This window comes from Kosakonia sp. PSU_27 (assembly GCF_039409795.1).
GTDB lineage: Bacteria > Pseudomonadota > Gammaproteobacteria > Enterobacterales > Enterobacteriaceae > Kosakonia.
Genome location: NZ_JBCIVK010000001.1, coordinates 517,317 through 632,659, shown reverse-complemented (window position 1 = coordinate 632,659; position 115,343 = coordinate 517,317). Strand labels below are relative to the sequence as shown.

102 protein-coding genes and 2 pseudogenes (2 of these 104 cut by a window edge) are annotated in these 115,343 nt (G+C 54.9%); 44 read left to right on the top strand and 60 right to left on the bottom strand.

Annotated elements, in window-relative coordinates; genetic code table 11:
* A protein-coding gene (gene tehA, locus AAIG26_RS02980; protein ID WP_343179609.1) for a dicarboxylate transporter/tellurite-resistance protein TehA crosses the window boundary here: on the bottom strand, positions 1 to 83 show its 5' portion. It extends 880 nt beyond the left edge of the window; the window shows 83 of its 963 coding nt (coding positions 1-83); it begins with the start codon at positions 81 to 83; its stop codon lies off the left edge, out of view.
* Positions 84 to 307: 224 nt separating this feature from the next.
* On the opposite strand from tehA, the gene yahO reads away from it, so the two are divergent.
* From yahO to AAIG26_RS02955, 5 genes are all read left to right on the top strand, one after another.
* Positions 308 to 583 (top strand): DUF1471 family periplasmic protein YahO, encoded by a 276-nt coding sequence (gene yahO / locus AAIG26_RS02975; protein WP_017456766.1) that lies wholly within the window; start codon positions 308 to 310, stop codon positions 581 to 583.
* 182 nt (positions 584 to 765) lie between these two features.
* The gene (locus AAIG26_RS02970; RefSeq protein ID WP_343179607.1) at positions 766 to 1,152 is read left to right on the top strand and encodes a hypothetical protein; all 387 of its coding nucleotides are present in this window, start codon (positions 766 to 768) and stop codon (positions 1,150 to 1,152) included.
* A 240-nt stretch (positions 1,153 to 1,392) separates the two neighbouring features.
* Entirely contained in the window at positions 1,393 to 1,833 is a 441-nt protein-coding gene (locus tag AAIG26_RS02965) for a hypothetical protein (protein WP_045508441.1), read from the top strand.
* Complete coding sequence (locus AAIG26_RS02960) at positions 1,830 to 2,399, top strand: sigma-70 family RNA polymerase sigma factor (protein WP_343179606.1); 570 nt, start codon at positions 1,830 to 1,832, stop codon at positions 2,397 to 2,399. Before AAIG26_RS02965 ends, AAIG26_RS02960 begins: the two co-directional genes overlap by 4 nt.
* Positions 2,400 to 2,561: 162 nt before the next feature.
* On the top strand, positions 2,562 to 3,731 hold the full coding sequence (locus tag AAIG26_RS02955; protein ID WP_343179605.1) for a hypothetical protein: 1,170 nt from the start codon (positions 2,562 to 2,564) through the stop codon (positions 3,729 to 3,731).
* Here the strand turns inward: AAIG26_RS02955 and AAIG26_RS02950 are convergent.
* The 3 genes from AAIG26_RS02950 to lysC all read right to left on the bottom strand — a co-directional run bounded on the left by AAIG26_RS02950 (position 3,728) and on the right by lysC (position 6,948).
* Positions 3,728 to 5,026, bottom strand: a complete 1,299-nt coding sequence (locus AAIG26_RS02950) for a glycoside hydrolase family 10 protein (protein ID WP_343179604.1) — start codon at positions 5,024 to 5,026, stop codon at positions 3,728 to 3,730. The two genes, AAIG26_RS02955 and AAIG26_RS02950, sit on opposite strands and share 4 nt — an antisense overlap.
* A 7-nt stretch (positions 5,027 to 5,033) precedes the next feature.
* Positions 5,034 to 5,321 carry a VF530 family protein gene (locus AAIG26_RS02945; RefSeq protein WP_343179603.1) on the bottom strand — a complete coding sequence of 96 codons (288 nt, stop codon included), beginning with the start codon at positions 5,319 to 5,321 and terminating at the stop codon, positions 5,034 to 5,036.
* Between the two features lie 265 nt (positions 5,322 to 5,586).
* Complete coding sequence (gene lysC / locus AAIG26_RS02940) at positions 5,587 to 6,948, bottom strand: lysine-sensitive aspartokinase 3 (protein ID WP_343179602.1); 1,362 nt, start codon at positions 6,946 to 6,948, stop codon at positions 5,587 to 5,589.
* Between the two features lie 640 nt (positions 6,949 to 7,588).
* On the opposite strand from lysC, the gene AAIG26_RS02935 reads away from it, so the two are divergent.
* The gene (locus AAIG26_RS02935; RefSeq protein WP_016496095.1) at positions 7,589 to 8,974 is read left to right on the top strand and encodes a diaminobutyrate--2-oxoglutarate transaminase; all 1,386 of its coding nucleotides are present in this window, start codon (positions 7,589 to 7,591) and stop codon (positions 8,972 to 8,974) included.
* 17 nt (positions 8,975 to 8,991) lie between these two features.
* The gene (locus tag AAIG26_RS02930) at positions 8,992 to 10,455 is read left to right on the top strand and encodes an aspartate aminotransferase family protein (RefSeq protein ID WP_343179601.1); all 1,464 of its coding nucleotides are present in this window, start codon (positions 8,992 to 8,994) and stop codon (positions 10,453 to 10,455) included.
* Positions 10,456 to 11,014: 559 nt separating this feature from the next.
* On the opposite strand, the gene AAIG26_RS02925 is transcribed toward AAIG26_RS02930, so the two are convergent.
* Positions 11,015 to 11,398 (bottom strand): DUF4440 domain-containing protein, encoded by a 384-nt coding sequence (locus tag AAIG26_RS02925; protein WP_343179600.1) that lies wholly within the window; start codon positions 11,396 to 11,398, stop codon positions 11,015 to 11,017.
* A gap of 133 nt (positions 11,399 to 11,531) precedes the next feature.
* On the opposite strand from AAIG26_RS02925, the pseudogene AAIG26_RS02920 reads away from it, so the two are divergent.
* Both AAIG26_RS02920 and AAIG26_RS02915 read left to right on the top strand, forming a co-directional pair.
* Positions 11,532 to 11,732, top strand: a pseudogene (locus AAIG26_RS02920) (hypothetical protein); the annotation flags it as partial.
* A gap of 7 nt (positions 11,733 to 11,739) precedes the next feature.
* On the top strand, positions 11,740 to 12,345 hold the full coding sequence (locus tag AAIG26_RS02915; protein WP_343179599.1) for a hypothetical protein: 606 nt from the start codon (positions 11,740 to 11,742) through the stop codon (positions 12,343 to 12,345).
* A gap of 24 nt (positions 12,346 to 12,369) precedes the next feature.
* Here AAIG26_RS02915 and AAIG26_RS02910 read toward each other — a convergent pair whose 3' ends face one another.
* A complete protein-coding gene (locus AAIG26_RS02910; RefSeq protein WP_343179598.1) occupies positions 12,370 to 13,293 on the bottom strand; it encodes a LysR family transcriptional regulator in 924 nt (307 codons plus the stop codon).
* 129 nt (positions 13,294 to 13,422) lie between these two features.
* On the opposite strand from AAIG26_RS02910, the gene AAIG26_RS02905 reads away from it, so the two are divergent.
* Positions 13,423 to 14,832: an MFS transporter gene (locus AAIG26_RS02905; protein ID WP_343179597.1), complete on the top strand. Its 1,410-nt coding sequence runs from the start codon at positions 13,423 to 13,425 to the stop codon at positions 14,830 to 14,832.
* On the opposite strand, the gene AAIG26_RS02900 is transcribed toward AAIG26_RS02905, so the two are convergent.
* From AAIG26_RS02900 to AAIG26_RS02885, 4 genes are all read right to left on the bottom strand, one after another.
* Positions 14,829 to 15,434 (bottom strand): class I SAM-dependent methyltransferase, encoded by a 606-nt coding sequence (locus tag AAIG26_RS02900; protein WP_343179596.1) that lies wholly within the window; start codon positions 15,432 to 15,434, stop codon positions 14,829 to 14,831. The two genes, AAIG26_RS02905 and AAIG26_RS02900, sit on opposite strands and share 4 nt — an antisense overlap.
* A 64-nt stretch (positions 15,435 to 15,498) precedes the next feature.
* Positions 15,499 to 16,041: an NUDIX hydrolase gene (locus AAIG26_RS02895; protein ID WP_160270286.1), complete on the bottom strand. Its 543-nt coding sequence runs from the start codon at positions 16,039 to 16,041 to the stop codon at positions 15,499 to 15,501.
* 152 nt (positions 16,042 to 16,193) lie between these two features.
* Entirely contained in the window at positions 16,194 to 16,367 is a 174-nt protein-coding gene (locus tag AAIG26_RS02890; RefSeq protein ID WP_016496088.1) for a hypothetical protein, read from the bottom strand.
* Between the two features lie 153 nt (positions 16,368 to 16,520).
* Positions 16,521 to 17,003, bottom strand: a complete 483-nt coding sequence (locus AAIG26_RS02885; protein WP_343179595.1) for a GNAT family N-acetyltransferase — start codon at positions 17,001 to 17,003, stop codon at positions 16,521 to 16,523.
* A gap of 347 nt (positions 17,004 to 17,350) precedes the next feature.
* Here AAIG26_RS02885 and AAIG26_RS02880 point away from each other — a divergent pair, with 347 nt between their 5' ends.
* Positions 17,351 to 17,971 (top strand): response regulator, encoded by a 621-nt coding sequence (locus AAIG26_RS02880; RefSeq protein WP_343179594.1) that lies wholly within the window; start codon positions 17,351 to 17,353, stop codon positions 17,969 to 17,971.
* On the opposite strand, the gene AAIG26_RS02875 is transcribed toward AAIG26_RS02880, so the two are convergent.
* From AAIG26_RS02875 to AAIG26_RS02855, 5 genes are read right to left on the bottom strand one after another with little or no spacing between them, the layout of a single operon-like run.
* Complete coding sequence (locus tag AAIG26_RS02875; protein ID WP_016496085.1) at positions 17,968 to 23,511, bottom strand: AAA family ATPase; 5,544 nt, start codon at positions 23,509 to 23,511, stop codon at positions 17,968 to 17,970. The two genes, AAIG26_RS02880 and AAIG26_RS02875, sit on opposite strands and share 4 nt — an antisense overlap.
* The gene (locus AAIG26_RS02870; RefSeq protein ID WP_045508422.1) at positions 23,508 to 23,894 is read right to left on the bottom strand and encodes a response regulator; all 387 of its coding nucleotides are present in this window, start codon (positions 23,892 to 23,894) and stop codon (positions 23,508 to 23,510) included. The genes AAIG26_RS02875 and AAIG26_RS02870 overlap by 4 nt, the downstream gene beginning before the upstream one ends.
* Before the next feature lie 16 nt (positions 23,895 to 23,910).
* Entirely contained in the window at positions 23,911 to 24,174 is a 264-nt protein-coding gene (locus AAIG26_RS02865) for a XapX domain-containing protein (protein WP_045508421.1), read from the bottom strand.
* Positions 24,175 to 24,178: 4 nt separating this feature from the next.
* Positions 24,179 to 24,349, bottom strand: coding sequence for a DUF1427 family protein (locus AAIG26_RS02860; RefSeq protein ID WP_072051623.1), 171 nt, complete (start codon positions 24,347 to 24,349; stop codon positions 24,179 to 24,181).
* Between the two features lie 53 nt (positions 24,350 to 24,402).
* Positions 24,403 to 25,089 carry a hydrolase gene (locus AAIG26_RS02855; RefSeq protein ID WP_016496081.1) on the bottom strand — a complete coding sequence of 229 codons (687 nt, stop codon included), beginning with the start codon at positions 25,087 to 25,089 and terminating at the stop codon, positions 24,403 to 24,405.
* A 233-nt stretch (positions 25,090 to 25,322) separates the two neighbouring features.
* Here AAIG26_RS02855 and AAIG26_RS02850 point away from each other — a divergent pair, with 233 nt between their 5' ends.
* The 4 genes from AAIG26_RS02850 to AAIG26_RS02835 are packed head-to-tail and all read left to right on the top strand — an operon-like array spanning position 25,323 to position 30,115.
* Entirely contained in the window at positions 25,323 to 27,197 is a 1,875-nt protein-coding gene (locus AAIG26_RS02850; protein WP_016496080.1) for an amidohydrolase, read from the top strand.
* A 4-nt stretch (positions 27,198 to 27,201) separates the two neighbouring features.
* Positions 27,202 to 27,618 (top strand): DoxX family protein, encoded by a 417-nt coding sequence (locus tag AAIG26_RS02845; RefSeq protein WP_343179593.1) that lies wholly within the window; start codon positions 27,202 to 27,204, stop codon positions 27,616 to 27,618.
* Positions 27,615 to 29,249: an MFS transporter gene (locus AAIG26_RS02840; RefSeq protein WP_343179592.1), complete on the top strand. Its 1,635-nt coding sequence runs from the start codon at positions 27,615 to 27,617 to the stop codon at positions 29,247 to 29,249. Before AAIG26_RS02845 ends, AAIG26_RS02840 begins: the two co-directional genes overlap by 4 nt.
* 44 nt (positions 29,250 to 29,293) lie before the next feature.
* Positions 29,294 to 30,115 (top strand): alpha/beta hydrolase, encoded by an 822-nt coding sequence (locus AAIG26_RS02835; RefSeq protein WP_016496077.1) that lies wholly within the window; start codon positions 29,294 to 29,296, stop codon positions 30,113 to 30,115.
* Between the two features lie 52 nt (positions 30,116 to 30,167).
* Here the strand turns inward: AAIG26_RS02835 and AAIG26_RS02830 are convergent, their stop codons facing one another.
* A complete protein-coding gene (locus AAIG26_RS02830; RefSeq protein ID WP_174240578.1) occupies positions 30,168 to 31,946 on the bottom strand; it encodes a thiamine pyrophosphate-requiring protein in 1,779 nt (592 codons plus the stop codon).
* A 104-nt stretch (positions 31,947 to 32,050) separates the two neighbouring features.
* On the opposite strand from AAIG26_RS02830, the gene AAIG26_RS02825 reads away from it, so the two are divergent.
* The gene (locus tag AAIG26_RS02825) at positions 32,051 to 32,470 is read left to right on the top strand and encodes a GNAT family N-acetyltransferase (RefSeq protein ID WP_016496075.1); all 420 of its coding nucleotides are present in this window, start codon (positions 32,051 to 32,053) and stop codon (positions 32,468 to 32,470) included.
* A gap of 3 nt (positions 32,471 to 32,473) precedes the next feature.
* On the opposite strand, the gene AAIG26_RS02820 is transcribed toward AAIG26_RS02825, so the two are convergent.
* From AAIG26_RS02820 to AAIG26_RS02810, 3 genes are all read right to left on the bottom strand, one after another.
* Positions 32,474 to 34,048 carry a sensor domain-containing diguanylate cyclase gene (locus AAIG26_RS02820; protein ID WP_269231662.1) on the bottom strand — a complete coding sequence of 525 codons (1,575 nt, stop codon included), beginning with the start codon at positions 34,046 to 34,048 and terminating at the stop codon, positions 32,474 to 32,476.
* 172 nt (positions 34,049 to 34,220) lie between these two features.
* Positions 34,221 to 35,441: a diguanylate phosphodiesterase gene (locus tag AAIG26_RS02815; RefSeq protein ID WP_044489356.1), complete on the bottom strand. Its 1,221-nt coding sequence runs from the start codon at positions 35,439 to 35,441 to the stop codon at positions 34,221 to 34,223.
* A gap of 105 nt (positions 35,442 to 35,546) precedes the next feature.
* Positions 35,547 to 36,194, bottom strand: a complete 648-nt coding sequence (locus AAIG26_RS02810; protein WP_016496072.1) for a GntR family transcriptional regulator — start codon at positions 36,192 to 36,194, stop codon at positions 35,547 to 35,549.
* A gap of 271 nt (positions 36,195 to 36,465) precedes the next feature.
* Between AAIG26_RS02810 and AAIG26_RS02805 the strand changes: the two genes are divergently transcribed.
* From AAIG26_RS02805 to AAIG26_RS02765, 9 genes are all read left to right on the top strand, one after another.
* Complete coding sequence (locus AAIG26_RS02805; protein ID WP_343179591.1) at positions 36,466 to 37,830, top strand: MmgE/PrpD family protein; 1,365 nt, start codon at positions 36,466 to 36,468, stop codon at positions 37,828 to 37,830.
* 27 nt (positions 37,831 to 37,857) lie between these two features.
* The gene (locus AAIG26_RS02800) at positions 37,858 to 39,180 is read left to right on the top strand and encodes an MmgE/PrpD family protein (RefSeq protein ID WP_045508408.1); all 1,323 of its coding nucleotides are present in this window, start codon (positions 37,858 to 37,860) and stop codon (positions 39,178 to 39,180) included.
* Positions 39,181 to 39,192: 12 nt separating this feature from the next.
* Positions 39,193 to 39,954 (top strand): sulfite exporter TauE/SafE family protein, encoded by a 762-nt coding sequence (locus AAIG26_RS02795; RefSeq protein ID WP_017456805.1) that lies wholly within the window; start codon positions 39,193 to 39,195, stop codon positions 39,952 to 39,954.
* Between the two features lie 153 nt (positions 39,955 to 40,107).
* Complete coding sequence (locus tag AAIG26_RS02790; protein WP_045508405.1) at positions 40,108 to 41,154, top strand: amino acid ABC transporter substrate-binding protein; 1,047 nt, start codon at positions 40,108 to 40,110, stop codon at positions 41,152 to 41,154.
* Positions 41,155 to 41,217: 63 nt separating this feature from the next.
* Positions 41,218 to 42,432, top strand: a complete 1,215-nt coding sequence (locus tag AAIG26_RS02785) for an ABC transporter permease subunit (RefSeq protein WP_097406736.1) — start codon at positions 41,218 to 41,220, stop codon at positions 42,430 to 42,432.
* A 9-nt stretch (positions 42,433 to 42,441) separates the two neighbouring features.
* Entirely contained in the window at positions 42,442 to 43,509 is a 1,068-nt protein-coding gene (locus AAIG26_RS02780; protein ID WP_343179590.1) for an amino acid ABC transporter permease, read from the top strand.
* Positions 43,509 to 44,267 (top strand): amino acid ABC transporter ATP-binding protein, encoded by a 759-nt coding sequence (locus tag AAIG26_RS02775; protein WP_016496065.1) that lies wholly within the window; start codon positions 43,509 to 43,511, stop codon positions 44,265 to 44,267. The genes AAIG26_RS02780 and AAIG26_RS02775 overlap by 1 nt, the downstream gene beginning before the upstream one ends.
* A 452-nt stretch (positions 44,268 to 44,719) precedes the next feature.
* Positions 44,720 to 46,258, top strand: a complete 1,539-nt coding sequence (locus AAIG26_RS02770) for a PAS domain-containing methyl-accepting chemotaxis protein (protein ID WP_016496064.1) — start codon at positions 44,720 to 44,722, stop codon at positions 46,256 to 46,258.
* A gap of 56 nt (positions 46,259 to 46,314) precedes the next feature.
* The gene (locus AAIG26_RS02765) at positions 46,315 to 47,397 is read left to right on the top strand and encodes a mannuronate-specific alginate lyase (protein ID WP_343179589.1); all 1,083 of its coding nucleotides are present in this window, start codon (positions 46,315 to 46,317) and stop codon (positions 47,395 to 47,397) included.
* 6 nt (positions 47,398 to 47,403) lie between these two features.
* On the opposite strand, the gene AAIG26_RS02760 is transcribed toward AAIG26_RS02765, so the two are convergent.
* The 6 genes from AAIG26_RS02760 to AAIG26_RS02735 are packed head-to-tail and all read right to left on the bottom strand — an operon-like array spanning position 47,404 to position 54,311.
* Complete coding sequence (locus AAIG26_RS02760; protein ID WP_343179588.1) at positions 47,404 to 48,201, bottom strand: hypothetical protein; 798 nt, start codon at positions 48,199 to 48,201, stop codon at positions 47,404 to 47,406.
* Positions 48,202 to 48,250: 49 nt separating this feature from the next.
* Entirely contained in the window at positions 48,251 to 49,402 is a 1,152-nt protein-coding gene (locus AAIG26_RS02755) for an MFS transporter (protein ID WP_343179587.1), read from the bottom strand.
* A 3-nt stretch (positions 49,403 to 49,405) separates the two neighbouring features.
* Positions 49,406 to 50,218, bottom strand: a complete 813-nt coding sequence (locus tag AAIG26_RS02750) for a hypothetical protein (protein WP_343179586.1) — start codon at positions 50,216 to 50,218, stop codon at positions 49,406 to 49,408.
* The gene (locus AAIG26_RS02745; RefSeq protein WP_343179585.1) at positions 50,205 to 51,656 is read right to left on the bottom strand and encodes a radical SAM protein; all 1,452 of its coding nucleotides are present in this window, start codon (positions 51,654 to 51,656) and stop codon (positions 50,205 to 50,207) included. Before AAIG26_RS02745 ends, AAIG26_RS02750 begins: the two co-directional genes overlap by 14 nt.
* Entirely contained in the window at positions 51,656 to 52,930 is a 1,275-nt protein-coding gene (locus AAIG26_RS02740) for a glycosyltransferase family 2 protein (RefSeq protein ID WP_097406730.1), read from the bottom strand. The genes AAIG26_RS02745 and AAIG26_RS02740 overlap by 1 nt, the downstream gene beginning before the upstream one ends.
* A 22-nt stretch (positions 52,931 to 52,952) precedes the next feature.
* Entirely contained in the window at positions 52,953 to 54,311 is a 1,359-nt protein-coding gene (locus AAIG26_RS02735; protein WP_343179584.1) for a glycosyl transferase family 2, read from the bottom strand.
* 482 nt (positions 54,312 to 54,793) lie between these two features.
* Between AAIG26_RS02735 and sra the strand changes: the two genes are divergently transcribed.
* The 3 genes from sra to AAIG26_RS02720 all read left to right on the top strand — a co-directional run bounded on the left by sra (position 54,794) and on the right by AAIG26_RS02720 (position 58,832).
* A complete protein-coding gene (gene sra / locus AAIG26_RS02730) occupies positions 54,794 to 54,931 on the top strand; it encodes a stationary-phase-induced ribosome-associated protein (protein ID WP_016496058.1) in 138 nt (45 codons plus the stop codon).
* Positions 54,932 to 55,119: 188 nt separating this feature from the next.
* Positions 55,120 to 56,823: an NAD-dependent malic enzyme gene (locus tag AAIG26_RS02725; protein ID WP_016496057.1), complete on the top strand. Its 1,704-nt coding sequence runs from the start codon at positions 55,120 to 55,122 to the stop codon at positions 56,821 to 56,823.
* Between the two features lie 302 nt (positions 56,824 to 57,125).
* On the top strand, positions 57,126 to 58,832 hold the full coding sequence (locus tag AAIG26_RS02720; RefSeq protein WP_343179583.1) for an ABC-F family ATP-binding cassette domain-containing protein: 1,707 nt from the start codon (positions 57,126 to 57,128) through the stop codon (positions 58,830 to 58,832).
* A 206-nt stretch (positions 58,833 to 59,038) separates the two neighbouring features.
* Here the strand turns inward: AAIG26_RS02720 and AAIG26_RS02715 are convergent, their stop codons facing one another.
* A complete protein-coding gene (locus AAIG26_RS02715; protein ID WP_343179582.1) occupies positions 59,039 to 59,641 on the bottom strand; it encodes an inorganic diphosphatase in 603 nt (200 codons plus the stop codon).
* Positions 59,642 to 59,916: 275 nt separating this feature from the next.
* Between AAIG26_RS02715 and adhP the strand changes: the two genes are divergently transcribed.
* On the top strand, positions 59,917 to 60,927 hold the full coding sequence (adhP, locus tag AAIG26_RS02710) for an alcohol dehydrogenase AdhP (RefSeq protein WP_343179581.1): 1,011 nt from the start codon (positions 59,917 to 59,919) through the stop codon (positions 60,925 to 60,927).
* A 64-nt stretch (positions 60,928 to 60,991) separates the two neighbouring features.
* Positions 60,992 to 61,426 (top strand): glyoxalase, encoded by a 435-nt coding sequence (locus AAIG26_RS02705; protein ID WP_343179580.1) that lies wholly within the window; start codon positions 60,992 to 60,994, stop codon positions 61,424 to 61,426.
* Positions 61,427 to 61,557: 131 nt separating this feature from the next.
* Here the strand turns inward: AAIG26_RS02705 and araJ are convergent, their stop codons facing one another.
* From araJ to fdnG, 4 genes are all read right to left on the bottom strand, one after another.
* The gene (araJ, locus tag AAIG26_RS02700) at positions 61,558 to 62,730 is read right to left on the bottom strand and encodes an MFS transporter AraJ (RefSeq protein WP_343179579.1); all 1,173 of its coding nucleotides are present in this window, start codon (positions 62,728 to 62,730) and stop codon (positions 61,558 to 61,560) included.
* A 193-nt stretch (positions 62,731 to 62,923) separates the two neighbouring features.
* Entirely contained in the window at positions 62,924 to 63,580 is a 657-nt protein-coding gene (fdnI, locus tag AAIG26_RS02695; protein ID WP_045508358.1) for a formate dehydrogenase-N subunit gamma, read from the bottom strand.
* The gene (gene fdxH / locus AAIG26_RS02690; protein WP_016496044.1) at positions 63,573 to 64,457 is read right to left on the bottom strand and encodes a formate dehydrogenase subunit beta; all 885 of its coding nucleotides are present in this window, start codon (positions 64,455 to 64,457) and stop codon (positions 63,573 to 63,575) included. Before fdxH ends, fdnI begins: the two co-directional genes overlap by 8 nt.
* Positions 64,458 to 64,469: 12 nt before the next feature.
* A complete protein-coding gene (gene fdnG / locus AAIG26_RS02685) occupies positions 64,470 to 67,517 on the bottom strand; it encodes a formate dehydrogenase-N subunit alpha (RefSeq protein WP_343179577.1) in 3,048 nt (1,015 codons plus the stop codon).
* A gap of 220 nt (positions 67,518 to 67,737) precedes the next feature.
* Here fdnG and yddG point away from each other — a divergent pair, with 220 nt between their 5' ends.
* Positions 67,738 to 68,622 carry an aromatic amino acid DMT transporter YddG gene (gene yddG, locus AAIG26_RS02680; RefSeq protein ID WP_343179575.1) on the top strand — a complete coding sequence of 295 codons (885 nt, stop codon included), beginning with the start codon at positions 67,738 to 67,740 and terminating at the stop codon, positions 68,620 to 68,622.
* A 12-nt stretch (positions 68,623 to 68,634) separates the two neighbouring features.
* Here the strand turns inward: yddG and AAIG26_RS02675 are convergent, their stop codons facing one another.
* Positions 68,635 to 70,122, bottom strand: coding sequence for a SmvA family efflux MFS transporter (locus AAIG26_RS02675; protein WP_343179574.1), 1,488 nt, complete (start codon positions 70,120 to 70,122; stop codon positions 68,635 to 68,637).
* A gap of 119 nt (positions 70,123 to 70,241) precedes the next feature.
* Between AAIG26_RS02675 and AAIG26_RS02670 the strand changes: the two genes are divergently transcribed.
* Positions 70,242 to 70,817 (top strand): TetR family transcriptional regulator, encoded by a 576-nt coding sequence (locus AAIG26_RS02670; protein ID WP_343179573.1) that lies wholly within the window; start codon positions 70,242 to 70,244, stop codon positions 70,815 to 70,817.
* Here AAIG26_RS02670 and nhoA read toward each other — a convergent pair.
* The 4 genes from nhoA to AAIG26_RS02650 form a co-directional block, all read right to left on the bottom strand.
* Positions 70,814 to 71,656 carry an N-hydroxyarylamine O-acetyltransferase gene (gene nhoA / locus AAIG26_RS02665; protein WP_343179572.1) on the bottom strand — a complete coding sequence of 281 codons (843 nt, stop codon included), beginning with the start codon at positions 71,654 to 71,656 and terminating at the stop codon, positions 70,814 to 70,816. The genes AAIG26_RS02670 and nhoA overlap by 4 nt on opposite strands.
* Positions 71,657 to 71,731: 75 nt before the next feature.
* A complete protein-coding gene (locus AAIG26_RS02660; protein ID WP_343179571.1) occupies positions 71,732 to 73,387 on the bottom strand; it encodes an iron ABC transporter permease in 1,656 nt (551 codons plus the stop codon).
* A 46-nt stretch (positions 73,388 to 73,433) separates the two neighbouring features.
* A complete protein-coding gene (locus AAIG26_RS02655; RefSeq protein ID WP_045508334.1) occupies positions 73,434 to 74,402 on the bottom strand; it encodes an ABC transporter substrate-binding protein in 969 nt (322 codons plus the stop codon).
* Positions 74,399 to 75,100 (bottom strand): ABC transporter ATP-binding protein, encoded by a 702-nt coding sequence (locus AAIG26_RS02650; RefSeq protein ID WP_016496035.1) that lies wholly within the window; start codon positions 75,098 to 75,100, stop codon positions 74,399 to 74,401. Before AAIG26_RS02650 ends, AAIG26_RS02655 begins: the two co-directional genes overlap by 4 nt.
* 237 nt (positions 75,101 to 75,337) lie before the next feature.
* Here AAIG26_RS02650 and AAIG26_RS02645 point away from each other — a divergent pair, with 237 nt between their 5' ends.
* Both AAIG26_RS02645 and AAIG26_RS02640 read left to right on the top strand, forming a co-directional pair.
* Entirely contained in the window at positions 75,338 to 77,116 is a 1,779-nt protein-coding gene (locus AAIG26_RS02645; RefSeq protein ID WP_097406712.1) for a sensor domain-containing diguanylate cyclase, read from the top strand.
* Positions 77,117 to 77,186: 70 nt separating this feature from the next.
* Positions 77,187 to 77,759 (top strand): flavin reductase family protein, encoded by a 573-nt coding sequence (locus AAIG26_RS02640; protein WP_016496033.1) that lies wholly within the window; start codon positions 77,187 to 77,189, stop codon positions 77,757 to 77,759.
* Positions 77,760 to 77,767: 8 nt separating this feature from the next.
* Here the strand turns inward: AAIG26_RS02640 and AAIG26_RS02635 are convergent, their stop codons facing one another.
* The 8 genes from AAIG26_RS02635 to AAIG26_RS02600 form a co-directional block, all read right to left on the bottom strand.
* Positions 77,768 to 78,706, bottom strand: coding sequence for an alpha/beta hydrolase (locus AAIG26_RS02635; protein WP_343179570.1), 939 nt, complete (start codon positions 78,704 to 78,706; stop codon positions 77,768 to 77,770).
* A gap of 123 nt (positions 78,707 to 78,829) precedes the next feature.
* Positions 78,830 to 79,786 carry a cyclase family protein gene (locus AAIG26_RS02630; protein WP_343179569.1) on the bottom strand — a complete coding sequence of 319 codons (957 nt, stop codon included), beginning with the start codon at positions 79,784 to 79,786 and terminating at the stop codon, positions 78,830 to 78,832.
* Between the two features lie 299 nt (positions 79,787 to 80,085).
* Positions 80,086 to 80,316 (bottom strand): tautomerase PptA, encoded by a 231-nt coding sequence (gene pptA, locus AAIG26_RS02625; RefSeq protein WP_016496030.1) that lies wholly within the window; start codon positions 80,314 to 80,316, stop codon positions 80,086 to 80,088.
* Between the two features lie 71 nt (positions 80,317 to 80,387).
* Positions 80,388 to 81,431, bottom strand: coding sequence for an acyltransferase (locus AAIG26_RS02620; protein WP_343179567.1), 1,044 nt, complete (start codon positions 81,429 to 81,431; stop codon positions 80,388 to 80,390).
* An 11-nt stretch (positions 81,432 to 81,442) separates the two neighbouring features.
* The gene (locus AAIG26_RS02615; protein ID WP_233500374.1) at positions 81,443 to 82,102 is read right to left on the bottom strand and encodes an SGNH/GDSL hydrolase family protein; all 660 of its coding nucleotides are present in this window, start codon (positions 82,100 to 82,102) and stop codon (positions 81,443 to 81,445) included.
* Between the two features lie 189 nt (positions 82,103 to 82,291).
* Positions 82,292 to 82,912: a glutathione S-transferase family protein gene (locus AAIG26_RS02610; RefSeq protein WP_343179565.1), complete on the bottom strand. Its 621-nt coding sequence runs from the start codon at positions 82,910 to 82,912 to the stop codon at positions 82,292 to 82,294.
* Between the two features lie 33 nt (positions 82,913 to 82,945).
* The gene (locus tag AAIG26_RS02605; RefSeq protein WP_016496026.1) at positions 82,946 to 83,473 is read right to left on the bottom strand and encodes an AAA family ATPase; all 528 of its coding nucleotides are present in this window, start codon (positions 83,471 to 83,473) and stop codon (positions 82,946 to 82,948) included.
* A 4-nt stretch (positions 83,474 to 83,477) separates the two neighbouring features.
* On the bottom strand, positions 83,478 to 84,491 hold the full coding sequence (locus tag AAIG26_RS02600; protein ID WP_343179563.1) for a LacI family DNA-binding transcriptional regulator: 1,014 nt from the start codon (positions 84,489 to 84,491) through the stop codon (positions 83,478 to 83,480).
* A 321-nt stretch (positions 84,492 to 84,812) separates the two neighbouring features.
* Here AAIG26_RS02600 and AAIG26_RS02595 point away from each other — a divergent pair, with 321 nt between their 5' ends.
* Positions 84,813 to 86,009: an L-talarate/galactarate dehydratase gene (locus AAIG26_RS02595; protein WP_343179562.1), complete on the top strand. Its 1,197-nt coding sequence runs from the start codon at positions 84,813 to 84,815 to the stop codon at positions 86,007 to 86,009.
* 79 nt (positions 86,010 to 86,088) lie between these two features.
* The gene (locus AAIG26_RS02590) at positions 86,089 to 87,399 is read left to right on the top strand and encodes an MFS transporter (RefSeq protein ID WP_343179560.1); all 1,311 of its coding nucleotides are present in this window, start codon (positions 86,089 to 86,091) and stop codon (positions 87,397 to 87,399) included.
* Positions 87,400 to 87,464: 65 nt separating this feature from the next.
* On the opposite strand, the gene AAIG26_RS02585 is transcribed toward AAIG26_RS02590, so the two are convergent.
* From AAIG26_RS02585 to AAIG26_RS02555, 7 genes and pseudogenes are all read right to left on the bottom strand, one after another.
* The gene (locus AAIG26_RS02585; protein WP_343179559.1) at positions 87,465 to 88,358 is read right to left on the bottom strand and encodes a transporter substrate-binding domain-containing protein; all 894 of its coding nucleotides are present in this window, start codon (positions 88,356 to 88,358) and stop codon (positions 87,465 to 87,467) included.
* Positions 88,359 to 88,367: 9 nt separating this feature from the next.
* Positions 88,368 to 89,141 (bottom strand): amino acid ABC transporter ATP-binding protein, encoded by a 774-nt coding sequence (locus tag AAIG26_RS02580; RefSeq protein ID WP_343179558.1) that lies wholly within the window; start codon positions 89,139 to 89,141, stop codon positions 88,368 to 88,370.
* Positions 89,125 to 90,048 carry an amino acid ABC transporter permease gene (locus tag AAIG26_RS02575; protein ID WP_016496020.1) on the bottom strand — a complete coding sequence of 308 codons (924 nt, stop codon included), beginning with the start codon at positions 90,046 to 90,048 and terminating at the stop codon, positions 89,125 to 89,127. Before AAIG26_RS02575 ends, AAIG26_RS02580 begins: the two co-directional genes overlap by 17 nt.
* 9 nt (positions 90,049 to 90,057) lie before the next feature.
* Positions 90,058 to 90,567: a GNAT family N-acetyltransferase gene (locus tag AAIG26_RS02570; RefSeq protein WP_343179556.1), complete on the bottom strand. Its 510-nt coding sequence runs from the start codon at positions 90,565 to 90,567 to the stop codon at positions 90,058 to 90,060.
* 10 nt (positions 90,568 to 90,577) lie between these two features.
* Positions 90,578 to 92,841: pseudogene (locus AAIG26_RS02565) on the bottom strand (NtaA/DmoA family FMN-dependent monooxygenase).
* Between the two features lie 65 nt (positions 92,842 to 92,906).
* Positions 92,907 to 94,028, bottom strand: a complete 1,122-nt coding sequence (locus tag AAIG26_RS02560; protein ID WP_045508300.1) for an amidohydrolase — start codon at positions 94,026 to 94,028, stop codon at positions 92,907 to 92,909.
* On the bottom strand, positions 94,025 to 95,041 hold the full coding sequence (locus AAIG26_RS02555; RefSeq protein ID WP_343179554.1) for an MsnO8 family LLM class oxidoreductase: 1,017 nt from the start codon (positions 95,039 to 95,041) through the stop codon (positions 94,025 to 94,027). The genes AAIG26_RS02560 and AAIG26_RS02555 overlap by 4 nt, the downstream gene beginning before the upstream one ends.
* 153 nt (positions 95,042 to 95,194) lie before the next feature.
* Between AAIG26_RS02555 and AAIG26_RS02550 the strand changes: the two genes are divergently transcribed.
* Both AAIG26_RS02550 and ansP read left to right on the top strand, forming a co-directional pair.
* The gene (locus AAIG26_RS02550) at positions 95,195 to 95,509 is read left to right on the top strand and encodes a hypothetical protein (protein ID WP_045508294.1); all 315 of its coding nucleotides are present in this window, start codon (positions 95,195 to 95,197) and stop codon (positions 95,507 to 95,509) included.
* Positions 95,506 to 96,978, top strand: a complete 1,473-nt coding sequence (gene ansP, locus AAIG26_RS02545; RefSeq protein ID WP_016496014.1) for an L-asparagine permease — start codon at positions 95,506 to 95,508, stop codon at positions 96,976 to 96,978. The genes AAIG26_RS02550 and ansP overlap by 4 nt, the downstream gene beginning before the upstream one ends.
* 60 nt (positions 96,979 to 97,038) lie before the next feature.
* Here the strand turns inward: ansP and AAIG26_RS02540 are convergent, their stop codons facing one another.
* From AAIG26_RS02540 to AAIG26_RS02530, 3 genes are read right to left on the bottom strand one after another with little or no spacing between them, the layout of a single operon-like run.
* The gene (locus tag AAIG26_RS02540) at positions 97,039 to 97,467 is read right to left on the bottom strand and encodes a hypothetical protein (protein WP_343179551.1); all 429 of its coding nucleotides are present in this window, start codon (positions 97,465 to 97,467) and stop codon (positions 97,039 to 97,041) included.
* Between the two features lie 21 nt (positions 97,468 to 97,488).
* Positions 97,489 to 98,502, bottom strand: a complete 1,014-nt coding sequence (locus tag AAIG26_RS02535) for an alpha/beta hydrolase (RefSeq protein WP_343179549.1) — start codon at positions 98,500 to 98,502, stop codon at positions 97,489 to 97,491.
* Between the two features lie 58 nt (positions 98,503 to 98,560).
* Entirely contained in the window at positions 98,561 to 99,622 is a 1,062-nt protein-coding gene (locus AAIG26_RS02530; protein WP_343179548.1) for a YncE family protein, read from the bottom strand.
* Between the two features lie 265 nt (positions 99,623 to 99,887).
* On the opposite strand from AAIG26_RS02530, the gene pqqU reads away from it, so the two are divergent.
* Positions 99,888 to 101,999 carry a TonB-dependent receptor PqqU gene (gene pqqU / locus AAIG26_RS02525; protein WP_343179547.1) on the top strand — a complete coding sequence of 704 codons (2,112 nt, stop codon included), beginning with the start codon at positions 99,888 to 99,890 and terminating at the stop codon, positions 101,997 to 101,999.
* A gap of 74 nt (positions 102,000 to 102,073) precedes the next feature.
* Here pqqU and AAIG26_RS02520 read toward each other — a convergent pair whose 3' ends face one another.
* The 5 genes from AAIG26_RS02520 to AAIG26_RS02500 form a co-directional block, all read right to left on the bottom strand.
* Positions 102,074 to 102,940 carry a GNAT family N-acetyltransferase gene (locus AAIG26_RS02520; protein ID WP_343179546.1) on the bottom strand — a complete coding sequence of 289 codons (867 nt, stop codon included), beginning with the start codon at positions 102,938 to 102,940 and terminating at the stop codon, positions 102,074 to 102,076.
* A gap of 70 nt (positions 102,941 to 103,010) precedes the next feature.
* Complete coding sequence (locus AAIG26_RS02515; protein ID WP_343179545.1) at positions 103,011 to 104,948, bottom strand: methyl-accepting chemotaxis protein; 1,938 nt, start codon at positions 104,946 to 104,948, stop codon at positions 103,011 to 103,013.
* Between the two features lie 194 nt (positions 104,949 to 105,142).
* Positions 105,143 to 105,799, bottom strand: coding sequence for a GntR family transcriptional regulator (locus AAIG26_RS02510; RefSeq protein WP_016496007.1), 657 nt, complete (start codon positions 105,797 to 105,799; stop codon positions 105,143 to 105,145).
* Positions 105,800 to 106,051: 252 nt separating this feature from the next.
* Positions 106,052 to 107,089: an NADP-dependent oxidoreductase gene (locus AAIG26_RS02505; RefSeq protein ID WP_343179544.1), complete on the bottom strand. Its 1,038-nt coding sequence runs from the start codon at positions 107,087 to 107,089 to the stop codon at positions 106,052 to 106,054.
* A gap of 67 nt (positions 107,090 to 107,156) precedes the next feature.
* Positions 107,157 to 107,732, bottom strand: a complete 576-nt coding sequence (locus AAIG26_RS02500) for a helix-turn-helix transcriptional regulator (protein ID WP_045508270.1) — start codon at positions 107,730 to 107,732, stop codon at positions 107,157 to 107,159.
* 37 nt (positions 107,733 to 107,769) lie between these two features.
* Between AAIG26_RS02500 and AAIG26_RS02495 the strand changes: the two genes are divergently transcribed.
* Together AAIG26_RS02495 and AAIG26_RS02490 are read left to right on the top strand one after the other, a co-directional pair.
* Positions 107,770 to 108,288 (top strand): GNAT family N-acetyltransferase, encoded by a 519-nt coding sequence (locus tag AAIG26_RS02495; protein WP_045508267.1) that lies wholly within the window; start codon positions 107,770 to 107,772, stop codon positions 108,286 to 108,288.
* Entirely contained in the window at positions 108,285 to 108,734 is a 450-nt protein-coding gene (locus tag AAIG26_RS02490; RefSeq protein WP_016496003.1) for a DMT family transporter, read from the top strand. Before AAIG26_RS02495 ends, AAIG26_RS02490 begins: the two co-directional genes overlap by 4 nt.
* Here the strand turns inward: AAIG26_RS02490 and AAIG26_RS02485 are convergent, their stop codons facing one another.
* Both AAIG26_RS02485 and AAIG26_RS02480 read right to left on the bottom strand, forming a co-directional pair.
* Positions 108,735 to 108,968 carry a YdcY family protein gene (locus AAIG26_RS02485; protein ID WP_045508264.1) on the bottom strand — a complete coding sequence of 78 codons (234 nt, stop codon included), beginning with the start codon at positions 108,966 to 108,968 and terminating at the stop codon, positions 108,735 to 108,737.
* A gap of 10 nt (positions 108,969 to 108,978) precedes the next feature.
* Positions 108,979 to 110,577, bottom strand: coding sequence for an ABC transporter substrate-binding protein (locus tag AAIG26_RS02480; protein WP_016496001.1), 1,599 nt, complete (start codon positions 110,575 to 110,577; stop codon positions 108,979 to 108,981).
* Between the two features lie 280 nt (positions 110,578 to 110,857).
* Here AAIG26_RS02480 and AAIG26_RS02475 point away from each other — a divergent pair, with 280 nt between their 5' ends.
* The 3 genes in view from AAIG26_RS02475 to AAIG26_RS02465 are tightly spaced (at most 4 nt apart) and all read left to right on the top strand, a layout consistent with a single transcriptional unit that may run on beyond the window.
* The gene (locus tag AAIG26_RS02475) at positions 110,858 to 112,219 is read left to right on the top strand and encodes an SrfA family protein (RefSeq protein WP_343179543.1); all 1,362 of its coding nucleotides are present in this window, start codon (positions 110,858 to 110,860) and stop codon (positions 112,217 to 112,219) included.
* Positions 112,220 to 112,223: 4 nt separating this feature from the next.
* Positions 112,224 to 115,205 carry a virulence factor SrfB gene (locus tag AAIG26_RS02470; RefSeq protein ID WP_045508256.1) on the top strand — a complete coding sequence of 994 codons (2,982 nt, stop codon included), beginning with the start codon at positions 112,224 to 112,226 and terminating at the stop codon, positions 115,203 to 115,205.
* On the top strand, positions 115,202 to 115,343 hold the 5' portion of the coding sequence (locus AAIG26_RS02465) for a virulence factor SrfC family protein (RefSeq protein ID WP_343179542.1). 2,033 nt of this gene lie beyond the right edge of the window; 142 of the gene's 2,175 nt are visible here — the first part of the coding sequence; the start codon lies at positions 115,202 to 115,204; the stop codon falls past the right edge of the window. The genes AAIG26_RS02470 and AAIG26_RS02465 overlap by 4 nt, the downstream gene beginning before the upstream one ends.

Genomic DNA, 115,343 nt, shown 5'->3' with positions numbered 1-115,343 from the left:
AAACGCCAGGAAAAGCCCAGCCCGATAATGCCAAGCACGATGCCAAAGTAGCCCGCCGGCAGGTTGAGGTGTGAATCTTTCATCACCAGACTCCTGAAATGTGTAAACCCTGAAGTAAGACGCGCGCCATTATATATGACATTTCATATGCACGTTTCACTTTTTATTCAGCTTAATATGTTGATTAAATAACCGATTAATTAATGACATTGAATTATTGTTGGCTTGGTCTACCGTTAAAGAGTAAATGATCGACTGTGCTTTTCTGTTATTTACAGCCATCTCAAATCAATCCGGAGAATGCCTGATGAACAAAAAAAGTTTAGTGATTATTAGCGCGTTAACATTACTGGCGAGTAATGCCTGGGCCGCCAAATTAATGGAAAAAGCAGAATTTGATAAAGTTTCTTCTCAATATGAAAAGGTTGGCGAGATTGCCACATCCGACGAGATGTCACCCATGGATGCCCGCCATGCGCTGAGCAAACTGGCGGATGAAAAGGGCGGCGATGTGTATGTCGTCACCTCCGATCAAACAAGGAAAAAAATTCACGCAACGGCTGACGTTTACAAGAAAAAATAAAATACTAAAGCCTCCCGCGCGGGAGGTTTTTATTTGCGAAACAGCCTGGTCTGAATATATCGAATATCGCGTCAGTTAGGTTTTAAATTAATTTTTCTTTTTAACGAAATATATTGGTGCGCAGGGTAAATATACCTGCGCATCTGTTTTTGTTTTTCTACCGCAGTAATAGAGGAGTTTGTATGGGCGTCATCTCACGAATGACGATGCGTGTCTTTGCCATCGTATTATTTCTCTCTGCCAGCTCTGGCGTGTTTGCAGGTCAGTTAATCCTTAAAAATACCTCATCATCACCGATAACCTGTACGGTTGACGGCTGGACCCGCGCGTCTGGCGGCAGCTTTGACTGGTTTATTAAGGTTGAACCGGGGCAGAGTTTTTATGTCGGGCAAAATACCAGCCGGCCAAATCCGCCGATCATTAACTGGGCGAACTGTAATAACCTGCAAACCCGCGCCATGACGCTGACGCCGAAAGGGCCGAACTTCGGGATTATATTCTTCGACATGTTGCGTCAGGGACTTATCGGGAATATCGAACAGCCGGTATGCATGTTGAGGATCTTCTGAGGTTGCCTGTATCCCGCCCGCTTCCGGTGCCGCGTCTTAACCTGAGTACTTTCAGAAACATGACGTCAAGGATCCCCATCGGTTTGCGGTTGAGATAAATTAAATCATTATTTTTCAATGGGTTGTTTGCTTATTGCGCTGCGGCGGAATTTATTTGCATTTCCCTGGCAATATTTTTACCGCTCATCCGTCTACTTCATCACAAGCAATTATTCACCAACCTGATGGAGTAGAAAAAAGATGAGAGATTTTGATATGCATGAGCACAGACACGGACACCGTCACGGTTTTGGTCGGCACCGCATGATCAAACCGCTGATTATTGGCGTGGTGGTATTCATCGCGTTAGGGCTGCTGGTGATGTCGTTGTGGAACGCGCTGCTACCGGCCATTCTTGGCGTGAAAAGCATTGGTTTCTGGCAGGCGCTGGGGCTGTTAGTGCTGAGCCGCATTCTGTTTGGCGGGCTGGGATTCCACGGGGGAATGTTTGGTATGGCGCGTCGGCGTATGCACGAACGCTGGATGCAAATGACGCCGGAGCAGCGTGAAGCCTTTATCCAGCAGCGCCGCGAAGGGTTTGGTCGCCGCGATCGCTGCGGCTGGCGTGGACGCTGGGATGAAAGGGCAGATGACCGCCATCAGCCTGACGATAGCAGCGCCAAAAAACCGGACGCTGAGTGAGCACGGTGAAAACCACGGACGGCGAGTCTTTGCTGGTTAACGCGCTGAATGCCTGTCGCTCACGCCTGAAAGCGTTTATTCGTGGGCGCACGGCAGTGCGCGATGACGCCGACGACATTTTGCAGGAAGTGACTTACCAGCTGATGAATGTGGAACACCCGGTGGAAAATGTTGCCGCCTGGTTGTTTCGCGCTGCGCGTAATGAAATGACTGACAGAGCGCGTAAAAAACGTGAGCTGCCATTGTCCGGTTTTTTCAACGGCGATGATGATGAGGGCGATTTTGCGGAAGATGAGCTGGCGGAAACGCTGTTTGGCGTGCCGCAAACGCCGGAAGAGGAGTATCTGCGCGAACTGTTATGGCACGAGCTTGAAAGCGCGCTGGCGGAGCTTCCGCCCGCCCAGCGCGAGGTGTTCGAAAAGACCGAGCTTGAAGGTTTGAGTTATAAGGCGCTGGTGGAGGAGACGGGCGTCAGTATGCAGGCGCTGTTATCCCGTAAGCACAAAGCGGTGCTCTATCTGCGCAGCAGGCTGCGCAGTGTTTATGATGAATTAGTTGCAGAGTGAATAACGACGCAGAACAAACAAATAGTGACTAGAGGTTTTTAATAGCGCTCTGTTAACCAAGAATAGAAATAATTTAGTAGGTAAGGATTGTTTTTGCTTTCGAATAATGAGTATTATTGAGAACTTTCTCTAGAAAACATGTTTCTGGTAAGGATAACAGACATGCTTAGATATATTAAAGAATTCGCGTATCTTTTCAAAGACAGCAGAAAGGTTATTAATGTTGACGTTTTTGAATGGGATTTGAAGAATATTACATTAAAAAAATTACCTCATCATGCGAAATGGGATGATTTTGCGATACCGCATCCGCAACTCGAATTTACCCTATGGCAATTGGCTCACGCGGTAGTAAAAACAGATTTCCTTATTCAACGCAATTATAGCTTTCATAGCCTGGGACTTATCTTGTCTGCTCATGAACTGATTAAACTGGCAAAAAATGATAATCTGAGGCTCGTTGATGACATTGATACAGTTGTCAATGATGTGACATTAACAAGCCTAATAGGTCGGCTAGGGCAAGGTATATCGTTACTGCTAAGTAACAGATTAGGTTACGTTTTCGTCGGGCATCTGGCTTCCGATGTTAAGGTGAGGGCTCATATCGCTGCTTTGCCAGATTCTGAGAAGAGGGTGAAAATAGCGGATTTTTTATTTGAAAACAGTAAGAAAGAAAGAGTTATTTTTGAATCTAAAAGCTCCTACTCGTTGCAGATTAACGACCCTTCTGAGATTAAATCGTCGTTAAAACGTGCTTTAGATAAGCAGGTATATCCCTGGCTGAACAGCCCCACAACTAATATCAATAATGGTTATGCGATGCATTCTGCCCTACGTGGTGAAAAGCAGCCCGTTAACAGCGCTATCATTTATGTCGATCCTCCAGGGAAAAATATAGGTTACGAAATTGAGCTTTCAGCCGAATGGGTAAAAGTTAGAAATTATGCAGCATGGTTCAAGTTCGCTAATCTTTTCGCGCTTGCTGATAAATTAATGAGCGGTGGCGAAAGCGATTTTCAACAATATTCTTTCAGAGTTGAGCGGTTTTGGGGTGGTGAGTTTGTTATATTAAACAGACATAAAAATAAATATGAGCTGGCAATCATTGTGGGCATTGATTTGCAGTTAATGCGGGCAATTGAGAAATATTTTGCGGGTGAAAAAAACGATTTCATCAACTATGCCGGAATAGATAGTTATCAGAGATTCATGGAGAGCATTGCATATCAAGCATTTAACTACAGCGTGTTCCCCGACGGTACGCTAATTGGAGAATCTGAGTGCGAGAACCCCCGGGGAAACTATCAAAAATTTTTCCTGCCTGCTTAACCACCCCAGCGGCTCTTCAAATAATTCACTGCCTGCTGAGTTTGCGGCTGTTCCAGATAACTTTCGCGGAACAAAATCGTGCCGTTAATCTGCGGCAGCGATTCGTTTAAATCGAGCTGTTTTTTCAGCTCAGGCACGCCGCCGTTGACTGTCCAGTCGGGCTCATTCTTCGAATATTCCCCCACCTTATACAGCGCCACGCCGATGTAGAGGCGTGTTTTTGTCGGTTTCACGACATCCGCCCACCATTTTGCCAGCACATCGTAACGCGCCGCATCGCGTGCGAAAGGCCAGTAGATTTGCGGGGCAATGTAATCCAGTAACCCTTGTTGCACCCAGCGGCGCGTGTCGGCGAACGATTCGTCATACGCCGCGGCACCACGCGTATCGGAACCGGCGGCGTCAAATGAGCGGTTACGCCAGACTCCCGCCGGGCTCACGCCGAATTGGACATTGGGGTTGAGTTGTCGGATGGTGCGTGAAACCTGTTCAATCAACTGCTGCGTATTGTTGCGCCGCCAGTCTGCTTTTGAACTGAACGCCTGGCCATATTGCCGGTAAGTCTGGCTGTCATTCAGCGCAGAACCGGGAGTTTCAGAATAGAAGTAGTCGTCAAACTGCACGCCATCGACCGGGTAGTGTGCCACCACTTCTGCCACAATGCTGGTTATCCAGTCGCGCACTTCCGGAATGCCGGGATCGAGCACAAAACGGTCGCCTGCCGTGCGGATCCAGTCACGATGCAGCACGAAAATGCTGGCCGGATGCAGGGATAAAGTACGGTTGAGTTCCGCGGTGGTCGACGGTTTGGTATTAACCGAAACGCGGTAGGGGTTAAACCAGGCGTGCACTTTCATGCCGCGCTTGTGCGCTTCATCGAGAATAAACTGCAGCGGATCGTAACCCGGATCCTGTCCAATCGTGCCGGTCAGCATATCTGACCAGGGTAAAATCTTTGACGGCCATAGCGCGGTGCCGTCGGGTTTGACCTGGAAAAAGACGGTATTGATGCCAAGGCTTTTTAGCTTATCCAGCTTGTTTCTCAGCGCCTCTTGCTGCTGGCTAATGCGCAACGCAGCACTCATATTCACTGAATTTACCGGCGGCCAGTCGAGACGCGACACGGTCGCCAGCCAGATACCGCGTACGGGTTGTGTATTTTTTGCAGGCGTTGTTGCGAGTGGTTGTTTGGCCACCGGCGGCAACGGTGTGACGAGTGATTTCGGCGCTTTCGAGGCGCAACTGGCGAGTAAAAGCGCAGTGGCAATAAGCACGCCTGACTTTTGTAGTGACATCTGAAAATTAGCTCTTAGGCGTTCGACCGCGGGTCCACGGGTTAAACGCTGGTTCGTCTGATTTGGCCGGGGCGCGCTCTTCCAGCGATTCGAGATACAGCGCCTCAACTTCCGCGCGCGCCCAGGGCGTGCGTCGCAAAAATTTCAAACTGGATTTAACGCTTGGATCGTTTTTAAAGCAATTAATATTGATGCGTTTGCCGAGTTCGAGCCAACCGTAGCGGGCAACCAGCGCGTTAACCTGCATTTCAAGCGTCACGCCATGCAAAGGATCTTTTGAAATATGAACGACCATGTGAAGTCCGGTTTTCGGGAAAAGTTTTGCGGAAGGTTACAAGAAAGCCCGCTAAGCGTCACGGGCTTTGCGCCGCTAAACGTTACCGCCCAGACAGGCACAGGCGACTTTCTGCGTTCCGGTCACCTTGAGTAAGGCGGACTCTCAGCGTGACGGTACTAGTGGAAAAAGGGAGAAAGTGGCGGGTGATTGCTCTTGAGGTAAGTGCTGGCAGACGCGCTGCCAGCACTGAGCGTTGCCCGCGTGCGGGGCGCGTTAACCGCCGTTATTCTAACAAGTTACGGTGTAACATTTTCACGGCGCTGTCAGCGCATTCTGCGGGGAGCAGGAAGCAAAGATTATGGCTGGAGGCGCCGTGGCAAATCATCCGCACGGAATGGTTTTCCAGTTCGGCGAACACCTCTTTGCATACCGCCGGGGCCTGCGAGAGCGTGTTACCAATAAGCGAGACTAACGCCAGACCGGTCTCGATTTCGACATGGCAGTGCGATGACAGTTCGGTAAGCAGCGCAGTAGTCAGTGTGTCCGCTTCACCGGACGTAGAGCCGGTGGAGTTGAGGATAAGCGCAATGCTGGCTTCCGAAGTTGTCACCAGATCCATCGCCACATCATGACGCGACAAAATGTTGAACATCTCGGCTAAAAAGCGGTGTGCCGGCTGCGCATCAATGCTGGATAACTTTAACAGCGTTTGCTGGCGACGAACGGCCAGCGCACGGTAACGCGGCGGTTCGTGCGTGTCACGGCAGACCAGCGTTCCGCCCGCGCGCGGCTGGGCGCTTGAACCGACAAAGACCGGGATATTTTTACGCATCGCGGGCAACAGTGTTGCCGGATGCAGCACTTTCGCGCCGAAGGTCGCCATTTCACTGGCTTCAGAAAATGAGAGCGTATCGATGCGTTTTGCCTGGGCAACGATTCTGGGATCGGTTGTATAAATCCCGGCGACATCGGTCCAGATATCCACTCGCGCTGCCTGCAACGCTTCCGCCAGCAATGAAGCAGTGTAATCACTGCCGCCCCGACCGAGCGTGGTGGTTTGCCCCGCCGCGTCGCTGCCAATAAAGCCTTGCGTGATCACCAGCGACTGCGCAATGCGCGGGCGCAAATGCTTTTCCACCCGTTCTGCAATCTCGCTTATAACAGGTACCGCGCAGCCGAACGTGTCGTTCGTGCGAATCACTTTGCGCGCGTCAAACCACTGCGTTTCGACGTCGCGTTCGCGCAGAACCTCCACAAACAGCAGGGAAGACATCAGCTCCCCGTGGCTCACCAGTTCATCGCACAGCGCGTCTGACCGGGAATCAACGGCCATGGCCGCAAGATGGCTGATATTATCGAGCAGGCGGTCGATCTCCTGGCCGATGGCTTCTGGCTGTTTCAGGCGAGAAATAATGTTGTATTGCAGGGTGCGCAGGGTGTCGATCTTATCTTGTCGAACGCTGCTTTCCAGACCGCCTGAAAGTTCAACTAACAGGTTGGTGACGCCAGCGGAGGCAGATAAAACAACCAGACGAACGTCTTTATCAGCAAGGACAATGGTGGCGCTGCGGCTCATCGCGTCAAAATCGGCGACACTGGTTCCGCCAAATTTGGCAACGATGGTGTGTGGATAAATGCGAGTCATAACAATCTCATATCAGGGCGCCATAATTTTAATGGCATGAAAATTTTCATTCTCGGCATAAGGGAAGCGTGCTTCGCCTTACGAAATGTCCGCCCGCGAACATTTCTTTTTACAACCCAGGATTCTGCTCCCGTTGTCGATAACCTGTATTGCCTCTCACGAGTTACCGGGTGTGATACGCATTAATGATTAAATAGATGCTTCCTTTTTTTCGCCTCAGGGTTTTTATCGCGGGGCATAGTAAGTGATTTAACTCGCTGAATCGATATTTTCCTCAACATTTGCAATAAACCAATGGAAAATATCATGATTTATTCAGTGCTTGCTGGCGGAGTTTGGCTTAAATAACGTTCTAATAACATAAAAAGAGCACAAATATTAAAAAGCGAGGCTTATCATGGCATTGTTTCCGATGCTGCCTGGAATATTCTTGTAACAGAATTGGTTACAATTCATGCTGAACAATCCCCACGCATAAATATTTTTTGTCATTGATTTTTAAAGAAAATGACATAAATAGCCTGACAAAATAAAAGATTGAGTCCGCTGCTGAAAACACATATATTAGCCGCGTTTTTTACAAGCCCCCTTAAACCCTTATTCAACCCGGTGTTAAATCAACCCAGGTTGTAGGAGAGATATGATGACGGATAAAGTCCGTATTGATTCTTTGAGTGCTAAATCATTCCCGCAAAGCAATGAGACCTTTTTAGCAAGACAGGCCGAATTTGAATCCAATGTCAGAAGCTATCCGCGTAAATTGCCGTTAGCGATTGCCAAAGCGCAGGGCGTCTGGATCACCGATGTTGAGAATAATCAATACCTTGACTGCCTTGCAGGCGCCGGTACTCTGGCGCTGGGCCATAATCATCCTGATGTGATTCAAAGCATCCAAAGTGTCATTACCAGTGGCTTACCGTTACATACGCTCGACCTGACCACGCCGTTAAAAGATGAGTTTTCAGAATATCTGCTCTCTTTGCTGCCGGGTCAGGGCAAAGAATATTGCCTGCAATTCACCGGGCCTTCCGGCGCGGACGCCGTGGAAGCGGCGCTGAAGCTGGCGAAAAAAGTGACCGGTCGTTCCGGGATTATCAGCTTCTCTGGCGGTTACCACGGCATGACGCACGGCGCGCTTTCCGTGACGGGCAACCTGTCGCCGAAAGAAGCGGTAAACGGCATGATGCCGGAAGTGCAGTTTATGCCTTATCCGCACCAGTATCGTTGCCCGCTGGGTATCGGTGGTGAAGCCGGTGTCAAAGCGCTGACTTACTACTTCGAAAACCTGATCAACGACGTTGAAAGCGGCGTGCGTAAACCGGCTGCTGTGATCCTGGAAGCGGTGCAGGGCGAAGGCGGCGTGAACCCGGCGCCGATCGAGTGGCTGCAGCGTATCCGTAAAGTGACCCAGGAACACGGCATTATGTTGATCCTGGACGAAGTGCAGGCTGGTTTCGCCCGTACTGGCAAACTGTTTGCCTTCGAACACGCCGGTATTGAGCCGGACATCATTGTGATGTCCAAAGCGGTCGGTGGCGGTTTGCCGCTGGCGGTACTGGGTATCAAAAAACAGTTCGACGCCTGGGCGCCGGGCCACCATACCGGTACCTTCCGTGGCAACCAGCTGGCGATGGCTACAGGCCTCACTACGCTGAAGATCCTCAAAGAAGATCGCATTGCCGATAAAGTGGCAGAGCAGGGCGAATGGCTGAAAGGCAAACTGGCTGAAATGCAAAAACGTTTCCCGGTTATCGGTCACGTTCGTGGCCTGGGCCTGATGATCGGTATTGAGATCGTTAAGCCGCACGAAGCGCAGGATCACATGGGTTGCTACCCGGCAGACGGCGAGCTTTCTGCACTGTTGCAGAAAAAATGCTTCGAATCAGGGCTGATCCTGGAGCGCGGCGGTCGTGGCGGTTGCGTACTGCGCCTGCTGCCTTCGCTGCTTATCAGCAATGCTGAGCTGGAAATTTTCCTCGATAAATTTGAAAACGCGCTGCTGAGCGCTGGCGTGAAGCCTGTTTAATCGGAGTAAGTGAGCGAATGTCTGATTTAAATCCGATTCTCTCGGGTTCCGCGCAAAGTATTGCTGCCTATCAGGAAGCCATTGAGCAGAGCACGCTAGCTGTGGTGCAGTGGCTCAAGCAACCTGAAATGTATCAGGGCAAGACTGTCGCGGAATTACGTGAGCGCATCAATTTAGAATTCACGTCTCAGGGCCTGGGCAACCAGGCCGCTATTGAGCGCGCCGTTGAGTATTTCCTTAAAGACAGCTTGTCCGTGCATCACCCGCAGTGCGTGGCGCACCTCCACTGTCCGAGCCTGGTAATTAGCCAGGCGGCGGAAGTGCTGATCAACGCCACGAACCAGAGCATGGATTCGTGGGATCAAAGCCCGTCGGCAACCATCATCGAGATGAAACTCATCGAATGGTTGCGCGCACAGGTGGGTTATCCGGCCGGTGACGCAGGTGTGTTCACCAGCGGCGGGACGCAGAGTAACCTGATGGGCTTGATGCTGGCGCGCGATGCCTTTTTTGCACGCCAGGGTCACTCCGTTCAGCAGCACGGCTTAACCGGTAATCTCAGCAAAATTAAAGTGTTATGTTCTGAAAATGCACACTTTTCAGTGCAGAAGAACATGGCGCTGATGGGGCTGGGTTACCAGTCCGTGACGCTGGTGAAAACGGATGCGTTTTCGCGCATGGATGTTAACGATCTGGCGCAGAAACTGGCCGAGGCGAAAGCCAACGGTGAGCAGGTAATGGCGATTGTTGCTACCGCCGGCACCACCGATGCCGGCGCGATTGATCCGTTAGCAGACATCGCCGCGCTGGCCGCTGAACAGCAGATTTGGGTTCACGTTGATGCGGCCTGGGGCGGCGCGTTGCTGCTCTCTGAGAAGTATCGCCATTTCCTCAATGGCCTTGAGCTGGCTGATTCCGTGACGCTGGATTTCCATAAGCAATTCTTCCAGACCATCAGCTGTGGCGCGTTCCTGCTGAAAGATGCGCGCCATTATCAGTTGATGCGTTACCAGGCGGCCTACCTGAACTCTGACTTTGACGAAGAGCAGGGCGTACCAAACCTGGTGTCGAAATCCTTGCAGACAACGCGCCGTTTCGATGCGCTGAAGCTGTGGATGGGTCTTGAAGCGCTGGGTAAAAAGCAGTACGCCGAAATTATTGATAACGGCGTCACCCTGGCGCAGCAGGTGGCGCAATTTGTTGGCGAACAGCCGCAGCTGGAACTGGTGATGCAGCCGCAACTGGCCAGCGTATTATTCCGTTTCTGCCCGGAAAAGGGTGATACGGCAAGTGTTGCGTTGCTGAACCAGCGTATCGGCGATGCGCTCTTGGCCTCCGGGAGCGCCAACGTTGGCGTAACGGAAGCGGACGGTGTGACCTGCCTGAAACTGACGTTGCTGAACCCGACCGTTTGTCTGGAAGACGTCAAAGTTCTGCTGGCAAGTGTGGTTGCCTGTGGTCAACAGTTACAGAACGTCTGATTCGTCTCGCAAATAAAAAAAGCCGACAGCAGCAATGTTGTCGGCTTTTTTATTGTCTGCAAAACGAGTCCCGGTGCGTCACTCTTCGTCTGGCGCAGCGGGGTCGGGTTCCCAGGAAATAATGTCACATGGCCTGCGTTGTTGGGCTTTCGATCGGCTGGCAAATTGCGCAGCACTTTTCGTTGTTCTGAAGCAGGTACCAGGAGTGAACAAACAGCGCAGTAAATCCAGGACGCAAGGAGATGCTGCGCTGCTGGCAACGGTGTCGTTTTCAAACCACAAAACTCATCACGACTAAGCGCCGGGCAAAACCAGACCTATGTAAGGTGAAGGTCGCGAATCGACAGTGCGCTGCAAAAAGAGGTGAGTGTAGCGGGATAGCTAGCTCAGGCAAGACTGGCCTTGGCCTTGGGTTATCTGGTTGTACTTAATTTAACATAATATACATTATGCGAACTAAGGTGGTATTAGACAGAATCCAGCGGTTTGCCATCATCATTGCCGTGGTCATTCAGCTATCTCTGTTTTTCTTGCCTTAGTGCTTACGCTGTTACAGCCTTCATTCCGCCATGGGCGTCCCCTGATGAAAGCGCATCTGCCATCGACCTGGCATTGTTTTACACGCCTCCCACAACGATGTCCGCAATGTTTGCTTCGTCATCTGGCCTTGTCCGTCGAGGATAAAACTTCGATACGTCAACAATGCATAACCGTTGTTGTGCATCGACAATGCAAAATCATCTGACGCGATCGGCTCAGCGTCCTCATCTGCCAGTGCAGCAATCACTTGTTCTCTGCTGTATCGTTTACCGGATCGGCCAACCTCAAAAAAATCATGGTGTAAAAGTCTCTCGACAATGTCGGGCTGGCAGCGAATGTCAGGATCATGAAGCTGCTGTTCATATCTCACCAATATCGCCAGTAACGCATCTTCTTTGTTCATCGTCTTTTTCCCGGCCTGTTTGCATCACACATTTTTGAATGCATCGCTATGCACAAATTTTATTCGGATTATTCTTGATTGCTTACAAGGTTGAGCTCTTTACTCTTAAAATCTCAATGACATGAGAACATTAGCAGGCGTTTATCCTAAGCGTTATCCCTCAGAAGCATTGCAATTAGTTTTGCAACGCGAATTGATGAATGCCATAACAAACTCTTCTGCATTTATCGGCAGTGCGATTTCTGGCACCATTAGAAACCCACAGAATATAACGCAATCCGGTAAATATATTTTTGGTTTAATTCAGTCATTTTCATTTACAGGAAGTAATTGACCCGGCAATGATGAAATATATAAGAAAAAGTCTTGCGTTAAGTAATGTTATCGCAAAGAAAATAGCGACTAACGATCCACAACAACTTGAGTTGATAAAGGATCGGCTTAAAAGTCGTTTCGGTGTGCCTGTTGGCATGCATATGGCAGGTATTCCTTTAGGTATCAGTATGATACTTGCTATTTTTTGCTACGCCATGCCGCAGGTTTCTCTGTGGATGATTATTTTCAACTGGCTATCCATACCTGAATATAAAGTGCTGGTCGGCGTTTTCTTTGCAGCGGCTGTTTATTGTGTGCTGATGATGACCACCACGTTGTTTACCGCGCGTGGATCTCTGGCGGGACTGAAATCTCACCTGTTTATCATTGCGCTGACGGGCGTAATGGTCATTCTGTATTTTATTTCCGCCTTTTTCTCACTATTATTTGGCGCTGTGAATAATTACACGCCGCAGATAACATCAGTGCTGGGATTAGTCTTCTTCTTACTGAATGTTAAATGGATAAATTCCTCACTGTTTTACCGGTCAATCGCGCTGTCGTTACATAACCGAGTCTGGCGTAAACAATTAAAAGCAGAGGCGCGGCAAGCGCACATACTCAAACGCTAACGGCGTTCACATGGGGAAATGCTTTCACTTCCCCTTCTCATCCGGCACTAATCGCCTGCACACTCCCAGCATAAACTGGCGCAGCCAGCGATGCGCGGGATCGACTTCTGAACGTGGATGCCACAGTTGAGATACGGTAATGGTGCGCGTTTTTACCGGCAGCTCAAACATTGCCACTCCCTGCCTGGACGCAGGACTGAGAAGAAAAGAGGCCGGGATAAGCGCGATAAGATCGGACGCACGCGCCACGGCTAACGCCGCAGGAAAACCCGGCACCACAGCGGCGATTTTCCTGCGCACGCCCTGCTCTGCCAGCCCTTCATCAACCGGACCGCTTGTTAACCCCCGACGCGACGCCACGACATGGCCCCAGGCGACATACTCGTTGATCGTCACCTCATTAAGTTGCGCCAGTGGATGCGTATCCCTGACGACGCCGACAAAACGGTCTCTGAACAGCGCCTGCACGCGAATTTCTGGCCCCATTTCGCTCAGCACGCCAATTTCCAGATCGACCCGTCCTTCCCGCAAGGCACTGGAGCCCTTCTCTGGCTTTGGCGTAAACCGCAGCATCACGCCTGGCGCGACCGCCGCCATTTCCGCAATCAGCGTTGGGCCAAACGCTTCAACAAAACCATCGTTGGCGCGCAGGGTAAACATCTGCTGCAGCGAGGCAATATTAAGCTCGGGTTGCGCGGGTCGCAGCAACGCCCGCGCCTCGAAAACGGCGTTCTGCGTGCGTGTCTGAAGCGTTTCTGCATACGGCGTCAGCACCATATTGCGCCCGGCGCGTACTAATAGCGGGTCGCCGGTGGTTTCCCGCAGACGGCTAAGTGTCCGGCTCATCGCCGAGGCGCTCAGACCAAGCCGCCGCGCTGCCGCCGCCACACTGCGCTCGGCGATCAGCACATCCAGGGCAAATAACAAATTCAGATCGGGTTCACTCATCGTTTTCGTCCGCAACAGAAGGTTCAGATATGGCGTTTGCTGCAACGTATTAATGCAAATGCTGCGCCTTCCGCCATATATCCCGCGAAATTATAGTTACCGCAAGCACAAAATCAGTAGAGGTTGTTTATGACACTATTTTTGGATAAACCCGGTGATGAAGGATTGCCCGGACGCGAGCGGTTGATGGCCATGGTTGCGGTGATGACCAGCACCACAATGGCGGTGTTTGATGGCTCGATGGTGAATATCGCCTTGCCGCAAATTGCGCGGGCGTTAGATGTAACCGCCGCGGAAGCTGTTTGGGTAGCGAATGGCTATCTGCTCTCCGCCGCCATGACGCTGGCAATCTTTGCTGCGTTAGCGGCACATATTGGCTTTCGCCGATTATTCGCCGCCGGGCTGGGGCTCTTCACGCTGGCCTCGCTGGGCTGCGCACTGGCGCAATCGCTGGAGACGCTGGTCGCGATGCGTATCTTGCAAGGGATTGGTGGGGCGGCAACACTCAGCATTGCACCGGCGATTTTGCGCTCGGTCTTTCCCAATCGATTACTGGGGCGCATCCTCGGAATGAACGCGCTGTTAATCGCCTCCAGTACCGCTATCGCGCCGGTACTGGGCGGCACGCTGCTGGCAACGTTGAGCTGGCAATGGTTATTCGCCATTAACCTTCCGCTGGGCATCATCGCCCTGCTCTTCACATTACGGGTGATCCCGACTGCAACCACCGCGTTGCGCGGGCCCTTCGATACGCCGGGGGCGCTGCTTTCCGCTCTTATGCTGGGAGCGATGGTAATGGCATCAAGCGCCATTTCCCGTTCCGGATCAGGGCTTACCGCGTTGAGTTATGGGCTTGTTGGTCTGGCTGCCGGGGCATTGTTTGTTTTGCGTCAGCGCCAGGCACTGCAGCCGCTGATGCCGCTGACGCTTTTTGCCTCGCCGCGTTTTTCGCTGGCGGCACTGACATCGCTGGCCTCTTTTATCAGCCAGGGAATGACGTTCGTCGCCCTGCCGTTTCTGTTTCAGAGCGTATATGGTTACAGCGCGCTGACGTCGGCGCTGCTGTTTACCGCCTGGCCTGTTGGCATCATGCTGGTTGCGCCCCATGCCGGGCGGCTTGCCGACCGCTACGCACCTTCGTTGATTGCCACCGTTGGTCTGTGCCTTTTCGCGGTGGGGTTAATTTTGCTGGCGCGGTTACCGCATGATCCGCCGGTGTGGGATATCAGCCTGCGCAGCCTGATCTGCGGTATTGGCTTCGGTTGTTTCCAGAGCCCGAACAATAAAGAGATGATGGCGAACGCCTCAAGGGAGCACAGTGGTTACGCGTCCGGCGTGCTGGCGATTATGCGCACGTTTGGCCAGTGTCTTGGCGCGGCGCTGCTGGGTGGGATACTTTCGCTCTATGCCCCTTCCGGCAATGTGGAGCAGGAGGCTTTTGCGGTCCGGCTTGGCTTAGGGCTGGCCGCTGCGGCAACACTTCTGGCGATCCTGTTTAGCCTGAGCCGCATCCGGCAAATATCTTCACCGCCGCTTTAGCGAACGCGTTGCGCCAGCCATACGGTATGCCCGGCGCAGTGCGGATCTTCCTGAACCATCCCGATAACCTCGAAACCGTGATTTGCTAATAACGCGCGGTATTCGTCAGGTGCGAGACTGGCATGGAACAACGGTTCACCGGCAAACTGCCCCATTGCGATCCCGTGATCGGTTCCGCTGGTGAACATTAACGCGCTGCCCACATGGCTATGTTCGGCAAAACGAGCGAACATGTTGCGTTGATCCTCATGCGTCAGGTGAAAAAAACTGTCCCAGGCCAGCAGCCCATCGAAGGTTTCACCGAGCGACAGGTTGCGCATATCCTGCAGGATCCAGCGCTGAGCGGGAAACTGCTGGCGCGCGCGGTCCAGCATTGCGCTTGCGCCATCAACGCCGGTGAGTTGAAAACCCTGGCGGATAAACCAGCCCGCAATCGGCTGACCGTTACCGCACCCGACATCGACAATGTTGCCTGCAACCGGCAGCAGGCTGGCGAATTTTTCCAGCCAGCCTTTTTCGAAAAGCGCCTTTGAGCGCTGCTCAGCAAATGTCCGGGCGTGACGTTGATAGATAGAAAGAATATGTTGTGCGGCGCTGTTCATGTTGATCTCGCGTTAAGCCAGGGACCCGGCGCATACGGGTGTGATGAGAAGCAAAATGCCCGCGCTATTCCAGCATGCCTTTGAGCTTTGCCAGCAAATACGCGGTGACGGACGTTGCATCGCTGATCTTTCCTTCACACATCAACGTCTCAAATTCTTTCAGGGTAATTTTGCGCGTCGTCAGACCAAACTCTTCGGGATCCAGTTCCTGCTGCTGATGCACCAACGCTTCAGCAAGGAAAATATGGTAACCCTGGCTGGAGTAGCCTTGCGCCAGCTTCTGGTACCCGACATGACGTATCTTTCCTGCCACCAGCCCGGTTTCCTCGCGCAGTTCACCGGCCGCCACATGCAGCGGATCCGCCTGCGGCGCGCATTCCCAGGCGCCTTGCGGCAGTTCAATAGTGTGCTTACCCAGCGGATAGCGGAACTGCTCAACCACATACAGGCTGTCACCTTCGCGGGCGATAATCACGACAAAATCAGCTTTCTCAACAACGGAGTAAATACCTTCGTTCCCATCTGCCCGCAGGATTTTGTCTTCGCGCAGACGCATCCATTTGTTGCGGTACACTTCGGTTGTGGCAAGCGTTTTAATCGCCGACATCACGGCTCTCCCTGTTTGACCTCAGGCGTGAAGAGTAACATGTGAATAGCGTAAGCGGGGGGATCTATTTGGCGCAGGAATAGGTTTCAGAGAAATCGGCGGTGGAGAAACAGAGGGGATATTAACATTAATATCCCCTTTGCAATGTCGGCTTATGGCACGCCATCGCAATTACAGGCTGCGCCGCCCTCGCCCGCCTGGCACAAGATCTGGCACATGCAGTTCCAGTCTATTTCGCCGTTCACTTCACACTCCGTCTGGCTGGCGGCGAAGACATTCATTGATAAACCAAATAATAAAATGGAAAGTAAGGCACGTATTTTCATAAAAAGTCCCTTTCTGTGATGAATCATGAAATAAAGCCACGCGATAGCGCAGCCTTATTATTATAGGAGATGTTTTATGACGGGATGTTAATTAAGTTATTTATTTTAATAGGAGTTTTCTCCTCATCAATCCATTCTGTGAATAAATGCTCTTTATTTATTAACAGGGAAATTATATTCCATTTCAATACAGCGTAATTCCGCACGCGCCAGCGCAGAGGGATAAATACTTTCCCGCACTATGACAAACCCCTGCTTTTGATAGAAACCACAGGCGTTGGGCGTTGATGCCAGCGTGATGCGCCGCAAACCGCGCTGCGCCGCTTCCTGTTTAATGGCTGCAATTATCTGTGTCGCCAGCCCCTTTCCTTCCCACTCCGGCAACGTGAAAATGGCCTCCACGCTGGCGTTGGCGAGATCGAGAAAACCCGTGGCGACCGGCTGGTCATTTGCCGTGGTTGCCACATAAAAAGGGTTATTGGCAATCATCGTACGCTGACTTTCCGGCATTTTATCCGGAGTCCAGGCGGCGATAACCTTGTCCTCATAAACGCCTTTGCAACCGTGGCGGATAGCCTGGTTACGGATGTGCCAAATAACTTCTGCTTCTTCAGGCTGTGCCCGTCTGATCGCCATATTCCTTCCCCTAAATGCCACCACTCAGTCTAAGATTATTCTTATTTTTACTCTTGGACACCGTCAACGAAGCGCCCTTGCGGAGGGTTAACGGTACGATATATAAATTAACAAGCGGTTAAAATACATGCAACATTCAGTGATTTATAACAAATTTCATTCGAAAGTAATGCGCTAAACGTTGCCCCTTTTACCGGGCGTATATTCTTCACGCACTGGCACAAAAAGCCTACAGCATATAAGGAAAAGATCAGTTATTTCATCCAGTTAATTTTTATGTTATCAGTATCTGCCTGCATAGCTTACGGCCTGCTTTCTGGCATGCGCCCTACCGAGGCTGATAGATAATGGAACCTCTCGTATATGTTGTCGATGATGATAATGCCGTCAGACAATCAATTGTCCGGCTACTGGCAGCAGAAGGTTACCGCGCCATTGATTTCGCCTCTGCGGAATCTTTTCTCACCCACCCGCTGGTTTCCGTACCCTCTTGTTTGATTCTGGATTTGAATATGCCGGTCGCGGACGGTTTCGATGTCGCCAGCGCGTTAAAAGATCGCGGACGCGAATTGCCGATAATCTTTCTGACCGGTTATGGCACCATTCCGTTGACCGTGCGGGCAATGAAAGCCGGGGCGCGTGAGTTCTTAACGAAGCCGGTAGAGTCCGAACGCCTGCTGTCGGCGGTCGCTGACGCGCTGACGGTGGCGGCGCAAGATTTCGAGCAACAACAGGAAAACTTTGCTCTCAAGCAGCGCCACTTATCCCTGACGCCGCGTGAGCAGGAAGTTTTTGAGCTGGCGATCAGTGGCTTGCTTAATAAGCAGATTGCGGCGGAATTGGGTGTCAGCGAAATTACCGTAAAAGTCCATCGCCGCCGGGTGATGGATAAAATGCAGGCCCGCTCGCTGGCGGATCTGGTGCATGCCGCAAGTCACCTGCATATCGCCAAATCCCGCAGCCGCTAATCCGCGGACACCGGCAAGGTAAAGGCAAACACGCTGCCGAATGGTAGCCTCGACTTCGCCGTTAGCTTGCCTTTATGCCGCTCAATAATGGCATAACTGATGGTCAATCCCATGCCCATGCCCTGCGCTTTGGTGGTATAGAACGACTCAAACAGCCGCCCCTGCACTTCTGCACTCATCCCGCTTCCGGTATCCGCAATCTGGCAAATCACCTCTTGCGGGTTCTGCGTCAGCGTTGAAAGCGTTAACACGCGCGGGCGCGAGTCGATATCCGCCATTGCTTCAACGGCATTCATCACCAGGTTAAGCAGCACCTGCTGGATCTGTACGCTATCGCCATAAATAAAGCTGTTATGCGCATCAAGGGCATACTCAACAGCGATCTGCCGCCGCGCCAGCTCGCTGCGGGAAAGGGTCATGATATGGCGCAGTAAGAAATGCAGATCGATGCGCTCAAACACCGGCTCCTGCCTGCGCGTCAGCGATTGCAGGCTACGGATCACCTCTCCGGCGCGCTGCCCTTCGCTGATAATCTCCTCCAGACCAACGCGCACATTATCGACCGGGATCGGTGAGCGATTAAGCCAGCGCAGGCTGGCACCGGCGTTAGAGACAATCGACATTAGCGGCTGGTTAATTTCATGGGCAATCGATGAGGTTAACTGCCCGACGGTGGTGGCGCGCGACACCCGCGCCAGCTCGGCCTGAGCGACGCGCGCGGCATCTTCGCTCTGCCGCTGGGCGGTAATATCGGTAATGGTGCCAAAATATTCATGCACCTCATCACCGGAAGAGACCGGATCGCCGATGCCGAGGATATACCGGCACTCGCCATCGGTGCGGATAATGCGAAACTCCGCCTGCATGGTGAGACCCTGCGCGACACTGCGGGTGACCAGCGCGCTGATATGCGGATGATCGTCCGGGTGAACAAAGGTTAAAAACTCGGCCATGGAGATCAGTTTGCGCTTCTCGTCCAGCCCGAGGATGCGCGCATACTCATCCGACATATGCATCAAATCCTGTTCCAGTTCCCAGCGCCAGGTTCCGGTGTGACTGATTTGTTCGCCCAGCATCAGCGAGGTCTGGCTGGCGCGCAGCTCTTTTTCTACGCGCCGACGCTGCATGTTCTCTTCCACCAGCTTGGCATACAGCCGCGCGGTCTCCAGCGACACCGCAGCATGTGCGCCAAGCAGGTTCACGACGCGAGACTGGCCTGCGGTAAACATCTCCGGCATCAGGCGGTTTTCCAGATATAACACCCCCACCAGCCGCGCCTGTTTGAACATTGGCACACACATTACCGCCGCCCCGGAAGAGACAAGATACGGATCCTGGCTAAACGGGCTGTACTCTTCCGGCCGGCCGGTGCGGATCTCTTGTCCGGTGCGGATCACGGCCGCCAGCACCGATAACGGCATATCTGTCGCCAGCGGCATCTCTTTGATCACCCGCACCAGTACGCCCTCTTTACTGGTGTGTGCGCTGGCTTCGATTTCCGGAATGTTGTCATCAAGTACGCGAATCAGTAAGCCGCGCTGCGCACCGGCACGCTCCAGCAACATGGTCATCAGGATCTGAATCAGCCGTTCGAGGTTGATCTCCTCTGATAAGGCGCGGGAGGCTTTGATGATACTTTGCAGATCGCGGATTTCATCGTTCTGCGCAAAGGAGATGGTGTCATAGGGGGTACTTTCCACGGGCGTGAAAAGATGGGGATGCTCCTGCTGCAAATGGCGGACTTTGGCCTGCGCCCCGACGCGTCCCCAGGCGGCCATCGCGCCGCGAAAATACGCGTCGGCTGCGGTCTGGTATCCACAGGAGAGCGCAAAACGCCCGGCCAGTTCATGCGCCAGCGCATTGCTGGGGTTAAAACCGGCTTCGCGGGACAGCGTAATCGCCTTCTCATACTGTTCGAGCGCGATGCTGTTCATGCCGTCAAGGCGCACGATTTCCGCGTAAACCAGCGCTTCTTTATCGCTGAAGGTTCCCGGATTGACGCGCGCCCAGCGGGCGATTTTATTGTAGTGCTGGTTCAGCCGCAGGCGGTGCTCAGCGGAAAACGTCTCTGGCGTTAACTGCATCGACAGCGCAAGTGCGCTGTAAAGGTGATAATCCAGCAGACTGATATGCCCCGGTGCGGACCAGGCATGTTTCCCCGCCTCTTTCAGACACGATTCCGCGCGGGAACAGGCCCCGGTGAAAAAGTGCGCCATTCCGCGATAGAGCCAGAACCAGAACAGCATGGTGGCAGGCGGCGTCGGGGGCAGCAGCGATCGGGGGAGGATCGCTTTGCCGCTTAACATGCTATCCGGCTGTCGCAGATACTCGACAAAGTGACGTTGTAACAGCAGCAGGTGATCCATGTCCGAATACTGGGTTTCACGAATAAAAGCCAGACCGCGATCGATATGGCCTAATACCGTGTCGAGGTGATCGCCGCGACTCATGGCGTTGATCACCTGGCGAAAAGCGGCAAAACAGGCAATGGTCAGATCGCCATGCGCAACGGCCGCGGTAAAGCAGGCGTTAGCGCATTCCACGCTTCGTGATAGCGGTTGTGTCCAGACACAGCTACGCCCGAGCGGCACCAGGGCTTTCGCGGCAAATTCATGTAAACCGTGGCGCGTCACCAGCTCCTGCGCCAGAACGCTGTAACGGTAGCCCAGTTCATACTCTTCATAGCGTTCACCGAGCAGTACACCAAACCAGGCCAGTGCCGAGGTGGATGCGCCGGTCAGCCCACGTTCGAGCGTCAATTGTAGCATTTGGCACAGCAACAGGAAATGCAGGCGCGGGCAATTAAAGCTGGCATACAAACTGGCGCTCGCCAGCAGGTTCATCAGCGCGTCGGTTTCCTGATGATTCATGCGCGGCAGCGCAGTAAACAGATGCGCGGGATTATCTCCAACACGCGCATGCATCTCCTGCCACGCGTGATCACAGGCTGCATCGTCAGGATAACGGCTGAGGTGAATGCCAAACACGGTCAACCAACAGAGCGTTGTTTCCAGCGCCAGCTGATAACCGGACTGGCGAATATGCACTTCTGCCAGCAATGTCGCGGCCTGCGCTTTTTCCGTGAGCCCGCCAGGCGAGGCCAGTAACCGTTCGCACAGTCCGCGCGCGGTTGACAGGTTACCGAGCAAAAACTCACAGGCGGTCTCCTCCAGCGACAGCGCAAAGTCATGCCCTGTCCCGGTGCGAAGCCACTGCGCGAGATGTAAATAGCTCAGGGCCGACGTGTAGTCGCCGGTATGTTTTGCCCGTCTGGCGGCAAGCAGGCTAAGTTCACTGAAGTGCTGGCGTTGCGGCGGCAAAATGTCGTCGGCCGCGGCATTAATGTGGTGAATTGCGCGAAACAGCAGCTCATTGCCCGGGGCTTCGGCTGCCGTTTGCGCCAGTAGTGTGGCCGTGGCCAGATGCAACTGGCGGCAATATGCAGGTTCCAGCAGCGCGCAGGCCGCTTCGTGAATGCGCTCATGGGTAAAGGTGTACGCGGCGGCGTTAAGCGTGACCAGTTGTACCGTAAGCGCAGGATGCAGACGGTAATGCACCTCGCTGGCAGAAAGGTTCAGCACACGGCTTATTAAGGTGATATCCCCCGCGCTGCCAAGACAGGCCATGCTCCCGAGCAGGATGCGCGTTTCAGGCGGCATTTGCGCCAGCTGCTGGAGCAGCAGATCGGGGACGTTTTCACGGTGGTAGCGGGTGCTAATCGCCGCCAGATCATACTGCCATTTGCCCTGGTAACTGTTATGGCTCACCAGACCGTCTTCGGTAATGCGCTTAAAGAACTCATGGACGAACAGCGGATTGCCGCCGGTTTTTTCATGGATCAGTTTTGCCAGCTCAAGGGTGGATGCCGGGCGCGTCTGAAAAACGGTCGCCAGCCAGCGCGAGATTGCTTTCGCCGAACGCGGTTGCGGCACACACTCAATTACCCGGCTGGCGGCGCTACGCAAGCGGGCCAGCGCGGTGGCAAAAGCCGGATCGTCTAACGAGGCAACGTCGCGGTGTGAAACCACCATCAGCAGCGGCAAGGCATGGCTGTGCTGTAACAGGTATTCCAGTAAATGCAGACTGGCGTCATCGATCCAGTGCAGGTTATCGATAAGGATAATCAACGGGCAACCTGGTGTGGCAAAGACATTCACCAGCCGCAGCACCATGTGGTTGAAGCGCGCGCGTGAATCGAGTGACAAGGTGTCGACAAACAGCACGGGTTTACTGTTAATCAGCAGACCCAGCTCCGGCGCGAGGCTCACCGCCAGCGCTTCATAACCGGTGAGCGCACTGCTGAGCCGCGTCTTCCAGCGCGCCACTTCCTCAGCGGGTAACCCCAGTAAATGCAGCGCCAGCGAGCGGAAAGCGGCCGTCAGCACACCCAGCGGCAGAATCGACGAGTTTTGTTCCACCTTCCCGAGCGCGATAAGCGACGGGCGACTCTGAAAGGCCTTTAACGACGAGGCCATCAGCGACGATTTCCCCATCCCGACAGGACCGCTGATGGTGACCAGCGTTTGCGTACCGCTTTGCACAACCGCATCCAGCGCGTCTGCCAGCGATTTGGCCTGCGGATGGGCGCGATACAACGTGTTAGCAAAATGCAGCGCCGGTGAGCGATCCTGCAGACCTGGCGTAAAGGCGGCTATCTCGCCATCGGGCGTTAATGTCGCCTGGCAGCGGCGCAAATCCGCCATCAGCCCATCGACCGTCTGGTAACGTTTTTCCGGCGACTTTGCCAGCAGCTTCAGCACAATGGTGGAGAGCATCTCCGGCACCCCGTCGCGCAGGCTATGCGGCGGCGAAGGTTCAGAGGCGATGTGGTGCAACACCCATTCCGCCTGCCCGCCTTCGCTGAGATCGAACGGCAATGTGCCGGTCAACAGCTCATAAAAGACAATCCCCAGACTGTAGAGATCGCTGCGGTTGTCCACGGCGTGGTGGGTGCGCGTGGTGTGCTCCGGTGACATATAGGCCAGCGTACCGCCGGAGAGCGGCAGCCAGTTCTGCGCCGGTTCCCCGACGGTACTGGTCGTCAGTCCAAACCCGCCCAACCGGCAGCCTTCATCGGTGAGAAAAATATTGCCGGGTTTAATATCGCCATGGATCAGGTTGCTCTGGTGCATCTGGCGCAGCGGCGTGCAGATGCGCAGGGTCAGTTCAAGCCAGCTGGCGATACACGCCATCGGCTGGGTGATCATGCGGGTGAGCGGTTTAAAGGCAAATGTGGGGTAAACCAGCGCAACGCGGCCGTGATACTGCGTGCTGGCCACCGGTTTTACCGCCCAACGGCTATCAAGCTGCTGGCGCAACGCTAATTCGTTGTTCAGCAACTGGCTGGCGCGCGGCTCGGCATCGTCGCTTACCGCCGTGGCGAGAATAAACGCATCGCTCGCCCACGGGTAGTGGGCATTCATCCAGACAATGCCGCCCTCCTGCGCCAGCGGCGTGTAGATAGCATCATCCTGCAGCGTAAACGGTTGGTTTTCGGCCAGCATCGGCGGCCAGGGGGGTGATTTTGCGTTTCCGGTCATGGCGTCTCTTCACCTCCCGCCAGCGTGCGCGAAATATGATCAAGCAGCATGTCGATATCGATCGGTTTATGCAAAAAAGCAACGGCACCGGGTTGCCCCGCGAACCGTTGCCAGGTTTCATCGTCGTGACCGGAAATAAATATCAGCGGCGGCGGGCACGGGTTACATTGCAGTTTCTCGTACAGCGCCGCCCCGCTCATGCCTTTAAGTTTAATATCGGCAATCACCAGTGCGGTTTGCCGCTGCGCGCTACCATCGTTGAGGAAGGCCTCGGCGGACGCGAAGGTCAGCGTGGCGTACCCCGCCGATTGTAGCAAATTGCTTAACCCGCTACGCACGGACGGTTCATCATCAACAATGGCAATACGCAGGGTGTGCGTCATGGTTATCCTCGGGGCATTAATCCCGGCGCGGCGGTGCGTCCGGCGGTTCAGGTTGCGGCGTACCGCTAATCTTTGGCACACACTCATGGCGAAACCATGCCATGGTTAACGGTTGCCGGGCAAGTAACCGACGGGTAATCGGAACCAGTTGCTCTCCCACCAGCATGCCGAATAACCCCAGTAAGGCAATCACCGGCGGTGCGGGGGAACGCGTCCCCAGTAAAGCATAAATCCCCCCGGCCAGAAGACCGACCAGGAGGGAAAGGATCCAGGATTTCATAGGCTCACCCCGCCGCAGCTTGTGTGATCAGTGCGCTGACGAGCTGTTCGCCCATCAACATGCCAAGCAACCCGACCAGCGCAATCGCCGGTGGCGCAGGCGATCGCACCTTCAGCAAGGCGTACATCACGCCAATCAGCACGCCTGCGGCGAAAGAGACAAGTCCGACACTCATGGCATTCTCCTGCCGTTTAAAGGCTGACCGGCGTACACCGGCCAGCAAGAGACTTATTTCGCCGGAACCGGTGCCAGCGTGCGATGACCCGCTTTCGCGCGTGAAGGCGCTTTGTGCACCATGGTGTAGGCATAATCGACGCCCATGCCGTATGCGCCGGAATGCTCTTTCACAATATTCATGACCGCGTCGTACGTTTCGCGGTGCGCCCAGTCACGCTGCCACTCCAGCATCACCTGCTGCCAGGTCACCGGGATCACGCCTGCCTGGATCATGCGCTGCATGGCGTAATCATGCGCCTCTTTCGAGGTGCCGCCGGAGGCATCTGCCACCATATAGATTTCGTAGTCGCCTTCCAGCATGGCGCACAGGGCGAAAGTGTTGTTGCACACTTCGGTCCACAAGCCGGACACCACCACCTTACGTTTGCCGTTGGCCGCCAGCGCATCACGCACTTTCTGGTCATCCCAGGAGTTCATTGAGGTACGTTCCAGAATATCTTTCTCCGGGAACACATCCAGCAGTTCAGGATAGGTGTTGCCGGAGAAACTTTCGGTCTCGACGGTAGTGAAGATGGTCGGAATATTGAACACTTTGGCGGCTTTCGCCAGCGCGACGGTGTTGTTTTTCAGCACCTGGCGGTCAATAGACTGCACGCCAAACGCCATCTGCGGCTGGTGATCGATAAAGATTAACTGACAGTTTGCCGGGGTCAGAACTTCAAGTTTCGCGGTAGTCATACAAGCATCCTTAGAGGTTAAAGTGAGGAGTGTTACGTTCAGACAGCAACTCACGCGCCATCGCTATCGTTGGCTGTATGTTAGGTATCCCTCCCCGGCATAACTATTATCTGAAGGTATAACTATCCTTTCGTATACCTATACGTTCGTATAACTGTTCATTCTTTCCCAACGCTTAGCATAATCCGCCCAGACGCTTATCCGGCCCATGAGGCCGCCAGACTGGAGGAAGTATGGATTCGCTCGTACATGCAGAACTGATATTGCTTAATGGTCAGTTTCATACGGTTGATCGGGAAAACCCGCTCGCCGATGCCGTGGCTATCCGCGACGGAAAATTTGTCCAGGTGGGGACCGAAGCCGAGGTGATGGCTTACCGTGGTGAACGCACAAAAGTGGTGGATCTGAAAGGCCATACGGCGATCCCGGGGCTGAACGACTCGCACCTGCACCTGATCCGCGGCGGGCTTAATTACAACCTGGAACTGCGCTGGGAAGGGGTGCCGTCGCTGGCGGATGCCCTGCGTATGCTGAAAGAACAGGCGCTGCGCACGCCGTCTCCGCAGTGGGTACGCGTGGTGGGCGGCTGGACAGAGTTCCAGTTCGCTGAACGCCGTATGCCGACGCTGGACGAAATTAACGAGGCCGCGCCGGACACGCCGGTGTTTATCCTGCATCTGTACGATCGCGCCCTGCTCAACCGCGCGGCGCTGAACGTGGTGGGCTACACCAAAGACACGCCTAACCCGCCGGGCGGCGAAATTCAGCGCGACAGCAATGGCAACCCGACCGGGATGCTGATTGCGCGGCCAAACGCGATGATCCTCTACGCCACGCTGGCGAAAGGGCCAAAACTGCCGCTGGAGCAGCAGGTAAACTCCACGCGCCAGTTTATGCGTGAGCTGAATCGTCTGGGGCTGACCAGCGCAATTGACGCGGGCGGTGGTTTCCAGAACTATCCGGAAGATTACGAAGTGATCGCCGAACTGCACAGCAAACAGCAGATGACCATTCGCATCGCCTATAACCTGTTTACCCAGCGTCCGGGGCATGAGCTGGAAGATTTCGAAAAATGGACCGATATGTTAACGCCGGGCCAGGGCAGCGACTTTTTCCGCCACAACGGTGCCGGTGAAATGCTGGTCTTTTCCGCCGCCGATTTTGAAGATTTCCTTGAGCCGCGCCCGGATCTGGCGCCCGGTATGGAAGAGGAACTGGAGCGCGTGGTGCGCCATCTGGTTGAGCACCGCTGGCCGTTCCGCCTGCACGCCACCTATAACGAATCGATCAGCCGCATGCTGGATGTATTCGAAAAAGTGAACCGCGACATTCCGTTTAACGGTCTGCACTGGTTCTTTGACCATGCGGAAACCATCACCGAAGCCAATATTGAGCGTGTAAAAGCGCTCGGCGGCGGGATTGCGGTTCAGCATCGCATGGCCTTCCAGGGCGAATATTTCGCTGAACGCTACGGTTCGCAGGCCACTAAACAGACGCCGCCGGTGGCGAAAATGCTGGAAGCCGGGTTGCCGGTTGGTCTGGGCACCGACGCCACGCGCGTTGCCAGCTACAACCCGTGGACGGCGCTCTACTGGCTGGTTTCCGGGCGTACGGTTGGCGGCATGCAAATGTACGACCACAGCGCGCGTCTCGATCGCGATACCGCCCTGCTGCTCTGGACGCAAGGCAGCGCCTGGTTCTCCAGCGAACAGGGGAAAAAAGGCCAGATTAAAGTCGGTCAACTGGCCGATCTCGCCATCCTCAGCAAAGACTACTTCCGCGTACCTGAGGAGGAGATCAAAGGGATTGAATCGGTGCTGACGGTGGTCGGCGGTGAGATTGTTTATGCCGCTGGCGCGTTTGGTCCGCTGGCACCGCCGGCGATCCCGGTACTGCCAGACTGGTCGCCGGTGGTGAAGGTCCCTGGTCATTATCGCAGTGCGCCGCCGCAGGCCGCTCGCGTAGGTCAGGCGTCGGGCGTACACCACTGCTCTGGTCCGTGTGGCGTACATATCCATCAACACGATGTTGCACGCGGTGCCGCCATGCCGGTTTCCGATGAGAACGCCTTCTGGGGCGCGCTCGGTTGCAGCTGCTTTGCGTTCTGACATCATGAAAACATCCTCTTTCTCAGCTGTTTCGCCCCGCGTTGATGCGGGGCTGTTCTTCCTGCGCCTGACCGGCAGCCTGCTGTTGCTGTATGTGCATGGCCTGCCGAAGGTGCTGCATTTCAGTAACGAACTGGCGCATATCGAAGATCCATTTGGTCTCGGCCCGTGGATGAGTCTGCTGCCGGCGATTTTCGCCGAAGTGGTTTGCCCGCAGCTGATCATCGCCGGTGTCGCCACACGGCTGGCCTGTATCCCGATCATCGTGGTGCTGCTGGTCGCGATGCTGGTCGTGCATGCAGACTGGTCGCTGGCCGAGGGGCAATTTGGCTGGTTGCTGCTGATTATCTTCACCACCTTGCTGTTAACCGGGCCGGGAAGCTGGCGGCTGCGCGTGGCGGCGAAAGGAGCACTGGCATGACGCAACAAAACGAACTGCACGCAGCGGTGACAGTGTCACCTGATATTGATGCTGCTCCAGCCGCTTCTGCCTGGCAGCCGCTGCGCCAGCGCGTTTTTCGCATGCTATGGATAGCTACAGTGGTATCCAATGTCGGCTCATGGATGAGCGACATCGGGGTGAACTGGACAATGCTCTCGCTGAGCGCCGATCCGCTGGCGGTCGCGCTGGTGCAGGCGGCCAGCAGCCTGCCGATGTTCCTGTTTGTACTGCCTGCGGGGGTACTGGCGGATATCGTTGAACGGCGCAAAATCCTGCTCTTTTCGCAAGCCTGGACGTTCTGTGCGGCAGCCGGTCTGGCGCTGCTGTCGTTTACCGGCAATGTCACGCCGGAAGTGCTGCTGGCGGCCACTTTTTTACTCAGTACCGGCGCGGCGCTTAGCTCACCGGCTTTCCAGGCGGTGGTGCCGGATCTGGTTGAAAAACGCGAACTGAGTCCGGCGATTGCCCTTAATTCGCTGGGCATCAATATCAGCCGCGCGATTGGTCCGGCGCTGGGCGGGCTGCTGCTCTCTTTCGCCGGTCCGTGGATGGTGTTCTTCCTGAACGCCCTGTCGGTACTGGGCGTGGCGTTTGTACTCTATCGCTGGCAGCCGCAGGTGACCATTCAGCGTCTGCCGCCGGAACACTTCTTTACCGCCATTCGCGGTGGGCTGCGCTATGTTCACGCCGCGCCGGTGCTGCGCAATGTGCTGGCGCGTACGGTGGCGTTTTTCCTGTTTGGTAGCGCCGGATGGGCAATGCTGCCGCTGGTGGCGCGACGCGAGCTGGGTCTCGGCCCTGGCGGTTACGGCATCATGCTGGCCTGTATCGGGTCCGGCGCGATTTGTGGCGCGATGCTGCTGCCAAAACTGCGCAAGCGGCTGAATGCCGACCAGATGATGGTGGCCGCCAGTTTGCTGTTTGCCGTCACCATGGTGGCGCTGGCGTTTATTCGCCATGTCTGGCTGCTCAATGCCTTTGAGTTTTTTACCGGCTTCGCGTGGATTGCCGTGCTCTCGACGCTGAACGTCGGCGCACAGCGCAGCGCAGCCCGCTGGGTAAAAGCGCGCGCGCTGGCGGTCTATCTGACCGTGTTCTTCGGCTCAATGACGGTCGGCAGCGCCATCTGGGGCAAGCTGGCGTCGGAGTTCGGCGTGACGTGGGCACTTTGTGCCGCCACGCTGGGGATGGTGCTGGGAACTGCTACAGTTTTACGCTGGCGGCTGGAAAAAGACGCCGCGCTGGATCTCGACATGATTGATCCGGCGGGCTTCGCGACCGAAACCGACATTCCGCATGAACGCGGGCCGGTGATGGTCAGTTGCGAATATCGGGTCTCCCCGCAAGATGCGCATGATTTTGTCTGTGCGATGCAGGAGATGCGCCGCGTGCGCAGGCGTACCGGCGCGATGGGCTGGGCGGTGTATGAAGATGCCCACCATGCTGGCCTGTTTGTTGAAACCTGGGTGATGGGATCGTGGATCGAGCATTTGCGCCAGCATGAACGTCACACGGTCAATGACAAACTGATCAGAGAGCGCGTGCTGGCCTTTCATCAGGGCGACGAGCCGCCGGTGGTCCGGCATCTGGTCGCGCCCGCGCAACGATAAGCGTTATGCAGTTAAAAACCACAACACAACAATGAGGTAAACACATGAGCACAATCAAAACGCAGGATGGTACTCAGATCTATTACAAAGACTGGGGTGCGGGTAAGCCGGTTCTCTTCAGCCATGGCTGGCCGTTAGATGGCGATATGTGGGACAGTCAGCTGAATTTTCTTGCTGAACGCGGCTACCGTGTGATTGCGTTCGACCGTCGCGGTTTTGGTCGCTCCGATCAGCCGTGGAATGGCTACAACTACGATACTTTTGCTTCCGATATTAACGATCTGATCACCGCGCTGGATCTGCACGATGTGACGCTGGTTGGCTTCTCGATGGGCGGCGGTGACGTCACCCGTTATATCGGCCGCTACGGTAGCGCGCGTGTCGCCGGTCTGGTACTGCTCGGCGCGGTGACGCCGATTTTTGGCAAAACCGACGATCACCCGCAGGGCGTTGATAAAAGCGTATTCGACGGGATTCAGGCCGGTCTGCTGAAAGATCGCGCGCAGTTTATCAGTGATTTCGCCACGCCGTTTTATGGCCTGAACGCCGGGCAGAAAGTCTCTGACGGCGTGCTGACGCAAACGCTGAATATCGCCCTGCTGGCGTCGCTGAAAGGCACGCTTGACTGCGTTACCGCGTTTGCGGAAACAGATTTCCGCCCGGATGTGGCGAAAGTGGATGTGCCGACGCTGGTTATTCACGGCAGTAACGACCAGATCGTGCCGTTTGAAGCGACCGGTAAATTATCGGCTGAACTGATTAAAGGCGCGGAACTGAAAGTCTATGAAAATGGCCCGCACGGCTTTGCAGTCACGCATCAGGATCAGTTGAACGCCGATCTGCTGGCGTTCCTCAACAAACTGTAATTACCCCTGATATTGCACTCGCCCGGTACGCCATGCGCACCGGGCTTTTTTATCACTTCTTATGGAACAACTGGCTGGCGGTATCGCTCAGCACCTGAACTGCACCGCGATCCCCTTTCACCATTGACGCCATAAACGCTTTCGCCTGTTTGAAGGTGATGTGCGGCGGTAATGGCGCAACTTCCGGATCGGTCTTCACCTCCAGCACCACCGGGCGATCCGCCTGCAACGCCTGTTGCCAGGCGGCGGATAAGGCCTCGGGCGTATCGACAAAAATACCCTCCAGCCCCAGCGTGCGGGCAAATTCCGCATAATGCACATCCGGTAGTTGCTGCGTCGCTTCAAAGCGGGGATCGCCCTCCATTACGCGCTGCTCCCAGGTGACCTGGTTGAGATCCTGGTTATTGAATACGCAAATGATTAAGCGGGGATCCTGCCACTGTTGCCAGTATTTCTGAATGGTGATCAGTTCGGCCATATTGTTCATTTGCATGGCGCCATCGCCCACCAGCGCCACCACGGGTTTTTCCGGCGCGGCAAATTTCGCGGCAATGGCGTACGGCACCGCGGCACCCATACAGGCCAGCCCGCCGGAAAGCGAGGCGCGCTGCCCCTGCTTAACGCGGTAGTCGCGGGCGAACCAGTTCGCGCAGGAACCGGAGTCAGAGGTGACAATCGCATTCTCCGGCAGTAGCGGAGACATCTCCCAGACCACGCGTTGCGGGTTGACCGGTTTTGCCGGCGCCATGGCGCGCTGCTCCATCAGTTGCCACCAGTCGCGCACCTGACGGGCAATCTCTTCCTGCCAGCTACGGTCGTTTTTGTGCGTCAGCAACGGAAGCAATGCGCGCAGGGTTTCGGCTGCATCCCCGTGCAAATTGACTTCGCAGGGGTAGCGCAGGCCAAGCATTGCCGGGTCAATATCGATCTGTACCGCGCGCGCGTTGCCCTCCGGCGGCAGAAATTCCGTCCACGGAAAACCGCTCCCGATCATCAATAACGTGTCGCACTCCTGCATCAGTTTCCACGATGGTTCCGTGCCCAGCAGGCCAATGGAGCCGGTGACGAACGGTGCGTCATCAGGCAGCACATCCTTGCCGAGCAGGGCTTTTGCCACGCCTGCGCCCAGTAAATTTGCCGCCTGCACCACTTCCACCGCCGCGTTACGCGCGCCCGCGCCAATCAGTATCGCCACCTTTTTCCCGGCGTTGAGTACCTCTGCCGCCCGTTGCAGGTCGGCATCGTGTGGGATGACGCGTGGTCGCTGGTAACCCGAACCTGAATGGGTAAATCCGTGCGCGTGCCGGGGCGGTTGCCAGGCTTCGTCCTGTACATCTTTGGGAATGATCACCACGCCCACACCGTTTTGCGCCATTGCCACACGAACGCCGCGATCGACCAGATGCCGGACTTGCGCGGGCGATGCCGCTTCCTGCACGAAGTTGGCGACATCGGCGAAAACGCGATCCAGGTTCATCTCCTGCTGGTAACTGGCACCGCGCGCGGTGGTTTCTGCCTGCCCGGTGATGGCCAGCACCGGCGCGTGATCCATTTTGGCGTCATACAAGCCGGTGAGCAGATGCGTGGCACCCGGGCCGCCCGTCGATAAGCAGACCCCCAGTTCACCGGTAAACTTTGCGTGACCGACCGCCATAAACGCGGCCATCTCTTCATGGCGAACCTGGATAAATTCAATCCCGTCGCCCGCTTTATTAGCGCGCTGGATGGCGCCCAGCACACCGTTGATGCCATCGCCTGGATAACCGTAAATGCGAGTCACGCCCCATTCTTTCAGACGCTGAACAAAGAAATCACTGGTTTTCATGCTCACTGTACTTTCTCCTTGCGAATTGGTAACAGTCTTTAAGGGTAGACGACGCTCGCCGCTGACCAACCTGTTATCATTCTGATAAATACAAAGAGGAGAAAAGAGAAATGGCGCTGATAGTTAAACATGAAGTGACCGAGCAGGATCAGCAGGAGCTTTTTACCGGTTTGCGCCGCTACAATCAGCAGTTTGTTAATCTCAGCGAATGGGCGCATCTGGGCGTCTATTTTCGCGATGATAATGGCGTCATGCAGGGCGGTTTGATTGCCCACCAGCAAGGTGGCTGGCTGAATATCCACTATTTATGGGTGCATGAGGATCGGCGTGGCAGCGGGCTTGGCAAAGAACTGATGCAGCGCGCCGCGCAGGAAGCGGTCGCACTGGGTTGCCACCATGCGCTGGTGGATACCTTCAGTTTTCAGGCGCTGCCTTTCTATCAAAAACTCGGTTATGAATTGCAAATGTCGCTGCCGGATTATCCGCACACCGGTATGCAGCGCCACTATCTAACGAAAGCGCTGGTCTGAAATTCAATCCACTTGCCGTAACAGCGCTTCTGTTGCGGCAACCGCGCGATCGCGCCCTTCTATTTTGGCCTGGTAAAGCGCTTTATCAGCGCCCTCTTTTAGCCGGATGGCATCGTCAAAATTCGCATCGGCGATCAGGCTGTAACAGCCTGCGCTGATAGTGACCACATTTTCCTGACCGCTGGTTTTGGTGTGCGGAATTTTGGCGCTGCGCACCATTGCGACAGCCTGACGCGCGACAAACAGCGCGCCTTCCGGGCCGGTATCGGGCAGGATAATGGCAAACTCTTCGCCGCCGTAACGGGCAATCAGATCGTGACTGCGTACTTTCAGTTTGGCAATAATTTCGCCGACCATTCGCAGGCAGTTATCGCCGGCAACATGGCCGTAAAAATCGTTATAACGCTTGAAATAGTCGATATCGAGCATGATAAGCGAGACGGGTTTTTGCGTCACCGCAGAGGCTTTCAGGCTTTTTGCCAGAAACAGATCGAACTGGCGACGGTTGGCAAGCCCGGTCAACCCGTCAGCCAGCGCCATCAGTTGCAAGGTGTGGTTGATGCTGGTGAGTTCATCGCGCAGGACGGCAAGTTCCGTCTGGTTGCGCACATTAAGCCTGACCTGGCGGAAGATAATCGCCCCCATCAGCAGCGTACCCAGCAGCAGCATGGCATTAAGCACCAGATCCGGCAGGCTGTCTTTTAGCCAGCTATGCCACAGCGCGGGTTTGTCATAACCCGCTGCCACCACCAGCGGATAGCGCTCCAGGCGGGCGAACCCATAAATGCGCTCAATATGATCCAGTGCGGAAACCCAGGTGCCATTCCCCCGGTCCTTTTTCGCCAGTTCGCGGGTAAATAACGGGCTGGCAGAGAGATTGCGGTTGATGATTTCATCGCCATAGGGGCGCACATACACGGCGGTGCCGTCGGTATTTACCAACGCCAGCATATCGCGGCTTTGCAACTCAAAATAGCCATAGAAATGGCGGAAATAGTCGACTTTTACCGTTGCCAGCAAAACACCGGCAAAACCGCCGGAACTGTCGCTGATGCGCAGCGACACCGGGATCACCAGATCGCCGGTCGAACGACTGCGAATAACATGGCCGATGTGAATACTGCCGTGGCCGTTACGGCGGTGGTAGACAAAATATTCGCGGTCACTGTTGTTCGACATCACCGGAATTTTGCCAAACGAGGTGGCTTTCATATTGCCCTGGGTGTCGTAAACCATCAGCCCATGCAACTGCGGTAACCGCTCTGCCAGCTCTGCGAGATAAACGCCGAACTGGTTGACATCAATGCCTTCAATGCTGTCTGTTGGTAGGTTGCGGCGAATGTCGCGCAGCACCAGCTCCGTTTGCAAAAAGGTATCTTCCGCCTGGCGCGCCTGTGAAACGGAAAGGTTAATCGCATCCCGTTCGCTGTCTTCGACGACACGTTCCCATGCCCGGGATAAGGTCCATGCGCTGGTCGCGCTGCCAGCCAGTAACAGACCAACCATAAAAAAAGTGATACTGCGCCCGAGGGAGGAATGGAGCGCCAGCGCCCGCGCGACACGTCTTTTGAGTTTCATCATTCCCCCGCAACCACATCCACTGTTATTCAGTTAAGCATAGAAGAACGATGATTTATAAGCCAAATAACGCAGGTGTTTGCGCTATTTCCGGCGTAATACGCGCGGCGTTGGCATAAAAAAGGAGAATACCGTGTGGATCCTCCTTAGCAGTGAGGCTTGCCGGAAAAGATTAGATTTTGTGAAGGATGCGCTGGGGCCAGTTAATTGCCGAAACACCATTAAGCATCGGGCGGGCAAACAGAAACCCCTGGAAACGCTGAATGCCAACGGCTTCCAGCCAGCACCACTCTTCCACCTTCTCCACCCCTTCGGCGACGACGGTAATTTGCAGTTCGGCGCAGCAATCGATAATCGCTTTCACAATCGCCTGTTTCGGGCCATGCAGATGAATATCGGTGACGATGGTGCGGTCGATTTTCAGCTTGTCTGGCTGGAATTTCGCCAGCAATGACAACCCGGCAAAACCGGAACCAAAATCGTCAATCGCCAGACCAATACCGGCGGCGCGCAGCTGGCGGATGGCCCAGGTAAATTCTTCATAACCGGAAATCACTTCATCTTCTGTCACTTCGACGATGATCTGCCCGGGATTAAGCTGGTTACGGGTGATGTGATTCAGCAGAATGTCCACCGCGCCGGGAATTTTGACCAGCGACATCGGCAGCAAATTGATGGCGACTTTGTGGTTACCAATGCCGAGGCGACGCGCCATTGCCAGCGCCCAGCCTTTCGATGCGAGGTCGGCTTCGTGCAGCTTGTTTGGCGCAATCGTTGAGAAATAGTCCTGCGGGCTGCCGCCGTCGGGTCCACGGATCAGGGCTTCCAGCGACGAAATATTGCCGCGCAATGGTTCGATAATGGGCTGGAAGGCAAACTGGCACGGTTGTTCGTGAAATAACGGGGTATCGCTGGCGAAAGGCGATGTTTTGATGGCGAAACGCCACTGTTCAGGCGACGTGTTACGCACCCCGCCGTTAGTGTTCGGCGAGGCGATAAACGTGCGGATAAATTTGTAGACCCGATCATTGCTGGCCAGCTTATATTTCAGCGTGCCAAAGCGGAGGATCGCGCGTAGCACGACGTGGGGTTTCATCACCCGCAAATCGAACAACACCATTCCTCTGTCAACAAAGCGACGGCGCGGCGCGAAATCGCGCAGCAGTTCAACCACGTTACCGTGGCGGGGATCTTTGCCGATCCGCTCATACACCGCGTTGACCGATGCCTGCGGTCCCTCAAGGACCTGTAAAAAATGATCGCCGTCGAACAGTAAAATTCCCGTTACATGCAATTGCGCGTTGCGCAGGCTTGCTCGCTCGACAATGCCTGCCAGTTGTGAGGGATCTAATGTTCGATTCAGTCGGCTACGGTAAATCAAAGTCGCTAACACGAAATGCTACCCTCAGAATGCCCACAGAAAGCCCGATTAAAAATACGCCATTCCGGAGTCTATCAGCGGTTGAGGATTTCCGTCCGTCAAATAAGGGGCAATCTGTTAGCGTTCTCGTTGGCTTAAAATTGTCAAACGTGCGCGATAGCCGTGGCGAATATGCTCACAGGCGATTTCCTGCGCCGCGGCACTGTCACGTCGCGCCAGCGCGTCAACAATGGCCTGGTGTTCGCGTTTCGACTCTTCGGTACGCTCTTTCAGTTCGTAGGTGGTGCTGCGCAATAACGACAAATGGATGCGTAAATTGTCCAGCATTTCATTGAGATAGGGATTATGTGTTGCGCGGTAGATTTGACGGTGGAACATGCGGTTGTGATCGTGAAGGGCTTTGCTGTCGGTCAGAGAGGCTTCGGCGTGAACCATCTCCTGTAGCAGGGCGATCTCCGCGTCAGAAGCGGCATTAACTGCCAGTGCCATCGCCAGCCGCTCCAGCCCTTCGCGCACATCGAACAACTGACGCAGACGCTCGTAACTGATGTGGGCGATGATAAGACCGCGTTGCGGTCCCGGTTCGGCAAGCCCGAGCGTTTCCAGGCGGTGAAGCGCTTCACGTATCGGCGTTCGGCTCAGGCCAAACTGCTCTGCCAGCCGCGTCTCCTGTAGACGCTCTCCCGGCAGCAACTCTCCCGCTTCGATAGCGGAAATAAGAATTTCAAACGGCGTTAAGCCCGCGTCGCGACCCGTCGATTTCACGTTTTAGCTCCTTTCGTATGTACTGATGATGGCTTTGCAAAGTCTGCACCCTGCCGTCGTTCATCTTGCCACAGGAACGGGGAGGCTTTTGCATTTTTTATTCTTTGCTTATTTAAAAAACATCTTTTGACGTTTACGAAATCGCTGCTATGTTTATTTTAAATTCATTGTATACAAATGAATTCAAATATACACAAAACGAATATTTGCTTTTTATTTTGTAAGCCAACACCGTATTTGCAAGTCAACACCAGGGAAACTGTGTTTTACCATGACAACGAAAGCAGAAACTGCATTAACCCGTGGAGAACAGCTAAGCCATTTTATCAGCCATGCTAATCAACTCGTTGTGCCAGCTGCCGTTCGGCACGAAGCAAAACGCGCATTAATTGATTTTCTTGGCGTGGCGATTGGCGCCGTTAATGACGATGCCGTTAACGCTGTTCGCCAGGTGGCGAAAAAATGGAATGCCGCCGGTGATGCGCGAATTTTCCTTTCTACTACCACCACTCCGGCACTTGCCGTATTAGTTAACGCCACCATGGCGCACGCCGCCGATTACGACGATACCCACCCAGCGGGCGCAGGCCACCCCGGCGGCCCGTGCTGGTCAACGGCGCTGGCGATGGCGCAGGCGCATCCGGTTGACGAGGAACAGATCCTGCTGGCCTTTATCACCGGTTTTGAAGTGATGGCGAAACTGGGCGGCGGCTGGGTTCCGGGCGTTGGCCGCAACCTGCAACGCCGTGGTTTTCACCCTACTTCTGTTGTCGGTCGCGCCGGCGCGGCAGCTGTTGCCGCAGCGATTTTGCAGCTTTCCGAAGAACAGGTGCGCAACGCGTTAGGCGCGGCGGCAACCATGATGGGCGGTTTGCAGAAATCTTCCGGCACCCACGGAAAACCGTTCCACGCCGGGAAAGCGGCAATGGACGGTATTCTGGCGGCTGAACTGGCAGCGGAAAATTTTGTCGGTGCCCACCATTTTTATGAAGCTGACGGCTGGGTAAAAATCTTTATCCAGGACGGCAGCGCGGAAATTCCCCCGCTTGATTTCGGCGAGAGCTGGGAACTGCTCACCAACGGCTACAAGCTGTATGCCAGCTGCCGTGGTACGCATGCGTCCATTGAGACCGCACTTAAACTTTATCCACAATTGCAGGGGCGCACTATCACCCGAATTTCGGCAAAAGTGCACCCGATGGGCATGGTTAACGCCGGGATTATGGATCCGCGTACGCCGCTGGAGAGTAAATTCAGCATTCCTCACTGTATCACTCTTGCATTAAGCGGCTACGCTCTGACAGATACCGATTTCACCCAGGCGACGGTTGACGATCCGCGCCCGCGTGCGCTGTTGCCGCTGCTGGAAGTGGAAGCGGTTGATGGACAGTCCGCCAGTTCCGCCTTTATTGATGTCTGGCTGGATGATGGCAGCGTGTTGCATGCGCATACGGACGTCTATCGCGGTCACGCGCAAAATCCACTGAGCGACGATGAGTTGCGCGCCAAATTTGACGCCCTCACCGTTCCTGTCCTCGGCGCGGCGCGAAGCGCACAATTATATGACGCCGCCCTGCACTTCGAGCGCCCCGGATCGCTGGCGCGCATCACCGGATTACTTGCCGGCGACTACTAATTCTTTTTTTGTACAGGAAATCTGTTCATGACTATTGCCCGACAACTTGCCGGTAATTTACTGGCGTTCTCCCGGCAGGCTTTCCCGCAGGCCGCGTACGCCCAGGCGCGTACCGCGATAATTGATACGTTAGGCGTGACGCTTGCCGGCGGTGTGCAGGATGGCTCGCGCAAATTGCGTGCAGTGATTGTCCCTTCTGCCGCGACCGGCAACAGCCGCGTATTTGGCACCGACCTGAAGCTGAACGCGCTCGATGCCGCCCTGTTAAATGGCGTCTCTTCGCACCTGCTTGATTTTGATGATTCCAACTCCTGGCTGCACGGCCATATTTCTGTCGCCGTTTTGCCTGCGCTGCTGGCGCTGGCGGATGAGCTGGATATCAATGGCGAAGCGGTGCTGCGCGCGTATATTACCGGCTATGAAACCGCAGTGCGCATGGGTAAAGCCGTGAGCCCGTTTCAGTACCGCCATGGCTGGCATCCGACTACCACGGTCGGCGTTTTCGCCGGTGTGGCGGCCTGCGCGGTGGCACTCGATCTTAATGAAGAGCAAACCGCCACGGCGCTGGCGATGACCGCTTCACTCGCCAGCGGCATTAAATCGAACTTCGGCACGGAAACCAAAGCCCTGGCGGTCGGCCAGGCGGCGCGGAGCGCGGTAATGGCCTGCAAACTGGCAAAAGAGGATTTCAGCGCAGGCGCGAATGCCTTCGAGCATCATCAGGGATATTTCCACGTCTATAACGGCCAGGCGAATGTCGACCCACTCCCGTTAACGGAAAACTGGGATGCAACGCCGTTTATTCTCGATACCGTGAAGAGTAACAATTACAAATACTTCCCATGCTGTTACGCTATTTTATCGCCGCTGGATGGCGTGCTGGCGCTGCGTGAGGAAACCGGGTTGCAGCCGCATGAGATTGAACATATTGAGGTGAAAGTTCACCCGATCCGTTTCCCGCATATCAATATTCCGCAGCCGGAAAACCCGCTGGCGGGTAAATTCAGCCTGCATTATTGCGTGGCGCGTGCGTTTGTCACCGGCACCCTGACGCTGGATGATTTTATCGACGACGCGCGTTTTCAGGATCCGGCGACACAGACGTTAATGCAGAAAGTGACGCTGGAGCGCCATGACGAAGAGATTACACACAGCGCCTTCGTCACGCTGACCACCGTCGACGGACGGCAGTTTGCCTTGCGGGTCGCCGGGGCGCGGGGGTCCAGCCCGGCAATTCCGCTGCCGGATAACTTGATCGAACAGAAATTTCTTGATTGCGCCAGCCGAATTCTGCCAGCGGCAGAGGCTCAGGCGCTGTATCATCGCCTGCTGCAGGATGATTTTCGTTAAACGGATGTGAGTATGACACTGACGTTGATTCCGCCGGAGATTTCCCCGCTATTTGCCGGGGTGATGGTGTTTTGCAGTTTCCTGACCTCGGCGCTGACGGCCGCCATGGGGCTCGGCGGCGGCACGGCTTTGCTGGCGATCATGGGGCTGGGGATGCCGGTGAGCAGCCTGATGCCGGTACACGGCATGGTGCAGCTTGGCTCCAACTTTAGCCGGACGCTGATTCAGCGAGTCCATGTGGTGTGGCCGCTGGTGCTGTGGTTTTTACTGGGTAGCGCGGTCGGCATTGCCGTTGGCGCACCGGTTGCGGCGGTGATCCCGGACAGCATCGCCCGTATCGCACTGGGGTTGTTTATTCTCTGGTCGGTGCTGCGTAAACGCGGAGAACAGAAACCGCTGAGTCGGCCGTTGTTTATTATTGGCGGCGCAGTGAGTAGTCTTGGGACGATGATTGTTGGCGCAACCGGGCCGATGGTCGCCGGGCTTATCAGTTCACAAGGGCTAAAACGCCAGCCGCTGATTGCCACACATGCGACCTGCATGGTGTTGCAACACGGGTTAAAGATCCTCGCGTTCGGGCTGATGGGCTTTGCCTGGGCCAGCTGGTTACCGGTGCTGGCGGCAATGATTATCAGCGGTGCGCTGGGTACGTGGCTCGGAACGCGCGTACTGGATAACGTACCGGAGCGGCTGTTCCGCATACTGTTTCGCATTACCATGATCCTGCTCAGCGCGCAGTTGCTGTGGCAAGGTGTGCGGGGATGGCTGCAATAATTCCATCGTCGGTTTTCTGGATATGCTTTACTGAATTCGTTCTTTGCTAAGGAGGTCATGGATGAGGAACATACGTATACAAACGGAAATGTTAGTGAAATCAGTAATAAATACAGTTAATTAATCGGATAGCAACTTTAAAAAGGATCGGTCATGCTCAAAAAATCTCACCTTGCCGCCTCAGCCTTGCTGCTGGCGCTCGGCAGTTTCCTGGCGCCTGCCCAGGCGGAAAACGCGCCTGCTGTTAATGGCGATACCGTGAAAAAAATCAAAGCGCGCGGTGAACTGGTGTGCGGCGTTCACCCTGCCCGTCACGGTTTTGCCGCGATTAACAGCAAAGGCCAGTGGGAAGGTCTTGATGTTGATTTCTGCCGTGCGCTGGCAACGGCGGTGCTGGGCGACGCGTCGAAAGTGCGTTTTACCCCGCTCTCGACCGCACAACGCTTTATGGCGCTGCAGTCTGGCGAAGTGGACGTGCTGTCACGTAATACCACCGCGACGCTCACTAACGATGTGTCGCTCGGCATCAGTTTTGCACCGCCTAACTTCTACACCGGCACCGGTTTTATGGTGCGCGCCAACAGCGGCGTGAAAAAACTGGAAGATCTCGACGGCGCAACCGTTTGTGTCACGCCAAGCAGTACCGAACGTAACGTCGCGCAGATTTTCGGCTCGCGCAACATTCACTACACGCCAGTGGTTATTGAAAACAACAAAGAGTATGTCGCCGCCTACCTCGCGGGTCGCTGTGATGTGATTGCCCGCGATAAAGTGGCGCTGCCCGGTATCCTGGCGTTTGATACCGACAAACCGCAGGATCATGTGATCCTGCCGGGGATGTACTCCAAAGAGCCACTGGCGATGGCGGTGCGCAAAGGCGACAACCAGTGGTATGACATTGTGAAATGGGTGGTTTACGCCACTTTCGATGCCGAAGAGATGGATGTTAACCAGAGCAATGTCGATGAAAAACTGAAATCCAGCGATCCGGATGTTCAGGGCCTGCTTGGTGTCACCGGCGGCTTCGGTCAGAAACTGGGGCTGGATGACAAATGGGTGTACAACATCGTTAAACAGGTGGGCAACTATGGCGATATTTACAACCGCCACTTTGGCCCGAAAAGCGCTGAACCGCTGGATCGCGATTTGAATAATCAGTGGAACAAAGGTGGCCTGCTTTACGGCCTGCCGATCCGTTAATCGCCGGGCCGCCTCCGTCTTGCGGGGCGGCCCTTCTCCACTCCTGCCACAGTCGTAATTTTAATGATGAAACAGTCTGACAACTCCGGTGTTCTGGCGTCGGATGCGACGCGCGAGGCCACCGCGTTTCGCCTTTTCACCTTTTTTGGCAGTCAGTCCGTGCGCAGCGCCTGCTACCAGTTGCTGCTGGCGGCGCTGCTTGCAGGATTTAGCTACTGGCTCTACAGCAACGTGGTGGAAAACCTGCATGCGCAACGCATTTCTACCGGTTTCGGTTTTCTGCACCAGCCTGCGCACTTCGCTATTGGGGAAACGTTAATTCCCTACTCCGCGAATGACACCTACACCCGCGCGCTGGTGGTTGGATTTCTTAATACCCTCTATGTGACGCTGTGCGGCATTGTGCTGGCGACACTGCTCGGATTTTTGGTTGGTATTGGCCGGGTTTCCAGAAACTGGCTATTGATGAAAGTGTGCGTCACTTACGTGGAGCTGCTGCGTAATGTCCCGGTGATCCTGCATGTGATCTTCTGGTCGATGGTGATCCGCAACCTGCCCGCGCCGCGCCAGGCGATAGAACTGCCGGGCGGTTTTCTTACCAACCGGGGCTTAACGTTCAGCGTTCCGGCGGCGCACAGCGGCTGGCAGTGGACATTGCTGGCGCTGCTGGCTGGCTGTGTGTTAAGCCTGCTGGTTTCACTGCTTGCGCGTTACTGGCGCGAGCGGCGCAGCAAAGTGCTGCCCACTGGACGTATTCGCCTCGCGCTGATTATCGGCCTGCCGCTGCTGGTGTGGTGGTTGTCCGGCGCGCCCCATGCGCTGAATACGCCGGAGCTGCGCGGGTTTAACTTTCGCGGTGGGTTTACCATCAGCCCGGAATTTACCGCGTTGCTGCTGGGCATCTCGCTCTACTCGTCTGCCTATATCGCCGAAATTGTTCGCGCGGGGATTCAGTCCGTGCCCAAGGGGCAACTGGAAGCGGCGCGCGCGCTGTCGTTTTCATCGTGGCATGTCATGCGCTATGTCGTCATTCCGCAGGCGATGCGGGTGATGGTGCCGCCGCTGGCTAGCAAATATGTGAGCCTCGCGAAAAACAGTTCGATAGCCGTGGTGATTGGCTACCCGGAACTGGCGAATATCAGCAACACCATGATGAGTCAGACCGGCCAGGCGCTGGAGGCTATAGCCATTATGATGGTGGTGTATCTGGTCATTAGCGGTACCACCTCGCTGTTGATGAACCTGTTTAACCGCTACGTCGCCATTAAAGAGCGCTAAGGAACCGTTATGCAAAATCCTGTGGTTTTCTGGCTACGACAGCATTTATTTAGCAGCGTTGCACAAAGCGTATTGACGCTGCTGTTATTAACCGTGCTGGCGCTGGTGGGGTCAACGATCCTGCGCTGGGGCGTGATAGACGCGGTCGGTTTTAACGGGACGGCCGAGCAGTGCCGGGCGGCGGCTGGTGCCTGTTGGGCGGTGATCGGCGAGAAGTATCGTCCGATCCTCTTCGGGCTCTATCCGTATGATGAGCAGTGGCGTGCCGCCCTGGCGGTGCTGGTGTGGTTTGTCACCGTCGGGCTTTCGCTGTCGCCGATGTGCTGGCACTCGCGCCTGTTGTGGCCGCTGTGGATAGTCTCGCTGGTTGTGATGTCAGTGCTGATGAGTGGCGGTCTGTTCGGGCTACCTCCGGTCTCTTCTGCGGACTGGGGCGGTCTGCCGCTGACGCTGCTGCTTTTTTCCGGGACGGTGATTATTGGCATGCCTGTGTCGGTGGCGCTGGCGCTGGGCCGCCGCTCTCCGCTACCGTTTTTGCGCGGTTTGTCGGTGGTGTTTATTGAAGGGTTACGCGGCGTACCGTTGATCACGATCTTATTTGTCGCCGTGAACGTTTTTCCGCTGTTTTTACCGGCCGGGATGGAAGTGAACAAGCTGCTGCGGGTGATTATTGGTATTGCCCTGTTCTTTGCCTGCTATCAGGCTGAAGTGATCCGTGGTGGTTTGCAGGCGGTACCGAGCGGTCAGTATGAAGCGGCCGCGGTGCTGAATCTGGGTTACTGGCACACCACCACCAAAATTGTGCTGCCGCAGGCGCTGCGCATCTGCCTGCCGGCGGTAACCAACCATATTATTGCGGCGATGAAGAACTCGTCATTCGTGATCATTATCGGCCTGTTCGATGTTCTGACCGCCACCACCGCAGTGATGCAGGACCCGGTATGGCGTCGTTATTACATTGAAACCTATGTGTTTATCGCCGGCCTGTATTTACTGTTTGGCTTTTCGCTTTCCCGTTACGCGGTGTGGATCGAAGGACGCATCGATGAACGCCGCAACCCTGAAGGAGTTTCCTGATGCAAACCACAACGCCCCCGCACGATGCGATCATTCAAATGACCTCCGTCAGCAAATGGTACGGGAAATTTCAGGTGCTGGATGATGTTTCGCTCAGCGTAAAAAAAGGCGAACGCGTGGTGATTTGCGGGCCATCCGGTTCCGGTAAATCGACGCTTATCCGCTGTATTAACCGGCTGGAAGAGCACCAGAAAGGCCAGATTCTGGTGAACGGTATCGAAATGAATGACAACGTGCGCAACATCAGCCGCATTCGTTTGAGCATCGGCATGCTGTTTCAGCAGTTTAATCTGTTTCCGCATTTAAGCGTGCTGGATAACCTGATTATCGGCCCCACGCTGGTGCGCAAGATGAGCCGCCCGCAGGCAACGGAGCTGGCGATGCACTATCTGGAAAAAGTGCAGATCGCCAACCAGGCGCATAAGTTCCCGTTGCAGCTCTCCGGCGGCCAGCAACAGCGCGTGGCGATTGCCCGCGCGCTCTGTATGCAACCGGAGATTATGCTGTTTGACGAGCCAACCTCGGCGCTGGACCCGGAAATGATCAAAGAAGTGCTGGATGTGATGCTGGATCTGGCGGACAGCGGCATGACGATGATTGTGGTCACGCATGAAATGGGCTTTGCCCGTACCGTGGCGGATAACGTGATTTTGATGGCCGACGGTCGCATTGTTGAATCCGCGCCGCCGGAAACGTTTTTCACGCAGCCTGCGCATCCGCGTACCCGTCAGTTCCTCGATCAGATCCTCAGCCATTAATTGCAGTGCGGCGGTTTTCCGCCGCACTGCCGTCGCAATCAATATTCTGCTGCTGCATCGTTAATAACCATAAATAAATTACTGGTATTGTGGTTTTCTTATACCTGGGACTTTATCTAAAAGTAAAAATGTTAGCCTGCGATGTTAATGTTTCTATTTTTGATCGTCTATTTATTCGCCTTTGCTGCATCACTGGCTATTAATTTGACTTAAGAATGTACTTATGGCTGGTTTGTTTTTTTGTCGTCATTTTTCTTTCGCAAAATCATAACAATATTTATAAATTGAGTCGTAAGTATGACTAAAAAAATATTTAACGCAGCTACTTTCCGTTGCCGATAACTTTGTGGAGAATGCACTGGTAATAACAAAAACTCACTGGCCGGTAAATTATAAAAAAGCCTATTACCGCGTCAGCAATTTATTGATCGCGGTACATTACGGGGTTTTTCATGAAGCGTAACACTCCTGTTACACAGAAAGAGTATTTGCTTAACGATGGGGCGACGCTGTTGTCGACCACAAATACGCACAGCCATATTACTTATGCCAATACGGCATTTATTGACGCCAGCGGATTTACCGAAGACCAGTTGATGGGCGAAGCGCACAATATTATTCGCCACCCGGATATGCCCGCCGCCGCTTTTGGTGATATGTGGTTTACCATCCAGCAAGGTGATAGCTGGACCGGGATGGTGAAAAACCGCCGCCAGAACGGCGATCATTACTGGGTGCGCGCTAACGTGACGCCGGTTTATCAGCAAGGTGAGTTGACCGGTTATATCTCGGTGCGGAATATTCCACAACGCGATGAAATTGACGCCAGCGCCGCGCTTTATGATCAAGTGAATGAAAACAAACTTCGCGGTTTCCGTTTTTATAAAGGTTTAGTAGTTCGCCGTGGGTTATTTTCTTTCCTTTCAATTTTCCAGCGGATTAGTGTTTCAAAACGGATTAACCTGGGCGCCATTATTACCGCTGCCCTGTTAGTGGTATTGCAATTCCTGCCATTTAATGCTGCTGAAAAAGCCGGTGTAACGGTTATTGCATTGGGATTACTTTCCGCTTTTTTGCAGAGCCAAATATCACGCCCGCTCAAAATAGTTTTGTCACAAATGCAAAAAGTGGTCTCCGGGCGAAAAGCCGACTACCGCCATTTTAACCGCGTGGATGAAATCGGTTTGCTGATGCGCCTGGTAAACCAGTCCGGGTTGAACCTTAATTCGCTGGTGGGCGATGTTTCCGCGCAAATAAAAGGCATTCGCGTGATCAGCGGGCGCATTTCCAGCGAAGGCGACTCTCTGCGGCAACGTACGGAAGAGACCTCCGGCGATCTGCACCAGACTGCGGCGGCAGTTGAAGAGATCGCCAGCGCGGTAAGGCAAACGGCGGAAACCGCAACCGAAGCGATGGCGCGCGCGGATGAGACCAGCGCGAGCGCGATGGAAAGCGGCGATGTGATGAAAAAGACCATTGCCATGATGCAGTCGGTTTCCGCAGACAATAATAAAATCGTCGACATCATTGGCGTCATCGACAGTATCGCTTTCCAGACCAATATTCTGGCGCTGAATGCGGCGGTGGAAGCGGCGCGTGCCGGTGAATCCGGGCGCGGTTTTGCCGTGGTTGCCGCGGAAGTGCGTAATCTGGCGCAACACTCCGCCTCTGCCGCGCGTGAAATTCAGACGCTTATCGAACACAACGTGGCTAACGTGAAAAGCGGTGTTGAGATGGTCGAGAACACCGAAACCCACCTGACAGCGATGATCGAAAGCGTGATCAATATGTCGGCGATGATTAAAGAGATCGGCATCGCCACCCACGAACAGACCCAGGCGCTGGAGCTGATTAACCAGTCCGTTTCACGTATTGGTGCCATGACGCATAACAACACCGGCATGGTGGAGCATGTCACCAGCGCGGCGGAAGATCTCTCTGAACGCGCCGCCCGCCTGCATCGCGCGGTGCATGTTTTCGGCGGTAGCTGATAGTCCAGGACACCATGCTATAGTGCTGCTCCCGGTCGTGGAAAACAGGACATAGCATGGTGTTTCTAAGAGCAGTGCTGATCTTCATCTTTTCGGCAGCCGCCCATGGCGCCGATCGTCTTTCTCCTCCCGCCGGGTTTATGCAACCGCCGGAACACCACCCAGCAAAAGCGGTTAACTGCCCCACAGCCCCCGCGCCTTTTACTGGCGTGCTGGATTTTCAAAGTAAATATGCAGGCTCCGACAGCGCGCGTGCCACGCTCAACCCTGAAGCCGACGCCGCTTTCCGCCAGCAAACCAGACCAATTACCGATATGGAGCGCTTTGTCAGCCGCCAGGTAACCGCCTGGGCGCAAAACGGGAACCCGTCGAATGTCGCCTGTGTGGTCAACGCCCTGGCAGACTGGGCCAGCGCGGGGGCGTTAACCGGCGATGCGAAGAACCATACCGGCAGATCAATGCGTAAATGGGCGCTGGCCACCTTCTCTTCTGCCTGGCTGCAGTTGCAATATTCGCCTCAGCATCCGCTGCGCGCTTATCCGGCTCAGCAGGCAAATATTGAGCGCTGGCTCAGCACACTTGGCGATTTAACTGTTAACGAATGGCATGATTTACCGCTGAATAAAGTCAATAACCACAGCTACTGGGCGGCCTGGGCCATTATGGCAACCGCGGTCGTCACGCAGCGGCGCGATCTCTTTACCGACGCGCTGGATATTTACCGTACGGCGATGCAGCAAATTGATCCGCAAGGTTTTTTACCCAACGAACTGCGCCGTCGTCAGCGGGCGTTCTCTTACCACAATTACGCTATCCAGCCGCTGGTGATGATTGCGCTGTTTGCCCGTGCGAACGGTGTCGATCCAGAAGCGGAAAATCACGACGCGCTGCGGCGTCTGGGGGAAGTGGTGATTGGCGGGTTGACCGATGCGCAGCCGTTTGCGCAAAAGACAGGCGCGGCGCAGGATGTGTCGTTTTTACAGCACCCGACCAATCTGGCCTGGCTTGAAGGCTGGTGCCAGCTTTATAGGTGTGATGATCCGCTGCGCCAGCGTATAGCGTCCCTGCGCCCGCTGCAAAACACCCGTCTGGGCGGTGATCTCAGCCATCTGATGGCCGCCACCGCCCGACAGGAGTAAGTGAGGTTAACCGGCGTTTCCGGCTATCGCCAGATAGTCCGTATAGAGTTGTGGCGCACCGGAAAACGATGCGAGCGTGCGCCACTCGTCATACATCCGTTCCGTATCCTGATGTGCGGCGACAAAGGCCAGTGATTTTTCCGTGGAGACATCCAGCCCCGGATGAAAGGCGTTCAGCGACGCCAGACTCTCGATTTCCAGCATCACCGCGTACTGATCGAGACGATTACCGCCCTGACCTTTCAGCATGTGGAATTTCCAGCCGGGGTAATCTTCGACGCGGTGGATATTGTCAGTAATGAATTTTTCGAACGTCTGCGGCAGCACGCCCGCACGCAGGGCGAGGTTGTGGAAACCGACGACGCGCGCCACCGTTTCTTGCCCGGCTTTGGCCTGGTAATTCGGCCCATCCGGCAACGAGCTATGCGTATTTTCCGCCACCAGGGAATAAGTGGTGAAAATGGTCGGCAGCTCGGCAAACGTCGCGAAGGTTTTCCACTCAGCAATCAGCGCCAGCGCCTGCGGGTGTTGCTGCCAGAATTGCTGCGCTTCGGCGGTCTGCTCGCCACTGGCTGTCACATAGCGGGCATACTGCTGCGCATCCGGCGCTTCGTACAGCATCAGATACTCGTTTTCTCGCTCACCGCGCAAACCTTTAAGCAACGTCCAGCGCCAGCCCGGATACGCCGGGATCTGCACACCGCGCTCGCAGGCGAATTGCTCAAAATCGCCCGCCGTTACCCCTTTTTTCAGGTTGAGGCCAATGTAATGCACGCTAAAAACTGCATGAGATGGGTAATTCATAAAGACTCCTTTCTTTTTTTCAATTTTCACAACACGGGCGTGCCCGTGGTTAATGGATAATGTTGCGCGCCAGCAGGCTAACCAGCAGCAGAAGCACAATGCCGGCGCTGAACACCGCGCTCAGGCTGAAATGTTGAGCCATGGCGCCAATCAGCGCCGGGCCGCTCAGCAATCCCGCATAGCCGAATAACGTGACGGCGGGCAGCGCGAAGTGCGACGGCACACCGGGCTGATTCCCCGCACCGGAGAAAAGCACCGGCACAATGTTCGCCAGCCCCGCGCCAACCAGCACGAACCCGGCAAGAGAGAGCATGGCGCTATGCAGTGAAACCATCACCAGCAACCCTGCCGCGGCACACACTCCGCCGAAGAGCAGCACGCGCACGTTGCTATACGTGTTGATTAAGCGATCGCCATATACCCGCCCCAGCGCTACGGCAATGGAGTAGAGCGTAAAGCCCAGGCCCGCCTGCTGCGCGGGCATCTGCCGTTCGCTGTGCAGGAAAACGGCGGACCAGTCCAGCATCGCGCCTTCGATCAGAAAGATAAAAAAACAGACGATGGCGATGAAAAGCACATGCGGATGCGCCAGCGTTCGCAGCAGGCTTCCTTTCGCGTCGGTTTGTTGCGGGCGCCTGGCTAATAAATGGCCGGATGAAGCCAGCGCGATCGCCAGAATCAGCAGCGCAATCAGTAAAATGGCGTGTCGCGGCGCCACACCTGCCCACAACAACAGGCTGACGCTTCCGGCACCCGCGATGCAACCCAGGCTATAAAAGCTATGGAAACCGGCCATTCTTGCCTGTCCGGATTCACGCTCAACCACCACCGCCTGGCTGTTCATCGACACATCGAGCAGGCCATTTGCCGCGCCGAAAAAGAGCAGAACCCCGCCCATCACGACGGGGGAATCGATAAACAACATTACGGGCAGATCGAGACACAACACCAGGGCGCAGCAGAGGATCACGGCCCGACAGCCAAACCGGCTGATTAAGCTACCGCTGAACGGCATTGCCAGCATCGACCCTGCGGCAATGCAAAACAGCAGCAAACCCAGCGCGCCGTCATCAACGTGCAGCGTGGCTTTCACCAGCGGGATCAGCGGTGCCCACGCGGAGACCGCCAGACCGGCGATAAAAAATATCCCCCGCGTCGCATGCTGTGCGCCGGTATTTGTGGCCGGGTTAGGCGTTGTCATTGGCTACACTCCTTGTCCCTGGCTTTCGGCCACGGCCAGATAATCGGTGTAGATTTGTGGCGATCCCGAGAAGGACGCGAGCTGTTTCCACTCCTCGTACATCTGTTTGGTGTCCCGGTGCGCGCTGGCGAAAATCGCTGCCTGATCGGTGGCGATATCCGGTTCAGGATAGAAAACATCCAGCGCCGCAAGACTTGCGATCTCCATCATCACCACATATTGATCCAGCCGGTTGCCGCGCTCGCCTTTCAGCAAGCGGAATTTCCAGTCCGGGTAATCTTCAATACGCTGGTAATTTTCGGCGATAAAGGTCTCGAAGGTCGCGGCTTCGACATCCGGGCGCAGCGCCAGGTTATGGATGCCAATCACCCTGGCTTCCGGTTCCTCTCCCGGCCGCTCGCGATAACGGGGGCCATCCATCACGGTGCTTTTTTTGTTTTCTGCCAGCAGACGATAATCGGTGTAGATCGTCGGTAGCGCGCTGAATGTCCCTAGTTGTTGCCACTCCCGCAGCAATTGCTGAGCGTGCGGGCGATCGCGCCAGAACTGACGCGCCAGTTCGGTGAGATTGCCGTCCGCGCGCTGGTAACGATCGCGAAGGTCGGCGTTTTCGATTTCATACAGCATCAGAAATTGCCCGGCGCGCTCTCCCCGCAGGCCGCGCAGCAACGTCCAGCGCCAGCCGGGATAACAGGGGATCTGACACCCTTTCTCACGAACAAACTGCTCAAACTGTTCATTGGTGACCCCGGCTTCGGTATCAATGGCGATGTAATAAAGGCTAAAAACCGGTGTTGATGCGTCAGTGTGTTTCATGCGCGACCTCCTGGCTGTCGGCGAATGTGAATTGGGTATTAATGATCGCTTCCACCAGCGTGACGCCATTTGGCGTAAGCGTGACGTTATCGCCAGTCACGGTGATGAGCGCTTTTTGCGTTAACGTTTCTAACGCGCGGTGAATAACCGGGTTGTGGAAAAAGCTGCGACCGTCGAAGCGCTGGCGGAATTCGCTATCGTTGACCGGACGCAGAGTGGAGAGCGCCATTTTGAAGGCATTAACTTCGCGCTGAAGCGGTGAAAAACCCTGTTGCGATTCAATGGGTAAGCGCCCTTCTTCCAGCGCCTGGGAGTAGTGTTTGTAATCCGTAATGTTGATCGCCTCCGACTGCGTGCATTTCGAACTGCCGCCAAGACCAATCGCCACTTCCGGATACTGTTTATCAAGATCAGTAATCAGCCCTTTCCACTTCTCCGCAGGCTGGGTGCGCTGATGGAAATACATGGTGGGATGCTCAGTGTACTCATCGGCGAAGTAGCGCTCGATCAGCTCACGCATCTGGTACTGCTTACCCAGCCCCGGAAAGCGGCTGGTCGTCCCTTTTTTCTGCCATAAACTCTGGCGCTGCCCCGATACCCCGGTGCGCTGCTTCATCAATTCCGCCATATGCAGCTTTGTGCAGACGACATGGGAAAGCGCCAGTTCGCGGCACTTCTCCATATCATATTTCACGTCATCGACGCTTTGCCCTGGCAGGCCGTAGATCAGATCCACACTTATCCAGTCGAAACCGACTTCGCGCGCGTTCGTAATCGTCTGTTCGCAGGTTTCCGCGCTATGTTTGCGTCCACAGGCCTCGATAAGCTGGTTATTGAATGACTGGACGCCAAAACTGATTTTGCTGAATCCCAGCGTTTTGAGCAGCTGCAGATAGGCATTTGTCAGCGTTGCCGGTTCCCCTTCAAAGCGCAGCGTGGCGGCAGAAAAGTTAAAATTGTTGCGGTAAAACTCAATCAGACGCCGAAGTTCCGCTTCCGGCAGCAACGACGGCGTGCCGCCGAAAACGTTAAATTCGCCCACTTCCGCGTGGGCAAGCGCGGGCACGTTTTGCAGCCACAACGTTGCTTCCTGAATGTTCTGATCCACCACCCGGTGAAAAACGGCCCGCGAGGGGGCGCTCTGCGGATTAATGATAATGGTCGGGAACTGGCAGAAATGGCAGCGGTAGCGGCAGGTGGGAATCGACGCCCAGAGATGGATCTGCGCTGCCTGTTTAATGTCGTGTTCCATCTCGCGGAAAAAGGCGTCCTGTGGGTAGTCTTTGATGTCGCCCGGAAACACGTGGCAACCAAAAGGATCCCGGTAGACGTACTCCAGCAAGGTGTGATTTTCCGGCGCCGCCAGAAAGTCGTACACGCGTGGCACCGGGTAGTGCGGGTCGAGATCGTTCAATGAATCCAGAAGTGCGCTGTTCATCAGAAGACTCCCCCGTTGGCAAAGTAGTTATGCGCCATGCCGGACTCGCGATCCTCACAGAAATACCAGACGAAACGCTGGAAATCGCGCTCCTGAACCTCGTCAAAACAGGCTGGCAGCGGCGGCGGGAAACCAATGTCTTCGCCCATCGCGCGGCGCATGGCGCTGAAAATCTCGTCGCGAAATTCGAAATAGAGCCGGTAAGCGGGCGTTTTATAGGCGTGGATGGGCGTGAAATCGATAATGCGTGTTTCGTGTTTGATGGCCTCGATGCGCCGGAACAGGCGATCGGCTACCACCGGACCGAAGAAGTCACGCACGGCGTCGCTGTCTAACAGCAGGTGCGGGTTGAGAAGCACCGGCAGCACAATGTTTTTCGGCACGTAATCTTTTATGGAGTAGTGCCAGGCCTGCAACGACTGCGCCGGTGTCGTGTCGCTCAGCGAGGTTTGCTGTCCCCCTTCCGGACGGACATCTTTCATGATGATGATGCCATCCTGTCCATAAGCGACACCGGTTATCACTTCCTGCAGAATGGTGTCCACGCGGCGGCTGTTGATTTCAACATGGGAATCGCGTGCGTAGACAGGTTTTCCGCCCGCGGCGATCACGCGAATACCGAAATCCCAGTCATCGGAAAGGTGCTCGACAAACCGGCCGTTATTGAGTTGGTAAAAGATCTCAATGCCGCCGACTTTGTCGTACATCGTACGTTCAACGGCAAAACCTTTGCCATCCGGGAAGCCGCCAAACAGCGAGAAGGAGACATCGCGGCAGCGCAGCGTTTTCTGGATCTCCGCAAACAGGTTCGGGCGCAGCCGGAAGTCGTTTTCGTTGTAGTAGTAATTACAGGTGCCTAAATCCCCTGCTTCCTCGACCATTTTTTCAATTAGCGTGTGCAGCCACCAGCTGTCCACGGTACAGTCCGCATCGGCCGAAACGATATAGTGCTTACGGTTTATGCCAAGGCGTTTATCACGCGCTTTTGAACGCAGCGAGGCGTAGTCCATTCCGCATTTTCGCGCGGAGGAGACACCCTGCGTGGTTTCCTTGATGATATGAATATCCATTGCCGGATTGAGCCGATGAAAATCCTCTATTTGCGCTACTGAATCGTCGGTGGAATTATTATCCACCACGATCAGCTCCCAGTTATCATGTGTCAGCATGTTATTACGCGTTCTTTGATGAAGTAACGAGACAAGCACAGAATTAATTCTGTCGCTCTCGTTATAAACGGGTAAGACAATCGAAACATAAACATTGTTACGCATATATACTCTCCCTGAGTATTAATTAAGACTCAATGCTCTTACTGTTAAGTATTTTCTTACCAATAAGAAAATTTTGATAAGCCATTTCTGACATTAACGATTTGTTAGTGATGAGTTTATAAACATTGAGAATAAACTCATCGTCAGGTAAATCATCTTTCTCGGCAGAAATATCCATGACTGGCGCAAAGAAACCATATTGCCCATAGACTTCGTCATAATATTCGTAACGTGTCGAAATGTAACAGCGCCGGTGACTAATCGCTTCACCAATTGGATTTCCATAACTGTCGTAATCCCATGACGTCAGAAAAGAGACGACATCACACGAGTAATATAAATCTTCAATGGTGTAGGTGTTCCTGCCCGGAGGCATGTAACCGTGCTGCAGCCAACCAATAAAGTGTATAAACGGTTCAACCTGTAATGTCCTTGCTAAATCAACCAGCGATTGATAACACTCTGGCGCCTCATGGGGATCGCCTGCGATAACAAGAAATACGTGCCCCTCGCGACCGTGTTGTTGAAATAGCTGGTTGAGTTTTGATACCAGGTAAATATCCCGGTCAAGCCGTTTTTGTGGGATGAGGCGTGTGGTTCGGGCAATCAATATATCATTACAACCTATACCAAGGCTGCGCCGCATATCACTATGACTTCGCGCCTCGCTAAAGTTGTAAGCGTTCTTTTTAACTTTAACTTCAACAGCATAGTTACACCATTCTTCAAGTTTTGCTTTCAAATCCTCATTAAGCGTAACGTAGGTGATATAGGGGGATTTTATGGGTTTGATGGCATATGGGTATGGATAAGCACCATATTTCATCACCGTTTTTTCGCTGTTCCACATTAAATCATGGTCGCGCCAGGTGACGAATTTCTCTAAATCATATCGCTTCCCATATACATCTATTGCAATATATAGAGCCTTTGTATAAATAATATTTTCCGGAAGCGTGCCGTTTTCAACATAAACCGTACCGATATTGAGTTGCTCCCATTGCAGCACGATTTTTTTTGCCAGTTGGCATGCTGTTTTATCAATCACAGAAAGAATTCTTTCACGTTCCGCTGATGAAACGGTTATTTTCTGGCTAATCAATACATTATGCGAGTACTCGATAAAACCGGGGTTGTAGTCAGGTAGGCTGGTAATGTCATTTATTCGTACAAGCGTAAATCCACCTTTATATATAGCATTCTCCCATTCATATGGTTTATTGAATTTGCCTTTATCAATCTTGATGTCGTAACCAAGATCAAGATAAGGCTTAATTCCCTTGTGCACTAACTCTTGTGCTGTTTTGAATGCTTCAACAGTAATTCCTGAAAAAGCAACAGCATCAAAAGAAATAAAAATTACTCCATTTCTAACGTCCATGGAATTACCTCTTTCTCATTGCGAAGATATTTTTTTAATTATTCCATTGATGCTAAGAAAAGCATATTACGGCCTGGGTTTAAAGTGGTTGGTATCGCAATGTTGAAGATAATGTCATTTTTTTACTTTTCGTCACATAAAAAAGCGAAATGATGTTTCATCCGTAATATATCAATTTAATTATTGTAACCATTAAGCAACTTTGTGAAGGCGTTTAAACTCAAGAATATTCTACTTTAATTGAGGCCATTCGGAATTTTTACTCGCAAACCCTATAGTGTGCAGGAATTTAATCTGTTAGAGAGGCTTTATTATTTATCGCGATAAAACCTAAAGGTAACTTTTCTTATTGCACTTTATACCGGGATGTCCGAGGATAACAGTTCGGTATGTTTTTTGTACCGCGCAATGATGAGATTGAATTTCGCCCGGTCAGTCACCGGGCTTGTCCTTGAAACATTGAACTGGATTAAGGAGTAAGCATGAAATCGAACCGTCAGGCACGTCATCTTATGGGGCTGGATTACAAAGTGTCGAACACCCGCAAAGTTGTCACGAAAGACAACCAGGAAGAGACGGTGGTCACTCACCGCTCCGGGCGTCATCGCCGCGCAGGCTGATTTGTCCACCCTCACCACCCCGTCCGGGGTGGTGTTTTATCCCCCCTCTCCTTGTTATTGCTAAAAATTCAATCAACGAATACCGCGATCGGGAAGTATTTGCTGAAGCGATGCTTTATACTTGCGCCCGCCGCTGTACCTGCCCGTGACTCACCCCCACGGGAGAAAGTTGATCAAGGAGCTGTAAGATGAATGCAAAGCATAATAAAAACCGATCGTTATATATCCCTTACGCTGGACCCGTGTTGCTGGAGTTTCCGTTGCTGAACAAAGGCAGCGCCTTCAGCATGGAAGAGCGCAGCAACTTCAACCTGCTTGGCCTGCTGCCAGAAGTGGTTGAAACCATTGAAGAACAAGCCGAACGCGCCTGGTTGCAGTATCAGGGCTTTAAAACCGACATCGATAAGCACATCTATCTGCGCAATATTCAGGACACCAATGAAACCCTCTTCTATCGGCTGGTCGAAAATCATCTCGAAGAGATGATGCCGGTGATCTATACCCCAACCGTCGGCTGGGCGTGCGAGCGTTTCTCTGATATTTACCGCCGCGCACGCGGGGTGTTCATCTCCTGGCAGAACCGCGCCAGCATGGACGACATCCTGCAAAACGTGCCGAACCACAACATCAAAGTGATCGTGGTGACCGACGGGGAACGCATCCTCGGTCTTGGCGACCAGGGCATCGGCGGCATGGGTATTCCGATTGGTAAGTTGTCGCTTTACACCTCCTGCGGCGGTATCAGCCCGGCTTACACCCTGCCCGTCGTGCTGGATGTTGGCACCAACAACCAGCAGTTGATTAACGATCCGCTCTATATGGGCTCGCGTCATCCGCGTATCACTGGCGATGATTACTACGCTTTTGTGGATGAATTTATTCAGGCGGTGAAACAGCGCTGGCCGGACGCGCTGTTGCAATTTGAAGACTTCGCGCAGAAAAATGCCATGCCGCTGCTGAACCGTTATCGCGATGAAATCTGCTGCTTTAACGATGACATCCAGGGCACGGCGGCAGTCACTGTCGGGACGCTGATCGCCGCCAGCCGCGCGGCGGGCAGCCAGCTCAGCCAGCAGAAAATCGTCTTCCTTGGCGCGGGTTCCGCCGGTTGCGGTATTGCGGAACAAATCATTGCGCAGACTCAGCGTGAAGGGTTGAGCGAAGCGGACGCCCGTCAGAAGGTCTATATGGTTGACCGTTTCGGCCTGCTGACGGACGAAATGCCGAATTTGCTGCCGTTCCAGAGTAAGCTGGTACAAAAACGCGAAAACCTGCAAAACTGGGACACCGGCGCGCAGAATGAAGCCCTTTCCCTGCTGGATGTGGTGCGTAACGTGAAACCGGATATTCTGATCGGTGTTTCTGGACAGACCGGGTTGTTCACGGAAGAGATCATCCGTGAAATGCACAAACACTGCCCGCGACCGATTATCATGCCGCTGTCAAACCCGACCTCGCGCGTGGAAGCAACGCCGCAGGATATCATTAGCTGGACGGATGGGATGGCGCTGGTTGCCACCGGCAGCCCGTTCTCGCCCGTGCAGTGGAAAGAGAAAACCTACCCGATTGCCCAGTGCAACAACGCCTACATCTTCCCGGGCATCGGTCTGGGGGTTATTTCCAGCGGCGCGTCACGCATTACGGATGAAATGCTGATGGCGGCAAGCGAAACGCTGGCGGAATACTCCCCGCTGCTGCTTAATGGCGAAGGGTTGGTGCTGCCGGAGCTTAAAGACATTCAGCAAGTTTCACGCGCCATAGCCTTTGCCGTTGGCAAAATGGCGCAACAACAAGGTCTGGCGGCAAAAACCTCGGCCGAAGCGCTGAAGCAATCCATTGACGAAAACTTCTGGGAGCCGAAGTACCGCAGCTACCGCCGTACTTCTATTTAATCTCCGCACCCGGCGCCGCAGTGCGCCGGGTTTTTCCCTGCTGGTAAAACATTCATTTCCCCGCTAAACTCCTTTTCACCCATTAACTTACTGAATATAAAAAAGGAGGCTACTTATGCTGTATTGTGAATTGTTTGACTATTCACATGCCTTTGGCGATCGCGCCAGCTCAAGCGTTATCGGTTTCGTGCTGCGATAACTTCGGCTTGAGCGAAGACAACAATCCCTTCCCTTGGGCTTACCAGGTTATCGTCAGCGATGTTTGACGAGGCACGCTCGTGCCTGTAACTCTTGAGTAAGCAATGAGCACATTACTATCTGCACAATCCATCCGTGTTGAAACGGCGTTTGGTCCGTTATTTTCCGATCTCTCCTTCACCCTGAAAAAAGGCGATCGCCTCGGGCTAATTGGCGACAATGGCTGCGGCAAAAGTACGCTGCTAAAAGTGCTGGACGGTTCGCTGTCGCCGCTTTCCGGCAACGTGACGGTGGCAAACCAGTGCCTGCTGGCGCGCGTTGAGCAACATCTGCCCGATGCCCTGTTATCGATGACGCTGCTTGATGCAGTACTGGCACAGCTCCCGTCGACGGAGCGCGACAGCCAGCGCTGGCGCGGCGAAGCATTACTGGCCAGCATGGGGCTGAGTCCGCAGGAAATCGCCTTAACGGCCGCCACGCTGAGCGGTGGGCAACATACCCGCTTGCTGCTGGCGCGGGCGCTTATCCGCGAACCGGATCTGCTGCTCCTGGATGAGCCGGGCAACCACCTCGATCTGCCCACATTGCTGTGGCTGGAACAGTTTCTGCAAAGCTGGTCCGGCAGTTTCGTGATGGTGTCGCACGACGCGGCGTTACTGGATGCGGTGACCAATGGCAGCTGGATCCTGCGTGACCATACGCTGCACAGCTTCGCACTCCCCTGTAGCGCGGCGCGGCAGGCGCTGGAAGCGCGGGATGAGAGCGATGCCCTGCGTCACAAAGCGGAGCAAAAGGAGATCGACCGCGTTACCGCCAGCGCCAAACGGCTGGCCACCTGGGGGCGCGTCTATGACAACGAAGATCTGGCGCGCAAAGCGAAACAGATGGAGCGCCAGGTTGAACGCCTGAAAGAGAACCAGACCGAACTGACCGAGGGCAGCCAGTGGCGGCTGGCGCTGCATGGCGAGGAACTTAGGGCGGACCGTCTGCTGGAGATGGAACAGCTCGCTGTTCCGCCTGCGCCCGGATTACCGGACTTGTTCCGGGTGCCGGTTGCGCGGCTGAAAAGCGGCGATCGGGTCGCCATTGTCGGGCGTAACGGCTGCGGGAAATCCTCGCTGCTGCGTCTTATCTGGCGGGCTTACCAGCAGGAAAGCGCATCCGGGTTGCGTCTGCATCCCCGGCTGAACGCCGGTTACTACGACCAGACGCTGCATCAGTTGCCGGATGACGCCACGCTGTTTGACGCGCTAGAGCCGTTTGCCCCCACGCCACAGGATCGCAAAATGGCGCTCATCAGCGCCGGTTTTGCCTGGGCGCGTCACGGGCAACGCGTGGCGACACTCAGCGGCGGTGAGCGCTCCAGGTTGCTGTTTGTCGGTCTGTCGCTGGCGCACTTTAACCTGCTGATGCTGGATGAGCCAACCAACCATCTGGATATGGCAGGCAAAGAGGCGCTGGCGCAAACGCTGCAACAGTTCAGCGGCGGTGTGTTGCTGGTCAGCCACGACAGATCGCTTATCAGCAGTAGCTGTAACCGCTTCTGGCTGGTGGAAAACGGTGAGCTGAGCGAATGGCATGATGCTGAGGCGGTGTTCGAACGCCTGCGCGAAAGTGTCCGCCACGAGCAGACAGCGCCGGAGGCGCTTAGCGTCGCCGCTGAGCCAGAGGATATTGATGCCCTTCTGGAGCGGTTAATCAAGCTTGAAACCCAACTGGCAGAAGACCTGGCGCGTAAAGCGAAGCACCAGAAACCGCAACTTCAGGCGCAGTGGCGCGAGGAGATTGCCCGCCTGCAACAACGGTTGTAATACCACAGCAAACAGGCGCCGTAAGGCGCCTGTTTTTTAACACCAGCCTGTGCTGCGGGTCAGCAACAGGTGCTGGTTTATTCTTTTCGCCCGGAGGAGACACCCTGCGTGTCCTCGGATCGACATCATGCAGAACCGGCAGAGACTTTTTAGTGAGGACGTCACTCAAAAAGCGCAACCCATGTCAGCGGTATGCAGGCGGTTTCTTACTGCTGCGTTTTTTTCGCTTTCCAGGCCTCCCATGCCTGTTTGATTTCCTGCTTTGCGGTTGCCGCGTCGTTAAAACCGTTCAGCTCCACTTTTTTACGTCCGTCCGGCAACTGTTTGTAAACGCGGAAGAACGCTTCCAGCCGTTGCTGCTCGATTTTAGGCAAATCGGTGATGTTTTTAATGTCGTCATAGGTCGGGTCGATTTTGCTGGCCGGTACGGCAACAATTTTGTCGTCCGTTTCGCCGCCATCAATCATTTTCAGCACGCCAATCGGGCGCAGCTTAATCAGCGTTCCCGGTGCCAGCGGCGCGCGTGTGTAGAAAATCACATCCAGCGGATCGCCATCCCCCGCCAGCGACTGGGTGAGCGAGCCGTAGTTCGCCGGGTAAGCCACCGGCATTGACTGAAAGCGATCAGCCACGATAAAGCCGGTTTCGGCGTCCGTTTCATACTTAATAATGCCGCCCGCCGGGATTTCCGTTACCGCGTAGAACTCTTCCGGGTTATTTTCCGGCTGCGGAAACGCAAGAATATTGTGTGCCTGAACCGAGGCGGATAAGAGAACGCTGACGGCCAGCAGTTTTTTCACCAGATGCATTGTTAATCACTCTTTTGTTATAGAAAGCAACAATTTGGCGGCATTTGATGACAGTAGCATGACATTGATGCTGCGAACTCTATAACCTTATTAACAGAGTGGTTACTGATTATTTACCCTACCTAAACCAGGGGAAAGGCGCTGAAAGTATTACAGCATGTTGCCCTGCTCTTGAATGTCCATCCTAAACCATTAATTCTAAAGACGTATATTACGGATGAAGCCATACGCCACACCCGGATCTCAGTTCCATGCCTCATCACAGGAGAAACACCATGAAGGCTGCTGTTGTTACAAAAGATCATCAGGTTGAAGTGACTCAAAAAACATTGCGCCCGCTGAAACATGGCGAAGCGTTACTGAAAATGGAGTGCTGTGGCGTTTGCCATACGGACTTGCACGTGAAAAACGGGGATTTCGGCGACAAAACCGGTGTGATCCTCGGACACGAAGGCATTGGTATTGTCACTCAGGTGGCCGAAGGCGTGACCTCGCTGAAAGTGGGCGATCGCGCTTCTGTGGCGTGGTTTTTTCAGGGCTGCGGCCACTGCGAATATTGCAACAGCGGCAACGAAATCTTGTGCCGTGAGGTAGTCAACGCCGGTTACACGGCCGATGGCGGCATGGCGGAAGAGTGCATTGTGGTCGCGGATTATGCGGTGAAAGTGCCGGACGGTCTGGACTCCGCCGCGGCCAGCAGCATCACCTGCGCGGGCGTGACCACCTATAAAGCGGTGAAAGTTTCGCAGATTAAACCGGGCCAGTGGATTGCTATCTACGGTCTCGGCGGGTTGGGTAACCTGGCGCTGCAATACGCCAAAAATGTGTTTAACGCCAAAGTCATCGCCATCGACGTAAATGATGAGCAGCTTAAACTCGCTGCCAGCATGGGCGCGGATCTCACCATCAACTCGCGCAGCGAAGATGCGGCAACAGTGGTGCATGAAAAAACTGGCGGTGCACATGCCGCCGTAGTTACCGCGGTGGCAAAAGCAGCCTTTAACTCGGCTGTTGATGCCGTGCGTGCCGGTGGGCGCGTGGTGGCCGTGGGTCTGCCGCCAGAAGCAATGAGCCTCGATATTCCGCGCCTGGTGCTGGACGGCATTCAGGTCGTTGGTTCGCTGGTCGGTACGCGTCAGGATCTGCACGAAGCTTTCCAGTTCGCCGCCGAAGGCAAAGTGGTGCCGAAAGTGGCGCTGCGCCCGCTGGAAGATATCAACGCCATCTTTAAAGAGATGGAACAGGGCCAGATCCGTGGTCGTATGGTGATCGACCTCCGCCATTAATCACCGGGCATTGCCTATAATCGGGGGGCATGACTGCCCCCTTTTTTCTGACACAGAGGTGCTTATGACCCCCACTATCCCTGGGCTTGAAGTGCTGTTTATCGCCGGTTTCGGCCCCATTCCGCAAAACGTTGCCGACAGCCAGGCGTTTTACCAGCACACCCTTGGGCTGCCGTTGAAACCGATGGAGGGCGCGAGCGATTACCTCGTCGCCGACCACGATGCGCTCGACGGCGCAAAACATTTCGCCCTGTGGCCGCTGCATCACGCCGCCGCGTCGTGCTTTGGCGCAGATAAATGGCCGGATTCCCACCCCGTTCCGCAAAGCTGGATTGAATTTGAAGTGCAGGATTTGGCTACCGCTACCGATGTGTTGGTCAACAAAGGGTATCAACTGCTGGTTGCTAACCGTCTGGAACCCTGGGGGCAGAGCGTCACGCGCCTGCTTGCGCCTGAGGGGGTACTGGTCGGGCTGACCATTACGCCCTGGCTGCGTTAACAGGTGGGTTTACCGGGGCATGCCCCGGTTGTTCGCTTTGCTGAGTGTTCACGCGTACCGGATGAATCCGGATAAAGACGCCGATATGCTTTTTTCGCATTTAACCCGGCGGATGTTCACCGGGTTGCGCCTTAGTGCTGAACAGCCTGTTGCGGTTGATGCTTTGTTTTTCGGTGACCATAGATCAGAAGCGAGGTCATGGCGGCAAACGTCAGCACCGCCGCCGGTAACGTCAGGTAGCTGTAAGTGAAACCAAACGCAATAATCAACCCGCCAAACCAGGCACCGACTGCGTTGCCGAGGTTAAACGCCATCTGTCCCCCCGCCGCGCCGAGCATTTCACCGCCCTTCGCATTTTGCAGCAGCATGATTTGCAGCGGCGCAGAGAGCGCAAACAGCCCGGCGCAGCAGACAAAACCAAGCGACAACGCCCCCACTTTGCTTTCACCGGCGACAAACAGCGCCAGCATCGCCAGCATAATCAGTAATTCCGTTACCGCCGCGATGCGCACTGGGCTGAATTTCACCGAAAGCCTGCCGCTGAACATATTGCCCAGCACCATGCCGAGCCCCATCAGCATCATGATCAGTGTCATCGCGCTTTCGCTGAAACCGGAAACATTGACCATAAACGGCTTCACATAGCTAAACCAGGCGAATACACCCGCATTGCCAAACATGGTGGCGGCAAAAATCAGCCACGGTTCTGGTTTTTTCAGGAAGTGAAACTGCTCGCTCAGGCGGCTTTCGCTGGTATCAAACAGCGACGGCACCCAGGCAATCACCGAGACGATCACCAGCGCGAAAAAGACGGCGATCAGCAAGAAGGTGTAGCGCCAGCTGAACGCGTGTCCGATCCACGTGCCGAGCGGAATGCCAATCAGATTGGCGACGGTCATTCCGGCGATCATCCCGGCTACCGCCATGGTCACTTTTCCCGGCGGCGCGATTTTAGAGAGGATTATCGCCCCCACGCCAAAAATCGCCCCGTGCGGGAAACCGGAAATCAGGCGCGCGATAATCAGCATGGTGTAGGAGCTGGAGAAGGTAAAAATGGCGTTACCGGCGAGACACAGCGCCACCAGAAACAGCAGCGTATTTTTCAGCGAAAAGCGGTTCGAAAAGAGCGCCATGATCGGTGCGCCAATCACCACGCCAAAGGCGTAAGCGGAGATCATGTGCCCCGCCGAAGGAATTGAAATGCCGACATTGTTCGCGAGTTCGGTCAACACGCCCATAATGCCGAACTCCGCCATGCCCAGACCAAAGGTCGCAAGTGCCAACGAAAAAACGGTTTTTTTCATACCACTAACCACTTGTTAAAAGTTTGCGACAGGCATTATTGACTATTCATGCCACAGCGACCAGTTGAAATGGCCGGGCTGACATATAAATCCATGCATTCGGGCAGATTAATGAATAAAGCGCAAAAGGGGGAAACGCAGGTGTGAGGAAAGAAAAAACCGCTCCGAACGGTTATCCGGAGCGGTTTGCAGATTATTTAATGCCTTCGGTGCTCTCTTTTTTCGCTTCCAGACGCTCCACATCGCGATACCAGCGCGGGTGGTGTTTCTGCGCCCAGCGGCGGCTCACTTTCCCTTCAACCATCCCTTTGATGGAGCCTTTCACCCAGAACGCCATATACATATGGATCAGGATAGCGTGCAGCAAAATGATCGCCGAAGTGGCGTGCAGCAGCAGGCTGTAGCGGATCACCTGAATCGGGAAGTAGTGCGCAAAGTACGGGCGCCAGATAATCACCCCGGTTACCAGCAGCACAAAAATCATGCTCATGATTGACCAGAACATCATCTTTTGCCCGGCATTGTATTTGCCGACTTTCGCCACCTTGTGCTCGTTGCCTTTCAGCACTTCGACAATGTTTTTCAGCCACGGCAGATCCTGCTTGTCCGGGATGTTGTGATGCACAAAACGCACAAACATAAACATCAGCGCGAGGAAGACAACCACGCCAAAGAACGGGTGCAAAATGCGCCCCATCTGCGGCGTGCCGAAAGTTTCCGTCAGCCATTGCAGCGTCGGGAAGAAAAACGAAATGCCGGACAGCGCGACCAGGAAAAAGCAGATCACCACCGTCCAGTGACAGGCGCGGTCGATAAACGTGGTGCGCACAATCATTTTTGACTTACTCATGGTGCTCCTCTTCATCGTCATCCACCTCTTTGTTCGGCCCGATGCCGATGTAGTGGTAAATCAGCCCGGCGAAGGTGGCGAGGAAGCCCGCCGCCGACAACGGTTTCAGTACCCCTTTCCACAGGTTGACCGAGGTATCTATCTGCGGATCTTTCGGCAGGTTGTGGTACAACCCAGGCTGATCGGCGTGATGCAGCACATACATCACATGCGTACCGCCCACGCCCTGCGGGTTGTAGATGCCCGCACTGGCGTAACCGCGCGCCTTCAGCTTTGCCACGCGCTGCTCGCCAAGCTCCAGCATTTCGGCTTTGGTGCCGAAATGGATAGCGCCGGTCGGGCAGGTTTTCACACACGCGGGCTCCTGGCCGACGCTGACGCGATCGACACAGAGCGTGCATTTGTAAACGCGGTTATCCTCTTTGTTGAGGCGCGGCACATTAAACGGACACCCGGCGATGCAGTACCCGCAGCCGATACAGTTCTCCTGCTGGAAATCGACAATACCGTTGGCGTACTGAATAATCGCCCCCGCCGACGGGCAGGCTTTCAGACAGCCCGGTTCCGCGCAGTGCATACAGCCATCTTTACGGATCAGCCACTCCAGTTTGCCGTTCTGCTCGGTTTCGCTAAAACGCATCACCGTCCAGGATTTGGCGCTCAGATCGGCCGGGTTATCGTAAACCCCGACGCAGTGCCCCACTTCGTCACGAATATCGTTCCACTCCGAACAGGCCACCTGGCAGGCTTTGCAGCCCACACAGGTGGAAACGTCGATAAGTTTGGCGACTTCCGCTTTGTAATCACGCGCCCGCGGGGGCGGCGTGACCGGGTTGGTGGCGGAGCGTTTCAGAATGTCCTGCGTTTCCATAGCCATTATTTCGCTCCTTTACGCCTTCTCGATATTGACTAAAAACGCTTTGTACTCCGGCGTTTGCGAGTTTGCGTCGCCCACGTTCGGCGTCAGGGTGTTGGCGATATAACCTTTTTGCGCCACCCCTTCAAAGCCCCAGTGCAGCGGAATACCAATGGTTTCCACCGGCTGACCATGAACCTGCAAAGTCCGCAGACGACGCGTCACCACCGCGACCGCGCGAATAAAGCCGCGCTTGCTGCTCACCGTCACGCGATCGCCGTTGGCGATGCCTTTTGCCGCCGCCAGCGTTTCGCTGATTTCGACAAACTGCTGCGGCTGAGCGATGGCGTTGAGACGCGCATGCTTGGTCCAGGTGTGGAAATGCTCCGTCAGGCGGTAGGTGGTGCCGACATACGGGAACTGATCTTTTTTCCCCATCCGTTTGGCATCGTCCTCGAACAAACGCACTACCGGGCTGGAGATCACGTTCGGATGCAGCGGGTTGGTGCCCAGCGGTGTCTCCACCGGCTCGTAGTGTTCCGGGAATGGCCCTTCCGCCAGCTTGTCGAGGGCGAACAGCCGACCCAGCCCCTCCTGCTGCATGATGAATGGCCCGGTATTGCTGCCCGGCGGCGCGGTGTTGAAGTCCGGGATGTCGTTGCCGACCCACTTCGCCCCGTTCCACTGGATCAGCATCCGTTTCGCATCCCACGGTTTACCCTGCACATCCGCCGACGCGCGGTTGTAGAGCACGCGGCGGTTTAGCGGCCACGCCCACGCCCAACCGAGCGTATTGCCAAGCCCGGACGGATCGGCGTTATCGCGGTTCGCCATCTGGTTACCCTGCTCCGTCCAGCTCCCGCTGTAGATCCAGCACGATGAGGCGGTGGTGCCGTCATCGCGCAGCAGCGCAAAGCTATTGAGCAGTTGGCCTTTTTTCGCCAGCAGTTGCCCGTTGGCGTCATAGAGATCCGCCAGCGCGTAGCCGTTGTTCTCTTTCGCCACCTCTTCCGAGTGCGGGTTGTGCGGCTGACGGTAGTTCCAGGACATCTTCAGCAGCGGCTCGGCGCCTTTGCCGCCTTCGGTGCGGTACATCTCGCGCAGGCGGTGGTAAATCCCGGCGAGGATTTCGCCATCGTTCAGCGCTTCGCCCGGCGCGTCCTGGCCTTTCCAGTGCCACTGTAACCAGCGGCCGGAGTTGGCGATCGAGCCATCCTCTTCGGCAAAGCAGGTCGATGGCAGACGGAACACTTCGGTCTGGATATCCGCCGGGTTGACGTCGTTCATCTCACCGTGGTTCTGCCAGAAGGTGGAGGTTTCAGTCACCAGCGGATCGATAACCACCAGGTACTTCAGCTTGCTCAACGTGCTGACCACTTTGTTTTTGTCCGGGAACGACGCCACCGGGTTAAAGCCCTGGCAGATATAACCGTTGACTTCGCCTTTCGCCATCTTGTTGAAGTACTTGATCACATCCCAGGCCTGATCCCACTTCGGCAACCAGTCAAAGCCCCAGTTATTCTCTTTCTGCGCCGCGTCGCCGTAGAACGACTTCATCAGGCTGACAAAGAACTTGGGATAGTTGCTCCAGTAGTTCACCTGGTCCGGCAACAGCGCTTTTGGCGTATTCGCCGCCAGGTATTGCTGTAAATCGGTCTGTTTTTCCGACGGCAGCGTCAGGTAACCCGGCAGGCTGGTTGATAACAGCCCCAGATCCGTCAACCCCTGAATGTTGGAGTGCCCGCGCAAGGCGTTTACCCCACCACCGGCCATCCCCATATTGCCGAGCAGCAACTGGATCATCGCCATGGTACGGATGTTCTGCGCGCCGACGGTGTGTTGCGTCCAGCCCAGGGCGTACAGGAAGGTAGTGGTTCTGTCCGCCGCGCTGGTTGAGGCCAGCACGTCACACACTTTCAGGAAGTCCGCTTTTGGCGTACCGCAGATGTTTTCGACCGTTTCCGGCGTATAGCGGGCCACGTGCTGTTTCAGCAAGTTCCATACGCAGCGCGGATCGGTCAGCGTGTCATCACGTCTGGCGTAGCCGTTTTCATCAAACTGGTAGTTCCACGAAGTTTTATCGTACTGGCGTTTTTGCGCGTCGTAGCCGCTGAACAAGCCGTCTTCAAAGGCAAAATCGTCCCGCACCAGCAACGCGGCGTTGGTGTAGTGTTTGACGTATTCGGCGTTGATTTTGTTGTTTTCGATCAGGTAGCGCAGCACGCCGGAGAGGAAAGTGATGTCCGTCCCGGAACGTATTGGCGCATAAATATCGGCAACTGATGCCGTGCGCGTAAAGCGCGGATCGACGACGATCAACGTGGCGTCGTTATTGTTTTTGGCTTCCATCGCCCAGCGGAAACCGACCGGGTGGGCTTCAGCGGCGTTACCGCCCATCACCATCACCACGTTGGCGTTTTTGATATCAACCCAGTGGTTGGTCATCGCACCGCGACCAAATGTTGGAGCAAGACTTGCTACCGTTGGTCCGTGTCAGACGCGCGCCTGGTTATCTACCGCCAGCATGCCGAGAGAACGCACGAATTTTTGCGTCAGCATGCCGGTTTCATTACTCGCCGCTGAGGCACACAACATGCCCGTTGACAGCCAGCGATTGACTTTTACGCCTGCGGCATTGTTTTCAACAAAGTTGGCGTCGCGGTCGTTTTTCATCAGACGGGCGATGCGGTTAAAGGCGTCTTCCCAGCTAATGCGCTGCCATTTGTCAGAGCCTGGCGCGCGGTATTCCGGGTAGCGCAGGCGGTTTTCACTGTGTACGTAATCCAGCAGACCGGCCCCTTTCGGGCACAGCGCGCCGCGGCTGACCGGATGATCCGGGTCGCCTTCGATATGATAGATGGCCTCTTTCGCGTTTTTCGCACCATCGCCCAGGCTATACATTAATAACCCGCAACCCACGGAGCAGTATGTACAGGAATTTCGCGTCTCTTTGGCGCGCAGCAATTTATAATTTCGCGCCTGCGCCAGCGCCATTTTGGGAGCAAATCCCAACGCGGCCGCCGTGGTTCCTGCCATTCCGCCCGCGCAGATTTTAAAAAATTGTCTGCGGCTGACGTCCATTGTTTTCCTCAATTATTGTCTTCGACTGCGGCCGGAAAACTAAACATTCCACGCGGTGAATTAATTGCGGTAAATCAATAACGCCTGGCGCTTGATACCTAATAGTCTCGAGCGTTCTCTTTTCATGACTCGAAAGGAGTAGATGGCATGCGATTCATTTCGTTTAAGCATTCACGCGTGTTATACATTGAGGCTTTGTTTCAGGCGGTTAAGTGCGGTAATGAATAAAAATAAAGCAACGCTGATTGGTTTACTGGCGGTATTACTCTGGAGCACGATGGTCGGTTTTATTCGCGCCGTCAGCGAAGGGCTTGGCCCGGTTGGCGGTGCGGCGATGATCTACACCTTAAGCGGGTTGCTGCTGGCTGTCATCGTCGGTATCCCGGATTTACGCCGTTTTTCAGCTCGTTACCTTATTGCCGGAAGCGTGCTGTTTGTCAGTTATGAACTGTGTCTGGCGCTCTCGCTGGGCTTTGCCGCGACGCGCCAACAGGCGATTGAAGTGGGCATGGTCAACTATTTATGGCCGAGTCTGACGATTTTTTGCGCAATATTATTCAACGGTCAAAAAGCCAGTTTATGGGTTATTCCCGGTTTATTACTGGCGTTATTGGGCGTGAGCTGGGTGCTCGGCGGCGAAAGCGGTCTTAATATCGCTGAAATCCAGCACAATATTATCTCCAGCCCGCTGAGCTATGCGCTGGCATTTGCCGGGGCGTTTATTTGGGCGATTTGTTGCACTGTTACTACCAAATACGCCAACGGCGCGAACGGCATTACGCTGTTTGTATTGCTGACAGCCGCGACATTATGGGTGAAATTCGCGCTCACACCGCAGCCGGAAATGGTTTTTACGCTGCCGGTTGTGGTGAAATTATTGATGACCGGCATTGCGCTCGGTTGTGGTTATGCCGCGTGGAATATTGGTATTTTGCACGGCAACGTCACCGTGCTGGCAGCCGCGTCCTATTTCACGCCGGTGCTCTCTTCCGCGCTGGCGGCGGTGGTGTTAAGCGCCCCGCTCTCGTTCTCTTTCTGGCAGGGCGCGCTGATGGTGTGCGCCGGATCGCTGCTCTGCTGGTACTCAACCCGCCAGCGCGCGTGATCCGGCCAAACGCTACGCTTTTTCCACTCGCGCCAGGCTAAACCAGATCCCTACCGCCAGCAGCATTAACAGTGCGCTGGCGGTGCTCAGTGCAATGCTGTGCGAACCGGTAAACGCCGTTTTCGCCGCCGAGATGATCCCTTCAGCAAGTGCGGGTGGTGCTTCCTGCGCCAGGCGGAATGCTTCGCCAATGGAGGATGAAGCCTGCGAGGCGGTCTCGCTGCTTAACCCCTGCGGAAGCTGGATCGAGGCGGAGAAACTGCGGCTCAAAATCAGCCCAAACACGGCAATGCCCAGTCCGGCACCCAGCTCGTAAGACATCGCTTCTATCGCCCCGGCGGCTGCCGCTTTCTCTTTGGGCGCAGCGGCCATAATCGCCGCCGTTGAAGCCAGTAACGCGCTCGCCGCACTGAAACCGAGCAGCGCCATCAATACTCCGGCCTGCCACGGCTGGGTGGCAAAATTGGTCGCGGAAAGACCAAGAAAACTCAGCGCGCTGAGCGCCATTCCGCCTGCGGCGACGCGGCGTAAGCCCAGTTTTGACACCAGAACCCCGGCAATCGGCCCGCTAAACCCGCTTGCCAGCATCACCGGCAGCATAAACACCCCGGCGGCAAATGGCGTGAAACCGTGGACAAATTGCAGCTCCTGCGCCATCAGCAGTTCAAAACCGACCAGCGTGACCATCGCGGTGATCGCCATCAAGACACCGCTCAAAATGACGCGATGCGTAAACAGACGCATATCGATCATCGGCGTGCTGGCGGCCAGCTGAATGCGGACAAATCCGGTCAGCAAGGTGGCACCAACCAGTAACGTGCTCGCTACGATCCACAGCGGAAGCGTGCCTTTCATTGCCGTTTTGGCACTCCACACCAGCAGTAAGATGGCGACAATTAAGCTCAACGCCTGGTTCAGGTGTAACGGCTGATCGGCGCGGCCCTGCTGGCGCGGTACAAAGCGTGCGGTCAGCGCCATCACGACAATGACGATCGGCACGTTAATTAAAAATACCGACCCCCAGTAGAAATGCTCCAGTAACATACCGCCAATTAATGGGCCGAACGCCGCGCCGCCGGAACCAATTGCCGCCCAGACGCCGAGCGCCGTATTGCGTTGCTGTGCCTGCGAGAAGGTATTACGGATCCCGGCAAGGGTTGCCGGCACGATCATCGCTGCGCCCACAGCTAACAGCGCGCGCGTGGCAATCAGCCAACTGGCGCTCGCGGCAAAGGCCGCCAGTAACGAGGCCGCGCCAAACAGACCGCTACCGACAAGCAGCAGCCGCTTAAAACCAATTCTGTCGCCCAGCGCGCCCATTGGCAGCACCATACCGGCCATCACCAGCGAGTAAATATCAATTATCCATAACAGCGCATTTCCGCTGGCATTTAACTCCGCGCTCAGTGTGGGCGCGGCAACATGCAGCACCGTCGCATCAATCGCGACCGGAATATAAACCAGCACAATGATGACCAGCGTTAACCACTGACGAAACATACTCCTCTCCATCGTTTTTCATTCCTGGACAGATGTCCAGAATCGCGATCCTACGTAAAGTTGAACGCATGTCCAGTTTTTTGTTAAACTCCGTTGACGCTCTATTTAACCGAGGTTTTATGCGCTATCTGAACAAGGATGATCGCCGGGAGGTGATCCTGAAAGCCGCGATGCGCGTAGCGCTGGCGGAAGGTTTTTCCGCCATGACCGTTCGCCGCGTGGCAAGCGAAGCCGGGGTCGCCACCGGCCAGGTCCACCACCATTTCACCTCGGCGAATGCATTAAAAGCCGAGGCGTTTATCCGCCTGATTGCGGAACTGCTGGAGGTGGAAGTGGTACCCGCAACCGCGCCATGGCGCGAGCAGTTGCACGCGATGCTGGGCAGCGATGAAGGCGGTCTCGAACCTTATGTGCATTTGTGGCGTGAAGCGTTACTGCTGGCGAGTAAAGAGCCGGAATTCAAAGGCGCGTACCTGCTGACCATGGAGATGTGGCACGTCAAAGTGGTGCAACTGATTGAGCAAGGCCGTGCGGCAGGTGAATTTACGGATACCGATACGTCGGCAAACATTGCCTGGCGCCTGATGGCGCTGGTCTGCGGGCTGGACGGGATTTGCATGCTGGGCATGCCAGATGTCGATGAAGCTGCCTTCAATCGCCATCTGGCCGTCATGATTGACAACGAACTCCGTTAAACTTTTTCGCCGTGCAAATCGAAACCGGCCATCACCGTTTCCAGCTGTTGCAGGCTAAAGCCATACTGTGCATCGTTCACACCAAGCCCAAAGCGCTGTTGCAGCGCGTCATACAGTGCCGGAACATCCGCAAAGGTCACCTCTTCCAGCACCTGACCGTTTTTCCAGTGGGTAAAATGGAAGTTGGTTAACGTCAGTTTTACGCCGTCCGGCAGATGGCGGCACATCAGCAAGTGATGGCGAAAATGGGATGCCGGCCAGTGTGCGGAGTGAAAATTCCCCATCACGAAATCGGCCTGGTACTGCTGCCCCATCTCAAACTGATACATCGACTGCCAGCGTTCGTGGTGACGGAACTGGAGCACCCAGTCTTCCCCCTTGCGCTGCAAGCGGTAGACGCCATGCGGCGTGGCCTGCTCAATATCCTCCTGTAAGCGGATTGGCGCGGTCAGTGTCTGCCCGCCAAATCCGACATCGCCGATCCACGGCTCGCCCGCAATCTGCACCAGCAAAATACGGTGCGTGCGCGGTGGCATCTGGTGTGGATTAGCAATCACCACCCGTCCTAACAGGCTGCGCACCGTAAAACCCACCTCTTTCAGCACGCGCTCAAATAGCCCGTTCTGCTCAAAACAGTAGCCACCGCGACGGGCAACCACCAGTTTATGGAAAATCGCCTCATCGCTCAGTTCAATTTCGCGCGGCAGTACCACATCGAGGTTTTCAAAAGGGATAGCGCCGTTGTGATGTAAATGCAGCGCCCGCAGCGTTTCCAGTGAGACATCGGGCGTTTGCTCCCAGCCAATACGGGCCAGATAAGCGGTCAAAAAAGGGGTCATACAGGCTCCTTGCGAATGGTGTCCCGTTGTTATAGCGCATTTTTTTCGCGTTACCGTCGATTTCGTGCCCTCGATTTATCCCTTTGTGCTGCGCTGCATAATGCCGAGCGCGGTGAGCATCAACACCAGCCCGGTGAGCAGCGTCAGTGTCGCCATCGCCATCCCCTGACCTACTGAGCCTTGCTCGAATTGCCGCCAGATAAATACCGCCACGGTTTGTGTACCCGCCGGTGCCAGCAACAGCGAGGTGACCAGCTCGCGCGAGGCAATGGCGAACACCATTAACATGGAGGCGAGCATCGCCGGGAAAATCAGCGGTAGCACAATCAGACGCAGTGCCTGGAACGCGCTGGCACCGTGAACCCGGGCGGCAGGCTCCAGGTTGCCGCCTAGCTGACGCATGGCGCTGCCGATATAACGCACCGGCCACGGCAGCAGCAGGCAACAGTAAGAGATAAGCAAAATTGCCCAGCTGTTGTAGGGCGAAATCGGCCAGAAGCTGCGGTTCCACAGCAATATCAACCCAACACCAACCACCACGCCGGGCAGCGCGGCTGGCATCAGCGATAGCGCATCAATTACCGTGCGCCCTTTTATCTTCTGCATCACCACCAGCCAGGCGGCGCACAAGCCCAGCGCGCCGGTAATCAGCGCCGCGCCGAATGCCAGCGATAAACTGGTGCCCAGCGCGGGTAGCGCATCACCGCGCTGTTCGAACAGCGCCGCAAAATGCTTCATGGTGAGATTATCCAGCGACACGCCGCCGGAAAGCGTAGAGCTAAAGCCGGTGAACGCCATCGATAACCCCGGTAGCACCACGGCGAGAAAACCGACCGCCGCCATCACCAGCAGCACCGGTAAAGTGGCAAAACCGAGTTTCGCCCCGACAAGCTCGGTCGGTTTCCCGGAAACACTAGTGACGTCTTTATCGCCGGTCAGTTTGCGTTGCAGCCACCATCCGCACAGCGCAATGGCGATCAGCACTACCGACAGCAGCGCCGCGCCGGGCAAATCGATCGGCCAGTCGGCGAGTTTCTCTTCGATACCGACCGTCAGCATCACCACGCCGGAACGGGTACCCAGCGCGGCGGGCACGCCATACTCTTCCACCGCCAGTGTAAAGGCCAGCAACATACCTGCCGCCAGCGCCGGGGAAAGTAACGGCAAGGTGATATGGCAAAATGCGCGCCACGGCGTGGCGCCATGAACGCGGGCGACTTGTGCCAGGCGCTGCCCGCTGGCGAGCAAACTGCGCGATACGGCAAAGTACACCACCGGGAAGATATTCAGCGTCATCACCAGAATGATGCCGCTCTTGCTAAACAGCAGATTGTTGAGATCCAGCCCGGTGAGCTGCATCAGGTAGCCCTGGGTTTGCAGCACCAGCATCCACGACAGCGCGGCAATATAGGGCGGAGTTAAGAACGGGATCAAAAACAGCAGATCCCACAGTTTCGGCCACGGTAAATTAAATAACCCGCGCGCGACGCCAAGCGGCAAACCAATCAGTGCGCTGCAAAGCGCCACACCGCAGGCTATCTGTAGTGTCCCGCCGAACATGGCCGGCAGTTGCGGCTCTGACAATAAGGCGGGAATGGCGGTAAATGCGCCACTGAATTTCCCGGCGCTAAAGTGCGGAAATACCGCCTGCAACACAATAAACAGCAACGGCAGCGCCACCAGTATCAGCAGCAGCGCCAGCGTCGCTTGCGCAATCAATCTCTGGTTCACAACGGGTATCCTGAAAGCGGGGTTGCCCCCGCAAAGATCGAAAGGATTACTGAGCAAAGAGCGCGTTAAAGCGCTTCAGAACCTCGCCACGTTCACTGGTGCCGCTGCTCTGGGTTGGCAGCACTTTCAGTTCGGTAAACAGCGGTCGTTTCGCTTCCACGTCCGTGCGGGCAGGCATCAGCCAGGCGTCGGCGACCATTTTCTGCCCTTCCGGCGACAGCACATAATCGATAAACGCTTTAGCGTCGTCAGCGTGTTGGGTGGTTTTGAGGATCATCATCGGGCGCGGCGCGATGACGGTGCCGCTGGCCGGGAAGATCACTTTCAGCGATTCGCCCTGCGCGATATTGCCATAGGTGACATAGTCGACCGCGCCAAACACCGCCGCTTTCGCCCCTTGCATCACCGGCGTTACCGCCTGGGCGTTCGGGCCGCTCACCACCATGCCGTTCTTTTTCAGCGCCCCGAACAACTGCCATGCGCGGTCGCCCATGCCATTTTGCAGACCGATCAGCAGATCAAGCGAGGCGCCGGAAAGTGACGGATCCGGCGTAGTCACTTTGTCTTTAAAGTCAGGAGATGTCAGATCGTTCCACTCTTTCGGCTCCGGGGTGCCGCTCTTGGTGTTCCAGACAATCCCCAGCGCGGAGATGCCCTGCGCCACATAGTCGGCGCTTTTCAGTGTCTGCGGGACATTTTGGGCATTGGCACTGGTAAACGGCAGCAGCCAGCCGCGATGATGCAGATCTTCGGCGGTATCCCACGAGGCAGAAATCAGAATGTCGGCCTGCGGATTGGCCTGCTCGGCTTCCAGCCGCGCCATCACTTTGCCGGTAGTGGCCTGGAAAATATTCACTTTAACGCCGGTTTTTTGCTCAAAGCCGCTGGCCAGGCTTTTTGCCAGCGAGCCAGGACCTGCGGTGTAAACAGTCAGCGCGTGCGCGCTGGAGATCATCATCGACGACAGCACCATGGCTAAAGCGACTCCTTTTTTCACGGACAGTAAGGCTTTCATGCAATTTCCCCTGAGGTTGAAGTAACGGTTCGTACAGATTCAACGGTCCCGGACGCTAAATGCACAATGCGGTCGGCAAGAAGCTGTGCTTCGCGGTGGTCATGAGTGACATACACGGCGGTGGTGCCGAGCTGGCGCAGCAGTCGTGCCATCTCAAGGCATAAGGATTCGCGCAGCGCGGTGTCGAGATTGGAGAGCGGCTCGTCAAACAGCAGGACGCCGGGTTCGGCGACAATGGCGCGTGCCAGCGCGACGCGCTGCTGCTGCCCGCCGGAAAGGCCTGCCGGTTTGCGCCCGGCAAATTCCGCCAGCCCAACCCTTTCTAGCGCCTGCGACACGCGCTGTTCGCGCTCTGCGCGCGGCACGTTGCGCATTTTCAGCGGGAAAGCGACGTTTTGCGCCACGCTCATATGCGGCCACAGCGCGTAATCCTGAAATACCATGCCGATATCGCGCGCTTCCGGCGGCAGCGTCCAGCCCGCTTTCGCCACCAGGCGATCGCCAAACCAGATCTCACCTTCCGCCGGTTCACTCAGCCCTGCCAGCAAGCGCAGCAACGTGCTTTTGCCGCAGCCAGACGGGCCGAGCAGCGCGACAATGCTGCCAGGTTGAATATGTAAATCGATGTGATTAAGAACGGTATGTGCGCCAAAGGCGTAGGAAACGCCTTGTAAGCGGATGTCTGTGAATGCGCTCATTCACGCCCTCCCGTAACAGAAAGTCGTGACGTACCCGCGGTCTTCATCCGACGGGGCGCATCCACCTGCACAAAAGTCAGGGGAGCAAACATATTGTTATCCTCTTTGGGATTTGATTGCGGCTGACTATAGGCAGCGAATATGACGAAGAAATGACGTCAATATTGCGCATTGATTTTTAACTGAATGTCTAAACTGATAGGCATATTCCCGCACTCACGTCGAAAAGGATCCCCCGTGCGCATCGCTACGATCACCAATTTTGCTTATACCGCGACCGTGGTATTAACGCTGACCTCCGGCGTGGCGCTGTTTATGGCGTCGAATGCGGAACGCGCCGAGCGTGACGCCGTGGCGCAAAATCGCGTTTTCGATACGTTGACGGACGATCTGGAAAAAGAGGCTTATGCGTTAACTGAACTGGCGCGTGAAGCGGTGATCAAGAAGCAGCCGGAAGTGATTCAAAGCTGGAAAACCCGCCAGCAGCAGGATATCGCTCTGGAAAATCATCTGGTCGCCCTGCGTGACCGTGGTGCTTCCGATGAAGAGTTACTGATCCTGCGCGATGGGCTGTCGACGCTGGACCAACTCGAAGATGAGCAGCGCATCGCCATCGCCGATATCGAAGCCGGGAAAACGGACGAGGCGATGAATCTGTTGTACAGCGCCAGCTATGAAGAGCGACTTTCCGAAGCGGAGTACCGTTTCGCCCACTTCCGCAGCTTGTCGGATCAGCGTGTCCAGAGCGCGATAAGCGAAGCAACCGATCGCTCTTTACGTTTACGCACGTTATCAGAAATTATGGTCGGGCTGACGGCGCTGCTGTTCCTGTTTGTGCTTGGTTTTATTATCAAACACCGCATTTTGCGCCCGGTGGTGACGCTGAGTGATGTGGTTAACCGCCTCGCGACCCAGGATTACAATGTGGAAGCGCCGGTACTGGCGCAGGTGGATGAAATTGGCGATATGGCGCAGGCCATTCGCATATTTCGCGAAAACGGCCTGACCCGGCAGCGGCTGGAACAGGAGCGCGACGCGGAGTGGGCCACGCGCACGTTGCTGGCGCGAATGACGCAACGACTTCAGGGGTGTGATTCCCATAGCGCGATTTTTCGCGTGGTCAGCCGCTTTGCGCCACAAATTATCCCGGATATGGGTGGACGGTTGTTTGTACTTAATCCCCGCACTAAGCGCATGAAGTGCGTGGCGCGCTGGGGTTTGCCGCCGGGCGAAGACGCCCCCTTCCCGGCCGAACATTGCTGGGCACTGAAACGCGGGCAGTTGCATAGTCCCGCCAAAGGTGGCGTTGATATGCCCTGTGAACATATCAAGCCAGAGCTCGCGTCACGCGCGATTTGTGTGCCGCTTAATGCGCAGAATAAAAGCATTGGTTTGCTCACTTTCGATAATTACACGCCGGGCAAAGAGCCGCCCTATATCTACCTTGAGCTGCTGGCAGAAACGCTGGCCCTGGCGCTGGCCAATCAGATCCTGCGCGATACGCTGACGGAACGCGCCATGCATGATTCGTTGACCGGCCTGCTCAACCGCCACAGCCTGGATGAGACGCTGCGCAATATGCTCGACCAGGCGATGGTGGAAGGCACGACGCTGAGCTGTCTGATGGTCGACGTGGATTATTTCAAGAAACTCAACGACCAGTACGGCCACGACGCGGGTGACAAAGTGCTGCGTGAGCTGTCACGGTTGATCACCGAAACGCTGGATGACAACAGTGTTGCGTTCCGTTATGGCGGCGAAGAGTTCCTGCTTGTGCTGCCCGGTGCGGATGAAGTGCAGGCGAAAAAAGTGGCTGAGACGCTGCTGCATAATGTCCTCAATCATCACATGCTGTATGAATCACAGGATATTGGCCCGGTATCGGTTTCCATTGGGCTGGCGACATGGCCGCGCCACGCGCGCGCGGATAATCTGGTCCGGGCAGCCGACCTGGCGCTCTACCTGGCGAAAGAGCAAGGCCGCGGCCAGATTGTGGTGGCCAGAAGCACCGGATAATGCGCCACGTCTTGATTTTGCCGCCTGTTCGGCCATTTAATGGCAGAAACGTTTGCACAGAGGAACCGCTATGAGCTATTTCCGTCCGGTGGCGTTAGAACATGCCAGCCGCCTGCTAAACCACGGTCCGACCATTCTGATTACCAGCCGCGATGAGCAGATCGACCGGCGCAATATCATGGCGGCGGCGTGGTCAATGCCGGTGGAATTTTCCCCGCCGCGAATTGCGATAGTGGTGGATAAAAGTGCCTGGTCGCGCGAGTTGATTGAACACAGCGGCATGTTTGGCATTGTGGTGCCAGGTGTTGCGGCAACGAACTGGAGTTACGCGGTCGGCAGCGTCACCGGTCGCGATGAAGATAAGTTTAATTGCTATGGCATTCCCGCTTTCGCCGGGCCGGTGCTCGGCCTGCCGGTGATCGAAGAGAAATGCCTGGCGTGGATGGAATGCCGTTTGCTTCCGCCGACCGCCGCGCAGGAAAAATATGACACGCTGTTTGGCGAAGTGGTTTCCGCCGCCGCCGATGAACGTGCGTTTATCAACGGGCGCTGGCACTTTGATGACGATAAGCTGAACACCATTCATCATCTTGGCGGCGGCACGTTCGTCACCAGCGGCAAGCGCATTACCGCTGGCGAATAACGAAGCATTTACTCAGGCAGCACCTCGATCCAGTTCATCGCCAGTTCTGGCCAGACCGCTGCCGGCAGGTGTTTTACACCGCGTACGCCAAACCCATGTTGCCCCTTGCTGAACAGATGTAATTCAGTGAGCACATGATGCGCGTGCAGCGCGTTGAACATCACCAGCGAGTTGGCCACCGGCACCGAAGGATCGTCCACGGCATGCAGCAAAAAGGTTGGTGGTGTTTGCGCGGTGACATTCTGTTCCGGCGAGTAGTGTTTAATCTGCTCCGCCGTTGGCGTTTCACCAATCAGCGCTTTGCGTGAGCCGGGATGGGCAATCGACTGATCCATTGAAATCACCGGGTAACCCAGCACAACAAAATCTGGCCGTGCGTGCTGGTTATCAATGTCGTCCACCGGTGTGTACACCTTCTCGTCATAGCGCGTTTCCAGACTTGCCGCCACGTGCCCGCCTGCGGAGAAACCCATTACACCGATTTTTTTCGCATTGAGATGGCGTGATCCTGCCTGCGCGCGCAAGGTGCGCAAAGCACGTTGTGCATCCGCCAGCGGTGCGTTTGAACCTTCGGCGTGACCATCTTCCGGCATGCGGTAGGTCATTACAAACAAGGTGTAACCGCGCGCATTGAATGGCGCGGCTAAATCACTGCCCTCTTTATCCAGCACTACGCGTTTATAGGAACCACCCGGGATCACGAGGATGGCGATACCGTTGGGTTTTTGCGGTTTGTAAACGGTGATTTGCGGCGCTCTAATGCCGGTTACGGCGCGGTCGGGAAGCGCAGGATCTGTACTGCGCTCGGTTAATACAAAACTGACCGGGCTACTTTGGGCGCCTGGCGCATCGCCTTGCGGCCAGACGGGAAAATGCTCTGGTGCGGCAACGGAAGGGTGCGAAAAAAGGAGCAGCGCGAATGTCAGTGAACTGAGTTTCCGGAACATAATCATCTCCATGTCAAAGATGCTTATGTAACATTAACCCGGCAAATGAAATTCGAGCCGCTCCACAGAACAATGTTTTACTAAAAATGAAAATCACTTCAGGGTAGCGCTAACAACAAACCACTAATAAATCGCCACAGGGTTGATGTTGACCTGTGTTGAACCGGTGTACAGCGGTTGGCCAAGGACGAACAAGAATTCCCAAACTTGCTTGCTGACCAGTGGACGTGTATCGATCAACTCCAGGTTGTAGATACCCCGCTTCGCTAACAGATAGTGATTGATCGGGAATTCCTCCTTAGTTGCCGGGTTTGGATACACTTCAGACGCCCAGGTATCACCGCCAAACGCGACGATCTGCTGGTCCGCCAGCCATTTTGCTGCTTCCATGCCAATGCCAGGCTCCTTTTCCAGAAACTGTTTATTGTCTTTACCAACAAGTTCCAGCCATCCGGTATTGAATAAAACGATATCGCCCTTCTTGAGGGTTAATCCCTGGTTTTTTAATACCGACTGAATATCCGCGACGCTAAACTCTGTACCGCCGGGAACAATCTTTTGTTGATAAAAAGCGGTCATATCTAATACCACACCTCGCGTTACCATCGGCGGGACTTTTTCAATACCTAATTTTTTAACCCCATCGATAGTGACAAAATCGGCCGCTTTATTACCGTTGTAATAGATATTATTAATGTCGATATGGCCAATATCATTTAACAGCGTGCCCACGCCTGTCCGTGCATTAACCTGTTCGTCACTAAAGGTGGATGTATTCGGGCCATGTGTATTCCCATCCTGCTGGTCGGGTTGAATATTGTAGAGATGAAAACAACAGTGTTGAAACGCCGGGAAATTCTTATCAACCGCTACCGACAGCGGCACCACAACGCCCTGTTTTACAAGGCGAATAGCTTGTAAAACACCCTCAGGCGTGAGCAAGTTGGCGGCACCTGTTTCGTCATTTTCACCATAAACAGAGGGATACCAGTTTTGTGATTCCGCAGCGGGTTCTGTGGCCTGTAACGGCAGTGCTGCAAACAAGGGCAATAATAATATGAAAGAACGAGATGGCTTCATGAATGACGTTCCTTGTTTAGTGCGTTGCTGCCGCAATTAATCCAACCAGCGCTTTCCGTGAAAATTATATTGCTCTATTCTTTAATCCAAGCCAGATAATAAAAACTCTAGAGTTGTATTTAAGAACGCGCAAATATGAATTTTCTGAAAGCGAAAATAATGAAAAAAGTGATGTGCTTACATTCACAATCAGAATGCTGCGTATTATATATTTCGGGCGGTTGTTCAAAAAAAACAGGATCTTTTTTTACTTATTGGTAAAAAAAAAGCCCGCGCAACAGGCGCAGGCGACAGGAAATTTACAGTGAATAGCCAGGCTTCTTGATAAGCGTGTCGATATGCGGCGCAATGTCGGTGTCCCACACCTGCGCTTTCCAGTCGTCCGGCGTGACTTCGTTAAGGGCGACGCTGACAGCGCTATCTTTGCTGTTCAAATGGCGAATAATTACCTCAGCGATATCGCTCGCCAGTGCGGTTTTTTGCTCCTCAGTCAGATCGCGTGGAAAACATTTGATATCAACGTGCGGCATAGCAAACTCCTTGTTTTATAAAGAGAGTGACAGTAGCACAAGTTACTGCTCATTGCGCCGCATTCAGGTTATCAAAGTGTGACAATTCTGGCAGCTATCTTTGATCTTTTCAGCAACGCACAGAGGCCATATGCAAGGATAAAAGCCAGCAAGGAGTAAGCAATGATATAAAGATAACTCTTCGCCCCCGGGATGCTTCCTAACAGCTTTTCATGAATAAACACGCTATGTACTTCCACCACAAAAATGTTATGAACAAGGTAAATTCCTAACACACTGTCACTCACATTACTCACCCAGCGCGGCAAGGCGTTAATATTCAGGTTAACCACAAATAAAAACAAACCGACCGATGTGATAAGTAATAATAAGTTATAAAACTTGCCATAAAAGATGGCGATCCCCGCGCTGGACGAAATGAAGGCCAATATTAACAATGCGGCAATCGCCATTATTAACGTCATAATATGCGCCACGGAGAATGGTCTGAGCGCTGGTTTAACCAGCCCGAGATAGCCGCCAATTAAAAAACAGATCAGCCCTTCCGGTTGAAAGGGAATAAGCAAGTTAAATGCAAATAGCGAGAAATGGAAACTGGCTTCCGTCCATGCATTGATTAATGTCAGATTGGCGATAATTACCATTAACACAACTACTTTCAGAATTTCACCCGCGCGCTCTTTCTTAAATGCATGGCGCATTAAAGGCGTAAAAATGTACAGCGGAATAATGGCAAATATAAACCAGAGTGGCGTTGCTTCTGTAGTGGCTTTGCTGACATTCAGGTAATTAAGAAGATTTATTTCCGGCACGTCGGTAAATCGGCTTATCCACCAGGTGTCATAGGCGTAATAAAAGAGTAACCAGAAAATCAATACGCCAACGATGCTTTTAATCTTGGCAATAACATAGTTCGCTTGATTTTCGTGTTTGTTATTTAATAAAAAATAGCCGCTACAGATAAAAAAAAGGGCAACACCAGATAGCCCCGCCTGTCTGAAAAAGCACAACACGACATCGCTTTCGTCGCGATTCAGAAAAAACAACGTCACGTGCGCCAGGATGACAAGAAAGATCGCGAGTATCTTGAGAAGGTCGATGGTTGCAATTCTCATAGCCACCTCTCCTACAGCGATAAGATAAAGTGCGTAATCTTAGTCGCCAGCCTTTCCATGCCTAATTTTGAAGGGTGCAAACCATCGGGAATCACGCCAGCTGTATTACTGGTCATAATATCCATATTGAGTTCGTTGAAGCCGGAGTTTTTTTGCAGGTCGAGATAAGGTATGGAATATTCCTCACACTTTTCTCTACTCACGTTGCAATAATCGGCCAGATAATATCCTTTGGCATTTTTTTGTCCATGACCACGCGCAATTGAAACAGGTGTCGTAACAACAAACCCTACTCTGGCCAACGGATATTTTTTTATGACCCCAGTAAGCAGTAGATCCATTGCGCCATAAAAAGTCAGTGACGTTTTATCGTGTTTATCGCCTATTTCAGTGCCGCCTTCCGAGCCGAAGTTAAAACCGAAATCGTTGCCACCGCCCCAGATAGTAATAAGATCAGGATTTTCCCCCATGGTTTTATAACGTAAACAGATGGCTGAATTATCTTGCTCATTTTTTTGTGCGATACAGGTTCCACCAATTCCGTAGTTTGTCCATTGCGCCAGCCCTAAATTCTCTGCGACGATAGGTTGATACCATCCCCGTTCTGTTATGCTGTCGCCAAGCGTAAACCATGAACCACCTTTCAAATACGAATGAATATACTCCATCATTTTCACCCTGTTAAATTACTATTCCGATTTTGCTATAGAGATCCAATATTGCGTCAACCACGAAAATTCGCCAAATGTTGTCTCATATAAATGGGGCGATTTCAAATTATTTTTTCCTCGCCCCACTTTTATATACCGCTTCAACTTATGCGAGATACTAAGAATATTAAAATAATCCGAAATAAGCGGTTAACGGATAATTTCATTATTTCGCAGTACAGTCTGTAATTGCGGTAACTGACATACCGCATCCGCGATGGCGGTAATATTTGGCGTGTGCCCGGCGAACCACGCATGACGCGGCCCCCATGTGCGCATGACGCAAAGATAAATATCCAGCAGCGTCAGTTGTTGGCCAAAAGCGTACGGTGCCGCGTGCAATTGTGTGTCGAGCCACAGATAGAGCGATTTACGGTACTTCTGGCAATTTGCTACTAATTGCTCCGGCGCATCCGCTGCCCAGCGTTCCGGGTAATCGGCGTAGGTAAAAGTGGGATAGACATTCGCGACGAGCCATACCAGCAGCCGCCAGAACTGCTGCCGTTGCGCGGTGCCTGCGGCGGGCGCGAAATCCGGGCGCTGGTCGAGGATCATCAGCGCCACGGCGGCGGATTCCGTCATCACGCTGCCATCGTCCAGTTGCAACGTTGGCACCTGGCACAACGGGTTTAATTTGCGCAGGGTATCTTGCTGTGGGCCAGGTTTGTCGAAGCCATCAACATTGACGAAGCGATAAGGGATCTCGGCCAGCGTCAGCATCACTTCGCTGATGGCCGATCCCCAGCCGGGAACACCATAAACCGTAATCATAAGGGCTCCTTATGTTCAGGATGAGCCTTAAGCTTAGGTCAGACTGGCGAGAAATTCGTCAACTTGTTGCGGCGTGGTAAGGCGGACAAAGCGCAGATGCTGATAGCGCGGATCGGCCATATCCTGCGCATAACGTTCGCGGTTTTTGCGCCAGGTCTTTAACGACCAGAGGATGATCGACTCGCGGCTCAAAAAAACACGACGCAGGCTTTCGCGATTGCCGGTTCCCGGCCATAACTCCTGTTGGCTTCTGGCGCGCGCAATAGCGCGCAGCGTCACCTGGCGCAACGTGCGCCAGAATCCGTAATCGACCCATACCACCAGATCAACGTGCCGCCATTTAATATCGCGGCTGCGGTTATAGTTGCCATCAAGCACCCAGCCGGGTTGTTCGAGCAATTTTTCCAGGCGCGCATACAACTCTTCATCCGGCGTCCCCTGCCAGTTGGGGCGCCAGTAAAGCAGATCCATTTCGATATAAGGCACATTGAGCTGGCTGGCCAGACGTTTTGCCAGCGTCGATTTTCCGCTGCCGCTGGTGCCAATAACGTTAATTCTCATGAGATCACGCTGATTCCCGTTCAATAAAATGAAAACCGATATCCACGATCTCCTCCCCGGAACGTGTTCCTTCGATGCGTTCCATCAGCAGGGTTGCCGCGCGCTGGCCGATGATTTTCCTGTCGACGCTCACCGTGGTGATGGCTGGATTATTCCCGGCGGCGAAATCGAGATCGCCAAAACCAATGAACGCCAGATCCTGCGGTACGCGCATGCCACGCGCCTGCGCCTCGACAATAGCCCCCTGCGCCAGCGTGTCGGAGCTGCAAACAATGACATCGGACTCACCCAGCGCCAGCAACTGCGATAACCCTTCGCGCCCTGAGGTAAATCGTGCCGGCAGCGCCACATCCACACTGAGCGGATCGGTAATGCCATGCCGCACCAGCGCTTCACACAGCCCGGCTTTACGCTGTGAGGCGCGTTTATCCACCGTCCACAGCAACCCCGGACGGCGATACCCTTTGCGCAACAGATACTCTGCGGTAGCCTGCCCCACTTTTTCATGCGAAAAGCCGACCAGCATATCGAGCGGTGTGGGCGTTAAATCCCAGATTTCCACTACCGGCACACTGGCGTTGAGGATCACCTTTTTCAAATCGGTTGAGTGGTGAATACCGGTCAGCACAATGCCATCCGGGCGGCGCGACAACAGCGCAGCGACCAGCTCCGCTTCGGTTTGCTGGGTATAACCGGCGACACACAGCAGCATATGGTAGCCGCGCATCGCCAGTTCATCGCTGATGGCCTGAATCGTATCGACAAACATATTGTTGTTGATCTGCGGGACGACCACGGCAATCAATTTACTGCGCCGCGATGCCAGGCCACCGGCCAGCGCGTTCGGGATATAACCCGTTGCTTTAACGGCGGCGAGCACTTTTTCCACCGTTTTCGGGCGTACCAGTTGCGGCGTGTTAAGCGCCCGACTTACGGTCATTGAGGAAAGCCCCGCAGCACGGGCAACATCTTCCAGCGTGGGCGCGCGCGGTAGTACAGGACGGGCGGTTTTCGACATGTTCACTCACAGAGAACCAGACGGTTATTGGCGATGATTAGTTTCAGTGTTTGTATTATACCCCTTTCTTCTTTCATTGCCTGTCTGCCCTCATAAATCAGTGAGTTAACTCGCATACCATCCTGTAAATGTTATCGCTATCATTTTATTGCGTGAGGCGATCTCATCAACGGGGAAATGTGATTAAGGTAGCAATACCCCCCTTTTTAGCGCCGGGTTTGTGATCGGTTGTACAAAATTCCCTCCTTTTTCTGGTGAATGTTTTCCTGTCGTTCTACAAATGTTAGCGCAAACATTATTGTTGTTCACAGGAGCAAAACCATGACCGTAAGTGCTAATTCCGATGCCGTAACCTACGCCCGCGCCTCCGGTGTCAAAACCGCAGCTGAAACCGGCGACCGTATCGAGTGGGTAAAACTCTCCCTCGCCTTTTTACCGCTGGCGACACCGGTCAGTGATGCGAAAGTGCTGACCGGGCGGCAAAAACCGCTGACAGAAGTGGCGATTATTATTGCCGAAATCCGCAGCCGCGACGGTTTCGAAGGCGTCGGTTTTAGTTACTCCAAACGCGCCGGCGGCCAGGGGATTTACGCCCATGCCAGAGAGATTGCCGATAACCTGCTCGGTGAAGATCCCAACGATATCGACAAGATTTACACCAGGCTGCTGTGGGCGGGTGCCTCCGTGGGGCGCAGCGGGATGGCGGTGCAGGCCATCTCCCCTATCGATATTGCGCTGTGGGATATGAAAGCCAAACGCGCCGGTTTACCGCTGGCGAAGCTGCTCGGCGCGCACCGAGATTCCGTGCAGTGCTACAACACCTCGGGCGGTTTTCTGCATACCCCGCTGGATCAGGTGCTGAAAAACGTCATTATTTCGCGTGAAAATGGCATCGGCGGTATCAAAATTAAAGTCGGCCAGCCGGACACCAAAGAGGACATTCGTCGTCTCACCGCCGTGCGCGAAGCGCTGGGCGATGACTTCCCGCTGATGGTGGATGCCAACCAGCAATGGGATCGCGAAACGGCGATTCGTATGGGACGCCAGATGGAAAAATTTAACCTTATCTGGATTGAAGAGCCGCTCGATGCCTACGACGTTGAAGGCCACGCCCAGCTTGCGGCCGCGCTGGATACGCCGATCGCCACCGGCGAGATGCTCACCAGTTTTCGCGAACACGAACAACTGATCCTCGGCAACGCCAGCGATTTTGTGCAGCCGGACGCACCGCGCGTTGGCGGGATCTCGCCGTTCCTGAAAATCATGGATCTGGCGGCCAGACACAACCGCAAGCTGGCACCGCATTTTGCCATGGAAGTGCATTTGCACCTGTCTGCCGCCTACCCGCTGGAGCCGTGGCTGGAGCACTTCGAATGGCTCAATCCGCTGTTTAACGAACAGCTTGAACTGCGCGATGGCCGGATGTATGTCTCCGACCGCCACGGTCTGGGCTTCACGCTGAGCGAACAGGCACGCGCCTGGACTCAGCAAAGCTGCGAATTCGGTAAACGCCCATAATCATCGATTCCGGACGGGAGGCCCCTTCCGTCTTTTTTGTACCCTACACTCGACATTCAACCCTGTTAAAGGAGTTGTGATGAATACAATAATTAAACGCACCAATGTGCGTTACGGCATTCTGTTATTTTTATTTCTTGCTACGGTATTTAATTATGCCGACCGCGCGACGCTTTCGGTTGTCGCGCCAATAATGAGTAAAGAGTTAGGTTTTGATCCCGAAGCGTTAGGTCTCGCATTTTCCGTATTTGGTATCTCCTATGTGGTAATGCAAATTCCCGGCGGCTGGCTGCTGGACAAATATGGTTCACGGTTAGTTTATGGGGCGGCGTTGATTGGCTGGTCAATCGTCACGATGTTTCAGGGTACGATTTATCTCTATGCCAGCCCGCTTATTGTGCTGGTTGTGCTGCGCCTGATGATGGGGGCCATTGAAGCGCCCGCCTTCCCGGCCAACAGCCGTCTTAGCGTGCAGTGGTTTCCTGATAAAGAGCGTGGTTTCGTCACGGCGGTTTACCAGGCTGCGCAATATATTTCGTTAGGTATTATCACTCCGCTGATGACGATTATTTTGCACACCCTGAGTTGGCATTATGTTTTCTATTATATTGGCGCGACTGGCGTAGTGCTGGGGATATTCTGGTTAATTAAAGTGCGTGACCCGTTATCCCATAAAGAGATTAACCAGCAGGAGATTGATTATATTCGTGATGGCGGCGGCGAGCCGGAATTAGGCAGTAAAAAAGGACCGGCGAAAATCAGTTTCGCGCACCTAAAAAGTGTCTGCGTGAATCGCATGATGATCGGCGTTTATATTGGTCAGTTCTGCGTGACGTCAATTACCTGGTTTTTTCTCACCTGGTTTCCCACCTACCTTTATCAGGCCAAAGGGATGTCGATTTTAAAAGTGGGCTTTGTCGCCAGCATTCCGGCTATTGCCGGGTTTATCGGCGGCCTGCTGGGCGGCGTAGTATCCGACTGGCTGCTGACGCGCGGCTACAGCCTGACCACCGCGCGTAAATTCCCCGTTATCTGCGGCATGCTGCTCTCCTGCGTGATTGTGCTCGCTAATTACACCGATTCAGAAGTGGTGGTGATTGCAGCCATGAGCGTGGCGTTCTTCGCCAAAGGGTTTGGCAACCTTGGCTGGTGCGTGCTCAGCGATACGTCGCCAAAAGAGGTGCTGGGAATAGCCGGTGGCGTGTTCAATATGTGCGGCAATCTGGCGAGCATTGTTACACCGCTGGTGATTGGTGTGATCCTCGCCAATACCCATTCCTTTGATTACGCGATCCTCTATGTCGGCTCAATGGGGCTGATTGGTCTCTTCTCGTACCTGTTTATTGTTGGTTCGCTGGCGCGAATTACGCTTACGCCGACCACAGCCTGAAACTGGCGACCCGATGCGCCACGCTGTTCCGCAAGTTGTACTCCCGGCGGAACAGCGTTTTTTGTTTAATCGTAAGTGATCCCCGGTGGGTTGACCTGCGAATGTTCAACCGCTTCCCCCTGCTCTCCCCAGCGCGCCAGCACCTGTTGATATTCACCGCGCGCGATTGCGCCATCCAGCGCCGCCTGCAAGGCATACACAAGGCCGTTCCCTTTTTTCGTGGTGGTTGCGACCCACGCTTTTTTCGGCCCCAGGCCGACGACTTTCGTGTTGCCGTTAAGCGCCGCTTTGTAGGCCGCGACGGACTGCGGGCCAAACACCACATCCGCGCGACCGGACTGAATATACAAATTCCCCGAGGCGTCATCTGTCAGATAAACCGGCTGCGCTAACGGGCGACCGGCGGCCTGGTTCTCTTCATTCCAGCGCAGCAAAATACGCTCCTGATTGGTGCCGGAACCAACAATCACTTTACGCCCGGCGAGATCGCCTGCGGAGCGGATCGCCTGAATTGCGCTGGAGGATTTCACCGAAAACGCCAGTGAATCCGCGCGGTAGGTGGCGAAGTCAAACTTCTGTTTGCGCGCTTCGGTAACCGCGATATTCACCAGCGCGACATCATAACGCCCGGAAGTAATACCCAGCGGCCAGTCTTCCCATGCGGTTGGCACCAGCCTGAGCTTTAAACCGAGGCTTTGCGCCAGTAAACGGGCGATATCCGGATCGCTGCCGATGCGTGTGCGATTATCGCTGGCGACCAGCGCCAGTGGCGGTGAGTTAAGCGCCGAGATCGCCACGGTTAATGTCCCCGGTTCGACAAAGCGATAATTCGCCGGGATTTTCGCAATCGCCGCGGCGTTGCGCTGCACGGTAACCGGCTGTTCATTAGCCTTTAAATCCAGTTGTCCGGCGGCGAAACTGCCCGTGCTGACCAGCAGCAGCGCCAGTAATCGTTTCATGGTGGCTCCTTATAAGACCTTCGATAAAAACTGGCGTGTACGCGGATGCTGCGGGTGATTCAGCACCTCGTCGCTGCTTCCCTGTTCAACAATTTTGCCCTCGACCATAAACACCACCTGATCGGCGACTTCGCGGGCAAAGCCGATTTCATGCGTCACCACCACCAGCGTGGAACCGGCGCGCGCCAGCTTTTTGATCACATCCAGCACCTCACCCACCAGTTCCGGATCCAGCGCCGATGTCGGCTCATCGAATAACATCACCCGCGGGCGCAGCGAAAGCGCGCGGGCAATGGCGATGCGCTGCTGCTGTCCGCCGGAAAGATGGCGTGACCAGGCATCGGCTTTATTACGCAATCCCACCACATCCAGCAGATAGTATGCCTGTTCGATGGCCTCTTTACGGCTCAGCTTTTTGTGGGCAATCGGCGCTTCAATCAGGTTTTCCAGCACCGTCAGGTGCGGGAACAAATTGAAATTCTGAAACACATACCCGACGTTAACGCGCTGGCGCAAAATCTCCTTCTCTTTCAGCTCATACAGTTTGTCGCCGTGCAGGCGATAACCGATGTATTCGCCATCAATGCGTATAAACCCTTCATCCACGCGCTCAAGGTGATTAATGGTGCGCAGCAGCGTCGATTTCCCGGAGCCGGATGGCCCCAGGATCACCGTGACCGAACCGGGCGGGATCTCCAGCGACACCTCATCCAGCGCTTTATGGCGACCAAAATATTTGCTGACGCCGGTAATCGAAATATGACCATTAAGAGAGGTTGGCATGAACAGCCTCCTGCGGTTGCGCTACGCGGGCAGTGGAATATGAACGAATCCGCGAGGGTGAAATGGCTGAACGCCGTTCGCTGCGCGCCAGCCAGCGTTCAACCAGATACTGAATGGCCGACAGCACGCTGGTGATCACCAGATACCACACTGCGCCAACCATCAGCAGCGGGATAACCTCCTGCGTGCGGTTGTAAATCATCTGAATGGTGTAAAACAGCTCCGGCATCGCCAGCACATAAACCATCGCTGTGCCTTTGGCGAGGCTGATGATCTCGTTAAAACCGGAGGGTAAAATCGTGCGCAGCGCCTGCGGCAGAATAATGCGCAGCGTGCGCCGCCAGGCGGGTAACCCCAGCGCGGCCGCCGCTTCGTACTGCCCGTGATCGACCCCAAGAAAGCCGCCGCGAATAATCTCGGCGGTATAGGCACTTTGCACCAGCGTCAACCCGACAACCGCCGTGGAAAACTGCCCAAGGACATTGATGGTTTGATAGCTCGCCCACTCAATGCCGGTAAACGGAATGCCGAGCGATAAGGTGTCGTACAGATAGGAGAAGTTATAAAGAATGATCAGCACCACAATCAGCGGCAGCGAGCGAAACAGCCAGATATAACTCCACGCAAGACTACTCAGTAGCCACGACGACGAAAGCCTGGCTAGCGCCAGTAAACCGCCGAAAATCACGCTCAACGCCGTGCCGAGCAAGGTCAGCAACAGCGTCTGCCCTAACCCTTCGAGGATCACCGGGTCGAAAAACCAACGGGCAAACACTTTCCATTCCCAGCGTGGGTTAAAAGCCACGGACTGAACAATCGCCGCCAGCACAAACAGGGCGACAAGTGCGCCGACCGTACGCAGTGGGTAGCGCGCGGGCACCACCTTGATGGTTTCTGTATTCTTCATCGTCGCTCCTCAGGCGGTTTTGCTTAAACGCTCAACCGACAACGCTTTGCTAAAGCGCAGCCGACCGTCGAACGGCGGCTGGCTGTACTCTTCCGGATCGCGATGGATATCAAACTGCGGCTGATAGCCCTGGCTGAGATACAGCCGCACCGCTTCCGGCTGGCGAAAACCGGTGGTCAGGTAGATGTGGCTGTAACCGGCCAGTACCGCGCGCCGCTCCAGCTCCTGCATGATTCTGGCCGCCAGCCCTTGCTTACGCAGTTCATGCTTCGTCCAGATACGTTTGATCTCCGCCGTATGGGCATCAAACGGTTTGTAGGCACCGGTCGCGATAATTTCTCCCTCACGCTCCAGCACAATAAACAGCCCCTGCGGCGCCAAATACCACTCGGTGAGTTCCACTTCGGCGCTGCGGGAAAAATAGTCGCCATAGCGGGCAGCGTATTCGCCAAACAGCCCGTCTAAAATCGGCTGCAATTCCGGTGCATCTGGCGAGACATCGCGGAAACGTTCACTCATGACTGCCTCCTTAATCGCCAAGCCCCGCCGGATTCACCTCCGACGCCGGAATACGCTCGACGCCCTCGCCCCAGCGATTGAGCACCTTGTCGTAGTCGCCGGTTTTGATCGCGCCATTGAGCGCCGTTTGCACCGGTTCAACCAGCCCGCTGCCTTTACGCAGGGTCACCGCGATATGCGCCGCTTTCGGCCAGCCGCCGTCCACGCTGCCAACCAGTTTGGTTTTGCCGGTCAGCGCCGCTTTCCATGCGCCGATGACGTTCGGGCCAAAGTAAGCGTCGGCGCGACCAGATTGCAGCGCCAGCGTCTGGGCGGCATCATCTTTGGTGTAGACCGGCGTAAAGGGTTTCAGCCCCTTTTTCACGTTTTCCGCGTTCCACGCCAGCAGGATCGCCTCCTGGTTCGTGCCGGAGCCGACAATAATGCGCAGCCCGGCAATGTCTTCCGCTTTTTTAATCGATGTCAGCGGACTGGTGGATTTGACGTAAAAACCGAGGGAATCCTTGCGGTAAGTGGCGAAGTCGAACTTCGCTTTGCGCTCTTTGGTGACGGTAATATTGCTGATCGCTGCATCATATTTGCCGGAGGTGACGCCGAGCGGCCAGTCCTCCCACGATGTCGGCACCACGTTCAGCTCCAGACCTAAGCTGCTGGCCACCAGGCGGGCAATGTCCACTTCGCTGCCGAGCAGAGTTTTATTGTCATCCGCAAAGACCGTCAGCGGCGGCGAGTTGAGCGCTGCCACGGCGACGGTCAGTTTTCCCGGCACGACAAAGTGGTAATCCTTCGGCAACTGCGCAATGGCTTGCGCGTTTTTCGCGGTGGTGATCGGCGTCTTGTTGGCTTCCAGGCTCACGCCCGTCCCGTTGATATTGACATCTTCGGCCCAGGCCAGTGGTGTCAGGGCCAGCGTTGCCGCCAGCAATAGCGATGTTTTCTGCATAGCGTTTTCTTCTTTTATTGTTGTGAGGACGGATGAACAGGCAGCGGTAAACCTAAACTCTCGCGCAGCGTCGTGCCGGGGTATTCCGTGCGGAACAGGCCGCGGGCCTGCAGCAGCGGCACCACTTTTTCGACAAAGCGCGGGAACGTATCCGGCGTACCGCCCTGGATGATAAAGCCGTCAGCGGCGTAGCTTTCGAACCACTGTTGCAGCCCATCGGCCACTTGCTGCGCCGTGCCGTAAAAGCGTGGGCGCGGCGAGGCGCTCTCCAGCGCCACCTGGCGCAGCGTTAACTGACGCTCGCGCGCATTACGCTTGATCTCATCAGTGGTGCTGCGAAAACTGTTTTGCCCCAAATCGCCGATATCCGGGAACGGCTCGTCGAGCGGGTACTGGCTGAAGTCATGGTGTTCGAAATAGCGCCCGAGGTAGTTCAGCGCATCCGTAATGGAGACCAGCGCGGCGGTGGTCTGGTACTGCTGTTCAGCATCTTCTTCGCTGTCGCCGACAATCACGCTGACGCCCTGGAAAATATGCAGGTCATCATGGCGGCGGCCATATTTTTCCAGCTGATTTTTCACATCGCGATAAAACGTTTTAGCTTCATCAAGCGTCTCCTGATGCGTAAAAATGGCGTCGGCGTGACGGGCGGCCAGTTGTTTTCCATCGTCTGAAGCACCGGCCTGGAAAATAATCGGTCGCCCCTGCGGTGTGCGGCCAATATTAAGCGGCCCGGCAACCTGGAAAAAATCACCGTGGTGATTCAGCGGGTGTAATTTAGTGGCGTCAAAGAATTGTCCGGTCGCTTTATTGCGCACAAACGCGTCCTCTTCCCAGGAGTTCCATAACCCTTTCACCACATCGAGATATTCATCGGCAATGCGGTAACGTAAGGCGTGATCCGGGTGCTGCGCGCGGGAGAAGTTTTTCGCCGAACCCTCCAGCGGCGAGGTCACCACGTTCCAGCCCGCGCGCCCGTTGCTCAGATGATCAAGGCTTGCGAACTGGCGCGCGACGGTAAATGGCTCGCTGTAGGAGGTGGAAAGTGTGCCCACCAGACCGAGGTGCGAGGTCACGCTGGCGAGCGCGGATAATACTGTAATGGGTTCAAAACGATTTAAAAAATGCGGGATCGATTTTTCGTTGATATATAAGCCGTCGGCGACAAAGAGAAAGTCCAGTTTCCCCTGTTCGGCAATACGCGCGGTTTCCTGCACGAAGCCAAAATTAATGCTGGCATCGGCGAGCGCCGCCGGATGTCGCCACGCGGACATATTTCCCGACGCACCATGTAATATGGTGCCAAGCCGCAGTTGTCGTGCTGTAGACATAAACGATCCTCATATTCAGGCAACAGGTGGCCCGGAGCGTGCGCCCCAGGCAGACAAATTTCACATCAGGATTGCAGCAGTGCTTTTTCTGCCAGCAGCGCGAAATAACGCGCCGCCTCTTCGATTAACGCTTCATCGGGGTTAAACGCCGGGTGGTGCAGGCCGTAATCGCTGTCGCTGCCGATGCTGACAAACGCGCCGGGAATATGCTGCAAATAGACGGCGAAATCCTCGCCACCCATGTGCAGATCCGCCTCCTGCGTCTGGTAACCGTGCCAGTCGGCGACATCGCGGGCGAACGTGGCCCAGCGATCGTGATTGACCAGCGCGGCAGGTCCTGCAAACCAGCGCACCGTGATATTGGCGTCAAACGCCTGCGCCAGACCGGCGGCAATATCGTCGACGCGGCGTTTCACCGTGTCGCGCACCGCCGTCTGGTGAGTACGCAGTGTGCCTTCCAGCTCGACATGTTCCGGCAGCACATTCCACGTATTGCCCCCCTGAATGCGGGTGACGCTCAACACCACCGACTCCAGCGTATTGACGTTACGGCTGGCAATGCTTTGCAGCGCGACCACCAGTTGGCTGGCGAGCAAAATGGCGTCGTTACCTTCGTGCGGGCGTGCGGCGTGCGCGCCTTTGCCGGTGACGGTCAGCGAAAAACGATCCACATTGGCGTAAAACGCGCCGCCGCGCGTGGCAAACGATCCGACCGGTAAGCCAGGTTCGTTATGCATGCCAAAGATGGCGCTAACGTTGTCCAGTGCGCCAGCGTCGATCAGCCGTTTCGCGCCGCCAAAATTTTCTTCCGCGGGCTGGAACAGAATGCGTACTCTGCCCGGCAGTTGCGGCTCTTTCTGTTTCAGCAGCAGCGCCGCGCCGAGCATGACGCTGGAGTGAATATCATGCCCGCAGGCGTGCATCACGCCAGGGTTGCGCGAGGCAAACGGCACGTCGACCGCTTCTTCTATCGGTAAGGCATCGATATCGGCGCGCAGGGCGATCACTTTTTCACCGCTGCCCACTTCCGCAACCACGCCTGTCGGCAGGCTTAACGGCAGCAATCTCAGCCCGGCGCTCTCCAGCCAGTGGCGAATGCGCCGGGTGGTTTCAAACTCCTGCAACGACAACTCTGGGTGCTGGTGTAACTCGCGTCGCCAGTCGATCAGTTGTTCCGCAAAGCTCATCCCGCCACCTCCTGCGTTGCTTTGGTGTCGGCGTGGGCCTGCGCCAGCCGCAATACAGAGGTCAGCCGCGCGCTGCCTTCGCTGATCGGCGTATCGATAATAAATTCATCAATAGCGAACTGCTGGTGCAGGTGATCCAGCCCCGCCAGCACCTGTTGTGGCGTGCCGGCGATCAGTGACGGTTCGCGTTTTGCGATGCGCACTGCCGGGCTGCCTGCCTGGCGGGCAAACGCCTGACCTTGCGCCTCGCTGGCGACGCTCACCCGCTGGCCGTTTGCCAGCTCAACGCCCCAGACTTCAACCTGTTGCGCCAGCGCATTCGCCTGGGCTTCGGTTTCCGCGACGATCACCTGCACAGCAACCAGCGTGTCGCGCTGGCTCTGCTGCTGCCACTGTGTGACAACGTCACGCAAAAGAGCTTTGTCACCGTTGAGATGGGCGGCAAAAACGAAATTCCAGTCCAGCTTTGCCGCAAGCGCCGCGCTTTCGAGGCTTGCGCCGAGCAGAAAACTGTCTGCACGCTGCGGGGGTAACGGCGTTGCCAGCACGGTTTCTTCCGCGTGGTCATCTTTTGCCAGGGATAACCAGTTATCCAGCTGCGCGAGTTGATCGGCAAAACTGCCCTTTTCGGCGCTGTTTATCCCTTGCTGCAGTGCGCGGGTGGAGAGCGGCAAGCCTCCGGGGGCTTTGCCAACGCCAAGATCAACGCGGCCCGGCGCAAGCGTGGCCAGCAGGTTGAAGTTTTCTGCGACTTTGAACGGGCTGTAATGTTGCAGCATCACCCCGCCGGAACCGACGCGAATTCGCCGCGTTTGACCCAGTATCCAGGCGATAACCAGCTCCGGCGACGGGCTGGCCAGCTGGGTGGTGTTGTGATGTTCGGCAATCCAGAAGCGGTGATAGCCCCAGTTTTCCGCCTGCTGCGCCAGTTGCAGCGTGCGGGCCAGGGCGTCCTGTGCGGTTTCGTGCTCCGCGATGGGGCTTTTATCCAGCAAACTCAGGCGATAAGACATGCAATAGACTCGCGTTAGAGAAGATAACCCCATTAATAGGGCGACGCGCGCATGCTGTGAAACAATTAATTTACATTAAATAAGCAAAAAATTTGCAAAGACGTTGTTCCCCGGCGCTGCACTTACTTTCTGTGCGAAAGACAATCCGGCAATATGTTTGCAAATTTGTTACATATTCGTATTACTGATGGTGGTTTTTTCTGTTGCATTTTTCAGCAAGTTGAATCATTTGCACTGCTTGTCCCTGCCAACCTCACAATTTCCGCTAATAGTCGGCTGCGATGGCACTGGTATGTTTTGCGTCGTATATCGATTGCGGTTACGATGCTGCGCCATGTTTGGTCTTATCCATACGAAGAAACACTGGAAAGACAGAACATTTTCCCGCGCCAGGCAATCGATTGGTTTTCTGCCTGCCGGGTAGAGGAATTCCGCAAGGTTCAGACAGGTAAACAGGTAACGCAATGAAAACAGACAACAACGTCACGGATCATCACGCCGCGAAACGACGCTGGCTCAATTCTCACGAAGAGGGCTACAACCGCGCGATGGGTAACCGCCAGGTGCAAATGATTGCTATCGGCGGCGCAATCGGTACGGGTTTATTTCTGGGCGCAGGTGCCCGACTGCAGATGGCGGGGCCGTCGCTGGCTATCGTTTATCTGGTGTGTGGTATTTTCTCCTTCTTCATTCTGCGCGCGCTGGGCGAACTGGTATTACACCGCCCTTCCAGCGGCAGCTTCGTCTCTTATGCGCGTGAATTCCTTGGCGAAAAAGCCGCGTATGTCGCCGGCTGGATGTATTTCATCAACTGGGCGATGACCGGCATCGTGGATATCACCGCCGTTGCGCTTTATATGCATTACTGGGGCGCGTTTGGTGATGTGCCGCAATGGGTATTCGCCCTTGGCGCGCTGGCGATTGTCGGCACCATGAACATGATCGGCGTGAAGTGGTTCGCAGAGATGGAGTTCTGGTTTGCGCTGGTCAAGGTGCTGGCGATTGTGGTGTTCCTGGTCGTCGGGACGATTTTCCTCGGCAGCGGTAAACCGCTCGATGGCGGCGCGACCGGCTTCCATTTGATCACCGATAACGGCGGTTTCTTCCCGCACGGTCTGTTACCGGCACTGGTGCTGGTGCAGGGCGTGGTGTTCGCATTCGCCTCTATTGAACTGGTTGGTACGGCGGCGGGCGAATGTAAAGATCCGCAGACCATGGTACCGAAAGCTATTAACAGCGTTATCTGGCGTATCGGTCTGTTCTATGTCGGCTCCGTGGTGCTGCTGGTTCTGTTGCTGCCGTGGAATGCTTATCAGGCGGGGCAAAGCCCGTTTGTCACCTTCTTCTCCAAACTGGGCGTGCCGTATATCGGCGACATTATGAATATGGTGGTGCTGACCGCCGCGCTCTCCAGCCTCAACTCCGGGCTTTATAGCACGGGTCGTATTCTGCGCTCGATGTCGATGGGCGGTTCCGCACCGAAATTTATGTCGAAAATGAGCCGCCACCACGTACCTTACGCGGGCATTCTGGCGACCATTTGCGTCTATATTGTTGGCGTGTTCCTGAACTACCTGGTGCCATCGCAGGTGTTTGAAATCGTGCTTAACGTTGCCTCGCTGGGGATTATTGCTTCCTGGGGCTTTATCGTGGTGTGCCAGATGCGTCTGCGCAAAGCTATCCACGAAGGCAAAGCGGCGGATGTCAGCTTTAAAATGCCTGGCGCTCCGGTGACCTCATGGCTGACGCTGCTGTTCCTGCTTAGCGTGCTGGTGCTGATGGCGTTCGATTATCCGAACGGCACGTACACCATCGGTTCTATTCCGCTGATCGCGGTGTTGTTGGTTGCGGGCTGGTTTGGCGTGCGTAAGCGCGTTAATGAGATCCATAGCACCGCGCCGGTTCACCCGGATTCTGCACAGAAGACACGGTCGTAACACGTCATAAAAGCAAAAAGCCGCAGCGGAAACGTTGCGGCTTTTTTGTTGGCGCGAAAGTTACGCCTGCGCTTGTTTAAAACGTTGCCAGGCGGCAGTAATCTGCGGCGCAATCAACGCATAGTTTTCCTGGGTATTAGCCACGTGGTAGATCGTTGGCAGCCCTGTCGCCAGCACGCGCTCGTAATCGTCAAAATACCCTGCCGTCTCAGTGGTGTAGTAATAGTCAGTGAAAGCCTGACCCTCTGCGTTTAAATCCTCTTTCCAGAATTTTTCATCACACATATTGATGAGAAAATCGCGACCCGTGATCGCGCGGTTGCGCACTGCGGCCAGCTCATCAGCAGACTCTTCCCGGTGAAACTCCCCTTCGAGCTGGTTGTCGATAATCCACGTCAGGTAAAAGCCGATATGGGTACCGGCGTTCTCCATCGGCAGCTCGTCCGGATATTGCCCGCCGTAGTGCCAGTCCATTCTATCGATAGCCATCTTATCCCCTTGGGAATGTTGTTAATCGGGACACGCGCCATTGCGTATCCAGCCTGAAATCATGTCCAGCGCGCCGGCTGCATACGCCTTACGCCCTGATAACAGAAATACCCCTTGTTTCCACGCTGGCCACTGGGACGCTAATTGATAATCGTACCAGCGGCTGTTGAGCAGCCCGTGCGTGGCCGCCGGGATCAGGCGCAGGCAATGTGGCGTTTTCACCGGTAACCGCGCCCGCCAGACAGCCAGCGTTTCCTTTGAATCAACATTGCGATCGTCTTGCCCCATCAACACCATGACCGGCGTTTGCATGCTGCCAATGGCAACACGCGCATCGGCAAGCGCGTTACGGCGTTCAAAATCGTCGCGCGTGCAAACTGCGGCGCACGGGCGGGACGTGATTTCTTGCGTATAGTGCGCATCAAACGCGGCGGTATCGCTCGCCACCTCACGGGCAATTTCATTCGCAGGTTGACCGGCAAGCTGCAAACGCTGGCGCAAATAATATGCCCCCTGGTTACGCCAGTTTATTGCCGGGCCCACCAGAACGGCAAAATCGGCCTGCGCCAACTGGCTGGCCTGCGGCACCACCCAGCCCGCCTGAGAAAAGCCAACAAAACCTAACCGGCTGTGCGCCAGCGCCGGTTGCTGTCGCAATTGTTGCAGTATAAAAGCGGCTTCCAGCGCGCGATCGTCCATGGTTTGCGCCAGCCAGTTTCCTGTGCTCTCACCAACACCGGGTTTATCCCACGAAAAGACCGCAATCCCCTGCGAGACAAGATGGTTCACCAGCGGCAGATAGCCACCATCAGACCAGCGATCCTGCGCGCCATCGCCATGAACCAGCAGCGCCACCGGCGGCGGCGAGACACCTGCGGGCAGGATCAACGTTCCAGCCAGTGAATCGCTACCGTGGGTGATGCGCAGGGTTTGTTGCCCGCCCGCATCGGGAACGTCAAATTCGCTCAGGCGGAAAAAGAGAAAAAGCGCCAGCAAAAGAGCGGTCACGATCGTGGCAAGCAATGTACTGCGCATGGTATTTCCTTGCTGTATAAGAAAAAGCTCCCCGCAGGGAGCTTAAGGTATCAAACGATTACAGCGCAATACGTATCACATCATCTGGCTGCGTGGCCTCTTTCTCGCGCGTTGAAGCCTGTTTCACACTGACGTACAGCGTGTTGCCGTCCGCTGAAAGCGCCAGGCTGTTCGGATGGGTTGGCGTGGCGAAGGTTTTCACTACGCTATAGGTTTTGGCGTCGATAACGCTTACCTTCCCCGCCTCGCGGTGCGTCACGTAGACTTCATTGCGCGCCGGATTAAACAGCACCGCCAGTGATTCTGGTACCGCGATTTTCTCCACTACCTTGCCGTTACGGGTATCGACAACCAGCACTTCCGGCGCTTTTGAGTCGGTGATAAACGCGCGATGACCGGCGGTATCGAGGCTCAGGTTGAGATAGAAGTGCTCTTTGCCGTCATCCTGCAATTTTTTGCGTTCCAGGATGCGATTGTTGCGGGTATCAATGGCAATTAGCTCGCCGTCAGCATTGGTGGTGTAGAGACGTTTTGCCGCAGTATCGATGGCAAGGCCGGTGCTGTATGTCCCCGTACTGGTAATAGTCGTTTTCAGCTTCAGCGCAGCACCATCCACCACCCATATCGCACTCTCTTTCCCGACGCCGGTGATGTAAACGGTATTGGTCTCTTCATCCACCGCCAGCTCGCGCGGGCTGAGCGGGCGCACCGTTTCCGAACGTTTACGCGCATCCAGCACCACGCGGCCTTTAATGACGCCGGTTTTAGCGTCTACCGCCGTTACGCAACCGTCTGTGGTGTTGCCGAACCAGAGCGTCTGCGTGCGGTGATTAAGCGTTGCGCCGAAGGGTTTTACATCGCTGTGAATAGCTTGCGTAATGGCAAGCGTGGCCGGATCAAGACGGTAAATCACCCCGCCTTTATCCGTTTTGCGGCTTTGCGCAGTGGCTAGCCACAGCGCGTTTTCCTGCTGGCTGATGGCCATTTCATAGGCACCTTTGCCGACGGCTTTGCGCAGCATCTCCTCTGCGGCGTGGGTGTTAAATGAACCCGCCAGCAGTAACGATCCCAGAACCAACGTACGGCGCAAGCGCGGTGAGCATAATTGGCGTAAAGACATGACGACTCCCTTTGTTCAACTTAATGGTTACGTTTTCACATGCGTCCAGTGCACGAAACGGCGGTTTCGCTTATTGTTGTAGTTGAGAATAGTAATCATTAATGACAGGAAAGTGGAGTGTTAATCGTCGCGACGCAGGATCCCGTTTCCTCCGTTACACTAATCATTAACGTAATGTGCGTTTAAAGTTTTCAAATAATTTACATACGCTTTAACATATTGGCGTATTTCCTTTTTTTGGTTCGTCTTTTAACTTGGTTCCGTCATGAATATCATTTCCGCCACAAAGGCCACCTTGCCGGTGTTATTGCTACCGGCTGCGCTCTCCACGCCCGCTTATGCGGCCGACAACGAACAAACCATGATTGTCAGCGCCACACCGCAGACCGTTTCCGAACTGGACAGCCCCGCCGCCGTGAGCGTCGTGCAAGGCGACGACATCCGCCAGGCTGCGCCGCGCGTCAATCTTTCGGAATCGCTGAACAGCGTTCCCGGTTTACAAGTGCAAAACCGGCAAAATTACGCGCAGGATCTGCAACTGTCGATTCGCGGCTTTGGTTCGCGTTCTACTTACGGCGTGCGCGGCATTCGCCTGTATGTGGATGGCATTCCCGCGACCATGCCGGATGGCCAGGGGCAAACATCGAATATCGATTTAAACAGTGTGGAGAGCATTGATGTGCTGCGCGGCCCGTTCTCGGCGCTGTATGGCAACGCATCTGGCGGGGTAATGAATGTCACCACGCAGACCGGGCGTGAACCGGCAACCATTGAAGCCAGCAGCTATTACGGCAGCTTTGGTAGCTGGCGCTACGGGCTGAAAGCCACCGGCGCAATGGGTGACGGAACGCACGCGGGCGATGTCGATTACACCGTGTCCAGCACCCGTTTTGTCACCCAGGGTTATCGCGATCGCAGCGGCGCGCGGAAAAATCTCGCCAACGCGAAACTGGGCGTGCGCATTGATGACGTCAGCAAACTGAGCCTGATTTTTAATAGCGTTGACATTAAAGCGAACGATGCAGGCGGGTTAACCGAGTCCGAGTGGAAAGATAACCCGCGCCAGTCACCGCGGGCGCAGCAATACGATACGCGCAAAACCATTAAGCAAACCCAGGCGGGCCTGCGCTATGAACGCCAGATGAGCAGCCAGGATGATTTAAGCGTGATGATGTACGCCGGTGAGCGTGAAACCACGCAATATCAATCGATTCCGCGCGGCCCGCAGCTCAACCCCACCCACGCGGGCGGCGTGATTGATTTAACGCGCCATTATCAGGGTATTGATACCCGCTGGACGCACCGTGGCGAGCTGGGTGTACCGGTGACCTTTACCGGTGGTCTGAACTACGAAAACATGAGCGAGGAGCGCAAAGGTTACGAAAACTTCGTGATGGATGGCACCACGCCGGTGTATGGCGAAAAAGGCAGTCTGCGCCGTAACGAACGCAATCTGATGTGGAACGTCGATCCGTATCTGCAAACCGCCTGGCAACTCACCGATAAGCTGTCGCTGGATGCGGGCGTGCGTTACAGCTCCGTCTGGTTTGATTCCAACGATCATTACATTACGGCGCGAAATGGTGATGACAGCGGCGAAGCCAGTTATCACAAATGGCTGCCTGCCGCGTCGCTGAAATATGCCATGACCGAGGGCTGGAATGTGTATGCCGCTGCCGGTCGCGGTTTTGAAACGCCCACGATTAATGAACTCTCCTACCGCGCGGATGGCAAAACTGGCCTTAATTTCGCGCTGAAACCGTCAACTAACGACACCGTGGAGATCGGCAGCAAAACGCGCATCGGCAATGGCCTGCTCACCGCCGCGCTGTTCCGTACGGATACGGATAATGAGATCGTGACCGATACCAGCACTGGCGGGCGCACCACCTATAAAAACGCCGGGAAAACCCGTCGTCAGGGCGCGGAATTATCCCTCGATCAGCAATTCGCCGGGAACTGGCGGGCAAAACTGGCGTGGACCTATCTTGATGCAACGTATCGCAGTGACGTATGCGATGGTGCATGTAATGGCAACCGTATTCCGGGTATCGCGCGCAATATGGGCTTTGCCTCGCTGGGCTGGATCCCGGATCAGGGCTGGTACGCGGGCGCAGATGTGCGCTATATGAGCGATCTAATGGCTAATGACGAAAACAGCGCCAAAGCGCCTTCTTATACCGTCACCGGGCTGAATACCGGTTATAAATTCAGCTATGGCAACTGGATGATGGACGTGTTTGGCCGGGTCGATAACCTGTTTGATCGCAAATACGTCGGTTCCGTTATCGTTAACGAAGGCAATGACCGTTATTACGAACCGGCCCCGGGGCGTAATTACGGCGTCGGCTTATCGGTTGCGTATCAGTTTGAGTGATAAAAAAGCCCCTGTTAGCAGGGGCTTTTTTATAGCGATAACGATCAGGCGTGGGACAACCAGGCGTGTGACAACTAGGCGTGGGATAACAACGGGAACATCACCTGATGGTCGCGAAACACATTATCTTTGCCGCTGAACAGAAACAGCGTGTCCTCATCGTCGATTAACGTGCATTCGCATTCGCGGGATTCGTTGGGCGTAAAACCTAACACCACACGCTGGGTTTGTTGATTGGCTAATGCATTAACGATTTGCGTTAATGTCGTGCCCGGTTCGGCAAAAATATCGAAGCACAGCAGCGTGCCTCTGTTTTGCGTGGCAATGGCGATAGCCTGATGTTGTTCTGAAAAATAGACGCACGCTTTTAAATACGACGCACAGTAAAACATCAACAACCCTACGTTGTTATTCATCGGCAGCGCCGAAAAGGGGTTGGATTTCGCGTAATAGCGCAGCAACTGCTGCCTGTCGGCGTCGTCGTCCATATCCAGCCGGCGAAAGTCACTCGCCACCGGCGTGGCGCGCAGAGTGTATTGATATTCCCGCGCTTTCTCAAAGCCAAACTTCGGATAAAAATCCCGCACGGTGGCGTTTGCGTACAAATAGATTGCATCGGCCCGGTGTTGCCAGTCCCGGATGATTTCCGTCAGCAGGTAACGGGCGAGTCCGTTATTGCGATAGCGCTTATCGGTCATTACCGTGCCTATCTGGATATAGCGTTTTTCGGCGCCCAACCAGCGTGTATCGATAACGTTAACCGAGGCATTGGCGATAACCTGGTTGTCATCAACCAGCGCGTAGGGAATGTAGTTTTCCGTCCAGAATCCCGCCTGATACCATGCCTCGAAGGATAAATCGAAGGTATCTACGGCTAAATCAATAAAGCTTTGGCGCAACGTATCGTGCTGTTTTAGTTGTTTTACCAGAGGGTATTTCATACCGCCGTTTCCCATAAAAAAGCCCGGTTGCATCGCGCTTCCGGGCTGCTACTGATGCGCGTATCAAAAGTTAAAACGTAGTCCAGCCCTCATCGCTCGTGGCGGTTTCACGCGGTTCGACGTTCTGCTTCACAGCGGGCCTGGCTGTCGGTTTACCTGTTTTAGCGGCCGGTTTTGCGCCATTCTGATCGAGACGAAACGTAGCGACCAGTTCTTCCAGCAAACGTGCCTGCTCTTCCAGCGAACCCGCCGCCGATGAGGATTCGCTCACCAGCGAGGCGTTCTGCTGCGTGGTGCTATCCAGCTCACCCACCGCGCGCGCGATTTGCTCAATACCGCGGCTCTGCTCTTCGGAAGCGGAAGAGATTTCGCCCATGATATCGTTAACACGAGTGACAGACTGCACCACCTGATCCATGGTTTCACCGGCTTTCGCCACCAGTTCGCTACCGACATTAATGCGTGATACAGATTCGCTAATCAGCTGTTCAATATCTTTTGCCGCCTGCGAGCTGCGTTGCGACAGGCTGCGCACTTCGCTGGCGACTACCGCAAAGCCACGGCCCTGTTCACCGGCGCGTGCCGCTTCTACGGCGGCGTTCAGTGCCAGAATGTTAGTCTGGAAGGCGATGCTGTTAATCACAGCAGTAATATCGGCAATTTTGTTCGAACTGTTATGAATATCGCCCATGGTGTTCACCACTTCGCGCATCACCGTGCCGCCTTCGCTGGCGGTTTTCGACGCCTGAGCGGCCAGGCTGCTGGCATTGCGCGCGTTATCGGCGTTGTTTTTCACCGTGGCGGTCAACTCTTCCATACTGGCCGCGGTTTCAACCACCGCCGCTGCCTGCTGCTCGGTGCGGGAAGAGAGATCGGTATTGCCTTCGGCAATCTCCGTCGCTGCACGCGAAACCTGGCTCACGCTGTTGCGCACTTCAAAAATCATATCGCGCAGCGTGTCGTTCATCCGGCCCATCGCACCGGTTAATTGCCCCAGCTCATCGGTGCTCTGCGCACGAATTTGTGAGCTGAGATCGCCACTGGCGATACGTTCTGCCAGCGCCAGGTTGCGATCGATAGGACGTGTAATCTGACGGATAACCCACCAGGAGACGATCACACCGAGCAGGATAGCGATCACACCGATAATCGACGCAATGGTGCTGGAGGTGTACGCCAGTTCATCGTTGTGCGCTTTCACCAGCGTAATGATCTGTTTGAGCGAGGCGCTGCTCTCATCCCCGCCCACTTTGACTTTATCTTCTGACGCCTTTAATGCCTGGAAAGCGGTGAGATAGTTAAGGCTCAAATCGCGGTATTTCACCGTGTCATCCCACAGGGATTGCAACGGTGATTGCAGCTCACCCGGTAACTGGCTTACCAGTGCCTGAACGCTCTTTTGCGTCGCGCCAAAACGGGCATCCAGCGCCTCTTTCGACTCTTTACCCGGGCTGTAACGCACCACCAGTGCGGCGTCGCGCACCGTGCTGATCGCAAATAACTGTTCGTAAATTTGCGCCATCAGCGCCGGGTCGGCCACCGGTGTGCGCACCAGCGTGGTATAGCGCGCCGAGAGATCTTGTGCGGCCAGTTTATCGAGCGAATCGCGCACGGTTTTGATGTCACCAGTGGCTTTTTGCATCTCGCCAATCGCGCTCTGGAACTGTTCCAGGTGGCTGGCGACATCGTTAATAATTTGTTTTTCATTTGCAGACCAGGACATATCGTCGGCGCTGGCAGTCAGCTCGGAAGCGTGACGCACATAGTTGGCCATCACCTGCCCTGATTTATCATCGCCATAGAAGTATTTCAGACGGTTAATTTTGGCCTGAAATACTTCAATGTTGATGTTGTACATAAGATTGGTTTTTTCGTAGACGTCGCGTATTTCTTTGAAGCGCAATACGCTCAGGACGGTGGCAATAGCAACCAGAAAGAGAACTAATCCAAAACCGACTGACAGCTTCCTACTAATTTTTATGTTGCTTAACCGCTGGCTAAATGACATTCCGGACTCCTTGCTAAACCCCAATGTTAGCGCCCAACAACTGCACGCACACATTGTTATCGGCAATGAAACCAGGGAGTTCAGGTATGAGCTGGTCTTATCAGTGAAAAACGTGATATTGATGCGCCCCATTCGCAAATTTTTGCCGGGGAGCATCAATATAGAGAGAAAGGATTATGTTGTTGAATTATAACTTATCGATAGAATTGTTTGTGAACGATGTTTGCGCCCTCATCAATCGCACGCCATAACGCGCGTTCGCTAGCGAAAGCGTCTCCCTCTTCTAACGCGGTCAACAAATCACTGTAATTTTCGACGCGCGTTAAATCCTCAGAATTTGGATAAAGATAATTATAACAAGGCCCAATACGAACCCATAACTGCTCAATCAATGCGGTTAGCGTCGGCATCCCGGCATGGTTGTAAACACTAAAGCGAAACACGCGGTTAGCCTGCAGTCCCTGCTCCGTGTTACCGCTTTTCATTGCTTCATGAAAATTCGCCGCCAGGATACGCAACTCACGAATTTTCTCCTTCGTCATATGCTGGCTGGCAGCGCGTGCGGCCATGCCCTCAAGATTTTTACGAATCTGGTTAATTTCGTTATAGCGATCAAGGCTGACTTCCGGAACCAGAAAAGCCTGCGCCGGCGTGGCATGCAGCGCACCTGCGGAGACCAACCGCAGTAACGCTTCCCGCACCGGTGTAATACTGGTGCCTAATTGATCTGCTATTTCCTTTGTGATGAGCCGCGCGCCCGGTTTAAGCGCACCAATAATAAGCGCACTTTTAAGACTCGCCTCAACTTGCATGGTGAGACTGGTCCGCTGCGCTTTTTCCAAATCAAGCATGTTTGTATCCCGTATAATTTCTTATTTATTCTCAGCCTGGTAGCGTGTCCGTAATTTGTGTCAATGAATATATTATATACACATGCCTGGTCTTGGATGGTCGCGTAAAAGTTAAAGCAATTTGTATTTATTATGCACAACTACCAGGAACCGCCTTCACAAGGTCATCAGTTCCTTATGCTTATCTAATTAAAGACGTTTCTCAAAAATTTGCACGATTTCTGATGGCGGTTTTTCACCGCCATCATTCTTTTAGCTGAGAGGCCCGATTTGCACTACGACTTTACCGAAATTTTTCCCTTCAAGCAGGCCGATAAAAGCGTTTGGCGCATTTTCCAGCCCTTCGATCAATTGCTCACGGTACTGAATTATTTCCTGTCGTATCCATTGTTCCATTTCTTGCTGAAATTCATGAATACGGTGCCCGTAATCCTGGCCAATAATAAAGCCCTGCAAACGGATTCGTTTTTTCAGCAGGGTTGCCATTAATAACGGAATACGATCCGGACCGGCCGGAAGATCGGTGGCGTTATAGCCGCTGACTAACCCACAAAGCGGAATTCGCGCGGAGGTATTTAATAACGGCAGCACCGCATCAAATACTTTTCCGCCGACATTTTCGAAATAGATATCGATCCCCTGCGGACAGGCCGCAGCCAGCTGTTCGGCAAAATCCTCTGCGTGATGATCAATGCAGTGATCGAACCCCAGCACGTCAACCGCATGCCGGCATTTCTCGCTGCCACCGGCCACGCCGACCACGCGGCACCCTTTAATTTTACCGATTTGCCCCACCGTGGCGCCTACCGGACCGGTTGCGGCGGCAACAACTAACGTTTCACCGGATTTCGGCTGGCCGATATCCAGCAATCCCATATAGGCGGTAAACCCTGGCATACCAAGAATGCCGAGCGACCAGGACGGGTGCGGCGGGTTGTCTCCCAGTTTGACCAGGCCTTCGCCGCCCGAGATGTCGTAATCCTGCCAGCCGCTGTAGCCCAGTACCCAGTCACCTTCTGCGAAATCAGGGTGTTGCGATTTCACCACGCGGCTAACGGTGCCGCCGCACATCACTTCACCAATTTTCACCGGCGGCGAATACGACGGCGCATCGCTCATCCGCCCGCGCATATAGGGGTCTAACGAGAGGAAAACCGTGCGCAGCAACACCTGCCCTTCGCCTGGCGTGGCGATAGCGTCTTCTTCAAGGCGGAAATTCTCTGCGACGGGCGCACCGTGCGGGCGGGAAGCCAGTACCCAGCGGCGGTTGCGGTGAGGATCTTGTTTCATTGTTCGCTCCTGTACGTGTCAGACTAACTATTGATACTAGTCCCTGACGGCCAGGAGCGCGTTTACATTACGAGCTGGAAGGATTTAGCCGTACCACCAGATAACGGCAAGGCGCGTGGCTTTCATTGATAAAGCGGCAATCATTTGGCGGGCCGAGCTCCAGACAATCTCCGGCGTGCATCTCATGTCGCGTGTCGCCTTCAACGAACACCAGTTCCCCCTCCTGTAACCAGATAAGCTGGCGCGCCAGCGCATAGGCGGACGCAGGCATCGGAATATCGCTCCCGGCGGGCAGCTCGATTTGCACCAGGTCGATAGGTAAATCACTGCGCGGTGAAACATGACGGCGCAGATAGTGGCTCTGCGGATCGCGCCAGACGGGCTGATCGGCGTGGCGCAGCAGTTTACCTTCCTGCATTTCCGCGCGTGCAATCAGCGTTGACATACTGATGCCAAACGCGCCGGAAAGCCGTGCCAGCAACGCCGCCGTCGGGCTACTTTCGCCGCGTTCAATTTTGTGGATCATCGCCCGCGACACCCCGGCGCGCTCCGCCAGTTCGCTCAGTGACCAGCTACGTGATTCACGTTCAACACGAATTCGCGCACTGATCCGTTGATTTATATTGTCTGAGATAGTATTCATAACGTAATACTATAGTGTACAAATTTGAGGTTCAACCATGAATATTCGTTACGCCGGGAAAGAAGATTGCGCGGCCATCGCCGTCATTTACAACCATGCAGTGGTTAATACCGCAGCCATCTGGAATGACCAGACGGTCGATGTCGACAATCGTATCGCCTGGTTTGAAGCACGCGCCGCACTCGGCTATCCGGTGCTGGTCAGCGAAGAAAACGGCGCAATCACCGGCTATGCCTCATTTGGCGACTGGCGCGCTTTTGACGGTTTTCGCCACACGGTTGAGCACTCGGTTTATGTCCACCCGGAACATCAGGGCAAAGGCATCGGCCTGGCGCTGATGGAGCGCTTAATTGAGGAAGCCAAACGCATCGGTAAACATGTGATGGTCGCGGGTATCGAAGCGCAGAATCACGGCTCGATTCATTTGCACAGCAAACTTGGGTTTGTGATTACCGGGCAAATGCCGCAGGTCGGCACGAAGTTTGGCCGCTGGCTGGATCTGACGTTTATGCAGCTGCAACTCGATGACCGCACCGAACCGGACGCCATTGCATGAATCAGTCGCTCACCCTCACCTTTTTGATTGCTGCCGGTATTGGCCTGGTGGTGCAAAACACGTTAATGGTGCGCATTACCCAGTCGGCCTCGACGATCCTTATCGCCATGCTGCTGAATTCGCTGGTCGGCATTGTGCTGTTTGTCTCTATTTTGCTGATCAAACACGGTGTGGCCGGGTTTCAGGAGTTGTACGCCAGTGTCAAATGGTGGACGCTCATTCCCGGTCTGCTGGGGTCGTTTTTTGTCTTTGCCAGTATCAGCGGTTATCAATATGTTGGTGCGGCAACCACCATTGCGGTACTGGTGGCAAGCCAGCTTATCGGTGGTCTGGTAATGGATGTGGTGAGAAGCCAGGGCGTGGCGCTGAAAGCGCTGATTGGCCCGGTATGCGGCGCGGTGCTGCTGGTGATTGGCGCCTGGCTGGTAGCCAGACGCCAGTTTTAATTACAGGATCTCGCCACCTTTGGTGAGCTGTTCACGGCGCGCTTCCATATCTTCTTTGTGCTGCCGACCATGGTGCGCAATTGCCTGACGCAGGCGCTGTTGCTGGGTGTAGCGTTCATCCCGGCTCAGTGCCGCATCATCGCTGAGTTCAACCAGTAACGCATTCATCCCGGTAATAACGCCCTGTTCGATAGCCGCGTCGACACGTGCGATAACCTCATCCAGATGTGACATAGCCTCTCCTTTAATTCAGCTTCGCTTTAGAAAAATCGCTGCCCATCAGGCTGACGGTATAACCGCTAACATTACTGCGGGTAGCGTAAAACGTTTTGCCGTTAGCCAGCGCGATCCACGGTGCCTGCTGGTAGAAAATCTCCTGCGCCTGGCTGTAAAGTTTGGCGCGCTCGGCAGGAGCGGCAGTGACTTTGGCTTTCTGCACCAGGGCATCATACCCCTTATCGCACCAGCGGGCGGCGTTGGAGCCGGTTTTGATGCTGTTGCAACCGAGCAGCACATCGGCAAAGTTGTCCGGGTCGCCGTTATCCGACATCCAGCCGAACAGCGCGGTATCGTGTTCCCCTTTGCGCATCCCGGCCAGATATTCACCCCACTCGTACGAGACGATCTTCGCCTTCACGCCAACTTTCGCCCAGTCCGCCTGAATCATCTCGGCGATGCGCCGCGAATTCGGGTTATACGGACGCTGCACCGGCATCGACCACAGCGTGGCTTCAAAGCCCTTTTCCAGCCCGGCCTGCTTGAGCAGTGCTTTGGCTTTTTCAGGATCGTAGCTGTAATCCTTCAGATCTTTATTAAACCCGAGCATGTTCGGCGGCAGCGGTGATTTTGCCACCGTACCGGAGCCGAGGAACACCGCATTGACGATAGCTTGTTTGTCGGTCGCATAGTTCAGCGCCTGGCGCACCAGCACATTATCAAACGGCTTTTTCTCGGTGTTAAACGCGAGGTAGCCCACATTCAGAGCATCAATGGTATGCAACGTTAAGTCTTTGTTGTTTTTGATCTGATCAAACTGCACCGGTGCCGGGGCGGGAATAATCTGGCATTCATTGGTTTGCAGCTTCGCCAGACGGGTTTGCACATCCGGCGTAATAGAGAAGATCAGATGTTTGGTAGGCACTTCACCTTCCCAGTAATTTGGATTGGCGATATAACGGATTTGCGCATCGGTTTTGTACTGCTGTAAAGCGTACGGGCCGGTGCCGATTGGCCAGTTATCGACGTTTTCCGGCGTGCCTTTTTTCAGCATCGCATCCGCGTATTCCGCAGAGAGAATCGAGGCGAAATCCATGCCCCAGTCGGCAAGAAACGCGGCATTCGGCTCATTCAGTACAAACTGAACATGGTTATCATCGATTTTTTTCACTTCTTTGATCAGCTTATCAAGGCCGACATCGGTGAAGTATTCGTAATTACCTTGCGAAACATTATGATAAGGATGTTTCGGATCCATCTGGCGCATCACAGAGAAGACGACGTCATCGGCGTTAAAGTCGCGCGTCGGTTTGAAATATTTATTGCTGTTAAATTTAACGCCCTGGCGCAGCGTAAAGGTCCAGGTTTTACCGTCTTCAGAGACTTTCCAGTCGGTCGCCAGCGACGGCACCGGTGTGTTTTTCACCGGATCAAAGGTGACCAGGCGGTTATAAAGCACCTGCGAGCTGGCAACAAATGTCGGCCCGGAGCTGGCAATTTGCGGGTTGAAGGATTCCGGTGACGCTTCGGAGCAGTAAATGATTGTATCGTTGGACGCCGCCCATGCGGCACTTGCCGGTAACAGTGTGCTCAGCGCAAGGGCGAGCAGCGTTTTTCCCGTGGACATTATCAGGAGCCTTCTTTTTTTATATGGAGCATTAATCTCAGCACAGCAGATGAGAACTGGCAAATAATGATTCCGCATCAGGTTATTCTAAAGCATTTGTTTTTGCTGAAATATCCACCATTATTAATGAATAAATTTGCGTTAAATAAATTTCGTGCCGTCAAGCGGGTTCGACGCGCTCAATGCGTCGAGAATTCAATGGTTTTGCGCTTTCTTCTGCCTTTTACTGGTAAGAAGTTTGCGTATAGTAGACGCGTGAAGAAGTCTATGGGATGAAAACGTGGCAAAAACTCTCTTGCGTAGCGGCGATTTGGATGATTTCCAGGCCGTTGGCGGCGGCGGTCAGGCCGTATTCGATTCGGCATTGCAAATTCGTGAAGCACTGCGTCTGCGTAAGCAGCAGGCGCTGGTAGATTGCCTGGCAATACCCCAGGTCAATGATGAAGGGGATCGTGTCGACTGGTATTCGCCCATTGATGGTCGCGCCCAGTCATGGAAAGCGGCGGAACCCGAGGCGCGCGCCCGTGCGCTGCGTTACCTTGAGAGCACGCTGGACAGCGCCGCCGCGCTGAGCCGCAAATGCCTGCAATCACCGAAAACCGCGCAGCAACTGTTTGGCTCGCTGCTGGAAAAAGCGCTGCAATTCCCCGGCGAAAACCATGTTTTCCTTGTTGATGGCAAACCGGTCATCACCTTCTGGGGCTTTGTGAATCTCAATGAAAGCGCCCGCGAAAATGTGCTCGAGTGCCTGCAAGAGCCGGAGCCAGAAATCCCTGAAATTATTATCGAACCGGAGCCAGAGCCGGAAGAAGAGCCCGCTGTCGAGGTGACATTCAGCCAGGCAGATGCGCCGCTACTCACGCCGCAAGCGGAAATCAAACCGCAGCCCGTAGCCGCACCGCCCGTGCAGGAAGCAGCACCGGTGGTTGCCCCTGAACCCGCTCCTCAGCCTGAACCTGCACCGGTGGTGAAAAAACGCCGCCGCTACGGTCTGTGGGCATTACCCGTTGCCGCGGCAGTCGCGGCGGCAATTGCCGTGCCGCTGGTGCTTAATCAGCAACAACAAGCGCCTGCCCCTGCCCCCGCCGAACCAAAAGCTGAGCCGGTCGCTATTGCGCCGCCGCCGATGCAAGCCGAGCCGCTGCCTGAACTGGCGGGGAGATTGCCGCTGCATCAGGCTGAAATTGTTGCGCCTGCGGTCAAAACACCGGAAGTCAAACCGGTTGACAAAGGGCCGGTGGTTATCGCCTCTATCCCGAAAGATGTACTGGTGATGGATGCGTTAGAAGTGAAAATTGGCTCCACCAAATTCCTTAACGGTAACTGGCGTGTGACGATGGATGTGAAAGATCCGGTCACTGGCAAAGCCCCTGCCGTGCGTTACCAGATCCAGAACAATAAAGGGACGGCGCGTATTGTGATGGGTAAAAATGTGACCTGTCGCGCCGATCTGTTCTCCGGCCTGCATGAAACCGGCGAACTGCTGATTAAGAGCCGCAGCAACGCACGTTGCAGCGACGGGACGCGTTACCCGATGCCGGAAATTTCCTGTAAAGCAAGCAGCAATGACGTCGCGGAATGCAGCGCGCGTTTTGACGCCAACACCACCGTTCCGGTGACGTTCAGAAAAACAGGTGACTGAGTTTATGCTGGTTAATCTTTGCGACTACAAACAGAGCGTGACGCTGATTGCCAATAGCGGCGTGCAGTTTCTTGATTTTGGCCTGACACCCCAGGATTCCGCCAATAGCGGTCGATTTGTGCGTAAAACCGCCAACGGCCCGCTGCTGCGTCTGGATTTCGATCTGGTCAACGAGCGTTATACGCTGCCGAACCGCGACGGCGGTCAGCCGGAAGTGGTAAAACCCGAAAGCACACATTCGCTGCAATATTCGTTGTCGATCCTCGATGGTATCTGGCTGCCGATCCCGTTCCTGCGTTTCAACCCGCCCCGTACTTTCGTTGAAGGCCCGGATAACTGGGCGCGCGTGCAGATCCGCAAGCTCAGCGAACCGGACAGCGCCGGAAATACCCACCGCGTGGCGCTGGCGCTCGACAGCCAGATTAACGGCAACTCGCCTGCCGCACTGGCGCCGCAGGAAAACGATATTCTCAATGGTACGCGGTTCTCACTGGCCTGGCGTGACGACGAAGTGGCGGATTTCCTCGATCAAACCTGGGTTGATGGCTGGTTGCGCGAAGCGTTTTTGCAATTTATTACGCAACACGAAACCCGCAGTGAGCGCGAAATTAACCAGGCATTGCGCGGTTTTGAATACCAGGCGCACTGGCTGAATCTGATGAGCCTGCTCGGCATGCAATTGCAGGTGCCGGAAGTCAAAATCGTCACGCACACGCTGAGCACCCCGGCGATCCCGGTCGATCTGATTCTGGATGTCGGCAACACCCACACCTGCGGCGTGATCATTGAAGATCACGGCGATGCCAACGATGGGTTGCGCCAGACGGCGGAATTGCAGGTGCGTTCGCTCAGTGAGCCTCAGTTCCTCAATGAGCCGCTGTTTACCAGCCGTCTCGAGTTTTCTGAAGCGCGCTTCGGCAAACAGCACTTCTCGGTCGAGAGCGGTCGCGAAGACGCCTTTATTTGGCCTTCAATTGTCCGCGTGGGCGATGAAGCCCGCAAACTGGCAACGCAGCGCCTTGGTACTGAAGGCAATAGCGGTATCTCCAGCCCGCGCCGCTATCTGTGGGACGAAACACCGGTATTGCAGGACTGGCGCTTTAGCCAGATGAACAGCAAAACCCAGCGCGAACCGCTGGCGACCGCCTTCCCGTTAATGAACCTGATGAACGACGAAGGCCAGCCGCTGTATAGTCTGCCGCTTGATGAGCGTTTACCGGTCTTCTCCCCCCAGTACAGCCGCAGCACGCTGATGACTCACATGCTGTGTGAATTGCTGTCGCAGGCGCTCGGGCAGATTAACAGTGTCGCCACGCGTCTGCGTTTGGGTTTTCCGGCGTCACCGCGCCAGTTGCGCACCATTATTCTTACCCTGCCCTCGGCGATGCCGAAGCAGGAGCGTGAAATTTTCCGTCGCCGCATGTTTGAGGCCATCGCGCTGGTATGGAAAGCCATGGGCTGGCATCCGCAGGATGAAGACTTTGCTAACCGCAAACAGCAGGAAAAAAGCGTGGTGCCCGTGCCGCACATTCAGATGGAGTGGGACGAAGCCAGCTGTGGCCAACTGGTATGGCTGTATAACGAAGCGATTTCCCGTTTTGCCGGGCAAACTGAAACGTTTTTCGCCTCGCTTGCCCGCCCGGATCGAGAAGAGGCACCTGGCGCGGTAAAAGGCCGTTCGCTGCGCGTGGCCTCCGTCGATATCGGCGGTGGCACGACAGATATGGCGATTACCCATTATCAACTGGATGATGGCACCGGCAGTAACGTCAAAATCACCCCGCAACTGCTGTTCCGCGAAGGGTTTAAAGTCGCCGGGGATGACATTCTGCTGGATATCATTCAGCGCTGTGTGCTGCCGGCATTGCAAACGCAGATGCAGAAAGCGGGCATTACCGATGCCGCGGCGATCATGGCGACGCTGTTTGGCGATTCCGGGCGTATTGATACTCAGGCCGTACTGCGCCAGCAGACGACGCTGCAACTGTTTATGCCGATTGGTCACGCCATTCTTGCCGCGTGGGAAGAGAGCGACATTAACGATCCGCTCGCCGGATTGCATGCAACCTTCGGCGAACTGCTCACGCAATTGCCGACGCGTAATGTCATGAACTACCTGAAGCAGGCGATCGATCATGCGCTGCCGTCCGGTTCAGCGGAATTCGATGTGCTGGCTGTCCCGCTGCAGGTCAATTTCCGTGAGTTGCAGGATGCGATGCTGGCCGGGCAATTTACCCTGACCGCCCCGCTGCATGCGGTTTGCGAGGCCATCAGCCACTACTGCTGCGATGTGCTGCTGATCACCGGCCGTCCTGGCTGCTTACCCGGCGTGCAGGCGCTGATTCGCCACCTGCAACCCGTGCCGGTTAACCGCATGATCTGGCTTGATAAATACCGCGTACATGAGTGGTATCCGTTCAGCCAGCAGGGTAAGATCGGCAACCCGAAATCAACCGCCGCCGTTGGCGCGATGCTGTGCAGCCTGGCGCTCGATTTGCGTCTGCCGCGTTTTAACTTTAAAGCGGCGGACATCGGTGCCTATTCCACCGTGCGCTACCTCGGTGTGCTGGATAACGTCGTCAATACCTTGCGTGATGAGAATATCTGGTATCACGATATCGACCTTGATAAACCCGGCGCAAAACTGGACGCGCGTTTACACTTCCCGCTGCGCGGCAATGTTACGCTCGGTTTCCGCCAGCTCGCGAACGCCCGCTGGCCGGCTACGCCGCTCTACACGCTGAGTATCAACTCGCAGGAACTGGCGAAAACCATCGCGGGCGACGGCGTGCTGAATGTCCGTTTGCAGTTCAGCGGCGGCAATAAACAGCACGGGCCCGAATCGTTCACCTTGAGTGAGGCCTGGCTCCAGGACGGTACGCCGGTCGCCGCAGACGCGTTAACTTTTAAACTGAATACGCTGGCCGATCGCCGCCATAGCGGCAGCCATTACTGGATCGACAGCGGGAGTGTGTATCTGAAATGAGTGCGAGCGTAAAAACCCCCCAGGCACTGGCGACATGGATCAACGAAAACCGCCAGCACGCACCTTTACTGGATGATGATGCCGACGCGCTGCTGTCGCGTCTGACGACCGCCGCCGCCGAGGAAAGCGCGCTGCGTG

Excerpts from the sequence above, each read along its gene's own strand:
- yahO (WP_017456766.1), top strand. The coding sequence starts at position 308 with ATGAACAAAAAAAGTTTAGTGATTATTAGCGCGTTAACATTACTGGCG.
- AAIG26_RS02970 (WP_343179607.1), top strand. The coding sequence starts at position 766 with ATGGGCGTCATCTCACGAATGACGATGCGTGTCTTTGCCATCGTATTA.
- AAIG26_RS02965 (WP_045508441.1), top strand. The coding sequence starts at position 1,393 with ATGAGAGATTTTGATATGCATGAGCACAGACACGGACACCGTCACGGT.
- AAIG26_RS02955 (WP_343179605.1), top strand. The coding sequence starts at position 2,562 with ATGCTTAGATATATTAAAGAATTCGCGTATCTTTTCAAAGACAGCAGA.
- AAIG26_RS02950 (WP_343179604.1), bottom strand. The coding sequence starts at position 5,026 with ATGTCACTACAAAAGTCAGGCGTGCTTATTGCCACTGCGCTTTTACTC.
- AAIG26_RS02945 (WP_343179603.1), bottom strand. The coding sequence starts at position 5,321 with ATGGTCGTTCATATTTCAAAAGATCCTTTGCATGGCGTGACGCTTGAA.
- lysC (WP_343179602.1), bottom strand. The coding sequence starts at position 6,948 with ATGACTCGCATTTATCCACACACCATCGTTGCCAAATTTGGCGGAACC.
- AAIG26_RS02935 (WP_016496095.1), top strand. The coding sequence starts at position 7,589 with ATGATGACGGATAAAGTCCGTATTGATTCTTTGAGTGCTAAATCATTC.
- AAIG26_RS02930 (WP_343179601.1), top strand. The coding sequence starts at position 8,992 with ATGTCTGATTTAAATCCGATTCTCTCGGGTTCCGCGCAAAGTATTGCT.
- AAIG26_RS02925 (WP_343179600.1), bottom strand. The coding sequence starts at position 11,398 with ATGAACAAAGAAGATGCGTTACTGGCGATATTGGTGAGATATGAACAG.
- AAIG26_RS02915 (WP_343179599.1), top strand. The coding sequence starts at position 11,740 with ATGATGAAATATATAAGAAAAAGTCTTGCGTTAAGTAATGTTATCGCA.
- AAIG26_RS02910 (WP_343179598.1), bottom strand. The coding sequence starts at position 13,293 with ATGAGTGAACCCGATCTGAATTTGTTATTTGCCCTGGATGTGCTGATC.
- AAIG26_RS02905 (WP_343179597.1), top strand. The coding sequence starts at position 13,423 with ATGACACTATTTTTGGATAAACCCGGTGATGAAGGATTGCCCGGACGC.
- AAIG26_RS02900 (WP_343179596.1), bottom strand. The coding sequence starts at position 15,434 with ATGAACAGCGCCGCACAACATATTCTTTCTATCTATCAACGTCACGCC.
- AAIG26_RS02895 (WP_160270286.1), bottom strand. The coding sequence starts at position 16,041 with ATGTCGGCGATTAAAACGCTTGCCACAACCGAAGTGTACCGCAACAAA.
- AAIG26_RS02890 (WP_016496088.1), bottom strand. The coding sequence starts at position 16,367 with ATGAAAATACGTGCCTTACTTTCCATTTTATTATTTGGTTTATCAATG.
- AAIG26_RS02885 (WP_343179595.1), bottom strand. The coding sequence starts at position 17,003 with ATGGCGATCAGACGGGCACAGCCTGAAGAAGCAGAAGTTATTTGGCAC.
- AAIG26_RS02880 (WP_343179594.1), top strand. The coding sequence starts at position 17,351 with ATGGAACCTCTCGTATATGTTGTCGATGATGATAATGCCGTCAGACAA.
- AAIG26_RS02875 (WP_016496085.1), bottom strand. The coding sequence starts at position 23,511 with ATGACCGGAAACGCAAAATCACCCCCCTGGCCGCCGATGCTGGCCGAA.
- AAIG26_RS02870 (WP_045508422.1), bottom strand. The coding sequence starts at position 23,894 with ATGACGCACACCCTGCGTATTGCCATTGTTGATGATGAACCGTCCGTG.
- AAIG26_RS02865 (WP_045508421.1), bottom strand. The coding sequence starts at position 24,174 with ATGAAATCCTGGATCCTTTCCCTCCTGGTCGGTCTTCTGGCCGGGGGG.
- AAIG26_RS02860 (WP_072051623.1), bottom strand. The coding sequence starts at position 24,349 with ATGAGTGTCGGACTTGTCTCTTTCGCCGCAGGCGTGCTGATTGGCGTG.
- AAIG26_RS02855 (WP_016496081.1), bottom strand. The coding sequence starts at position 25,089 with ATGACTACCGCGAAACTTGAAGTTCTGACCCCGGCAAACTGTCAGTTA.
- AAIG26_RS02850 (WP_016496080.1), top strand. The coding sequence starts at position 25,323 with ATGGATTCGCTCGTACATGCAGAACTGATATTGCTTAATGGTCAGTTT.
- AAIG26_RS02845 (WP_343179593.1), top strand. The coding sequence starts at position 27,202 with ATGAAAACATCCTCTTTCTCAGCTGTTTCGCCCCGCGTTGATGCGGGG.
- AAIG26_RS02840 (WP_343179592.1), top strand. The coding sequence starts at position 27,615 with ATGACGCAACAAAACGAACTGCACGCAGCGGTGACAGTGTCACCTGAT.
- AAIG26_RS02835 (WP_016496077.1), top strand. The coding sequence starts at position 29,294 with ATGAGCACAATCAAAACGCAGGATGGTACTCAGATCTATTACAAAGAC.
- AAIG26_RS02825 (WP_016496075.1), top strand. The coding sequence starts at position 32,051 with ATGGCGCTGATAGTTAAACATGAAGTGACCGAGCAGGATCAGCAGGAG.
- AAIG26_RS02820 (WP_269231662.1), bottom strand. The coding sequence starts at position 34,048 with ATGAAACTCAAAAGACGTGTCGCGCGGGCGCTGGCGCTCCATTCCTCC.
- AAIG26_RS02805 (WP_343179591.1), top strand. The coding sequence starts at position 36,466 with ATGACAACGAAAGCAGAAACTGCATTAACCCGTGGAGAACAGCTAAGC.
- AAIG26_RS02800 (WP_045508408.1), top strand. The coding sequence starts at position 37,858 with ATGACTATTGCCCGACAACTTGCCGGTAATTTACTGGCGTTCTCCCGG.
- AAIG26_RS02795 (WP_017456805.1), top strand. The coding sequence starts at position 39,193 with ATGACACTGACGTTGATTCCGCCGGAGATTTCCCCGCTATTTGCCGGG.
- AAIG26_RS02790 (WP_045508405.1), top strand. The coding sequence starts at position 40,108 with ATGCTCAAAAAATCTCACCTTGCCGCCTCAGCCTTGCTGCTGGCGCTC.
- AAIG26_RS02785 (WP_097406736.1), top strand. The coding sequence starts at position 41,218 with ATGATGAAACAGTCTGACAACTCCGGTGTTCTGGCGTCGGATGCGACG.
- AAIG26_RS02780 (WP_343179590.1), top strand. The coding sequence starts at position 42,442 with ATGCAAAATCCTGTGGTTTTCTGGCTACGACAGCATTTATTTAGCAGC.
- AAIG26_RS02775 (WP_016496065.1), top strand. The coding sequence starts at position 43,509 with ATGCAAACCACAACGCCCCCGCACGATGCGATCATTCAAATGACCTCC.
- AAIG26_RS02770 (WP_016496064.1), top strand. The coding sequence starts at position 44,720 with ATGAAGCGTAACACTCCTGTTACACAGAAAGAGTATTTGCTTAACGAT.
- AAIG26_RS02765 (WP_343179589.1), top strand. The coding sequence starts at position 46,315 with ATGGTGTTTCTAAGAGCAGTGCTGATCTTCATCTTTTCGGCAGCCGCC.
- AAIG26_RS02760 (WP_343179588.1), bottom strand. The coding sequence starts at position 48,201 with ATGAATTACCCATCTCATGCAGTTTTTAGCGTGCATTACATTGGCCTC.
- AAIG26_RS02755 (WP_343179587.1), bottom strand. The coding sequence starts at position 49,402 with ATGACAACGCCTAACCCGGCCACAAATACCGGCGCACAGCATGCGACG.
- AAIG26_RS02750 (WP_343179586.1), bottom strand. The coding sequence starts at position 50,218 with ATGAAACACACTGACGCATCAACACCGGTTTTTAGCCTTTATTACATC.
- AAIG26_RS02745 (WP_343179585.1), bottom strand. The coding sequence starts at position 51,656 with ATGAACAGCGCACTTCTGGATTCATTGAACGATCTCGACCCGCACTAC.
- AAIG26_RS02740 (WP_097406730.1), bottom strand. The coding sequence starts at position 52,930 with ATGCGTAACAATGTTTATGTTTCGATTGTCTTACCCGTTTATAACGAG.
- AAIG26_RS02735 (WP_343179584.1), bottom strand. The coding sequence starts at position 54,311 with ATGGACGTTAGAAATGGAGTAATTTTTATTTCTTTTGATGCTGTTGCT.
- sra (WP_016496058.1), top strand. The coding sequence starts at position 54,794 with ATGAAATCGAACCGTCAGGCACGTCATCTTATGGGGCTGGATTACAAA.
- AAIG26_RS02725 (WP_016496057.1), top strand. The coding sequence starts at position 55,120 with ATGAATGCAAAGCATAATAAAAACCGATCGTTATATATCCCTTACGCT.
- AAIG26_RS02720 (WP_343179583.1), top strand. The coding sequence starts at position 57,126 with ATGAGCACATTACTATCTGCACAATCCATCCGTGTTGAAACGGCGTTT.
- AAIG26_RS02715 (WP_343179582.1), bottom strand. The coding sequence starts at position 59,641 with ATGCATCTGGTGAAAAAACTGCTGGCCGTCAGCGTTCTCTTATCCGCC.
- adhP (WP_343179581.1), top strand. The coding sequence starts at position 59,917 with ATGAAGGCTGCTGTTGTTACAAAAGATCATCAGGTTGAAGTGACTCAA.
- AAIG26_RS02705 (WP_343179580.1), top strand. The coding sequence starts at position 60,992 with ATGACCCCCACTATCCCTGGGCTTGAAGTGCTGTTTATCGCCGGTTTC.
- araJ (WP_343179579.1), bottom strand. The coding sequence starts at position 62,730 with ATGAAAAAAACCGTTTTTTCGTTGGCACTTGCGACCTTTGGTCTGGGC.
- fdnI (WP_045508358.1), bottom strand. The coding sequence starts at position 63,580 with ATGAGTAAGTCAAAAATGATTGTGCGCACCACGTTTATCGACCGCGCC.
- fdxH (WP_016496044.1), bottom strand. The coding sequence starts at position 64,457 with ATGGCTATGGAAACGCAGGACATTCTGAAACGCTCCGCCACCAACCCG.
- yddG (WP_343179575.1), top strand. The coding sequence starts at position 67,738 with ATGAATAAAAATAAAGCAACGCTGATTGGTTTACTGGCGGTATTACTC.
- AAIG26_RS02675 (WP_343179574.1), bottom strand. The coding sequence starts at position 70,122 with ATGTTTCGTCAGTGGTTAACGCTGGTCATCATTGTGCTGGTTTATATT.
- AAIG26_RS02670 (WP_343179573.1), top strand. The coding sequence starts at position 70,242 with ATGCGCTATCTGAACAAGGATGATCGCCGGGAGGTGATCCTGAAAGCC.
- nhoA (WP_343179572.1), bottom strand. The coding sequence starts at position 71,656 with ATGACCCCTTTTTTGACCGCTTATCTGGCCCGTATTGGCTGGGAGCAA.
- AAIG26_RS02655 (WP_045508334.1), bottom strand. The coding sequence starts at position 74,402 with ATGAAAGCCTTACTGTCCGTGAAAAAAGGAGTCGCTTTAGCCATGGTG.
- AAIG26_RS02650 (WP_016496035.1), bottom strand. The coding sequence starts at position 75,100 with ATGAGCGCATTCACAGACATCCGCTTACAAGGCGTTTCCTACGCCTTT.
- AAIG26_RS02640 (WP_016496033.1), top strand. The coding sequence starts at position 77,187 with ATGAGCTATTTCCGTCCGGTGGCGTTAGAACATGCCAGCCGCCTGCTA.
- AAIG26_RS02635 (WP_343179570.1), bottom strand. The coding sequence starts at position 78,706 with ATGTTCCGGAAACTCAGTTCACTGACATTCGCGCTGCTCCTTTTTTCG.
- AAIG26_RS02630 (WP_343179569.1), bottom strand. The coding sequence starts at position 79,786 with ATGAAGCCATCTCGTTCTTTCATATTATTATTGCCCTTGTTTGCAGCA.
- pptA (WP_016496030.1), bottom strand. The coding sequence starts at position 80,316 with ATGCCGCACGTTGATATCAAATGTTTTCCACGCGATCTGACTGAGGAG.
- AAIG26_RS02620 (WP_343179567.1), bottom strand. The coding sequence starts at position 81,431 with ATGAGAATTGCAACCATCGACCTTCTCAAGATACTCGCGATCTTTCTT.
- AAIG26_RS02615 (WP_233500374.1), bottom strand. The coding sequence starts at position 82,102 with ATGATGGAGTATATTCATTCGTATTTGAAAGGTGGTTCATGGTTTACG.
- AAIG26_RS02610 (WP_343179565.1), bottom strand. The coding sequence starts at position 82,912 with ATGATTACGGTTTATGGTGTTCCCGGCTGGGGATCGGCCATCAGCGAA.
- AAIG26_RS02605 (WP_016496026.1), bottom strand. The coding sequence starts at position 83,473 with ATGAGAATTAACGTTATTGGCACCAGCGGCAGCGGAAAATCGACGCTG.
- AAIG26_RS02600 (WP_343179563.1), bottom strand. The coding sequence starts at position 84,491 with ATGTCGAAAACCGCCCGTCCTGTACTACCGCGCGCGCCCACGCTGGAA.
- AAIG26_RS02595 (WP_343179562.1), top strand. The coding sequence starts at position 84,813 with ATGACCGTAAGTGCTAATTCCGATGCCGTAACCTACGCCCGCGCCTCC.
- AAIG26_RS02590 (WP_343179560.1), top strand. The coding sequence starts at position 86,089 with ATGAATACAATAATTAAACGCACCAATGTGCGTTACGGCATTCTGTTA.
- AAIG26_RS02585 (WP_343179559.1), bottom strand. The coding sequence starts at position 88,358 with ATGAAACGATTACTGGCGCTGCTGCTGGTCAGCACGGGCAGTTTCGCC.
- AAIG26_RS02580 (WP_343179558.1), bottom strand. The coding sequence starts at position 89,141 with ATGCCAACCTCTCTTAATGGTCATATTTCGATTACCGGCGTCAGCAAA.
- AAIG26_RS02575 (WP_016496020.1), bottom strand. The coding sequence starts at position 90,048 with ATGAAGAATACAGAAACCATCAAGGTGGTGCCCGCGCGCTACCCACTG.
- AAIG26_RS02570 (WP_343179556.1), bottom strand. The coding sequence starts at position 90,567 with ATGAGTGAACGTTTCCGCGATGTCTCGCCAGATGCACCGGAATTGCAG.
- AAIG26_RS02560 (WP_045508300.1), bottom strand. The coding sequence starts at position 94,028 with ATGAGCTTTGCGGAACAACTGATCGACTGGCGACGCGAGTTACACCAG.
- AAIG26_RS02555 (WP_343179554.1), bottom strand. The coding sequence starts at position 95,041 with ATGTCTTATCGCCTGAGTTTGCTGGATAAAAGCCCCATCGCGGAGCAC.
- AAIG26_RS02550 (WP_045508294.1), top strand. The coding sequence starts at position 95,195 with ATGTTTGCAAATTTGTTACATATTCGTATTACTGATGGTGGTTTTTTC.
- ansP (WP_016496014.1), top strand. The coding sequence starts at position 95,506 with ATGAAAACAGACAACAACGTCACGGATCATCACGCCGCGAAACGACGC.
- AAIG26_RS02540 (WP_343179551.1), bottom strand. The coding sequence starts at position 97,467 with ATGGCTATCGATAGAATGGACTGGCACTACGGCGGGCAATATCCGGAC.
- AAIG26_RS02535 (WP_343179549.1), bottom strand. The coding sequence starts at position 98,502 with ATGCGCAGTACATTGCTTGCCACGATCGTGACCGCTCTTTTGCTGGCG.
- AAIG26_RS02530 (WP_343179548.1), bottom strand. The coding sequence starts at position 99,622 with ATGTCTTTACGCCAATTATGCTCACCGCGCTTGCGCCGTACGTTGGTT.
- pqqU (WP_343179547.1), top strand. The coding sequence starts at position 99,888 with ATGAATATCATTTCCGCCACAAAGGCCACCTTGCCGGTGTTATTGCTA.
- AAIG26_RS02520 (WP_343179546.1), bottom strand. The coding sequence starts at position 102,940 with ATGAAATACCCTCTGGTAAAACAACTAAAACAGCACGATACGTTGCGC.
- AAIG26_RS02515 (WP_343179545.1), bottom strand. The coding sequence starts at position 104,948 with ATGTCATTTAGCCAGCGGTTAAGCAACATAAAAATTAGTAGGAAGCTG.
- AAIG26_RS02510 (WP_016496007.1), bottom strand. The coding sequence starts at position 105,799 with ATGCTTGATTTGGAAAAAGCGCAGCGGACCAGTCTCACCATGCAAGTT.
- AAIG26_RS02505 (WP_343179544.1), bottom strand. The coding sequence starts at position 107,089 with ATGAAACAAGATCCTCACCGCAACCGCCGCTGGGTACTGGCTTCCCGC.
- AAIG26_RS02500 (WP_045508270.1), bottom strand. The coding sequence starts at position 107,732 with ATGAATACTATCTCAGACAATATAAATCAACGGATCAGTGCGCGAATT.
- AAIG26_RS02495 (WP_045508267.1), top strand. The coding sequence starts at position 107,770 with ATGAATATTCGTTACGCCGGGAAAGAAGATTGCGCGGCCATCGCCGTC.
- AAIG26_RS02490 (WP_016496003.1), top strand. The coding sequence starts at position 108,285 with ATGAATCAGTCGCTCACCCTCACCTTTTTGATTGCTGCCGGTATTGGC.
- AAIG26_RS02485 (WP_045508264.1), bottom strand. The coding sequence starts at position 108,968 with ATGTCACATCTGGATGAGGTTATCGCACGTGTCGACGCGGCTATCGAA.
- AAIG26_RS02480 (WP_016496001.1), bottom strand. The coding sequence starts at position 110,577 with ATGTCCACGGGAAAAACGCTGCTCGCCCTTGCGCTGAGCACACTGTTA.
- AAIG26_RS02470 (WP_045508256.1), top strand. The coding sequence starts at position 112,224 with ATGCTGGTTAATCTTTGCGACTACAAACAGAGCGTGACGCTGATTGCC.